Genomic DNA, 111,282 nt, shown 5'->3' on the forward strand with positions numbered 1-111,282 from the left:
CTCAACGTGGCCTTCGGGCAAGACACCATCGCGGTGGACACGCACATTTTCCGCGTGGCCAATCGCCTCGGGCTGGCCAAGGGCAACACCCCGCTGGCGGTGGAGACCCGGCTGGAGAAGGTGATTCCGCCACAGTTCCGCCTGCATGCCCACCACTGGCTGATTCTGCACGGCCGCTACGTCTGCAAGGCACGCAAGCCGGAATGTTGGCGCTGCGGGGTGGCCGATCTGTGCGCCTACAAACCCAAAACCCCCGCACCGACATGACCCTTTTTCGATGGCTTTGGGCGCTTCTCGCCTTTGCACTGCTGCCCAGCGCCGCCTGGGCGGCCCCGGTGCGGGTGACCGACGACACCGGCCAGGTGGTTTCCCTGCCCGCACCGGCACGGCGCATCATCGCGCTATCGCCGCAGTTGCTCGAACTCAGCGCGGCGGCCGGGGCCAGCAAATTCGTCGTCGGCCAGATTCAGGGCGCGGACAATGTGTTCTGGGCGCGCAAACTGCCGGTCGTGGGCGATGCGTTCGCCCTCAATCTGGAAGCCATCGTCCGCCTCAAGCCCGATCTGATTCTGGCCTGGCAATCGGGCACGCCCCCACGCGAAGCGGCAAGGCTCAAGGCGCTGGGCATTGCGGTGTACTGGAGCCAGGCCAACACCTTCGAATCGCTGGCGTCCACAGTCAGCCGCATCGGCGAACTGGCAGGCACCGAGCAGCAAGCCGGGAGCTGGGTGCGCGATTTCAACACGCGTCTGGCGGCCATCCGGCAGCGTTACGCCGCCCAAAAACCGGCTGTACGGGTGTTTTACGAGGTGTGGAACCAGCCGCTGATCACCGTGGGCCACAAGCAACTCATCAGCCAGGCCATTACCCTGTGCGGCGGGCAGAACGTGTTTGGCTCGCTGGCGGTTCTGGCGCCCACCATCAGTGCCGAAGCTGTGCTGCAGGCCGACCCGCAACTCATCGTGACCTCCAGCCCCCAAGGCGCGCAGTGGCTCAAGTCGTGGAAGCAGTTTCCGCGATTGAGCGCGGTACGGCACGACCAGTTGGTCGCCCTCTCCCCCAACACCCTGCCGCGCATGGGCGTGGATGTGCTCGACGGGGTGCAGCAGCTTTGCACCGCCATCGCAACGACCCGCCGGGCGTTGCACGAGTGAGCCCAGTTTCCTGCGAAAACTGTGCAGAAGTTGTCACGGAACAACGACGACTCTTGCCTATGATCCGGCCAGAACGGCCTCTGATCCGCATTCCCTGAGGCTCTTGTTTGCCCCCGCTTGACGGGATTGTCTGCAAGACGGCGACGCCTGCATCATGCCGGTCGATGACCTCGAAAACGATTTTTCTGATGCGCAACCTGCTTCATCCGGCCGCGTGAAAACCTTGTCCACCCCATTGTCACAACAGGTGCGAAGCGCCCTGCGCCTGGGCTCCGCCGCCCGCGCGCACGACCCGGCCGCGCCGCTGTCGCGACCGCAACAGCGCGACGTGCACGTCTGGGAACTCGATCTGCGCCGCCCGCCGGCATGTGCCCTCGATCTGCTCGACGCCGCCGAACAGGAGCGGGCACGACGCTTCGTCTTTGCCGTCGACCAGACCCGTTTCATCGCCGCGCATGGCTGGACCCGGCAGATTCTCGGGCGCTACCTGAAGCGTGCGCCACAAGACCTGCAGTTTGCCCTTGGCCCTTACGGCAAACCGGCGCTGACCGGGCATTCCGGCGATGCGACGCTGTGCTTCAACCTAAGCCACAGCTTGGACAAAGCGCTGCTGGCCGTGAGCAACGGCGTGCCGCTGGGGGTGGACATCGAAGCCATCCGACCCGATCTGCCCGACGCCGCTTTGGCCTCCGGCGTGCTGACCGCAGACGAATTTGCAGAACTCGTGCAACTGCCGCCGAGGCAACAGACCGGGGTGTTTTTCGCCTGCTGGGCCCGCAAGGAGGCCTGCATGAAAGCGCTGGGCCTCGGTCTGGCCCTCGAACCCAAAACCCTGCATATCGGAATGGCCGTGGCGCGGCAGCGGGTCGTCCTCAAAGACCTGCTCAGTCCAGCGGACCCTCAAATCGCCGCCGCCGATTTCATCGACCTTTCCGCCCTTCAGAGCCCGCCCGGCCATGCCGCCGCGCTGGCCGTGATGGGCGGTTTTGGCAAAGTGCTGTATCGACAGGCACTCGCTTCAGGGAGAACCCATTGACTCCCGTGCGTCTTTTCAACGGCAACCGCGAGTTGGTTGGCCTCTATCTCGAACCGGCTGAGGATGCACAGCCACAGCAGCATGCCGTATTGCTGTGCAACCCCTTCGGGCAAGAAGGCATACGCGCGCACCGGCTCTACCGGGTGATGGGCGAACGCCTTGCTGCGGCCGGTTATCACGTGCTGCGATTCGACTATTACGGCAGCGGCGACTCGGCCGGAAGCGATGAGGAGTGGGATGTGCAGGGCAGCATTGACGATGCGCTGGCGGCGCTGGCGGAGTTGCTTCGTCGCAGTCGCGCGCCTCGCTGGTCGGCCGTCGGCCTGCGCCTGGGCGGCACCATCGCCCTGGAAGTGGCGCGGCTGGCGCCCACACCGGCGCAGCTGTTGATGCTCATCGAGCCGGTGCTCGATGGCAGCGCCTATCTGTGCAGCCTGGCCGACTCCAGTCTCGAATCGCTCCACCGGGGCTATGGCGTGCGCTGGCCGCTGAGTGCCCGCCTGCGCGACACCATGCTGCCAACCCCAGAGAGCGAGGCCCTCGGTTTTTACCTCAGCCCTGCAACCCGCAGCCAGATCGACGCCATCACCCCGGCCTGTCTGGAAACCGTTCCGGCCAGCACGCTGCGTCTGCTCTCGCCCGATTCGCAGGCGACTCGACAGTTTCTGCAACACGCTGGCGTAACCCTGCCGCCTGCCGTGGAGTTCGTCGATAGCGACGCCCGGATCGACTGGGCCACCGACAGCGCTGCCGCCACGTCCATCGTCCCCATGCACTGGATACGAGATCTGCTCGACCATCTTGCCGAGGGCGCCCATGCGTGAAACCACACTGACCTTCGGCCCGCAGGCCGATCTGCTGGGTACCGTGACCTTTGCAGCCAACGACGCGGCGTCGCCGCCTCCTTTCGGCGTGCTGCTGTTCAACGCCGGGGTCATCCACCGGGTCGGTGCGCACCGTGTGAACGTCAAACTCGCCCGCGCCCTCGCCGCTGACGGCGTCGCCACCTTGCGTTGCGACTTGCACGGCATGGGCGACAGCCTGCGTGCCGACGGCAGGCTGTCCTACAAAGATCAGGTGGTGGCCGATCTGCGCGCCGCCATGGACGTGCTGCAAAGCACCACGGGCGCACAGCACTTCGCGCTCGTCGGGTTTTGCAGCGGCGCCATGCCCAGCTACTGGACGGCGCAGGTCGACCCGCGAGTGAGTGCCATCGTGATGTACGACGCGCTGAATTTCATCACCCCGCTGAGCGTGTTGCGCTACCTGGGCGTGCGGCTGATGCGCCACGGCTACGGGCCCAAGGCCTGGGCGGTGTGGACGCGCGTGGGTCTGCGTGGCGTGGCCGCAGTGGGCGCCAAGGCTGCGCGAATTTTCGCCAGGGGCTCCCGATCAACCACGATGCAGGCCAGCAGCGCAGCATCGGTTGACGAAGAAAAGGTCGACCGCCGCACCCTGGGCCGGGGCCTGCTTGCGCTGGCCGAGCGCGGCGTCGGGGTGATGGTTTTCAGCGCGGGCACCGATTTCAGCGCGGTGAATTACGCCGATCAGTTGCGCGACGCTCTCGGCCTGCGTCAAGCCCGCAACCCCCGTCTGCTTTTTGCCCACCTGCATGACATCGATCATGCCGTCACCACCCGCGTCGCCCAGCAGCAGTGGATCGACACCGTCCAACGCGGCCTACGGCAACTCGCCCCGCTCAGAGCGCAGGCGGCCTCGCCCCCGTCCGCGTCCCCGCCATGATCCTGCTTGTTCTGTTCTGGGCCGCCGCCCTGTTCATCCTCTACACCTACGTCGGCTATCCCGTTTTGATCGGCCTGCTGGCCAGGCGGCGCCCGCAGCTTGCCTGCCCCCTGCTCGACAACGAGTCACTTCCCCGCCTCACCGTGGTCATGGCGGGCTATAACGAGGCGGCGCGCCTGCCCGGCAAGGTCGCCAATCTGCGCGCGCTCGACTACCCGCAGGACAAGATCGACATTCTGGTGGTCTCCGACGGATCGACCGACGCCACCGCCACCGTGCTGCAGGGCGCCCCCGGCGTGCGCACCCTCTCTTATGCCCAGCGGCAAGGCAAGGCGTATGCGCTCAACCTGGCGCTCGCTCAGGTGCGGACTGAATTCGTCGTGTTCTGCGACGTGCGCCGGGATCTCGAAGCCGGATCGGTGCGTCGGCTGATTTCCGATTTCTGCGACCCCGCCGTCGGAGCCGTGAGCGGCGAACTGGTTCATCGTCCCAGCAGCACCCAGACCGGGCAGAACATCGGCCTGTACTGGCGCTACGAAAAAGCCATCCGCAAATCCGAAAGCCACTTTCACTCGACCGTGGGCGCAACCGGAGCACTCTACGCCATTCGCACCCGCGACTTCTCCCCCATCCCGCCGGACACCATCCTCGACGACTTCGAGATTCCCATGCAGATCACCCGCGCGGGCAAACGAACCCTGATGGAACCCCAGGCCCACGTCTACGACACCCTGCAAACCGAGTCCGCCGCGGAACAAAAACGCAAGATTCGAACCCTCACAGGCAATTTCCAGACCTTTTCGAGAAATTTTTGGCTGTTCAGCCCCATGCAGAACCCGGTATGGTTCCAGTTCCTGTCCCACAAGGTTTTCCGGCTCTTCGTGCCCTACGCCCTCATCATCACCCTGTTCACCAGCGCCTTCATCCCGTCGGCGTTTTACCGCCTTGCGCTGCTGGCGCAGCTTGCGTTTTACCTGCTGGCCGCCGCCGGACACTGGGCGCCCGCACTGCGCAAAAACAAATTCGTCAGCTTTGCCCATGTGTTTTTCGACATGAATGCCGCCGCCATGCTGGCCCTGCTGAAATTCGCCCAGGGCCGCGCCGACGCCAAGTGGGAAAAAACATGAAGCGCCTGAGCATTCTGATGTACCACGGGCTTTACGCCACCGAGGCGCAGAGCCTGGCCATCGACCCGATAGACCGTCCCTATGCCCTCTCCACGGAGACGTTTGCCAGACAGCTCGATCTGCTGGCCGCAGCCCACATTCCAGTCATCCACCCGCACGCTCTCGAGCAAACCGGTGCGCCCATGCCGGGCGGCGTGCTACTCACCTTCGACGACGGCCACGCCAGCAATGCTGAACTCGCCCTGCCCTTGCTCAAGCAACGCGGTCTGAGCGCGCTGTTTTTTGTCACCACCGACTTCATCGGTCAGCGCGCCGGTTTTTGCACCTGGGATCAGGTTCGCCAGCTCGCGCAACAAGGCATGACGGTGGGCGGGCATGGACACACTCACCGCTTTCTCAGCGACCTGCCAGACGACGCGCTCAAAAGCGAGCTGCAGCAATCGCATACCCGCCTCGAAAATGAGCTGCAGATAAAGGTCGGGCAAATGTCCTTCCCCGGGGGGCGTTACGACGATCGCTGCCTGCGGCTGGCGCAAGACGTGGGCTATACCGTCCTTCACGGATCGGCCATTGGCACCCTGAGCACTCGCCCGATTGCCTCAACGCGCCCCCTGCCCCGCCTGGCCATCCGCGCCGGAACGACAGACGGCACTTTCATGGCCTATGCCCGGGCCGACGCGGCGACCTTGCTTCGCGCCCAGACTATTTCGCTCGCGAAAACAGGGGCGAAACGCCTCATTGGCAACGCGCGCTATCACCAACTCTATGCACGCGTCAAAGGCGTGCCACACCAGCAGCCATGAGCGTGACCACCCCGCACCCACGCCAAAAACCTGGGGGATTGAACAACAGGCGGCCCGCTTCAGTCCCATCGGTTGAAAATCCGGCTGAAAACCCGGTTGAAAATGCGAACTGGGCTGGCAAGGAGCTGTACTCCATACTTCGACTGCTCGCCGTACCCGCTTTATTTGTTCTCAGCATCATCGTTTTCAAACTCCATCCAGGGAAAATTGGCCTCTACGGTTTTGCCTTGGTCTTTGGGCTGCTCCTGCTGATTCAATTGCGCAAAGGTCCAGAGCCTCTGCTTGCACTGGTCATCATTTATTACCCTTTAAGCAAACTCTACCCAGTTCTGATTGCACCCGGCATCAACGGCACTAATTTGCTGGAATTGTTTTTGATTTCATTCTGGGTCATCCATGCCTATAAAAATCAAAGGAAGATGTTCAACCCCTTGCCGTTCACGCGATTGGTAGGCATCTGGTTTTTCCTGAGCGTTATTTCTGTTTTTACAGCAATTTATCATATTGGGCTGCATCCATTCATCTGGAACTATCTTTTGTCGGCTCGGGGATTTTTCGACCAGTTTATTATTTTCTTTCTGGTCGTCAACCTGATCCAAGATAAGAATATGGCTAGACGACTCATCGTCTATATGATGTTTTCCGCAGCTGTCATTTTTCTTTACGGCATACACGAATGGTGGCTTACCCGCGGTGCAAGCAGCATCGAAAAATCGCGGCTGCTAGGCCCCATTGGGCAGCCGAACGAATTCGCAGCGCAAATTATCTATTCTCTTGCGCCCTTGCTAGCCTATGGGGCCTATTATTTCCCGCGCTGGAAATCGTGGCGCTTGGCGCCCATCGTCTTGATTGGCCTGAAAGTATTGCTGGCGGCCTTTTCTCGCGGCGCTTATCTGGCTTTCGCGATGGAGCTTGCCACGCTTTCATTCGTCAAAAGCAAAAAGTTCTTGGTTCTGGTCTTGCTCGTCATTGGAACAATTTACTTTTTCATTCCCGCCTTGGTGCCCAATTCGATGAAGGCCCGAGTAGCTCAAACCTATCAGGATCACGAAGTTGATTCAAAAATCGACAAGAGTGCAGACTCACGATTTTTACTTTGGGACGCAGCCATTCAGATGGCGAAGGAAGACCCAATTTTCGGCAAGGGGTTCGATCAGTTTCACAGCTTGGTGCCCAGCTATGTTCCAGGATTCTATGAAGGGTCGACCGGAGATGCTACGGACAATCAGAATATGTTTTTGTATGCGGCCTCCAATATGGGCGTGCCCAGCCTGATCACGCTCCTTCTGATTATTGGAGCACTCGCTTTTCGTGGTTGGTCTATTTATAAAAAGAGCACCATAGATATCGACCGCATCATTGGTTTAGGTGCGGTAACGCTGGTAGCAGGATTGGTTGCGGTAAATATGTTCGGGACGCATATTATAGATACCTCGGTCGATGTGTTTCTATGGATTTATATTGCCATCGTGGCCCATCTGTTTGATCCGAAACAACTTATCAGCGCCAAAAACAGAAATGGATAACCGCGATAAAACCTCTCAGCACATCGTCCACATGATCGACGAACTGCCGCGCGACGGTGCGGAAATGCTGCTGGTCGATTTGATGCGCCTGCGCATACCGGGCTACCGCTACACCATCGTCTGCCTGATCAAGGGAGGCCCTCTAGAACAGGAGTTTGAAAAACTCGGCGTTCCAGTCGTGATCTTTGGCCGCAAAGGCAAGCTGGATTTTGGCTTGGTCTTCCGCGTGGCTTCGTGGCTTGGGCGCGAACGTGTTGCGGTCGTGCATACACATCTGTTCACCGCCGATACTTATGGCCGTCTGGCTGCGCGCTTGGCCGGCGTTCCGGCGGTGTTTTCGACTGTGCACAACATCGTCAACCCGTGGAAAGGGTCGGGCCGCAAGCTGATCGACCGTTTGTTCGCGCGATTGAGTACCGCTGTAGTCGGTTGCAGTGAAGAGGTCACGCAAACGCTGGCCTCACGCGACAAAATACCCGCCGACAAGCTGGTCTCCATTCCGAATGGCATTGACCTGCAGAAATTCTCCAGCTTTTCGGGAGCGGGCGTCCGAAGTGAATTCGGGCTTCCAGAAGATCGCCCCCTGATCGGCATCGTGGGCCGCTTGCACGAACAAAAGGCACACGGTGATCTGTTCCGTGCGCTGACCGAACTTCCCCAGGTGCGTGACAAACAATTGAATTGCCTGGTGATCGGCACGGGCGACCTTCAAGACACGCTCAAGCAGCAGGTCAAGGCTCTCGGGCTGGAAGACTGTGTGATTTTCACCGGCATGCGAACCGATGTGCCCCGCCTGGTGGCGGCCATGGATGTGTTCGTGATGTCCTCGCATTGGGAGGGTTTGCCCATTGCCCTGCTGGAGGCGATGGCGAGTTCCAAGGCGGTTCTGTGTACCCGAGTGGGCGGCATTCCCGATGTCGTCATCGACGGGGATAATGGCCTGGTGGTCGAGCCGCGCGACGTGCCGCAATTTGCCAAACGCCTGGACGACTTGCTGCAAGACCCTGCTTTGCGCGCCCGTCTGGGACAGCGGGCACGGGAAACCGTGATCGCGCGTTTCGACGTGTCGCGAACCGCCGCGGCCTACAACCGTCTCCATCAGCAAGCGCTGGGCCTGTCGTCAGAGCCTCAACCGGCGCGAGTCGCCCCTGCGGAGTAAATCATGCGCCGTCTGCTTGCCACTGCCTTGCTGCCTTACGCCCAGCTTCGCAACACCCTGAGCCCGGGTCTTCGCGTGCTGATGTATCACCGTGTCGCGCATTTGGCCGCCTATGACCAACTCACAGTATCGCCCGCGCGTTTTGCCCAGCAGATGCAAGAGTTGTCTTCGCACAAAGTGGTCAGCCTCGAAGACGGGTTGCGGGCGATTCAGGCCGGGCCCTTGCGCAAACCGCTGTTCGCCGTGACCTTCGACGACGGCTATCTCGACAACCTGACCGAGGCCTTGCCCATCCTGCAGCGCTATCGTATTCCGGCGACTATTTTTGTGACCACCCAGTTCTGCGATCAGGCGCTCAGCCACCCCCGCTACGGCAGTCAGCCGACCGAGCGGCTGCACCTCAACTGGGACGAAGTGATTGCCCTCGCCCGGTCTCCCGGTATCACCATCGGCTCGCACACCCGCACCCACCCCTACCTGCCAACCATCAGCGATGCGCTGGCGCAACAGGAAATCGCTACCAGCCGAAGCGAAATCGCCGCCCATCTGCAGCAACCCGTTCAGTATTTCTGTTACCCCTCGGGCGATTTGAGCCCGCGCGAACTTCAACTGGTGCGACAAGCCGGTTATGCCGCTGCCGTCAGCGTGGCGCCGGGGGTCAATCGGCGTGATGCCGATCTGTTCCAGCTCAAACGCACCGAAATCACCGACCGCGATGATGTGTCGCAATTCCGCCTGAAAATCGCTGGCGCATTCGATCCGATTCATCGCCTGCTGCATGCGCGTCGCACCCGCCGATTCGCTCAGAAACACCTCAAACCCAGCGCCTCGTTCGAGGCCACAACGCTATGAAAATCCTGTACTTGATGACTGAGCCCTTCGGCATCGGCGGCGTGCAGTCCGACGTGCTGACCCTGACGGAAGACCTCACCGCCAGGGGCCATATCGTGTATGTGGCCACCACAGACGGCGTGCTGCTCAAAGAGCTGATCGGCAAAGGTGCCATTCATATCGATATCGACTTTCATTTCAGCGCAGCCTCGCAGTTCGTTCGAGCCCTCAAACAGCTGCGAGAGGTCGTCAAGCGCGAGGGCATCGAACTCGTCGCGCCGCAATCGGTGCGCTCTTCCATGGTGGCCTACGCCGCACTGCGACTCACCCCCTACGGCTACCGGGTCGCGAGCACGTCTCGCCGCGTGCCCATCGTGACCACCATCCACAACATTCACAATCCCAAGAATTTCAAGTGGGCAGGTCGCATCCTGCGGCAAAGCGCGGACTTCATCATTTTCGAGTCGAACTACGAGCGCAACCGCCTGCTCGCCAACGGCCTGCCCCCCGAGCAGTCCACCGTCATTCACAGCGGCATCGATCTCGATCGATTTTCCACGGCCACCCGAACCGCCGATTTCGCCCGCCAGTATGGGCTGGAACCGGGCAAGCATCTGATATTCGGCATCGTGGCCCGCCTGTCCGAAGAAAAGGGCCACAACTATCTGGTCGATGCCTTCGCCAAAGTCGTGCAGCGCAAACCCGAAACCCGCCTGCTGATCGTGGGTGACGGGCCGCTACTTGATCAAACCAAGGCGCAGGTCGCCCGCCTCGGCTTGCAGAACACTGTGATTTTCGCCGGCATGCAGCGCGACATTCCCTCCCACCTCGCCCTGCTCGACGTCTTTGTGCTGTCCTCAACGCGCGAGTCATTCCCGCTGTCCGCGCGTGAAGCCATGGCGGCCGGCCGCTGCGTGATTGCGCCGCGCATCGGCGGCTGCGGCGAAGTGGTCGAAGACGGCGTCACCGGCTTGCTGTTCACCGCGGCAGACGTCGACGATCTGGCTGCAAAAATGCTCACCCTCAGCGAGCGAGACACGGTGGCCGCCATGGGCCGCGCCGGGCGCCAACGCGCGGAACGTCTTTTTTCACGCCACGTCTGGGTGGACGGGGACGAAAAGGTTTACCTTGACTGGGCTGGAATGACCTCCCCCTCCACGGCCTCTGTGGCCCTGTCCTGACGCCGTTGAAGCTCACCCTCGAACTCCTGCTGTCTCCCGTCGGGCTGACCGCTTGCGGCCTGGTCTTTCTTTCCCTGTTTGTCACCTGGCGCTCGCACCGGTTTTTCACCCGGTTTCTGACCTATGCCATTACCGTGCTGTTCCTCTTGGCCAGCATGCCCCTCTTTGCCAATCTTGCTCTAGGCGCACTGGAACGAAAGGCGACGCAGGAGAAAATCTGCTCCCCGCCCCCACCGGGGACGCTATTCGTCGTGCTCGCGGGCGGAATAGACGGCAACCCCATGCACGCGCAAGACTTCTCGGCCTTGAAAACCGCGAGTTTGAAACGTCTGCTCGCTGCCGTACAACTGGCGCAGCGCACCCCCGACAGCACGCTGCTCATCTCCGGCGGATGGGGCAGAACGGTACGCGAAGCCAACTTGATGGGTGCGCTGGCTGTGCAACTCGGCTTTCCGGCCAGCCGAATGATCCTGGACACAGCATCTCGAACGACCTTTCAGACGGCCGTCAATACGCGAGAGCGCATCCTCCAGTTTCCGGTCGGCCGCCGCTACCTGGTCACCTCCGCAGACCACATGCCACGCGCGATGATGGCTTTTGCCCATGAGCAGGTTTCAATCTGCGCCTGGCCGGTAGACTACGAAGCCATTCCGATTCAGGCGCTGGACATGCTGAACCCGCAGATCAGCGCGCTGGACAAGACCACACGCGTCGTACACGAACTTCTCGGCATGCTTTATTACAGGCTGATCAAGTTTCAATGACGCGCCGATTCAGGTGCCGCCCATGACCCCGACAGACCACAACGTCGAAGCTGAAGAAATCGACAAATTCAGTGTCCTCGCCCATCGCTGGTGGGATGAACACGGCGAGTTTCGCCCCTTGCACCTGCTCAATCCGCACCGCCTACGGTGGATTCAAGACCATGTCGGCCTGGGCGGAAAAGCCGTTGTGGACATCGGCTGCGGGGGCGGTATTCTCTCGGAGTCGATGGCAGCGGCAGGCGCCAAGGTGACCGGCATCGACCTTGCCGATGCCTCGCTGCAAGTCGCGCGCCTACACGCGCTCGATGCCCAACTCGATATCAATTACCGCCTCGTCAGTGCCGAGCGCCTTGCCACCGAGGCCGCCGGACAATTCGACGTCGTCACCTGCATGGAAATGCTCGAGCACGTCCCCGATCCGGCGTCCATCATCCAAGCCAGCGCCGCCTTGGTGCGTCCCGGCGGATGGGTTTTTGTCTCGACCCTCAATCGCAACGCCAAGGCTTATCTGTTCGCCATTCTCGGGGCCGAATACCTGCTGCGGCTCCTCCCCAAAGGCACGCACGACTACGCCAAGTTTCTCCAGCCTTCCGAAATTTCCGCCATGGGCCGACGCTGCGGTCTTGAAACCGCCGACATTGCCGGGCTCGAATTTCAGCCTCTCACCCAGCGCTTCCGCATCACTCGCGACACCAGCGTCAACTATCTCATGGCCTTGCGCCGCCCGCTCTGATGTCGCACGCCCGCCCTGTCCGCGCCTGCCTATTCGACCTTGACGGCACGCTGGCGGATACTGCCCCCGACCTGGCCGCTGCGCTCAACCGCGTGCGCAGAGACCATCACCTGCCGGAATTGCCGCTGGAACACCTGCGCCCCATGGCTTCTCACGGCGCGCGCGGCCTGCTCGCCGTAGGGATGCAGGTCACGCCCGAAGAGGCTCGGTACGACACATTGAAAGAAACCTTCCTCGCTTATTACCTCGAGGCGATCCGTGTGCGCACCACCCTGTTCGACGGCGTCGTCCCACTGCTCGAACGCCTGCATCAACTCGCCCTGCCCTGGGGCATTGTCACCAACAAACTCAGCACCTATACCCAGCCCCTGGTCACCCAACTCCCCTGGCCGCACCCTCCCGGATGCGTGGTCAGCGGCGATACCGCCGCACGCCCCAAACCCGCACCCGATCCCCTGCTGTACGCCGCCCAAGCGCTTCGCATCGACCCTGCAAGCTGCATCTACGTCGGCGATGACCTTCGAGACATGCAATCCGCCCAAGCCGCTGGAATGCGCGCCATCGCCGCAGCCTACGGCTACTGTGGCCCCAGCGCCCCAGAAAGTTGGGACGCAGATGCGGTCATCTATCACCCCCTTGAATTGCTCACGCTCGACCTCATGTCCTGACAGCGGCGAAACAAAACATGGTCTCGCCGTACAATCAGCGTTCCATGGGGCCGACCCGGTTTCGACGTGGATAGCAAAACAGACAGGTGCATGCCGAGCCCCAGTACGCTCGATAAACCACTGGAAACAAAGTAACTGCGAACGATTCTTCGTACGCCCTCGCCGCTTAACACCGGTGAGCCTCGCAACGGTTGGCCGATGGGCCGGGGTGGCAACACCTGCGAGGTCATACACATTGGCTCGAGTTGAATTTCGCCACGCGATTCAGCCCTAAACTCAGTGGATCGCCCCAAATGAAGCGCGTACACCCGCGTCATAGGGGTTAAAGCCAAATGGCGTTACTAAGCACGTAGATCCTGCTGTGGAGTATTTGCGGACGGGGGTTCAATTCCCCCCGGCTCCACCAATATTTATGCCCAACTGTGTATGCAGTTGGGCATTTTTCTTGAACTCCCGCGTGTTAGCGAGGGTTCACGCGGATTCCTGCGGACTTCGATGTTTGGCCAGGGCACTTGAAAATGGCTGTTTTTACTCTCTCCAGGCCATTTTTCTCTCCGACCCCGCCATCCTGAAGTGGCCTGAAGTCCGCAAAGTCCGCGTTTAACATCGCTATATATCAACGAGTTACGCGCGGACGAATCAAGCGGTTGTTTTTTGGCATCGGTAGGCGGAGGAAGGTGACCATGAAATGCTGGATTTGTGGTGCGGAAGAGGCCGCAACGCGCGAGCATCTCGCCAAGGCATCTGACCTGAAGGCGCTGTTCGGCAAGCCCTCTCAGCGCTATCCCCTCTATTTTCATGCCAGTGACCGCCCCGGAATGCCCAGACGCCGCAACATCCGCGTCGGCAGCTTGAAGTCGGACACGCTGAAATTCGCGCATCGCATCTGCCTGACCTGCAACAGCGCGCGCACTCAGCCATATGACTACGCCTGGGAGCTTTGCTCGGGGGATCTGCGCGCGGCAGTGCCAAGGTTGCTGGCCAGAGGCTCGTTCCGCGCCAACTGGCTATTTCCCTACGACACGCGGCGCGCGATGCGCTTCGTGCACCTGTACTTCACGAAGCTGTTCGGTTGCCTGGTGATCGAAGGCGGAATACCCATCGACATCGCGCCTTTCAGCGAAGCTATTACGAGCGGTCGCCCGCATCCGCACCTTTACCTCGCCTTTGGCCATCTGCCGCTGCCGGTCGTCATGGCAGGCGGGTCCGACGTTCATACGGCGCAGCTGGAACGCAAGGTAGCGTTTGCCACGTGGCTATACCACGTGGGTGACTTAGCGGTGAACGTGATGTATGCCCTGCCGGGACAACATCGCGAGGGACTCAAAGTCGCTTGGCATCCCCACATGGGGGCTCAGCGGCTTCGCTTCACGCGGTTTAGCGGGGAAACAGACTAAGTGCCCCCACGCCGCTCTGCCGCTACTCAAGCGCCGCGCTCACCGGGCAGAATTCCCGCGCTCAAAAACCGGGCGGGGTAAGAAGGGGCATGCTGCTCAAGGTATTGGGGATACTCGGGACCAATATCACCACCGATGACGGCTATGTGACCGAGAGAGCGAGTACAAGGGCGAGGCGGTCACCGGCCGCTCCCGCAGCACAGCTGTCGTTGAGCTCAAGGCCGCAAGGGGCAGCTCAGGGTCTACCAGTCATTCAACGGCTCTGAGCCGCTCTCCTTGCTGTTCCCACAGCGCCGGCGGATTGACCGCCAGATCAAACAGCGTGACGTGGTTCGGCATGGCGTCATCGAGGATGGCGGCAACGATGTCCGGCGCCAACGTGGTCAAGTTGACCATCCGGCTGACGTAACTGTTGTCGACCCCCTCCAGGGTGGCAATCTCCTTGAGCGACTTGACCTCGCCCGACTCCAGCATGGCCAGCCAGCGGTGACCTCTGGCCAGCGCCAATTGCAGCGGCGTGGCCGCCGTATCCCACGGTCTGGTCTTGGCAGTTTCGCCGTTCGGCAACGTAACCAGCTTGCGCCCGCTGCGCCGCTTGATCTGGATCGGCACCGACAAGGTCAGCCGCCCATCGCTGGCCTCGATGACGTCGGGCTCGCCCGTCCTCTGGATGCGGATCTCGCTCATGCCAATGCCTCCTCGGGGTGGGTCGCGCCCGCAGGCTGCAGTTCCAGCACCAGGCGCTCGATGCCGTTGGCGCGCAGTCGAACCTCCAGGTCGTTGGGCGACACGATCACCTTCTCGACCAGCAGCTTGACGATGCGCGTCTGCTCGGTTGGAAAGAGCTGGTCCCATATGGTGTCGAGCCGCGTCATGGCGACGGTGACCTTGGCCTCGTCGAGGCTGGGGTCGAGCTCGATCGCGCGTGGCAGGACCTCACCCAGGAGATCCGGCGATCGCAGGACTGCGCGCAGTTGGTCCAGCACGGCGGACTCAAGCTCTGCAGCCGGCAGCCGTGGCAGCCCAGACGCGCCCGCGTGCTCCTTGTTCTCGCGCTGCGGCACGTAGTAGCGGTAGCGGCGACCGTTCTTCTTGGTGGTGTGAAACGGCGACAAGGCGCGACCGTCGTTGCCGAACACGATGCCCTTGAGCAGGTACGGCACCGTCGCCCGGGTGGCGTTGCCGCGAACCCGACCGTTGGTGGCGAGGATGGCGTGCACCTTGTCCCACAACTCTCGGTCGATGATCGGTGGATGCTCGGCCTGGTACCACTGCTCCTTGTGGCGCAGTTCACCGAGGTAGGTCCGGTTGTTGAGCAGCTTGTAGATCAGCCCCTTGTCGATCGGCTTGCCGTCTCGGGTCTTGCCGTCCTGCGTGGTCCACGCCTTGGACGTCACGCCGTCGAGCTTCAGCTCCTTGAACAGCATCGTGCTGGAGCCCAGTTCAACGAAGCGCTGGAAGATGTGCCGGATGAGCTTGGCCTCGCGTTCGTTGGGCACCAGTCGGCGGTTCTCGACGTCGTAACCGAGGGGAGGCACGCCGCCCATCCACATGCCCTTGCGCTTACTGGCGGCGATCTTGTCGCGGATGCGCTCGCCGGTGACCTCGCGCTCGAACTGTGCGAAGGACAGCAGGATGTTCAACATCAGCCGCCCCATCGACGTGGTGGTGTTGAATTGCTGGGTGACCGACACGAACGACACGCCATAGCGCTCGAACACCTCGACCATCTTGGAGAAGTCCGCGAGGCTGCGCGTCAGGCGGTCGATCTTGTAGATGACGACCACATCGATCTTGCCGGCCTCGATGTCGGCCATCAAACGTCGCAGCGCTGGGCGTTCCATGTTGCCGCCCGAGAAGGCCGGGTCGTCGTAGTCGTCTCCGACCGGAATCCAACCCTCGGCGCGCTGGCTGGCGATGTAGGCATGCCCCGCATCGCGCTGGGCGTCGATCGAGTTGTATTCCTGGTCCAGCCCTTCGTCGGTGGACTTGCGCGTGTAGACCGCGCAGCGCATGCGGCGCTTCAGAATTTCGCTCATCGCCGGGCTCCCTTCTTCGCCGCTGTCTTGGGAGTGGCTGGTGCTTTGAGCCCGAAGAACAGAGGCCCTGACCACCGCGTGCCGGTGATCTCGCGGGCGATCATCGACAGACTCGGGTACATCCGGCCCTGGAAGTCGTACTGGCCATCCTGGGTCACGATGACGCGGTGCTCGACACCCTGGTACTCGCGGGTGAGCACAGTGCCTGCTGCTGGCCGGTAGTCACGGTCGCGCTTCTTCACCTTGCCGGTCTCGACCAAGGATGCGATGCGGCGTTTGTTGCGCTCTAGCAGGTTGGCGTCGACCTTGCGAAACTCCACCTCTTGCAGGCGGTAGGCAATGCGCCGCTCCAGAAATTGGCGGTTGTGGGTGGGCGTGTCGTCACCGAAGAGCCTCTGCCAGAGCGCTTTGATTTCCGGCATGGGTAGCTCGGGCAATCGCGCAATCTGTGAGGCCACCGATGGTGGCGCAGAGAACTTGTCGGTGTTGATCTTGGCGGGCGTGCTCATCAGGACTCCGTTTCTGCGTTGTTGGCGGGGTCTGAATGAACGCGCTGGTGGCGGGAAAAGCCAAGCTCAAACTCGCTCTCCGAAGCCCGTCTTGCGGACGGGCGAGAGTCGGCGCTGCGAAGGCGGACGAGTCCATTTGCGAGCAACGACGCGATCTCGCGCCGACGCTGCTCGGGGGACATCCGGTCGGGGGGTACTTGATTGATTTCATGCATCGGTATCGGTCCTGTCCATCAAACTCGCTTGAATAGCGAAATTCTCCGGATGAACCCTCACCGACACCATGAGGGAGTTTCGAGCGCCTGCGTGCTGGCGCTGGCTCCTGCGAAAACGCGACCCAATCAGGTCGTCAGGTGATGGGCCAGGACGGCCTTCATGAGCTGGTTGCCGGTGGGCGTTGAGGCCAGCAGATCCCTGATCCGAGTCTTGATCTGGTGGGCATCCACGCCCGCCTTTGATGCCGCTTGCATCACGCCCGAATAGGCGTCAAGCACATCGGCGCCGGTGATGTCGTAGCCGTGGCCGAGTGAGATCCAACGCAGTGAAGCGAGGCCGGCAGCGACCGCAAACTCAGGCTGGCTCTCGGCAAAGTCTCTGGCCGCGCGGGCCAGCGTGCGTGGATCGGTTGGGCTGGTGGTCGCCAGGTCGATGGCGACGTTGAACAGTCCGGCATCTTTCGCAGCCGCGAACCATTTGCCTTCAGCGCCGGGGGTACTGGCAACCAAGTCGCGCAGGATCTGCTCTGGCGGCGTATTCGGATACTTCTTGGCGATGGCACGAAATGTCGCCAAGTTGGTCGTGCCCTGGTTGGCTTCGATCGCGTAGCGGCGGTAAGCATCTTCGGCCAAGCCCGACGACAGCAGGATGGCCTCGCAGGCCTCGGCGATCAGCCAGCCGGGGTCGTTCAGACCGCGCGATTGCTCGGCATAACGTACGGCCTCAGCCTTCTTGCCCATCGCCGCAAGTGCTTTGACGCCCCACTGGCGGTCATGCCACCACTTGAATGGCGCCCGCTCCAGCAGCGCGAGCAGTTGATCGTGGCGGCCAGCGGCATACAGCGATGCAAGGCATGCGCTGGTCCCCTTGAAGAACCCGTGGCCGGTGGATCGGGAGCTCCAGACGTGTTCGACAAGAGGCAGGAATTCATCGACCCACACCATCGCCAGTTCCGGCGTGACGCACAGCTCGCCCCAATGCTCTCCGAGGGATTCGATGTAGGGGATGTCGTCGTCTTGCAAGGCCTGCCACAGGCGTTCAAGCCAACGCTGTCGAACGCGCGGATCGACATCCGCCTTGGCGATGATGGGCACCAGGGTGTCGATGGCCCGGTTCACTGCGGTGCCCAGGGCTCCGGAAGAGCTGTCGACCTGCTCCAGCGCTGGCGACAACTTCTCCAGCAAAGTCACAGCGCCCTCGGCGGCGAGCACCGGCTCCTTGCGTGCGACTGCCTTGATTTCAGCGAGCGCTTCCTTGATGCGCTGGATCGGCGTGTCTGATCGCCAGCCGAAGGCGTGACGGCGGAAGCGGGCGCTGAATTGCCACTTGTGCGTGGTCATGATTGATCGTCCATGAACTACCGAACGGGGTGCTGGCCGTTTCGGATGAACCGATCGAAGGTGTCCTCCTCGGGCTCGCCATCGTCATGCTGTAGCCGCTGCCACTCAGCGTCCGGCATCAACAGCAGCGTCAGCGAGTAGTCGTATTGGCCCGCGACCCTGGTCATTTCGGTCAGAGGCATGGACGCTGGCTCGCGCGGAAACCAAGTCTGCGCACGCGTCGATTGGGTCTGAGCACTCACATCCAAGAGGTTGTTGCTGTGCGCCAAAGCGTCCTGCGGCAGTTCGATGGTGTTCTTGCGCGTCGCGAAGTAGGCGCCGGACTTGAATGCGGCCTGGTTCGACTTTGACCAAAGGAGATGGTCGTCACGGCTTGCCACGAGGACGGCGCGCTTCTCGGCGATCTCCGTCCACCGCAGTGCGGCGGCCGTCAGCGATACGCCATAGCGTTCGGCGCAGTGACCCAGCAACTCGAAGCTGACGGGTTGGCCATCGACTTGTTTCCGGAAATCGTCCAGTGGCATCAGCAACGTCGACGCGAACTTGTCAGCCTCGGTTTCGATGTCCCGCTCGTTGCCGTCACCCGTCTCGATGTCGTCGTCACCGCACTCGAACCGATCCTGGTCGTGGCGGTGCAGGATGTAGTGACCGAACTCGTGCGCAATCGTGAAGCGCTTGCGACCCTCGGACCGGACCGCGCTGTTGTAGACGATCAACCACTTCGACCGGGCCTTGTTGGCGGCGAGCAGGCCCTCCAAGCCATCCAAATCCTCGCCCTGAACCTTGTCCACGGGCGAGTCGGCAAAGCACTGCCGAGAATACTCCAGCGCGACCTCATCGACCTTGACCGGAAAGCGGTTCGATCCCAGCACCATGTTGAGCATGGACGAGATGCGGTTGGCCTGCGCCATCGGTTGCTTGCGTTCGGTCACTCGTCGTCATCCCATGCGTCGAGGATCTTGCGCAGCCGCTTCTTGGTGTCGTCCGGCATGCTCTTGTACTTGCGGAAGAAGGCCTCGTCGATGACCTCTTCGCCAGGGGATGCTGTCGATTCGGTGAGCAGAAACTCGGTCGTGACTTCGAGCACCGACGCAATCTTGCCGATCTTGTCGGCCGACGGTTTCGGGTCGTCCTTGTTCTCCAGCTCCCAGATGTAGCTCTTGCTGGAATCGGTCAGCTCCGCCAGTTGTTCAAGGCTGAGCTTCTTCTGCTTCCGCAGAGCGCGGATTTTGTCGCCCAGGGGGGATGGCACCGATTGCTCCTAAGTGGTCTGCTCCAAGCCGAAAATAATACCATCCTACCGAACGAAAACGTATCTGCTTGACAAACCCCTATCCGGCCAGAAATAATTCGCAGCGTTCGGTGCGCCGAACGAAAACGGTCTGCACCCCCCGAGAACAATGCGGGGCGGCTCGGGCTGGTGCCAACCCGATCAACACCTTGCGAAGGGGAATGTCAATGAACGATGCCGAGAACCTGTCCAAGCTGCTTGGCCACCTGCCGCCAGCGGTGTTCCGTGAATTCATGGTGGTGGAGTTCAGTCTGGCGATGCCGGATCTGGACAAGAAGCAGGGCAAGCAAGAGCAGCGCGCTGTCATGGAGCAAGTTCTGTCGGCCTTGGATGTGAGCGCGCGGCGGGAGATCGAGGAAGTGGCGGAGCGCATCGTGCTGCTCTCGGACGGCGCCGGGCAGGACGTCATCGATGGCATCAGTCAGGACATCGTCGGCGACGATGCCAAGGCCGCGTTTGCAGCCATCCCGAACCAGTACGAACGTGCGCTGTGGCTGTACCTCAATGCGCCCGCACTCTTCGAGGAGGCGTTGAACGCCCGCCAGGCGGATGTCTTCCGTCAGAGCGCGTCCTGCTATTCGGGCTATGTCGCGCCCAAGGATCTGACGGTCCTGGATGACGCGGCAGCTCGGCTGGCCTTCCACCTGGCAGTCGCCCAGCAGCTTGGCTGTGCAGCGGATACGGTTGCGGTTCAGGTCTTCAAGCGGCTGCGTCCCGACACCCTCACCGGCGAAGAGGTCGATCTGTACCAAGTCAGCGTCCATCACAACCGCCCGCCCGAGATCATTGATCGTGTACAGGCCAGCGAACTGGTGCCGCAGGAGGTGATCCGGGCTGTTTCGTCGCACATCACCTACGAGCCCGCCAATGGCCACCTGGAGGTCTTGTCGAAAGACACCGACGGCCGCGAGGCGCTGGCGCGCATCGTGGCGGACTCGCTGCTGAAGTCGCCCATCACCGGCGACAAGATCCCGCTCAAGCAGTACGACTACCAGAGCCTCGCTGCGCCCCGCAGCTTTGATCTGAGCGGTGAGGACGTGGCATCGGTCAAGGTGATCGAACTCGGCTACACGACGGTGAACCACCGATCCTTGCAGGTGAAGGTCTCGGCCAAGGACGTCGACGACATCTACACCGCAGCACGCTCCCTGATCTCCTTGTCGTTCGATTTCCGCAACCACCACATCAACTACGCGAAACTGTCGATCCGCATCAAGAAGGTCGGCAAGGAACGTGCACGCACGATCGCCGTGATCCTGCGGGATGACAACAAGTGCAACATCAAGACCAAGCGCGAAAAGGACCGCGCCCTGTGCGACCGCCTGCTGGCCAAGTGGCAATTGGTGAAGGAGATTGATGGTGTCGGAGAAGATCCTGTCGACGCGTTCGCTGCTTGAGCTGATCGATCTCTTCGAACGATCGATCCACGCCGTTGCCAATGGCGACGGTCAGCGCCTGCGCGGCGTGCCCGGCTGGGATCTGTGGCGCTGTGGGGCGCTGTCCGACAGCGACCTGGCGGCGTGGACCGAACGTATCGGCTATGCAGGCAGCTATCCGGCACCCCTTGGCGATGATCGTGTCCCGGTCGACATCGAGGAAGACGATGACCCGGGTCGGTATCGCTACCGTTGCCCCGAGACATTCCGCACCAAGTATGTCTCTGCTGATCTGGTCGCCGTCCACGCGGTCGATGCAGTGAAGCTGCTCACGTACTTGGCAGACCTGCTCGGCGTTCCCCAGGCGCAACGAAGCGGCATCACGGCGCCGACGATCGATGGTGTCCTGTGGCGCCTCGGCAAGATGCGCATTGCCCACGCGCAGGTCGACGCTTGGGTCGTCCGGGGACTCTCGTCATCGACCGAAAAAGTCTTCGAGCATTTCCGTGCTCCGCCGCTTCCTGATCAGGGGTTGATCTTCACCACCGGCCAGGATCTCCCCGCCATCGTTATGCCGCCCCGTGCCTACCGCATTGTCCCAATCGCGAGCGCACTGGTCGATCATGCCATCAAGCCGTACGTCGACATTGACCTGATCCACCGGCTGCTGCTGGCGCCGGCCGGTACCAAGGTGGAGAAGTCTCTGCCGGTCCGCTTCGACAGGTACTCCAACACGCTGGTCATCGCCACCAAGTCCGACAAGCCCTGGCCAATCAAGGGCGCGAGGCAAATCGCCGTGGTCAGCCATCTGTTCGAGCAGTTCGAAAACGGGCGGCACTGGGTACCCGCCCGTGAAATTCTGGATGCCGTGTACGGGCCGAAGAAATCCGGACGTAGCCAGCGCATCCAAAACATCTTCAGCGGCAACCTGATCTGGGAGGACTACATCGCTGGCGATGGCAACGGCAAGTACGGATTCAATCTGGACTGACCAGCATCAGTCGGACGCACCACGCACAACCGCCTTCGGGCGGTTTTTTGCTCTCTGCGGCTCGCTATCTCGCGCTGTAGCTGAGCCCGCACATCAGCCCGTACATGGCGGTGGCGGACGCCCGTACACGCCGGATTTGAAGATGACCTCACGTTTTCGCAACTACCCGAAAGGAGAAAAACGTGAGTGTCAAACACCTCAACCAACGCCAACTGGCGGACCGTTGGGACGTCAGCGAAGCCACTCTGGAACGCTGGCGGTCCGAAGGAATCGGTCCGGTCTTTCTGAAGCTGCAGGGGCGCGTTCTCTACCGCCTTGAGGACGTCGAGGCCTTCGAGTCCGACAGCCTGCGCAAGAGCACGTCCGAGCGGGTCGATGCGGGAGGTGCGGCATGAGCCACCTCACCCCCGATCAAGTGCTGGCCACACCAGCCGGCGAACTTGCGCAGCGGTCCAGCGAGTCGATCTTCCAACTGAAGAACGATGCAGCCGATCTGCTGGCAGCCGCCAAGGCCATCGTCGAGCACGTCGACCGCGCTCTGGATCTGCGGTACGCCCAGCGTGCTCACCAACTGCGTCTGGCGGCCGGCAAGGACACCGGCGTCGTGCACTTCGACGACGGCCAGGTCCGTGTCACGGCCGACCTGCCCAAGAAGGTCGAGTGGGACCAGGCCAAGCTGAACGACATCACCCGCCGCATCGCCGCCAACGGCGAAGACCCCACCGAGTACGTCGAGATCAGCTACCGCATCTCCGAGGCCAAGTTCAACGCGTGGCCCGAGACGCTGAAGAGCGCGTTTGCCCCGGCGCGAACGCTCAAGACCGGCAAGCCCGGGTTCCGCCTTGCACTGATACAGGAGTGATCACCATGCAAACCAAATCCACGTTGATCGAGCTGCTGCGCAAAAAGTCCGAGATGTACCTGCGGGATCTGCCGGAGACGATTCGCATCCCAGCGCTCGATGGCAATCGAGCCGATGAAGTGGTCCGCCCGCTGGAGGACGCGACCGTCGACGACCTGGCCTTTGCGATTCTGGGCATGGAGGCCGAGTCCCGCGTGCACCACCGTCGCTTGCAGGGCCTACGCGATCTCTACGACCTGGCCCGCAAGCGCGGCGCTCTGGGCGTCACCACGGTGGCGGCTGCATTCGCCGATCTGGCCGGTGAAGGGGGCCAGAAATGAGCCTGCCCATCATCACCGCCGACCAACGCTTCGCCGAGCGCCGTGGGGTAAAGGGCGTGCTCGTTGGCAAGAGCGGCATCGGCAAGACCTCGCAACTCTGGACGCTGAAGCCCACGGCCACGCTGTTCTTCGACCTTGAGGCTGGCGATCTCGCGGTCGAAGGTTGGGCAGGCGACACGATCCGGCCCCGCACTTGGCAGGAGTGCCGTGACTTCGCGGTCTTCATCGGTGGCCCGAACCCGGCACTGCGCGAAGACCAGCCCTACAGCCAGGCCCACTTCGATGCCGTGCGCGCGCGCTTTGGCGATCCATCGGTCCTGGACAAGTACGAGACCGTCTTCGTCGACTCGATCACCGTGGCTGGACGTCTGTGCCTGCAATGGTGCAAGGGGCAGCCGCAAGCCTACTCGGAGAAGACCGGCAAGCCCGACAGCCGTGGCGCCTACGGGCTGATGGGCCAGGAAATGATCGGCTGGCTCACGCACTTGCAACACACGCGCCGCAAGAACGTGTGGTTCGTCGGCATCCTGAATGAGGCCCTGGACGACTTCAACCGCCGGGTCTTCTCACTGCAGATCGACGGATCCAAGACCGGGCTCGAGTTGCCCGGGATCGTCGACGAGGTCGTGACCTTGGCCGAACTCAAGGCCGACGACGGCAGTGGGTACAGGGCATTCGTCTGCCACACGCTGAACCCATGGAACTACCCGGCGAAGGACCGTTCCGGTCGGCTTGATGCCATCGAGGAGCCCCATCTCGGCCGCCTCATGGAAAAGATCGCCGGCCCGGCCAAGCCCGCCATCGAGCGACTCGATTTCGCTCGTCCCAGTCCCGCTTCCACCCCCGAATCCACTTCGACTCAGGAGTCATGATCATGACCTACTTCGATTTCAATTCCGCATCCGAACAGACGTCCTATGACCTGATCCCCAAGGGCACGTTGGTCCGCGTCCGCATGACCATCCGCCCGGGTGGCTTCGATGACGCGTCCCAAGGATGGACTGGCGGCTACGCCACCCGTAACGACAACACCGGCTCGGTCTACCTGAACTGCGAGTTCGTCGTGATGGAGGGTGAGTTCGCCCGTCGCAAGATGTGGTCGTTGATCGGCTTGTACAGCGCCAAGGGGCCGGAGTGGGCCAACATGGGTCGCACCTTCATCAAGGCGATCCTCAACTCCGCGCGTGGGGTTCATCCCGGCGACAACAGTCCTGCCGCGCAGAACGCGCGCCGCATTGGCGGATTCGCAGATCTCGATGGCATCGAGTTCATGGGCAAGGTCGACTGGGAGAAGGACCAAAACGGCCAGGACAAGAGCGTCATCAAGGCGGCCATCACGCCGGATCACAAGGAATACGCGGCGCTGATGGGCGGCGCGCGCCAGCCGGCACCCGCTGCCCAAACGCCCAGCGCGCCCAACGCCTATGCGCAGGCCACCGGTCGGGCACCCAATCCGGGCCGTCCCAGTTGGGCGCAGTGACGGAGGACCACGATCATGATGCTCCGTCCCCGTCAATCCCTCCTGGTGGAGCGCACCCTTGCGGCGCTCGGCGAACATGGGAACACACTGGCTGTTGCACCCACCGGGTCAGGCAAGACCATCATGCTGTCGGCTGTGACTGGCAGGGTGTTGGCCGAGCCCGATGCGAAAGCCTGCATCCTTGCGCACCGCACTGAACTGACCGGCCAGAACCGGGATAAGTTTGTGCGGGTGAATCCTGGCATGAGCACGTCCGTGTTCGATGCCAACGAGAAGTCCTGGCGCGGTCAGGCGACGTTCGCGATGGTGCAGACCCTGTCGCGTCAGGCCCATCTCGACCAGATGCCCACTTTGGATCTGCTCGTGATCGACGAGGCGCACCATGCGTCGTCACCGACCTACCGGGCAGTCATTGACTCGGTGCTGGCCCGCAATCCTCGAGCTGGCATCTGCGGTCTGACTGCCACGCCGAATCGCGGTGACGGCAAGGGCCTGCGCGAGGTCTTCTCAAACGTCGCAGATCAAATCACGCTGGGCGAGATGATCGCGGCCGGGCACCTTGTGCCGCCGCGCACCTTCGTGATCGACGTCGGTGTGCAGGACGCACTTCGCCATGTCCGTCGCACCGCGATGGACTTCGACATGGATGAGGTCGCATCCATTCTCGACAAGCGGCTGATCACGGAAGCGGTGATCAAGCACTGGAAGGCGAACGCGTCGTCGCGCAAGACCATCGTCTTCTGCTCGACGGTCGCGCATGCGCAAAACGTCTGCGATGCGTTTGTCGAAGCAGGCGTACACGCCGTGCTCGTCCACGGCGAGCTGTCCGATGCGGATCGCAAAGCGCGCCTCGCGGATTACGAGACTGGGCGTGCCCAGATTGTGGTCAACGTGGCGGTGCTCACCGAAGGCTACGACTACACGCCCACCAGCTGCGTCGTTCTGCTGCGACCCAGCTCCTACAAGTCCACCTTCATCCAGATGGTCGGTCGTGGTTTGCGGACCGTCGACCCTGAGGAGTTTCCGGGCGTGATCAAGACCGAGTGCATCGTGCTGGACTTCGGCACAGCCAGCCTGATGCACGGGTCGATCGAACAGGAAATCAACCTCGACGGGCATCTGGGCGAAGGTGAGGCGCCAACCAAGGACTGCCCAGACTGCGGCGCCATCGTTTCGCTGGCCTGCATGGAGTGCCCGCTGTGTGGGCATGTGTGGGAGCGGGAGCCGCAGGAACTGGGCGTGCTGGCGGACTTCGTCATGAGCGAGATCGATCTGCTCAAGCGCTCCAACTTCCGCTGGTGCGACCTGTTCGGGCATGACGACGCACTGATGGCGACCGGCTTCAGTGCTTGGGGCGGCATCTTCTTTCTCAATGGCCGCTGGCACGCCATCGGTGGCGGGAAGGATTTGCGGCCGCAGCTGCTGGCCGTCGGCGAGCGTACGGTCTGCATGGCCAAGGCCGACGACTGGCTCAACGACCACGAGTCCGCCGACTCCGCCTACAAGACCCGGCGCTGGCTCAACGAGCCGCCCACCGACAAGCAGTTGCGCTACATCCCTGAGCAGATGCGTGCGGACTTCGGCATGACCCGCTACCAGGCGTCGGCCTTGTTGGCCTTCCAGTTCAACAAGTCGTCGATTCAGCGGCTGGTCGTCTCGGCCAACGACGGCCATCGGGAGGCCGCTTGAGATGCGCGATCTGCTACCGCAAGGCCAAGGGCTACGGCTGGTTCAACCCTCGGCTCAAGCCGAGCGACCCGAATCGCTATTCCGACAAGTGGGTGTTCTGTTCGCGCCGTTGTCAGGATGCGTTCTGCTTGCTGATGACCAAGACGGAGGCTCGCATGATCGATCCGAGTGACATGGAGCTGGCCGCGATGCGCGCGTGCTTGTCGCCGCTGGGTGAGTACGTGGGCTCGATCGGCATGGAGCGCCCACTGGCGGACTACACCCGAGAGGAGGTGCTGGCACTGATCGACGTCGTGGTCACGGCGTACCAGGACCAGATGATCGAAGAACACGAGATCATGGCCGCAAAGGACCGTGCCTTCCTGGAGGAACGCCTGGCACGCCAGGGCCAGACATCTCCGAAGGGGGTGCCGTTCTGATGCTGGATTTCAACCACCGACCCAAAGTCCATGAACAGATCAGCGACCTGATCGATGCCGCACTTGCCAAGGATCGTGAGGGCCAGGCGCCACGCACCTACCTCGGTGCGTCGAGGCTCGGTGTTGCCTGTGAACGGGCGCTCCAGTACGAGTACCTGAGAGCTCCAGTTGATTCTGGTCGTGAGATTCCTGGCCGCATCCTGCGTGTCTTCGAAGTGGGGCATGCCCTTGAAGACGTGGCCATTCGCTGGTTGCGCTTGGCGGGATTCGATCTGTACACGCGCAAAGCCAGCGGGGGCCAGTTTGGCTTCTCGGTGGCGGGCGGCCGAATCCAGGGCCATGTCGATGGCGTGATCAACGCCGCCCCCAGCGATCTCGAACTCAAGTGCCCGTCGTTGTGGGAATGCAAGACCATGAACGACAAGTCCTGGCGCGACACGGTCAAGCACGGGGTCGCTCGTTCAAAGCCCGTCTACGCCGCGCAGATGGCGATCTACCAGGCCTACATGGAGGCCACTGTTCCAGGCATCTCTCGCAATCCCGCGCTGTTCACCGCCGTCAACAAAGATTCCCAGGAGGTCTGGTTCGAGCTGGTGCCGTTTGACGGTGGACTGGCGCAGCGCATGTCGGATCGGGCCGTCCGGGTGATCTCGGCATCCGAGTCCGGTGAGATGCTGCCGCGCCACGCGACCACGCCGACCCACGTCGAGTGCAAGTTCTGCTCGTGGCAGGACCGCTGCTGGAGGGCGACATGATGAGCAACAACATCGTGTGGCTGGACTTCAACGATGCCGCCGAACCGCGCGAGGATCTCATCAGTGACACGGAGGCACTGCGCGCCGGCTTGCTGGATCGGCTGGAAGCGGTCTTGCACTACCTGTTCCCGCAAGGTCGCATCCGGGGCGGCAAGTTCTATGTCGGCGATACCGATGGCTCGCCCGGCAAGAGTCTGGTTGTCGAGCTCGAAGGTCCCCGTCGCGGTCTGTGGAAGGACTTTGCCACCGACGAGGGAGGTGATGTCATCGACCTGTGGGCACGCTCCCAGGGCCTGTCCGCCCGACACGACTTCTCGAGACTGGCGACAGAACTCCGCCAGTGGTTGGGTATCGCCCCACCTGCGCCGTCCGTGGCGCGTCACGCCGTTCGCACCGTCGCCGTCGATGAGCTTGGTCCTTACACCGCAAAGTGGGACTACCTGACACCAGATGGCGATCTGATCGCCTGCGTGTACCGCTACGACCCGCCGACTGGCAAGGAGTACCGCCCTTGGGATGTGCGCGCTCGGATGTGGCGGGCGCCTGATCCGCGACCCCTTTACAACCTGCCGGCGATCACCAAGTCTTCGCTGGTCGTCTTGGTCGAGGGCGAAAAGTGTGCTGATGCCTTGATTGCTTGCGGCATCGCGGCGACCACCGCGATGAACGGCGCGAAGGCGCCGATCGACAAGACCGAATGGTATCCCCTGGCTCGGCGCTCGGTGTTGATTTGGCCGGATCGTGATTCGCCAGGCTGGGACTACGCCGAGAATGCGGCACGCGCTTGTGTCGCGGCAGGCTGTGCTTCCGTTGCGATCCTGGTGCCACCATCGGACAAGCCCGACAAGTGGGACGCTGCCGATGCTGTTGCCGAAGGATTCGACTGCTCTGAGTTCATTGCGCAGGGCGAGCGACGGGTGATCAAGGCGGCGTCGCCCATACTGCCGACCTTCACGCTGGGTGCGTTGCTGGATGACGACTCGCCGCTGCCGCCCGATCTCATCTCTCCGCGCGTGCTCACGCCCGCAGGGATGCTGGTCTTCGGCGGCGCGCCCAAGGTCGGCAAGAGTGATTTTCTGCTGGCCTGGCTGACCCATATGGCTGCAGGCGCAGCCTTTCTCGGCATGCATCCACCGCGACCCCTGCGCGTGTTCTACCTGCAGGCCGAGGTGCAGTACCACTACCTGCGTGAGCGGGTCAAAGAGGTGCGCATCCCGGCCAGCCGGCTTTTGGATGCCCGCACGAACTTCGTGGCCACGCCCCAACTGCGCCTCGTGCTGGACGACGCTGGCCTCGCTCAGGTGATTCCAGCCATTGCGAATGCGTTTGGCGGCGAGCCTCCGGACATCATCGCCATCGATCCCATCCGCAATGTGTTCGATGGTGGCGACGCCGGTGGCGAAAACGACAACGGCGCGATGCTGTTCTTTCTCTCGCAGCGTGTTGACCGGATTCGTCAGGCGGTCAACCCAGACGCCGGGGTGATCCTGGCTCACCACACCAAGAAGCTGGGCAAGAAGCAATTCGAGGAAGACCCGTTCCAGGCCCTGGCCGGTGCCGGAAGCCTGCGCGGCTATTACTCGACCGGCATGCTGCTGTTCCGGCCCGACGAGATCCGTACGACACGCCAGCTCATCTTCGAGCTGCGCAACGGCGCCGGTATTCCGATCAAGCACGTCGACAAGATCATCGGTGAGTGGCGGGAGGTCGATGCCAATGACCGCCTCGTCATGAAGGACTACGGCGAACGTCTGGATGCCGAGCGCCGTCGCAAGCGGGACGCCATCCTGCAGATCTTGTTTGACGAGGCGGCTGCCGGGCACTGCTACACCGCCAATCAGTTCGCTGAGTCCTTTGAGGGCAAGGCAGGGCTCGGCGGCGAACGCACCATCCGCGAGCGGATCTCGGCGCTGTCCACCCAGGGATACATCAAGTATTTCCGCAACGCGGTGGACTATGGCCTGCCATCGAGCGGTCGCACCAAGTTCGGCTACCTGTGCGTCGAGGGCATGGTCCTGCGCGCACCCGGCGGCGATCCCGACCCCGCCACCGGCGAGTTGCCGATGCGTGAGCACGCGGTGCTCCCCACCCACTACAAGTGCCCGCACTCCGGGGCGGCGATGCCCGTCGAGAACCCGGAAGTGTGGGTCTATCACGATGAACTGAACGATCCGGAGGCCCCATGATGAATGCTCGTTTCGCAGTTGGCAGAGCCGTTGCCGACTGTGCCCACCAAGCTGCCAACTGCCGCCAGTTGGCAAATTCCTTCCAACTGCAAACCCTTGCAGGACAAGGCTTTGCCGGGATCCAAGCTCAGTTGGCAGTTGGCAAGCTTGCCAACTTGCCAACTGACGCAAACCCTTGTGGCGGCTCACTTTTCCGGGTGAATCCAGTTGGAGAAAGCTCTCCCTCCTACTACGTAGGAGAGGGAACAGCGGTTCCCTCTGCCCTACGTGGAGGTTTGTCCGGCGGCCGGGAACGTGTCGGTCATCCGGCCTGCGGCACATCGATCCTGGCCTTGGACCTCGGGACCCAGACTGGCTGGGCATTGCTCGGTCGTGACGGTGCCATCACCAGCGGGTCCGAGCTCTTCAAGCCCCAGCGCTTTGATGGTGGAGGCATGCGCTACCTGCGGTTCAAACGTTGGATCACGGAGGTCAAGCAGTCGGCCGATGGATTGAACGCGGTGTTCTTTGAAGAGGTTCGTCGGCATGCCGGTGTGGACGCCGCTCACGCATATGGCGGCTTCATGGCCCATTTGACCGCCTGGTGCGAACACCACCAGATCCCATACCAGGGCGTGCCGGTCGGCACGATCAAGAAGCACGCCACCGGGAGGGGCAATGCGAGCAAGGACGACATGGTCGCTGCTGCGCGCTGCCGCGGCCATGCACCTGCGGACGACAACGAGGCCGATGCTCTGGCGATCCTGCACTGGGCCATCGAGACCCAGGAGCTGTGACATGAAGATCCCTACACCTCAGTACCGCAGCCCCCTGGGACGGCTCGTGGCAGAGCCTCGACCGGACCCCGAAGAGATCAAGCGCGAGGGCTGGCTCGACCAGCACATCCTCGTCGTCTCCCCGGAGGATGCGCGGCTCGACTGGACCGAGCGCGAATTCTTGCGCCGCATCGGCGACCGTCTGTACGGGGACAAGGAGCGTCGCCATGGCTGAATGGACCGTTGATCTCGTCGCCGATCGTTTTTGGGAGGCCGCACGCACCTCCCATCGTCTGCCACCCGTCCGAGTCCAGGGCTACTTCAACTGCTGGCCAGCCATCCAACGCATGCCTTGGGAGAATCTCGGGGCAGAGCCGCCCATTATTCGTTTCCCACCAGAGCCGGCAGCCATCGACCGCATGCTGGAGACGATGCAATGGGTGCTCTGGTTGGAGGTCGAGCAGCGCCACCTCGTCTGGATGCGCGCCGAGCGCTATCGGTGGAAGGAGATCTGCTGCCGATTTGGCTGTGATCGAACGACCGCCTGGCGCCGCTGGCAAGCCGCCTTGGCGATCGTCGTGTCCCAGCTCAACGGCGCGACCAAGCCCGTGGCAGCATGAGTGCGTGAGGGGAGTCAGAGGAAATTGAAGGCCGCAGTGAGTTCGTGATTACAGGCGCTGGCGCATGCTGCTCTTGCCCTCGAAAGCGGCTGCAACATTTCGAAGGGTTTTGGCTAATATTCACCGTAATCTTGCGAGCACTGCGCGTGTGAGGGCCACGGAGGAATTCGTGGCCTTCGTTTTTTCAGCTCGGCGCTTGGAGAAATTTCGGCGAGTCCTACCTCCCGAAAGCGCAATGCGGGGGGCGAGAGCGCGGTATTCGCCTCGCGTCTAACTGCAAACCGAGGTTTGCAGTTTGCACCCTGATCCGATCGCCGAGCCCGCCCACGGCAACCACGTCGGCGGGCTTTTTCACTCCACGGTGCAATGCCCCTGGTGGCACGGATAGGCTCACTCCTTTCCCGCGCGGACCGCACTTTTTCGAGGACCACATCCTGAACATCCTCAACGTCGCCTACCGCAAGGTTGAGACGCTGATCCCTTACGCCAAGAACCCGAGGACCCACACCGATGCCCAGATCGCCAAGATCGCGGCAAGCATCGTGGAGTACGGGTGGACCAACCCGGTGCTGGTGGACGGTGCCAATGGCGTCATTGCAGGACACGGGCGTCTGGCCGCCGCGCGCAATCTAGGTCTCACCGAGGTCCCGGTCATTGAACTGGCGCACCTGACGCCGGCGCAGAAGCAGGCCTACGTGATCTCCGACAACCGCCTGGCGCTTGATGCTGGGTGGGACGAAGAATTGCTGGTGCTGGAGTTGGCGGAACTCTCCGAGTCCGGCTATGACCTGGCGCTGACCGGCTTCGACGATGGCGAGATCGAGTCCTTCCTGGCCCGAGCAGCCGAGGACGACGGCGCGCAGTCCAGTGAGTCCAATGCGGACGCCGCAGACGACGTGCCCGAAGCGCCACAGGTTCCGGTGAGTCAGGTCGGTGACGTGTGGGCGATCGGACGGCATCGCTTGATCTGCGGCGACTCGACCGATGCGTCGGTGGTTGCAGCGTTGATGGAGGGCGAGCGCGCCCAGCTGTGCTTCACCTCACCACCCTATGGCAACCAGCGGGACTACACCAGCGGTGGCATTGCCGACTGGGACGCTCTCATGCGCGGCGTCTTTGCCAACCTGCCGACGACTGCCGACGCACAGGTGCTGGTCAACCTCGGCCTGATCCATCGGGACAACGAGTTCATCCCGTACTGGAATGCCTGGGTCGAGTGGATGCGCACCACCGGCTGGCGACGCTTCGCGTGGTATGTCTGGGACCAAGGGCCGGGCATGCCCGGTGACTGGTCGGGACGCTTCGCGCCCAGTTTTGAGTTCGTGTTCCATTTCAACCGCGAGAGTCGCAAGCCGAACAAGATCGTCCCCTGCAAGTTCGCGGGACAGGAGACGCATCTGCGCGCTGACGGATCCTCGACGGCGATGCGCGGCAAGGACGGTGAGGTCGGCGGCTGGACGGCCGCAGGACAGCCGACGCAAGACTTCCGCATCCCCGATTCGGTAATCCGCGTCATGCGGCACAAGGGAAAGATCGGGCAGGACATCGATCACCCGGCCGTCTTCCCGGTGGTACTGCCCGAGTTCGTGATCGAGGCCTTCACAGATCAGGCCGACATCGTGTTCGAGCCGTTCGGCGGCAGTGGCAGCACCATGCTGGCGGCCGAGCGCACGGGGCGCACCTGCCGCGCCGTGGAAATCGCGCCGGAGTACGTCGACGTAGCGATCCGGCGGTTCCTGCAGAACCACCCGCAAGAGGAAGTCACGCTCGTGGCCACGGGCCAGAGCTTTGCAGAGGTGACCAAGCAGCGGTTGTTCGTCGGGGAGACGGGGCAATGAGTTCTTGGCTCGCCGACAAGATCGAGCAGTGGCCGACGGCCAAGCTGGTGCCGTACGCCCGCAACGCACGCACGCACTCGGAGGCGCAGGTCGCGCAGATCGCCGCGTCGATCGTCGAGTTCGGCTTCACCAATCCTATCCTCGCCGGCAGTGACGGCGTGATCATCGCCGGCCACGGGCGGCTCGCGGCCGCCCAGAAGCTCGGCCTTGAGGTGGTGCCGGTCGTGGTGCTCGAGCACCTGAGCACGACGCAGCGCCGGGCCCTGGTGATCGCAGACAACCGTATCGCCGAAAGCGCCGGATGGGACGAGGCGCTGCTGCGCATCGAAATGGCTGACCTACAGGATGCCGACTTCGATCTGTCGATCACCGGCTTCGACGCCATCGCGCTGGCCGAACTGATGGCGGGCGATGAGCCGCAGGGCGAGGGGCAGACCGACGACGACGCAGTCCCGGACGTGGCGGAGACGCCGGTGTCACGACTTGGCGATGTCTGGTTGCTGGGTGGCCACCGGCTACTGTGCGGCGACTCCACCGTGGCTGAGAGCTACGACAGGGTGCTCGACGGCGAGCCAGTGGACATGGTCTTCACCGACCCGCCGTACAACGTGAACTACGCCAACTCTGCCCGCGACAAGATGCGCGGCAAAGAGCGTGCGATCCTGAATGACAATCTGGGCGACGGCTTCTATGACTTCCTGCTGGCGGCGCTGACGCCAACCATCGCGCATTGCCGGGGTGGCATCTACGTGGCGATGTCATCTAGCGAACTGGATGTGTTGCAGTCTGCCTTCCGTGCGGCGGGCGGCAAGTGGTCGACGTTCATCATCTGGGCCAAGAACACCTTCACGCTGGGCCGTGCCGACTACCAGCGCCAGTACGAGCCGATCCTCTACGGATGGCCCGAGGGCTCGCAGCGCCACTGGTGCGGCGACCGCGACCAAGGCGACGTCTGGAACATCAAAAAACCACAGAAGAACGACCTGCATCCGACGATGAAGCCGGTGGAGTTGGTCGAGCGCGCGATTCGCAATTCGAGTCGCCCCGGCAACGTGGTCCTCGACCCCTTCGGCGGCTCCGGCACGACGCTGATTGCGGCCGAGAAGTCTGGGCGGCTGGCGCGGCTGATCGAACTCGATCCGAAGTACGCCGATGTGATCGTGCGCCGCTGGCAGGATTGGACAGGCAAGCAGGCCACCCGAGAGGCAGATGGCGTGGCGTTCGATCAGGCGGCAAGCGACTCGTCGATGATTTCGCAGTGAATCACGAACCCAGTCAGGTAAGGCAGACCGCGCGGGATGCCGTAGTCCTTGCTGGTCTGGCGTCCGATCTTCCAGCCCATCCACTGCTGTGTGGCGGCGTTGATCGCATCCGCCAGGGGCAGACCACGAAACAGTCCGTTCTGCACCTCGTCGGCGAAGTGGCGACCATGGCGGCTGTCGAGGAAGATCCGCACCGAGTCCAGCGGCTGGCCGGTGGCGTCCGAGACGGCGTTCATCGCCAGGGGCCACGCGGCGTTGGCGTGTTCGTTCATCGTTCCCCAATAGCCCCAGGCTTCGTTCTGGGTGACGGGGATCGTGGTGCTGGTCATCTCGGGCTCCTTCGTGTTGATGTTGCGACGTCCGTAGTAACGCGCTGTTCGATTGAGAAGCCAAGCACCGCTTGGCCTCTTTCTCGATCTTTGTGATCAGGCGACGCGGTACACCCGCTCGCCGCCCTGAGGCTTGTCCGAGACGATGGTCAGGCCGAGCTTCTTTTTCAGGGCGCCCGCAAAGGTGCCGCGCACCGTGTGTGCTTGCCAACCGGTGGCCTCGCAGATCTGCGGGATGGTGGCGCCCTCGGCGCGCTGCAGCATCCGGATGACTTCGGCCTGCTTGCTGTTCTCACGGGTGCGCGGCTTGGGCTGCTCGGTGGTGGCGTCTTTGGCACCGTCCTTGGCCCAGGACGCCTCTGCGGCCGTCACGGCGGCCTCTATCTCGGGGTCTGCGTCCTCGGGCGCAGGCGCGGGACGGGCGTGACCCATCGCATCAAAGCCCTCGGCGGCGACGGACCAATCGGTGCCGTCGGTTGTGATCAGCGCGCGGTTGAACAGGCCGTCGAGCACCTTCTTGCGGGCACCGCCCTTGATGTTGTCGGGAAACCAGACGATCTTGCCGCCAGTGTGTTCGATGGCGTAGGCGAGGATGGCGTGCTGGGCGGGGGTGAGTTGAACACTCATGGTGGACTCCGTGCTTGGTGGATGGTGATGCCATTACCGCGCTGTCGCGCCCACAAGCCAAGCCTGGCTGCTGCACACAACAGATACCGAACGATTCATGCCCGTGCGCGCCCAGACTCCCTGCCGCCACCCCGGCTGCGCCGCGCTGGTCAGCGCACCTGGCTATTGCGATGCGCACCAGTCTGACCGACGCCAATGGGATGGCAACGCGCAGGCCCGCCGTCGCCAGCAACGCCGCGCGCTGCCCACCAACGGCGCGGCCTGGCGCGCCCTACGCGAGCAGGTGCTACGCGCCGAGCCGCTGTGCCGGCATTGCGCGACGCAAGGACTGTGGCGCGCCGCCACGGTCGTCGATCACATTGACAACGACCCCGGCCACAACGCCACGGGCAACCTGCAGCCGCTGTGCGCGGCGTGCCACAACCGCAAGACGGCGCGCGAGGACGGCGGCTTCGGCAACGGCCGTCGCCCCCGGGGGTAGAGAGATCGCTGGGTCGTGGCAAGGGAGATCGATCTAAAGCGACGCGCGGCTACCCGCCGCGGCACTATTTGTGGAGATCCCCTGTGCCCATCCGATGCAGGCGCACCCACTCAAGTGCTTTGAATATCCTCTTGGTCACTCGCTGCAGGCGGCGGAAATCGACCCAGGTCTCGGGCGACGGTTCCTCGCCGTTCTTGTATGAAGTTGCCGGTCCGTCGGGATAGCGGAAAACCGTGGACTTGGGGTCGATTCGATCGAACTCGGCAATGCGTTCGGTCAGCCACACCACCTGGTCCGCGGGATAACGACTTTCTAGATAGGGCTTGAGCGACTGAACGAGATCGTTCCGCCGATGTCCCTGTGCCCGATCGGGCAGCAAGGACTTCAGATACAGCTCGAGCGCATGCCGATAGCAAAACAGGATCGGGTATGCCGCCTCCCATGACTCTTGCTGCGCCGCAGCCGCTTCCATCAGTCGATCAGCGGCTTCTGCAAAGGCCCGTGCGACTTCGACGTTGACCATGCTTCCCATGCCGGGGGCGAACGTGCCGAAGTAGAACTCCTCCTCACCGAGTCTATCGGGCGGATCGGTGAAGATGTTTTGAGCGTCGTCGTTCATTGCTGTCGTCCGTCAAGGCCGTCGGAATCTCGCCAAGGGTAAGGGGGGGGCGCAAACTTCCGCAACAGCACGCGGCGATCCGCGCGCCAGGGCAAATTTTTGCGCAGCCAAATTCAAATGATTGTGTTTTTTCAAATGGAGCCCGCCCGTGGCCGGTAAGCCCGGGCGCTCCGGGGGGGCGCGCACCGGCGCCGGGCGCAAACCCCTGCCGACCGCCGTCAAAGCCGTCAAGGGCACGCTGCGCAAGTCGCGTACCAACGCCGCTGAGCCGCAAGCGGCCGCAATGCTGTCGGATCCGCCGCTGGAAATGCGCGAGGCGGCCGCCGACCTCTGGCGCTACCTCGTCGGCAGCACGCCGCCGGGGGTCCTGCACGCCAACAACGCCGCCCTGCTGGAGCGCTACTGCGAGCTGCTGGCGCAGTACCGCGACGTCGTGCGCGAGATCGCCAAGCGCGGTGTCGGCGGCCTGCTGACCAAGGATCGCCACGGCATGCCCGCACGCTCGATACTGTTCGAGTTGCAGATGGAGTTGTCGCGCTCGCTCAAGGAGTGCGAGGCGGAGCTCGGGTTCACGCCGGTCTCCCGCGCGCGGGTGCAAGTACCCCAGGCGCCGGCCCCCAAGCTCGACGACCCGTGGGCGGACTTCTGACGCACGGCGCGGCGCCCGCCTCGATGCGCCGAGCCACACTTCGATCAGTGGTTGTTGACCCAGTTCTCCACCGCCAGGCCCGGATAGGCCTGGAAGTCTGCGGTGTTGTTGGTGACCAGCACCGTGCCCAGCGCAACGGCGTGCGCTGCGATCAGCTTGTCCAGAGCGTCGCGGTTTCGCTCGCGCGTGGCCAGGCGGATCGGCCCATAGCTTTGCGCCGATCGAATGTCGAAGGGCGCAACGGGGACGTCCTCGACGAACGTTGTCAGCGCCTCACGATTTTGCTCACGCGCTGCCCCGGAACACGCCACGCCGTACTCCAGTTCGGCCAGCGTGATCGCCGAGATCACGATATCGCCGACGAAACACTGTGCGAAGCGCTGCGCAACTTGAACCGGCTGGCGCTTCATCAGGTAGATGCAGATGTTGGTGTCGAGCATGTACTTCGGGCTCATAGCGCCTCGCGCTCGGCTTGTTCCTGCTCCCCGCGCCCCGGCACCGTGAAGTCTGGTGAGAACCGGGCCAGCTTGCCCAGCACGTCCCCCAGGCGCCGTTGCGCGGGATAGATGCGCAACTCGTCGCCGTGCCGCTCGATGATGAGATCAAGATCGGTCGAGCTGTAAGCCAGCTCCGCCGGGATGCGCACCGCCTGCGAATTGCCGTTTTTGAAGATCTTGGTGATAGCCATGCTCGGCCTCCGATGGATGTACATGTACATACTATGACACATCCGCCTCGTTGTAAACACACGGATGTACACACCTCGAAGAGCTACGCCGCCAAGGCCCACCACTACGCCCAGTCCGTCGTGGCCGGCAAAGTCCCCGCGTGCCACTGGGTGCGCCGGGCCTGCCAGCGCCAACTCGATGACCTGGGGCGCTGGTCCGGCGCGCAGGCGCCGTATCGCTTCAACCCGCCGCTCGAGGACGCGGCCGGGCGCACGTTTCGTCCCGCCGAGCGCGTGTGCAGCCTCATCGAGCGGCTGCCGCACATCAAGGGACCCCTGGCGGGCCATCCGATCGCACTCGCCCCCTGGCAGGTTTTCATCCTGACCACAGTGTTTGGCTGGGTGAACGCGGCGGGACGGCGGCGCTTTCGGCGCGCCTACATCGAGGTGCCGCGGGGCAACGGCAAGAGCGCGTTGTCCTCGGCGCTGGCGCTGTACATGCTGGCGGTGGACGGCGAGATGGGAGCCGAGGTGTACAGCTTGGCCACCACCCGAGACCAGGCGCGCATCGTCTTCGGCGTGGCGCAGACCATGGCCCGCCGCAGTCCAGGTTTTTGCCGGCGCTTCGGCGTGGGCATCGGCGCGCACAACCTGCATGTCTTGAGCAGCGCGTCGCGCTTCGAGCCCCTGTCGGCAGAAGGCTCGACCCTGGACGGCCTGAACATCCACTTCGGCTGCGTGGACGAATTGCACGCCCACAAGACCCGCACGGTCTACGACGTGGTGGAGACGGCCACCGGCAAGCGCGACAACTCCCTGCTGTGGGTCATCACCACGGCGGGCAGCGACCGCGCGGGCATCTGTTACGAGGTTCGAACGGGCGTGACCAGGATCCTCGACGGCGTGATGGAGGACGAGCGGCAGTTCGGCATCATCCACGGCCTGGACGAGGGTGACGACTGGACGCACGAGAACGCACTGATCAAGGCCAACCCAAACTGGGGCGTGTCGATCGATGCTGACGCAGTGCTGTCGCTGCAGGCCAAAGCGCTACAACTGCCCTCCGCGGCGGCCGCGTTCCAGACCAAGCACCTGAACGTGTGGGTCAGCGCCGACAGTCCCTGGATGGACATGCGCGCCTGGGATGCCTGCGCCGATACCGGTTTGGATCTGGATGCCTTCGAGGGACAACCCTGCTGGATCGGGCTGGATCTGGCCAGCAAGGTGGACATCGCCGCGCTCGTGCTGGTGTTCCGGCATGGCGCGGACGGTTTTGCCGTGTTTTCCAGGCACTACCTGCCTGAGGACGCGGTGCAGGGTGCGACCAACAGCCAGTATGCCGGCTGGGCGCGCTCCGGGCGGTTGATCGAGACCCCAGGCAACGTCACCGATTTCGACACCATCGAGGCGGACCTGCGGGACATCGCGGCGCGCTTCGCGGTGCAGGCGGTGGCGTTCGATCCATTCCAGGCCACGCAACTGTCCTCGCACATGCTGGCCGAAGGACTGCCGATGATCGAGGTGCGGCCCACGGTGTTGAATTTCTCCGAGCCGATGAAGGCACTGCAGGCGCTGGTGCTGAGCAACCGTCTGACGCACGACGGGGATCCGGTGCTGGCCTGGATGGCCTCCAACGTGGTGGCGCGCCTGGACGCCAAGGACAACATCTATCCGCGCAAGGAACGCCCAGAGAACAAGATCGACGCCGTTGTGGCGCTGATCATGGCGTTGTCGCGCGCGATGCTAGGCACGCCCGTGACGCAGGGCACATCGATTTACGACGAGGGAGTGGGCATCTGATGGAAACCACGCAGGACAAGACCGAGCGGCTGCGCCGCGCCGACGTGCGTGCCGGTCTGCTGGCGCTGGCGGGCGCCGCGCTGCTCGTGGCCGGCGTGACCTGCCTCGACTGGCGCGCTGGCATGATCCTCGCCGGAGCGCTGGCGCTGCTGGCCAGCGCCGCCCTGGCGCGCAACGTGGCGCTCGAGCGCGGCAAGCCCTGATGTGGTTCTCCGACATTCTGTTTCCCGGCAGCGGCAACCCGGCCAGCGGGACGGGCGGCGGCTGGCTGGGGGCCTTCCTGGGCTCGGGCTACGGGCGCGCGGCCACCGGCGCCACGGTCACGCCGCAGACGGCGCTGGCGCTGACCGCTGTGCAGCGCGCCGTCACCCTCCTTGCCGAGTCGGTGGCCAAGCTACCGGCGGGAATTTTTCGGCACGCGCCGGATGGATCGAAGGAACCCCTTGCGGATCATCCGCTACTGCCGATCCTGCGCACCGCGCCCAATGCCTTCCAAACCCCGTACCAGTTCCGCGAATTCTTGCAGACGCAACTGGGCTTGCGCGGCAACGCCTTCGCGCTCAAGTTCCGCAACCCTGACGGCACGATCAAGAGCCTCTACCCGATCAACTCAGACCGGGTCATCGTGTACGTGAGCCCCATCGACCGCCTGCCGTACTACCGCATCCTGCGCGCGCCGGACGGCATCGAGGGGATGTACGCCATGGGCGACATCCACCATGTACGCTGGATCTCCGACAACGCTTACACGGGGCTGTCGCCGATCGCGCTGCACCGCGAGGCCATCGGGGTGGCGATGGCGGGGGAACGCCACACGGGACGCGTGTTCGGCAATGGCACGAATCTGACCGGCACGCTCACCCGGCCCGCGACCGCGCCGCCGATCAAGGATCCGGCGATGATCGAGCGCATCACCCGCAATTGGGAGGAGAAGTACTCCGGGGCAGACAACGCCGGGCGCGTGGCGCTGCTGCAGGAGGGCATGGCGTTCACGCCGCTGTCCATGAGCAACGCCGATGCGCAGTTGATCGAGCAACGGCGCTATTCGGCCGGCGACATCGCGCGCATCTACGGCATCCCGCCGCACATGCTCGGCGACCTGAACCGGGCGACGAACGCCAACATCGAGCAGCAGTCGCTCGAGTTCCTCACCCACACGCTCATGTCCTGGATCAAGCGCCACGAGGAGGCGATGGAGCGTGACCTCCTCCTGCCTCAGGAGCGCGAGGCCGGCATCGTCATTCGCCTGGACGTGCGTGAGCTGCTGCGCGGGGATTTGTCCTCGCGCTACGCCGCCTACGCCATGGGTCGGCAGTGGGGATGGCTGTCGATCAACGACATTCGCCGCGCTGAAGGGATGCCATCCATCGAGCGCGGCGACGCCTACTTGCAACCGCTGAACATGGCCGACGCGACGCAGCCGGCCCCGGCGCCGGCGCCGGCCAAGACGCCGGGTGCCCCCTCGACCACGGCGCCGAGGACGCTGCACGACATGACGGAGACCCAAGATGCATGACGCTTACCCCTATCTGCGCGGACTGATCTACAACCAGCCGCTGATGGCCACGCCCGCTCTGGCTGACCTGGCCGACGAGTGGGCGCGCGCCATCTTGATCGAAGGCCGCGAGCGGTTGTCCGTCGAGGCGAGCGCGGCGCAGACCAAGGTGCTCGCGCCTGACGCCATCAAGGCCGCAGGGGTGGCTGTCATCCCGGTGCATGGCGCGCTCGTTCCTCGCGGCAACACGATGACCGCCTGCATGGGCACGTCCAGCTACGACCGGATCGGCGCGCAATTGGACGCGGCGCTGGCTGACCCTGAGGTGCGGCAAATCGCCCTGGACATCGACTCGCCGGGGGGTTCGGTCCAAGGCGCTTTCGAACTGGCGGGCAAGATCGCCCAGGCGACCAAGCCCACCACGGCCATCGTCAACTTCAACGCCTTATCGGCGGCCTACCTGCTGGCATCGGCCTGCGACAGCGTGAGCGTCAGCTCCACCGGCGCAGTGGGGTCCGTGGGGGTGGTGGCGATGCACCGCGATCTATCGGGCGCCAACGACAAGGCGGGCGTGAAGATCACGGCCGTCTACCGAGGCGACAAGAAGCTCCACGGGGCATCGCACGCGCCGCTGTCGGAGGTGGCGCAGCAGGAATTGCAAGCGCAAGTGGACGATGCCTTCGACCAATTCGTGGCCGCTGTCTCGACCCACCGCAATCTGCCGGCTGATCGGGTCGTAGGCCTGCAGGCCGGTGTGTTTCACGGTGCGGACGCGCTCTCGCAAGGGCTGGCCGATCAGATGGAGACGCCGCAAGAGGCAATCGACAGACTGGCCGGTCTGGTGCAGGCCGGTGCGGCGCAGCAGCGGCAGCAGACCCAGCGCCGCCAGGCCATGACGCTACGCGCGCAGGCGCTGGAGATCGCCGCGCGCCTTTGAACCGAACACGATGGCCTCCAGGATCTGGAGGCCATCTCCCCGACCCTGAACCGCGTTCGCGCTTCAGATCTTGCCGCCCGCCTCGCGCGGGCGGATTCGTTTGTGGAACCTACAGGAAATTCCCATGGATGCCATCCAGACCCTGAAAAGCGAACGCGCCGCTTTGAGTCAACGCGCGAAGGAACTGGCCGACAAGGCGCAGGCCGCACCGCTCATCGAAGCCGAGCAGGTAGAGTTCGACGCCATCACGCCGGCTTTCGAGGCGCTGGGTCGGCGCCTGGCCGTGCTCGAGGGCGCGCAAGCGATGTCGCGCACCCTCGCCATGGCCGCCGCCGCGCCCGTCGATGTGCTCGAGCAGGGCAAGCTCGACGCCGTGGCCGTCGATCGTCTGGCGTCCAACGTGCAGGGCCAGCACGCTGCTGTCGGCCAGGCCGGCGAGCCGATCGTCTACGCCCGGCCCCGCGACCCCGCCGAGCGCACGCGGCGCAACATGAGCGTGTTCTCCGGGATCATCGGTGCGCTCAAGCACGCCCCGGGGAACCTCGCTGCCGGTGCCGAGTTCGCCCAGCGCGCCATGAGCCGCGACGGCATCGGTGTGGAGGTGGCCGCAGCCCTCTCCTCGGTCACGGCGTCCGGCGGCGCGGTGCTGATCCCCAACGTACTGGCGGCCACCGTCATCGAGCGCCTGGTGCCCAACGCGGTGGTGCGCTCCATGGGGCCGCTGACCCTGCCGCTGACCAACGGCAACCTGACCATGCCGCGCATCGCCGGCGGGGCGCTGGCCGGCTACATCGGGCGCGACAGCGACGCGCCGGTGTCGCAACAGAGCTTCGACGACGTGCAACTCGTGGCCAAGAAGCTGGCGTGTCTCGTGCCCATCGGCAATGACCTCATCCGCTTCGCCGGCATCGACGAGCGCGTGGACCAGCTCATCGTCGAGGACACCGCGATCTCGATGGCCACGGCCGAGGACGCGGCCTTCATTCGCGGCGACGGCACCAACGCCACGCCGGTGGGCCTGCGCAACTGGTGCCTGCCGGCCAATGTCCTGTCGGCCACCCCCATCGAGCCGGCCTCCGGCACGCCGGGTGCGGCCCCCGCCGGCACCACCTGGGCCACGCCGCCTGCGGCGCCGCTTGCGGGCCAGGCACTGGCGCAGGCCATCATGACCGATGCCGGACGCATGGTGCTGGCGCTGCGCCGCGCCAACGTGCGCATGCGCAAACCCGGCTGGCTCATGCACCCGGACTCGGTGCAGTTCCTGCGCGACCTGCTCACCACCACCGGCAACCGCGTCTTCCCCGAGATCGACCAGGGGATGTTCCGGGGATACCCGTTCGCGCAGACCACGCAGATCCCGACCAACCTGTCCACGCCCAACGGCGGGGGCAACTGCTCGGAGATCTACTTCGTGGACTTCGCGCAGATGGTCATCGGCGAGTCACTGAACCTGTCGGTGGCCATCAGCCAGGACGGCGCCTACACCGACCCGACCAGCGGCACGAGCGTCAGCGCCTTCCAGCGCGATCTCACGCTCATCCGGCTGCTGACCGAAAACGACTTCGGTCCGCGTCACCCCCAGGCGATTGCCGTGCTGCAGGGTGTGACTTGGTACCGCTGAACCTGACGGGCGTACCCACGCTGCGCCCACTGTGCAATGTTTGCAAGGACTCCCGACATGAAGGACATCCGCTTCCTGAAGTGGTGGAACGGCTATCGCAAGGACGACGTGGCCGCGTTCGCCGACGATCTGGCCGACACGCTGATCCAGCGCAAGTTCGCCGAAGCCACCGACGCGCCCGTCGCCCAGGACGTGCTCCCGAAGGGCAAGGCGCCCGCGCCGCAGAAGTAATTCGGTATGGCTCTGCTGCTGTCCGTACAGCCCGCGGCACCCGGTGACCCCTTCCAGGGCGAGCCGGTGCTGCTCGCCGAGGTCAAGGCACAGGCGCGCATCGACGCCGACCTCACGGCCGACGACGCACTGATCCAGGGCATCATCGCCGGCGCCCGTGCCCAGGCCGAGGTGCGCACGGGCGCTGCGATCCGGCAGGCGATCTATCTGCAGACGATGGACGGCTTCCCGCCGTTCGGCCGTCCCCTGGTCCTGGCGCACGCAGGCATCCAGAGCGTGCAGGCCATCACCTACGCCGACCCGCTGGCCGAGAACCAGCGGCTCAGCCTCGATCCGTCGACGCTCGACACGGTGAACCGCGGGCGCGAACTGCTGCTGGCGCCCTTGAGCGTGCCCGCATGGACGCGCAAGGCACCCTACGCCCAGCCGGGCGCGGCGATGCACGGGGTGTGGCCGCAGACCGGGCGGTCCGAGCGCGCGGTGGAGATCACGTATCTGGCGGGGTTCGCGCCAGAGGATTTTGTGAGCCGCTATCCGAGCGTGCGCATCTGGATTCTGATGGCCTGCGCCTGGGCCTATGCCCAGCGCGAGATGTTCATGCTCAAGCTGCGCGGCTCGGGCTTCGAGGAGCTTCCGCCCGACTACATGCAGTCGCTGCTCGAGCCCCTGACCGTGCCGCCGAGGTTCTGAATGACCTTGAGCTCGGGCATCGTCGCCGCCGGCACGTATCGGCACCGCATCAGCATCCTCGCGCGCACGCCGGGCGCCGAGGATGCGCTGGGGCAATCGGGCCCCTCCGCGTGGCAACCGCTGCTCACGGGCATCAGCGCGATGGTCGAAGACCTATCGGGGCGCGAACTGCTGGCGGCACAGCAAGTACACGGCGAGGTGACGAGCCGCATTTTCCTGCGCTACCGGGCCGCGCTCGCCCCGGGCATGCGCGTCGTGTTCGGCGCGGACGTCTATACCGTCCTGGCCGTGCTGCGCATGGACGCCGTGAATGTGGAACTGGCCTTGCTGTGCAGCAAGGGCACCGTGGATCCCGGAACATGATCGAATTTCAGGTGGAAGGATTGCAGGCTCTCGAAGCCGAACTGCTCGCGCTCGGCCCCAAGATCGGCGGGCGCGCGCTGCAGGGGGCGCTGACCGCGGCGGCCCTGCCGATCGTCAAGGAGGCCCGCGCCAAGGTACCGCTCGCCCACGACGCCTACAGGCTGCACGGCGGTGGCATGGCCACGCCGGGCTGGCTGCGCCAGCAAATCGTGCGCAAGAAGGTGCGCCACAGCAAGCACAGCGCCCAGACCCTCGTCACTTTCCGTGACCAGCAGCAGGCGTACTTCTGGCGTTTCATCGAGTTCGGCACGAGCAAGATGGACATGCGCCCCTTCATGCGCCCGGCGTTCGAGAGTGCCAAGCAGGCCGCACTCGATCGCTTCGTGGCTGTCTGCCGAGGCAACATCGCCAAAGCCAGCAGCAAGCTGCATTACACGCCGTGAATCACGATCCGCTGGTGGCGCAGACCCTTCGATCGATCGCCGCGCTCTCAGGTCTGCCCATCCGCCCCGACGCGGCCGAAGAAGGCGACGTGGCCCCGTACCTCGTCTATGCCGAGATCGCGCTGCCGCCGGATGCCTACACCCTGGGCGGTGAGAGTTCCCTGGTGCCATCTCGCTACCAGATCGACGTCTATGCCGCCACGCGCGCGCAGGCCAACGCGCTTGCGCAGGCCGCGCACGACGCCTTGACGGCAGCCTTCGGCGGCGCGGCCGTCTCGCGCCAAAGCTTGTTCGAACACGACACCCGGCTGCGGCGCACGCTGCTGGATCTGCAACTGTGGTTCCCCAACCCCTGAGACCCTCGCCATGAGCAATGCACTTCGAAGCCAGTTTTCTTCCATCGCCTGGGGCGGCGCTGCGCCCACGACCCAACCCCTGACCGCGGCCGTCATCGCCACGGCGGCGGCAGCCACCACCACCGTCTGGCAGCCCCTGGAGGAGGCGGTGGAGATCAAACCCTCCGGGCAGAAGGTCGACGAGATCGACGTCACCCATCTGCAGTCTCTGGCCAAGGAGTTCGTCCTGGGGCTGGAGGACTCCGGGTCGGTGGCGGTGACGATGAACTTCACCGGCGGCAAGGGCCAGCAGCAGATGTTCGTCGAGAAGGCGAACAAGACGCTGTCGCTGTACCAGATCACCCTGGGGGCGCAGCTTGCTCAACCCGCCACCTTCTCCTTCTGCGCCTACTGCGTGAGTGCCGAGACACCCGACGCCAAGGTCAACGGCAAGCTCGAACTCGCCTGCACCCTGCGTATTTCCGGCCCCGTCTCGATCGTCTGGGGCAGCCTGGCCAATCCGACCGTGTAATCCCCTATGACCCAGCCATCCATCAACCACGCGGCCGCCTTCTTCGCGGCCGTCACCCCCAAAACCGAACCCTACGACCTGCCCGGCGTGGGCACGGTCGACCTCGTCGAACTGCGCGAGCGCGACGTGGCCGAGATCCGCAAGGCGGCCGAGGTCGAGAAGGACGCCACCCGCCGCACGCGAGCGTTCGGCTACGGCCTGGTCGTGCGCAGCGTGCGCAAAGAGGGTCGGGCCGTGTTCGCTGACGCCGACATCGAGCGCTTCGCCGAGGCCGGCAATGCCGCCGTGGAGAAACTCGCCGCCGCCGTGCTGCGCATCAACGGCTACGGAACCGACGCGGGAAACTGACCCCCGAGCGCCAGGCCAAGCACCGCCTGGCGCTCGCACTGAGCCGCACGGTCGAGGAACTGGAGGCCACGCTGTCGGCCTCGGAGTGGCTGAACTGGCAGCGCTTTGCCGCCGTCGAGCCTTTCGGTGCACCGATGCTCGATGTCGTGCAGGCGCAGTTGCGCGCGGTGCTGGCCGAGATCCATCGCGATCCCAAGGCGAGGACCGAGCCGTTCGCCCCGCAGGACTTCCTGTTGTTCGCACGGCCAGTCGAGCCGTCCGACGCGCATCTCGTTGATGGCTTGACCGCCGCCGACTGGCGTCTGGCGATGTATTTGAAGGCCTTGCAAGCGCGTCAGCAAAGCACCGAATCCCCAACCGCCGGCGATCCGGCAACCCCTTGAGCACACACCATGTCCGGAGCCCTCGGCGCCCTCAACATCGATCTTTCGGCCAACACCGCGCGCTTCGATTCGGCGCTGGAACGCGCCGCCTACTTGATGAAGCGCTCCATGCACCAGATGGAGTCGGCCATGGAAGTGGCCAAGGTGCACGCCGAACGCCTGGAAGGCGCGCTGGGTGCGATCGGCGCCTCCATCGAGAAGCTCGGAGCCGTCGCCGGGGTCGCTGGACTGATCGAGGTGGCCAAGTCCTCCATCGAGTCGGCTGTGCGCCTCAAAGAGATGAGCGAGCAGACGGGGCTGTCGGTCGCCGTCCTGTCCGACATGCAGCGCGAGGCGCAGATCACCGGCGTGAGCATGGGAAGCGTGGGCGAAGTCGCGGCCAAGCTCGGGCGCGCGATGTGGAACGCCCAGGAAGGGCTCAAGTCGAGCAAGGATGCGTTCAAGGCGATGGGCGTGGCGGTCACCGATGCGCACGGACGCCTTCGCAGCTCGGACGCGGTGCTGATGGACGTGGCCAAGAGCTTCGTGCATATGCAAAACGGGGCTGCCAAATCCGCCATTGCCATGCAACTCTTCGGGCGCTCGGGCTCGGAGCTGATCCCCATGCTGCAGCGCCTGGGCGAGGAGGGCAAGGTCAACGGCTTCATCACCGACGCCCAGGCTGAGAAAGCCAAGCGACTGGAGTACGCGTGGCAGGCACTGACGTGGAAGCTCAACCAGTGGAAGTTCACCGCGATCGGCGCCGTCGCCCCGGCCTTGCAGGGTTTGCTGCCGATTCTGCCCGCGCTGGCGGCAGGCGCGATCGGATTTCTCGGGGTGGTCAAGATCCTGCCGGCCGCCATCGAGGGGGTGAGCGCCAGCGTCAAATTCTTGCAAGCCGCGTTCGTCACCTCGGGGGAGGTCGGCCTCGGGGTGTTCGCCGGACTGACCGACGCCGTGGACGGACTGACTGCGGCAATGGCTGCCAACCCCATCGGGGCCATTGCCGTGGCCCTCACGGCAGCCGCAGCTGCGCTCTACGTCTTTCGCGACAGCGTCATCACGTTGGGCGGCACCACGGCCTCGGTGAGCGAGTTCATCGGCGGCGCCTGGGACGCCGTGCGTGGGGCGGTGGTCTCGGCGCTGGGAGCGCTGCGCGACGCATTCGCGGGCGCATCGGCCGACTGGCGTCGATTCATGGTCGAGATGGGGATCGGCTGGCAGAGCGTCGAGTCCGACTTTGGCAAGGCCGTGTCGGTCGCTGGGACGTACTTGAAGGATTTCGTCAACGTCAGCATCGGCTTCGCGTGGGGCGGCATCCAGGCCGTGAACGTCTTGGTCAACGGCGTCGCCGATCTGGTGACGCGCGGATTCTCGTCGGCCATGGCCACCGCCCGTGCCTTCGGCAAGGGATTCATGGCCGCACTGCACGGCGACTTTGGTTTCACGGCGTTTCGAGCGCACCTGCGCGGCGGCGTCGATGCGGTCAAGGAGTTCGGCGGTGCGGTCAACCAGGCGATCACCTCGGCGATGAACACCGACTACGTCGGCACTGCGGGCCTGGTGGCCTCGCGCGCGTGGGGCAGCGTCGCCCGCGACGCCGCGGCCCGCCACGCGCGGGATGTCGCGCAAGAGCGTCGCCGCCGCGCCGAGGAAGCGGCGCAAGAAGCTGCACTGCGCAATCCCACCGTGCCGGGCAGAGCGAGGGTGGCGCATTCCCCGCACGCCAAGACTGACCCCTTCGCGCAGGCCCTGCAGGGTCTTGCCCGCGAGAAGGCGGCGCTCGACGCCTCGGCGTTCGACTGGAGCCAGTACCACGGCAAAGTCGACAACGCCAAGCAGGCGCTTGTCGAGTTCACCCTCACGCAGGGCAAGCTCAGCGACGCGCGCCGCAAGGCCGAGGGATTCCAGCCGCTGACCGCCACGCAGAAAGCGCAGTACCTCGCTGCGGCCAAGGCCATCGATGACGAGACCGCGCGGCTCAAGAGGCTCAAGGCCACGCAGGCATTTCAGACCCAGATGCAAGGCGTCGATCAGGGGCGCCAGCAGGACATCGCCAGGCGCGAGAACGCCTTGCTGCTCATCGGCAAGACCCGGGAACAGCAGGCAGCCATGACCGAAATCCTGGATCAGCAGGCCAAGGCGCAGCAGCGCATCAACGACGCCCTGGCCAAGGGCGTGAACCTGACCCTGGCCCAGCAACGCGCGATCCTGGCCTCCGCCGTCGGGTACGCCCAGCAGGTCAACGCGCTGGAGGCCCAGAAAAAGAAGGCGACGGACGCCTTCAACAACAACCCGACGGTGGCGATTCATGCCGGCCTGCAGCAAGTGGCTCAAAGCGCCGTGCTGACCGGGGCCAAGATCAAGCAGTCCATCGTCGGCGCCTTCCAGAGTGCGACAAACGCCCTGGTCCAGTTCGCCGAGACCGGCAAGCTCAACTTCCGGCAACTCGCCGCGTCGATCATTCAGGATCTCCTGAAGATCGCTGCCGAGAAGGCCATGGCCGGTGTGGCCGGCATGGTGTCGGGCGCCTCCACCGGCTGGATCGGGGCGATCGGTTCGTTCCTGTCCGGCAAGCGCGCCGCGGGCGGCTCGGTCGAGGCCGGTGGCATGTATCTCGTGGGCGAGCGCGGGCCCGAGGTCGTCAAGATGGGCGCCAGCGGCACCGTCGTGCCCAACCACCAGTTGCGCCAGGCGATCAGCGGCGGCACCCTTTCCAAGGGCGGCGCCAGCTACCACGGCGATGTGAACGTGGTGGTCAACCACGACGGCTCGGCGAGTCTTGCCGGCCCGCAGGGGGGAGCCGCGATGCAGGGCGTGGGCGCGATGATCGGCGAGCATGTGCGCCAGATCCTGCTCACCGAAATGCGCCCAGGCGGCCTGATGAACCCAGCGTGAGGGCGCCATCATGAGCACTTCCAACGAGCCCGTCTTCGCGTGGGACGCCGCATCCGTCGTCGCGCAGCGCAAGCCGCTGCTATGGACGGCCAAGTTCGGCGACGGCTATCAACAAAACGTCCCCCAGGGCTTGAACAACCAGTCTGGCCACTGGACGCTGCAGTTGCATTGCGCCTCCAGTGCCGAGGCCGACGCAATCGATACGTTCCTGCAGGAGCAAGGCGGCTACTTGCCCTTCGCCTGGACGCCACCACGCGCCGCCACACCGGTGTCCGTGCTGTGCCAGAACTGGAGCAAGTACGACAAGCCAGGAGGCGTCGTGAGCATCACCGCCACCTTTGAGCAGGTCTTCGGTGCTTGAACAGGCGCTTGAACAGACAAGGGCCGCCGATCGAGTTGCATCACCATGTCCATTCGCGCTGAAATCCAGTCCCTCTCGCCGTCCGCGTTGATCGAGTTGTTCGTGCTCGACCTGTCCCTGCAGGGCGGCTCCACACTCTACTGGCACGCCGGCACCAACGGCCTGAGCGCCGACATCATCTGGGGGGCCCAAGCCTACTCGCGCTATCCCATCGAGGCGCAGGGCTTCAAGATGTCGGGCACGGGCGCGCTGCCCAGACCCAAGCTCTCGGCATCCAATGCGCAGGGCATCCTCGGCGCGCTGGCGCGCCAGTACAACGACTTCGCCGGCTGCAAGCTCACGCGCATTCGCACCTTCGCGCGCTTTCTGGATGCGGCCAATTTCCCCGGTGGCGTCAACCCCACGGCCGACCCCACCCAAGAACTGCCCCGGCAGATCTGGTTCGTCGACCGCAAGGCGCAGGAGACACCTCAGCTTCTTCAGTTCGACCTGGCCAGCGCCTTGGACATGGTGGCGGTCAAGCTACCCCGACGCCAGTTCATCCAGAACGCCTGCCCCTGGGTCTACCGCGGCGCCGACTGTGGCTACACGGGTGGCGCTGTGGCCGACGCCGCCGGCAACCCGACCGCGGACCCGGCCCAGGATGTCTGTGGCAAACGGCTGTCGGATTGCGCGCTGCGCTTTGCCCCGCCCGCGTTGATGAACTTCGGCGGCTTTCCCGGCTGCGGGATCGGCACCTCATGACGCCGATACCCGAATCGATCCTGGCGGCCATTCGCGCCCATGCGCAAGCCCAGGCCCCACGCGAATGCTGCGGCGTGGTGATCGTGCGCCAGGGCAAACTGCGCTATATCCCCTGTGCCAACCTGGCCGCCTCGCCCGAGGAGCACTTCGTGCTGTCGCCGACCGACTTCGCCAGGGCTGAAGAACAGGGCGAGATCGTGCGCATCGTGCACTCGCACCCCTACGCGGCGCCCGAGCCCAGCCAGGCCGACCGCGTCGGCTGCGAGGCGTCCGCCATTCCGTGGCTGATCGTCAACTGGCCAATCGGCAACGTCCACGAGTTCGCGCCCAGCGGCTACGTGGCACCGCTGATCGGGCGCCGTTTTCATCACGGCGTGCTCGACTGCTACAGCCTCATCCGCGACTACTACCGGCAGACCCTGCACATCGACTTGCCCGACTTCCACCGCGACGTGCAGTGGTGGCTGCGTGGCGGTGACCTCTATGCGGAAGGCTTTCCGCAGGCCGGATTCGTCGAAATTCCGTTTGACACCCTGGCCGAGCACGACGTCTTGCTGATGCAAATCGGCTCGCCCGTCATCAACCACGCTGCCGTGCACCTGGGCGACAACCTCATCGTGCAGCACTGCGCCGGGCGCCTGTCCAGTCGAGACGTGTTTGGGGGCGCCTGGCGGCGCGCGACGCGCAAGGTCATCCGACACAAGGAGTTGTTGTGACGCTCAAGACCATCCGCCTGCACGGTCCTTTGGGACGGCGCTTCGGACGCGTGCATCGCCTGGACTGCGCCGATGCGCTGGACGCCGTGCGCGCCCTGTGCGCACTGCATCCGGGTTTCCGCAAGGCCTTCGCGCAGGGGCGCTACCTCGTCAAGCTTGACGGCGCGACGGTGACGGATCGTGAGGAGCTGCGCCTGCCCGCCGCCGACATTCGCTTTGTGCCTCAAGTCTCGGGCGCCGGACACGGCGTGGGAGAAATCCTGCTGGGCGCGGCGATGATCGTGGCAGCCTTCTACACCGGCGGGGCGTCGCTTGCCGGCGGGACGCTCACCACGACGGCCATGGGCGGCATGGCGCTGTCCTTCGGCGCCACCTTGGTGCTCGGGGGGCTGTCGCAGATGCTCACCCACGCTCCGCAGACCAACCTGCCCAACAGCCAAAACTCCACCGCGTTCAGCGGCCCGGTCAATACCACAGCCCAAGGCAACCCGGTGCCGATCCTCTACGGACGGCTGATGATCGGCTCGCAGGTCGTCTCCGCCTCATTGCAGTCCTTCGACGTGCCCATCGGCCAGACACCTGGTGGACAGGTGACGACGACGACCAAGAGCGGCGGCACGCTGACCTACACCACCAACCAAAGCGCCTACCTGGGCGGATCCTGATGCGCGCGGATCTCCTCATTCGCGGCGCGGGAGGCGGTGGCAAGGGCGGCGGTGGCAGTGGCGGCGTGTCCGAGTCCCCCAACACCCTGCGTTCCTCGCAGAAGGCGCTGGTGCTCGACGCCTGGTGCGAAGGGCCGATCGTGGGCCTTGCCAACGGCGCGCAGTCCGTCTTTCTGGACAAGACCCCGCTACAAAACGCCGACGGCTCGTGGAACTTCAACGGCTTCGTGTTCGAGTACGCCACCGGCACGCCAGGCGCCGTGGGTGTGACCAACGCGGCAGGCTACGCTGGCTCCGACGCGCAAAACACGATCTCGGTCCACGCGAAGGTCTACCAGGCCACACCCGTCGTGCAGGCCGTCACGGCAGCCAACGTCAATGCCCTGCGCGTGTCCCTCATGACACCGGCGCTGACCGACACGGACGCTAAAACCGGCAATATCGGCGGCACGTCGGTGGCCTTTCAGATCGCGCTCAACACCAACGGCGGCGGCTTCGTCACCGTCGTTGGTGACAGCTTCAACGGCAAGACCACGAGCCAGTACACCCGCGACTACCTGATCCCCCTGACGGGAACGGGGCCGTGGGAGGTCCAGGTCACGCGCCTGACGCCAGACACGGGCAGTTCGCTCCTGGCCAACGATCTGTACTTTGACGCGCTCACGCTGGTGTCCAACGCGAGCCTGGCCTACCCGCACACCGCGATGGCGGCCATCGCCATCGACGCCATGCAGTTCGATCACATCCCGGCGCGGGCCTACGACGTGAGGGGCCTGATCGTGCAGGTCCCGAGCAACTATGACCCGGCCACGCGCAGCTACACCGGAACCTGGGACGGCACGTTCCGGTTGGCCTGGACCGACAACCCGGCTTGGTGCTTCTACGACTTGCTCACCAACGAACGCTACGGCCTGGGCGGACTGATCGATGCGAGCAGCATCGACAAATGGTCGCTCTACACCATCAGCCAATACTGCGACCAGACGGTGCCCGATGGCTTCGGTGGGCTCGAGCCGCGCTTTACCTGCAATCTGCTGCTGGCCTCGCAGCAGGACGCCTACGCTGCCGTGCAGCACATGGCCTCCATTTTTCGGGCCATCGTCTATTGGGGCGCAGGTGCGCTTCACGTCAGCCAGGATTCGCCTGCCGATCCGGTGATGATGTTCGCGCCGGCCAATGTCGCAGGCGGCGCGTTCTCCTACCAGGGCACCAGCCTGCGCGCGCGCCACACCGTGGCGCAGGTGACGTGGAACGACCCGGATAACGGCTACGCCACCGTCGTCGAGTACGTGCAGGACGACGCGCTGGTGGCCAAGTACGGCGTCGTCACCGCCCAGGTGCGCGCCCTGGGCTGCACCCGCCGCGGCCAGGCGCATCGTCTGGGCAAGTGGCTGCTGTACTCGGAGAGTCTGCAAACCGAGACGGTGACGTTTCGCTGCGCGATGGACGGGATGTATCTGGCGCCGGGCGACATCATCCAGACCAGCGACCCGACGCGCGCAGGCGTGCGCATGGGCGGACGGATGCTGGACGTGTCCGCAGACTTGCTCACCCTCACACTCGACGCAGCGCCGCCGGCAGCCAGCGGCCTCTCGGCGCAAGTTCTCCTGCCCGACGGGAGCCTGGTGAAGCAGGCGGTAGCCGGCGTCACCGGCAACCAGATCGTGCTTGCAGCGGCCCTGCCGCAAACGCCCGTACCCGGCGCGCTGGTCCTGCTCAGCGACGCCCAGGTTCAACCCGAACTTTGGCAGGTGGTCACCCTCACCGAGGCGAACGCGACGCAGATCGACGTGGCCGCCGTGGCCTACAACGCCAGCAAGTACGCCCTCATCGAAGACGGTCTGGCGCTCACCACCCCCGCTACGAGCCTGATTGCCGCTGTTCCCGCTGCGCCGTCGAACCTGAATCTCCTGGTGTCGCGGTACGTGATCGACATCGGTGTGGCGGGCCTGCGAGGTACCGTGTCCTGGAGCGCAAGCGGCGCGTGCCGCTACCGGGTGGTCTGGAACAAAGCGAACGCGCCGGCCACCACGATCATGACCGATCAGCACAGCGTGGACATCGAAAGCCTCGAGATCGGCGTGCCCTACACCTTCACCGTCACGGCATTCTCTGCGGTCGGTCAGGTATCGCCCGCGGCCACACTGAGCGTAACGCCGGCCCCTGCGCCACCTCCAACCATCGCCGATGTGGCGGGGCTTCAGGCGGCGGTGCAAAGCAATGGCGTGTTGCTGAGTTGGACCGACGTGGCCGACCCCATGCGCTACGACTATGAGATCCGCGAGGGTGTCGACTGGGTTTCGGGCACGCTGGTGGGCTTTTACGCCGGCACCTCGGCCCACGTGCCGCCGCTGCCGCAAACGCAATACGACTGGTGGATCAAGGCGCGCAACCTGCTTCTGGTCGAATCCGTCAACGCCACGCCCGCGAGCCTCTCGGTCACCGCCCCGCAAGCGCCCGGCGTCACGGCCAGCCTCTCGGGGGATCACTATGTGCTCGGCTGGCTGCTTCCCGCCAGTATGTTCCCGGTGGATCATTATGTGATCGCCACCGGCGCGCAGGCGGCCTCGGCGCGAGTCATCGCCAACAACAAGACCACGCAGTACCAGAGCAAGGTCGATTGGGCGGGCACCCAGACCTTCTGGATCGCCGCGGTCGATGCCGCCGGCAACCAAGGCGCCTGGGCGATGGCTCAATTGGTGGTCACCCCGCCCGCAGCGCCCACGTTGATCGCGCAGGTCATCGACAACAACGTGCTGCTGTCCTGGACCGACGCCACCGCGACGCTGCCGGTCGTCACCTACCAGGTACGCCGGGGGCCCGCGGCAGGCACCTTCGATGCGGCGCAGATCATCGGCACCCAAGCGGGGCTGTTCACCACGGTGTTCGAGACCAGCGCCGGCACTTACCGCTACTGGGTCGCTGCGGTGGATTCGGCCGGCAACGTGGGCACGCCTGGGGCGGTGGCTGCCGCCGTCAACGCGCCGCCCGACTACGTGCTGCACGCCGACATCTTCTCCACGTTCGCCGGCACGCTCACAAAGGCCGTGCTCGACGAGGGGGCGATCACCTTGCCAGTGGACACTGCCTCGACCTGGGCGCAGCACTTTAGCGCGAGATCCTGGAACGCTCCGCAGGACCAAATCGCTGCAGGGCTACCGATCTACGCGCAGCCCGCGCTGGCCGCAGGCTCCTACGAGGAAGTCATCGACTACGGCGCGGTGCTGAGCGCCACGAATGTGCAAGTCACTCCCACCACCACGGTCGTGGCGGGCACGCCTGCGCTTTCGATCACGGTCAGCAGCAGCAACGTGGGGCCAGCCGGTCCCTGGACCGACTATGCGGGCGCCAACGTCTACCTGACCGACTTTCGCTGGGTGAAGGTGCTTCTCACCGTCACCGCGCCCGATGCAACGTCCCTGCTGGAGATCTCGCGCCTGGAGATCAAACTGTCCGTCAAGCTCAAGAACGATGCCGGCACCGTGCTGGCCAACGCGGCGGACGCGAACGGCACGGCAGTCGCCTTCAACGTGCCCTTCGTAGACGTCACCAGCATCACCGTCACCCCCGCGGGCACCTCGCCACTCGTGGCGCTTTACGACTTCTCGGGGCACGCGAACCCGAGCGGCTTCAGCGTCTATCTGTTCACCCCCGCCGGGCAGCGCTCCTCGGGCGCGGTGTCCTGGGCCGCCAAAGGGTATTGAAGGTATGGAAAGGATCGCCGCATGAGCAACACCTCGGATTTCTCCAAACCGCAGGTGACGGATCCCTATGTGGACGTCACCGCAGAGATCAACGCGCTGGCCTGCGATCTGGCGCAGGGACTCGACCCGGCCACCACCAACCCTGCCAACCTGCCGGTGGGTGCCGTGCGCTTCAACAGCGCCAACGGCTTCTGGGAGAAGTTCAACGGCACGGCCTGGAGCGCGCTGGCCGCTGTCTACAACGTCGTGGCCGCGCAGGCCAAGAAGCTGCAGCAGGCGGTGACCCTGGCCCTCACCGGCGACATCACCGGATCGGCCAGCTTCGACGGCAGCGGCAACGTGAGCATCGCGGCCACCTTATCCAACGTCAACCCCAACCCCGGCACCGCGGGCGATGCCACGACCGTGCCGGTGCTGACCACCAACGCCAAGGGCCAGGTCACGGCGATGGCCACCGCGGCGATCGCGTTTCCGAGCAGCATCGCGGGCAACGCGGGCACGGTGTCCACCGTGGGTGGCGCCAGCGGCGGCACGGTCAACGGCAACCTGTTCGCGAGCAACCCAGGCGGCGAAGCCCAGGTGGGCGCTGTAGGTGCGGGCCAAAACCCCGCTTACCTCTACAACAACGCCAGCGCCTGGGGCCTGTACTCGGCAAGCGGCGGCTCGATCGTCACATTCAACCGATCCAACAACCACGTCGTCGTGGGCGGGGTCGACACCACCGCCATCGTGCAGAACAACGGCGGCACCTACGGCATCAACATCTCGGGCAACGCGGCGACCGCGAGCCGCGCCCACCCGCTGCGCGCCGACGGTGCGGCGTGGGACCTGAACTGGAGCGGGCAAGGCGGGCAGCCCACGTGGCTGGTGGGCAGCAACGACGGGGCCAATTTTTATGTCTGGAACCCCTCGAACTTCAGCGTCAACTACGCCACCACGGCCAACTACGCCCGCACGGCGGGCTCGGCCACGGTCGCTGATAGTCTCGCCAACTGCAACTGCAATTGCACCTGCTTCCCCGCGGGCACGCGCGTGCTGATGGCCGATGGAACGCAACGCTCCATCGAGACCATTCGCCCAGGCGACCGCGTGATGGGGGCCGACGGCAAGCCGGTCGCAGTGCTGGCCATCGATCGCCCCCTCCTCGGTGATCGGCGCATGCTGACCTTCGAAGACGCCTCGCTGCTCTGGTCGGAGGAGCACGCGCTGTGGACGTGCGATGCGGCAGGTAAGCAATGGTGGTGGTCGGCCAACCCGGGCCGCTGGCGCCTGGAGGCGGCCGTGGGCGCGATCCGGGGCCTGAAGGACAACGGCAGTCTGCGTACGGGACAGGGGCATGTCTTTGCCCACCTCGAGGGCTGGCGCGAGCGCCGCGTCGTCGAGGCCCCAGGCTTCGGGCCGGCCACGCCGCTGTACCTGCCGCTCACGGGCGGGGTGCCGATCGTGGTGGGCGGCTATGTGGCGGGCGCGGGGGTGGACGAATGGGGATTCGACTACGCCGCATTCCGGTGGGATCCACGGGCGCTGCGTCGATGAACGCCGCCTGGCGCAACGCGCACAACTTCTCGGGCGGCCCGGGGGCCATGCCGCGGGCGGTGCTGGAGCAACTGGCGCAGGCCGCGCTGGAGGTTCCCGAAGTCGGTCTGTCACTCTACGGCATCAGCCATCGCAGCGACTGGTTCCGCGCTGTGGTGGACGAGGCGCAGCAGATCCTGCGCGTACTGCTGGGCGCAGGCGATGACTGGGAGGTGCTTTCCCTGCAGGGCGGCGCCTCGCTGCAGTTCTCGATGGCACTCGTCAATTTGGGCTGCACCCCGGCAACACCGGTCGATTGGGTGCGCGCGGGGTACTGGAGCGCGCGGGCAATGGCCGAGGCGACCGCAGTGTGCGCGCCGCACTTGGCCTGGGATGGGCTCGCGCAGGGCTACCGCGCGCTGCCGCGGTGGGACCAGACCACCCAGCGGCCCGGCATCTTGCACGTTGTGAGCAACGAGACGGTCGAGGGGTTGCAGTTCCGAGACGCGCCACCGCGACTGCCGGGGCGGCTCGTGGTCTGCGACATGAGCTCGGACCTGCTGTCGCGGACGATCGACCTCGATGCCTACGACCTGATCTACGCCCACGCCCAGAAGAACCTGGGGCCGGCCGGAGTCACGGTCGTGCTGGTGCGAAAGAGCTTGTTGGAGCAGGCGCCCAGCGGCCTGCCGCCCATGCTCGACTACCGCACGCACGCGCGAGCCGGCTCGATCTACAACACCCCGCCGGTCGCCGCGATCTACACGATGCTGCTCGTGCTGCGCTGGCTACGCGACGAGATCGGAGATCTGAAGCGCATGGCGCACATCAACGCCGCCAAGGCGGCAGCGGTCTACGCGGCGTTGGACGCAAACCCCGACGTCTACATCCCGCACGCCCAACCGGCTTGGCGCTCGCAGATGAACGTCGCGTTCCGCCTGGCCGACCCAGCGCGCGATGCATCACTGCGCCGGGCACTGACCGACGCCGGCTTCTCGGGACTGGACGGGCACCGCAGCTTGGGGGGATTTCGGGCGTCGCTGTACGACGCGGTGGCGCTCGAGGCTGCACAAAACCTGGCGGCGGTGCTGCGCGATTGGGCGCAATAGGACGCAATTTGGCGCGGCATTGCTCATGTGTCTGACATTCCACAAGCGAGACCTTGAATCATGACCACCATTCTCCTCACCAGCGACCCCAAGGCCGCTGGCTTCGCCGCGCAATGCGCAGTTGCTGGCACGTCGTCCCAGCCCGTGTTATCCGACGCGGGCTCGCAGACGCTCACACTGGATCTCGCCTCGGTGTTTGCGCCGCTGTCGTCCCTGCTGATCTACCAGGACTTCTTGGGCCGCTGGATCACCGTACCCGGCTCCGAGCAGGTCGACTCCAAGGACTTCGTCGCCTGGATGCAAGGCGCCTACGGCGTCAACGCCCAGGCACCGCTGTTCGTGCTGTGCTGCGGCAACAGCATCGACCGGGTCGCGTTGGTGGCAACCGTGCCGACGAGTTGCACGCTGCCCTACACGGTGGCCGCCAACCCCAAGCGCTTTGCGATGACGATCGCGGCCGACCTCTACCCGGAACTGGCCCACCTGCAGGCGGCCTACAAGGCCAAAATCGATGCGATGTCGCAAATCTGCATCCCAGATGCGGTCATGGCCCTGGAGCAGCAGGTCGACCTGCTGACCTCTGCGGTGCTGGAACTCTTTGCGGCACTGCCCGCAGCGCAGCAGCCGGCGTGGTTCGCCGCCGTGAGTGGCGATCTCTCCCAAGCCGGGGTGCAGACGCTCATCCCGCAAGACGCGATGCTGGCCAACATCGTCGCGGTCAAGACTCAGGTGCGCGCGGTGCAAAAGGCCTACCTCGCGGCATCCCAATCGGCCATGACCGCCGCAGCGGCCGTGACAGCACCGCCGAGTTCGGCGACGGCGACCACCAGCGGCACGGTCGCCGCGCCCACCGCCTCCTGACCCCATGCGCTTTGTCATCGATGCCCTGGGCCCCCAGGGCCGGCAGCGCTTCGTCTACGACAACGTCACGTCGAGCCTCACGCAGGGAGATGGCCGCCCAGTGGCGATGCCATTCGAGATTCCAGCACCCGCGCCATGGCAGTCGGTGTCGGCCATCTCGCGTGATACGCCCGGGCTCAAAGGCGGGCCGTTTCGGCGGATCAAGATCCAACTCGGGCTGCAGTGCAACTACGCCTGCAGCTACTGCAACCAGGCCAGCCAGCGGCCCGCGCAGGAAGGCGCCGGGCGTGTCGACGCCTTCCTGGCGACGCTTGCGACTTGGCTGAGCGTCGAACGCCATCGCGCGCCCACCTTCGAGTTCTGGGGCGGTGAGCCGCTGGTGTACTGGAAGCTGCTGCAGCCACTGGCCGAAGCTCTGCGCCAGCGCCATCCGGACGCGGGCTTGTTCCTGATCACCAACGGTGCGCTGCTCGATACGGCCAAGGTGGATTGGCTCGACCGCATGGGCTTTGCGGTGGGCATTTCGCACGACGGCCCCGGGCAGGCCGCGCGCGGACCCGACCCGCTGGAGGTGCCGGCCACCCGCGCGGCCATCCTGGACTTGTACCGCAGGTTCAAGCCGCAGGGGCGCGTCTCCTTCAACGCGATGCTGCACCGGGGCAATGCAAGCCGAGCGCAGGTCCAAGCGTTCTTTGTCGCACTCACGGGCGACGCCGACGTGCCAATCGGCGAAGGGCATTGGATCGACGCCTACGACGACGCCGGTGTGCGCGCGTGCCTGCGCAGCCCTGCGGAGCACGCGATGTTTCGCCGGCAGGCCTTCGCCGAGGCGCGCGCAGGATGCGCCAGCAACTTCGGGGCGCTGCGCGGCAAGGTCGAAGCGTTCATGGCCAGCATCGCACATCGCCGCCCGGCCTCATCCCTCGGCCAGAAGTGCGGCATGGACCGCGCCGACCACCTGGCCGTCGATCTGCACGGCAACGTCCTGACCTGCCAGAACGTCGCAGCAGGCACGGCTGCACCCAATGGGCAGCCCCATCGCCTGGGCACAACGGCCGCGATCGAGCGCGTGGCGCTGGCCTCTGGGACGCACTGGAGCCGGCGCCCCGAGTGCCCGCGCTGCCCGGTGCTGCACATCTGCCGGGGATCTTGCATGTTCCTCGAAGGGCCACTGTGGCAGACCAGTTGCGACGCGGCGTATTCGGACGCGGTGGTGGTGTTCGCCCTGGCGTTCGAACTGCTCACCGGAACCGTGCCGCTGCGCATCGACGCGCTGGAGGGCGAGCCCCTGCCCGATACGCGCCGGGATCTGTTCGGCAGCGATGCACGGGTAGGCGCTGGCGCCGTGGTGCGCCGCGTCATTCCGATTCATTCCATGTCACCCGTAAGGAGTTCTGCATGAAGCGTTGGCCGTTGATCTTGATTTGGCTGGGGCTGTGGCTGGTCGCCCCCGTGGCACTGGTGCGCATGGCCTGGGCGATCGTCCGCGCCCCCAAGCGCGCCTGGCTGATCGCCATCGGTTTCGACGACCTGGGCAACGTCGCGGCCAATGGCCAGCTGGGCCAAACCATCAGCAGCCGCGCTGCTCACGCCCGGCCCGCGCGCTGGGGTTGCCTGCTGTGCGCGCTGCTCGATCGCCTGGATCCTGGGCACTGCGACCGGGCGATGACGGCGCGCGACCAGAACCTCTGAGGTCCCGCTTTGTACTGGCTGCCGCCCGGGACGACCCGAGGCGGCATTTATTTTCGTGGGTCGATTGAAAGGAGCATTTGCCATGACCGAACCCCAACCCCCTCAATCCACGATCGACGCGCTTCGCGCCGAGATCGATCAGATTCCATCGCCGGAGTTCCGGCTGCTGGCCCGCTACATCGAAGCCTTCCACCAGAAGCACTCGGAGGAGTTCGCTGAGATGAAGCAGACCTTTCTTACCGCCAAGGGTGGGGCGCGCGCCGTCATGTGGCTGTCCGTCGTCGGCAGCGGCCTGGCGGTCATTTGGGGTGTGCTGCACGGAGTGATCAAGCCATGAGCCAAGTCCTCGCCGCACTCGGCATCCTGCATGAGACCGCCGAGCAGACCCGCATCATTACCCCCTACGCTGACGGCCTCAAAGCCTTCGAAGCGTTCCTGGCCGGGGCTGCCGCCCCCGGAGCCAAGCTGCGCACCATGATCTACGGCTGCACCCTGCAACCGTTTTTCGACGCGCTGATCGAGGCGCATCGGTGCAGCGCGGACGTGAAGGTGATTTTCGATCACACCCAGGCGACGGGACGTGCCGAGGCACCGCAGATCGAGCGTCTTTGCGAGGCAGGGCTCGTCGATGGCGAGCACTTCCTCATCGGCACGAGTCCCGTGCACCACCAGATCGTGCATCTGAAGGCCACCGTGATCTGGACGCCTGACGGCAAAGTCGGCGTGGAGGACGGATCGTGGAACTACTCCACCAACGCCAGCCAGCAGATGAACGATCTGTGCTTCACGGCTTCGCCAGGCCTGGCGGACTACTACACGCAGGCCTTCGAGCGACTCTGGGCCTGGGTGCTGGCCAATGAACCGCAGTACCAGGGAGACGCGCGATGAAGCCGCCGATGACCTACAGCAAGGCGGGTGAGCAGCTGACCGAACGCTTCGAAGGCTGCCGACTGCAAGCCTATGCGGATACCGGAGGCGTCTGGACGATCGGCTACGGCCACACCCACGGTGTGATGGAGGGCATGGCCTGCACGCGCGAGCAGGCGCTGGCCTGGCTGGAGCAGGACACCCGGGAAGCTGCCGCCGCGGTCAACCGGCTGGTCACCGTGCCGCTCGAACAGGCCGAGTTCGATGCCTTGGTGGACTTCGTTTTCAACCTCGGAGTTGGCGCCTTTGCCCGCTCGACGCTGTTGCGCGATCTCAATGCGGGGAATCTGGCGGCGGCTGCGGCGCAGTTCCCGCTGTGGGATCACGATGCCGGGCGCGTATTGGCCGGGCTTTTACATCGCCGTCTGGCCGAGCAGATGGAGTTCGAAGGGAGGACGGCATGACGCTACTGGAGTTGATCACGGGCGAAGACAACGCCACGCTGGAGCCGGCCTACTGCTGGTGGGCGCTGGCGATCCTGGTGGGGCTGGGGCTGGAGGTCTACGCCGTGCTCTCGGGCAAGCCCTTCGATCTGCAGCAGTACGGCATCGGCATCGGCGCGCTCCTGGCCGGTGCGGGTTTCAGCAAACACCTCGGGAGTTGACGATGGGCAGCGTGCTGTGGATTCTGATCCGGCGGCAGTGGTGGTTGGCGCCCGTGATCCTGGTTGCCGCGGGCCTCGCGGGGGAGCGGATCGTGATCGCGCATTTGCGGGCGCAGCTTCTGGCGTGCCAGGCGGCTGCGGTGAAACAGCAAGCGAGCATCGCACAGCTGCGCGCAGGCATCGCCGCGCAGAACCTCGGCGTGGAGAACCTGCTGGATGCTGCCCATCGGGCACAGGAGCGTGTGGCGACAGCGGGGAAAGCACGACAGCTTGCAGCCGCTCGGGCGCTGTCGACGGCTGCGCGGCGCGTGGCGCGGATCGAGGCGGCGCCCGTACCAAGTCCCTGTGCAAGCGCGGCAGCCTGGGGAGTCGAGCAGGCCGCAGGATTGGCTCGGGGGTGGGGACGATGAGGACGGCCGCAGTTGGGTTCGGGATGTTGGCCTTGGCAGGCTGCGCGGCGTCGCCCGCGGTGCGCACGCAGGTGGTCCGCGTGCCGGTGCCCATCGTGCAGCCGTGTCCGGCGCCAAGCGTGCCGGCGCGCCCGGCTCTGCCGATCGCCGCACTCGCGGCGACATCGAGTCCGGCGCAGGTGATGCGGGCGTATGTCGTCAGCGTCGCCATGCTCAAAGGCTATGTCGAGCAGTTGGAGGCGATTCTCGGCGTGCAGAGAAAACCCGCGCCGCATCCGGTGCGATAGCATCGAGCGATGCCTTGCCTCCAGCATCCGTGATGAAACGATTGCCCGAACTGACACCGGCGGATTCTCTGCGCATGATGGCGCCGCCGACCGAGGAGCAGATCGACGAACTCGAAGCGTTCCTGCTCTCGGACGCCACGTCCGACGAGGTCATGATGCTCGAGATGCTGGACGGCTACCTGACGGCGATCGCCTCGGGCCCGGTGGAGGTGGCTGGCAGCGAATGGTTGCCCGGAGTATGGGGGCCGACAGCCGAGGACGAGCCGGACTTCGAGTCCGAGGACCAGGCCGCACGCATCGTGGAGACGATCGTGCGGCAGTACAACGGCATCGTGTGGAGTCTGCATCACGATCCGGACACCTTCGATCCGAGCTTCGAGACCACCGTGTATGCCGACGATCCGCACCCGTACCTGGATGGCGAGATGTGGGCCTTCGGTTACATGAAGGGCATCGCGCTGCGTCAGACAGCCTGGCAATCGTTGTTCGACGACCCCGCGATGCAAGAAGTGCTGCGCCCGATCTGGCTGCTCGGCGCAGACGACCCGCAGGGTGAACTGGATGAGGCCACCCGGACCCCGGCGCAGCGCGAGGCCCTGACGCAGCAGATCCCGGCGGCCGTGGCGGCGATCTATCGATACTGGCTGCCGACGCGCCAGGCGGTGATGGAGCGGGAGGTCGCCACAACGATCGAGCGCACGCATCCGAAAGTGGGGCGCAATGATCCGTGCCCTTGTGGCAGCGGGGAAAAGTTCAAGAAGTGCTGCGGAGTGGCGGCGCAGTTGCACTGAAGGGCGTTGCATTGGGTGGCTTCACCTGATTCATGGCGAGCAGGACAACGTGGTTCCCAGTCGGTGGTCGGTCGAAGGCGCTGACTCCCTGCGCTTGAGTGGTGGTCACGTGACACTGGACCTGGTGCCGGGCCTCGGCCACGGGATCGATGCCCGCGCGTTGCGGCTCGTGCTGGGTTACCTTGGCGATCCTGAGAATTGATGCCATGGCTGCGCGTCTGGTCATCTCCGAAACGCAGTATGTTCTTCAGCAGGTGCGCGGCGGCGCCTGGACTGATCTCGCAGTGCTCGCCGGCGGAGCCGAAGCTCTCATGCCCTCGAGCCGAGCGGTGGACGAGCGCCAACTGGAAGCGGCGATAGAGACGGCAGAGGATTGGTTGATGCCTCACGCGCCGGGTTTGCGGGGTGAGGGTTTGGAAGTGCAGGATAACTTGGGGCGCCTGAAGGCTGGCATGGAGAACGTCCTGTCTGTGACGACCAGCCAGTGGTCTATGGCCGAAGTAGAAAGCTTCTTCCTCAGAATGGTGGACGCCGCGACAGGGCGACATCCATCGCCTTTGCTGGCGGGACGGCACCATTTCGTTGCTGACTTGTTGGCGCTGTTCGCGTTAGAGGTTGATGACCTGCTTTCCGAGGGCCGAGGTGAGGATGTCGCGGGGCTCGACGCCGCCGGCGCCCCAGGCGCGCAAGCGCATCCAGGCCAGGTAGAGCGGCAGGTTCTTGGTCGCCACGCCGCGTAGCTGGCGATTGACCCAGGACTTGAGCCGCTCGTGGTAGCTATTGGCCGATTGCACGTGGTACACGCCGTCCATGACATGGCCGTCGTAGCCCACGACCAGGCTCTTGGCCGGAACGCCGAGGTCCTTCTCCAGGTTCAGGAACGCCGAGCCGCCGTCGGTGCACACGACCGTCTGTCCGCGTCGCACGACGTCGCGCAATGCGCGCGTCACCTCCGCGGCCGTCACGCGGGTCAACAGCTTGTCGGTGGTGTAGCGCTGCCCGCGTAGGCGCCCCACGAGCACCGGGGCCCACTCGCTGGCCTTGCGTCCGCGGCCGGCGCCTTCGCCGCCACGATGCCGCGGTGGGCGCTTGAGGCTCCTCGAACCCTTGTGGGAGATGCGGAAGTACGTCTCGTCGACCTCCAGGAGCCCGCTCAGGGCCTTGGGCTGATGCTCGACGACCTTCTCCAAGAAGCGCAGGCGCCAGCGGTGCGCGGTGCTGACGGACACAGAACACGCCTTGGCGGCCTGGCGCACCGTGAAGCCCTTGGCCAAGCACCTGGCGTACGCCTCGAAGGTCTCACGCCGGCGCAGTCGCGCCAAGGGCGTGTCGGTCGTCGCGTTGGACGTCTTGCCGCAGTCGCGGCACAGGTAGCGCTGCAGCTCGCCACGGTGCCCGTTGCGCACCACTCGGAGGCTGCCGCAGCGGCGGCAGGCCACAGGGCGCGCCTTCTCGAGCACTTCCAGGCCGGCTCGCCGGGAGCGGGCGGCCTTCAGCGCATCGCCGAGGCGCTCTATCTGCGCCATGGACAGCTTGTCCATGGACTCCAGCAGCCGCTGGAAGGCCGTGCTTCGCATGCTCACCCCCTCGTGTCGAGAGGGTGATGGTACCGAAATCAACCGCTAACGCGAACAGCGCCGACTTGTTGCTCTTGCGGGAATTGGCGCATCACGGGCAGCTTGCTGGGATGCAATTGTTTGATTCGTACGGACCGCGCCGAAGGGGGTCGATAGGATAGAGATGTCAAGTTGTACTTGCCGCATTCCTTTTCGTTGCCAGCGGCCGAGCAAGCACCTGTCCGACCTCTTGCATCCCTCGAAGACTGCCTGACCCAACTCATGACCTCGTAAAGGCAAGACCCAGCGTGACTCCTGAGGAGTCGGTGCGGGATGTTGCGTAGCGTGCGAGCGCTGTAAGGGCGGTGGTATCTGGCCAGGGCGGCCAAATCATCGAATCCACGCCCTCAAGGCCAAGGCGTTACTATCTGGCTCGGCAAACGGACGCGGGTTCGGTTCCGGGTTCCACCACCAATTTTTATTTCTAAGCCCTTGTTTATCAAGGGCTTTTTTCTTTTTCGTTGGGCGAGTTCTTACTCCAAGGCCACCTCCGTGCGAGTGCTTTACACACCGATTGACTGGTGATTCTGCGTTGATTTTTTGACCACCGCAGATTGGCTTGCGATAATTTCTGCATGCGCTCCTTTGACAGGCTTGATTACTTCCGACTGGCTCGTGCCATGCTAGTGCTCGCGCTGTCGCCGGCGCGAGCAGTCGGTGAGCAATTTTGGCAGGCGCTAATGCCCCCGCAGGAAAAAAATGACCGCGGTTTGCTGCCTGCGGCCGTTCGTTTGATCGCCCGCCTTACTGCGGCCGCTGCGGCGATTGTCGTCCCGGCCGATGTTTTGTTGCTGTCTTCTGACCTCACCCGCTCGCCCCTGCTTGAATCGATCTTCACTCAATTTTTTGACTTTTTGTTGCCGGCGTCGCTGGTCTGCGCCGCAGGTTTGGTTTTTGCGCTCTTGTTGCTCGCGGTTGGCGCGTTGGGCGCGGCGGTGGGCGCATACAAGGGTGAATTCGCGCCGCGCGACGCGGTGGGCGCGCTCCGGCATCTAATTTCGAGGGTCATCCCGCCCGGCGTGGCCATAGCCATCTCGGCGGCGGCACTTTCCACACTCTCAGCAGTTGTGTTGAGCGTTTTTGAAGCGGCGCTCAGAAAGCTAGGCGCAAGCTTGTTGCGAATGAGAGTCAGCTGGGCGCATGCGCGCCAGCCTGTGAGGATTCGAGCTCGCACGATCACTCACCTTTGTCTCAGCCCGCGCCTCCTGGCCCAACGCCCCTTCGCCGCCCGCGCTCTGCGGGTAGCTACATCTTCATAGCGGCTCACGCCGCAGCGGCCCTCCTAGGCCGCCCGCATCGCATCCCCACAAGCGTGATGGGGGGTCGCTCCTGCATGGACATGGAGTGATCATGAGCGTCGAAATTCTTAAATTTTTTCTGGATCGGATCGCAGCCCAGCTAGGGCTGGAGTCAGCCCCTATTTACCTCACGCGGGGCCAAATCGCCCGCATCGCCCAGTTCAAAAATTCACATTCCCTCGCCTCGGCCTTCAGCAGAGGTTTAGCTAAACGGCAGCCGCGTTGGCTGGCGTTTGAAGCTGCGATAGGGAATGGCGCCCACCGCGTCGCGGCGGAACGTGTGGCGCACTGGATGGCCATTCAGGCGGGCATGCTGCCTATGCCAGCAATGGCAAAAAAAGATGATGGAGAGCCGACGCTGGAAAGCGCGTTCGGGCTCATTCGTCGTCGCGGCGGATGAGAGGGGGCGAGCATGCACCCCACCGCCACGCCGGCGGTGGGCGCGGCTGTTGCCGCGCCTATGCCGGTCCGCGCTATATCCAAACCAACCCCAAGGCGGAGTGGATATGCCATCAACAACCGAATCTCAGCGCAAGCTCCGCGCCGCAGAGCTGCAGCCCGTGCGCGACGCTATGGGCGCGGCGATGGCGTCATACTTCGAGCAGCACGCAGCGCAAATCGCATTGCTCGATGAGGTGCGGGAATTTAATTTGAGCTCGCGTGCTACTGGCGCGCAGAAGCGGCCGATGCCTGAGCCCCTACCGCCTCTGGGAATCCTTGCGACGGTCGGTTTGGGCAAAGGCGTGGGCGTCACACCAGTGGTGAGTATGGCGCACTCCGCTGGGCTGCCAGTCGTTATTTTGGTGCCAACCCACCAGCTAGCCCAGGAGTATGCTGAGCGTTTGAAACCTTTTGGGGCTGTGGTCTACCAGGGCCGGCGTGAGCCGTCTCAGAGCCAGCCGAATGAAGCTCCAAGCGACCCAGGAGCGCACGCATGCTACCGCTTGGAGCGCGTGGCGGATGCGGGCGACCAGAATCATCGACCGGCGCAGGGGCTGTGCGGCAAATGCCCCAACGGGCAGGCCGGCGTCCTGCAGTTTGTTAGCCGAGACCAGATGCGCGTGCAGCGCGCGACCGACTTCTTCAAGGCCCGCGGCATGGATCCGGCCAAAACACCGCCCTGTCAGTTTCTGTTCCGGGGGCTGCCGGACCAGCTCTCAGCCTGAATCCTTGTCGCGCCAAAGGCGGCGTTCAGCGAGGCAATGGGCGACTGGCGCGAAGTCGACCCAATATCTGGAGCGACCATGAGCCAGGCCAAAAGGCTCGTGATTATCGACGAGCACATCTCGCTGGCCAGTGAAGTCGAGATCGACGCGGGTGAAATCAAAGTCTGGCGCAATCGCTTGGATGGGCTGACGGAGCGGCTGGAGCGTTCGATCTGGGCGCTGCAAGCTAAGGAAGCACCGACGCGAGACGAGGAAGGCGAACTCGCTCAGGCAAAGGCAATGCTTGAAGTGATCCCCGAAATCGACGCGCTTCTTCGGGACGTTGGCTCAAAAATCGCTGGTGACGTTCCCCTGGGCGTTGATGCGCAGCGCATCATCGCTATGCAGAAAAAGGTCACCAAAGCTGGTGGATCGACAGCAGGCACGGCTAAGTGGGAGCGGGTGAGCTATTCGCACGAAGATGACGATTTCTTCATTCCCTTGCGGGCCTTGTCTACTTTGGCGCGCAACTGCGCATCGGAAACGATGCGGCAAGAGAAAGGCGCGTTGTTCGCTTATGAGACGAGCCCCATCGTTGAGTGGGCGCGGGACCATGGCAGCGTCATTTTCCTCGACGCGACAATGAGCCTGGCGATGCGCGAGTTCATTCAATCGCGGGGCGGGGAGATCGCCTCCTTTTCGCGTTGCGCGTGCAGGCCGATCGCCCAGACGAAGCCCGCCAGTTCGCGAGCAACGGCCACACAGACCTTGTTGGCCTGAATGCCCCGCTTGTACAGGGCTGCGTAGCGGCCGCTCAGTCGTAGCTGCCCTTTCCAGGCGATCGTGCGGATCGCCTCGGACAGCCCCTGCTGACGTTCGTTAAGGTCTCTGCCAACCCTGGCCTTGAATCGGTAGTTCCAGGCCGCCTCGACCAGCAGCCTGCGCGCATGGCCGTTGCCCGTCTTGGTGATGCTTCCCCGACTCGTGCGCTCACCGCTGGAGTGCTCCGAGGGCACCAGACCCAGGTAACCCATGAGCTTGCGCGGGTGTTCGAATCGGCTCAGGTCTATCTGGTGAATTTCTGGGCCACGAGCTGCGCCACCTGTATCAAGGAAATGCCCAAAATGGTCAAGACGTACGAGCGATTCAAGGGAAGGGATTTCGAGTTCATTGCCGTGGATATGAGCTATGACCCGCTGCCCTATGTCACCGATTACACCTCGACCCGGCATTTGCCGTTCGAGGTTGCCAAAGACGTGGGCGGCCGTCTGGCTCGCGAGTTTTACGACGTGCGCCTGACTCCGACCACGTTTCTGGTCGATAAGCAAGGGAACATCGTCAAGAGGATTCTCGGCGAGCCAGACTTTTCTGAACTCGATCGGCTGATCCAACACGAACTGGCTAAAAACGCTTGAAAGGACCAAGCCCCATGGACATCTCACTCCTCCTCGAAGTCATGCTCGCGCTCGGCGCAGGCATGCTGCTCAACCTGACGCCATGCGTGCTGCCGGTCATTCCAATCAAGGTTCGCACCATCCTGCGCGAAGCGGGAGAAAAACCGGCAACCCGTGCCCTGTCTGCCAGCCTGTTCGCTGCGGGCTCCCTGTTGTTTTTCACCCCCCTGGGGCTGGCCACAGCGCTGCTGCATCTTCAATGGGGTGTGCTGTTCCAATCACAGGCCGTGCTGATCGGCTTGGTCATCGTCCTTCTGGCGATGGCGGTGATGAATTTCACGGGGCGCGGATTGCCCATTCCTCCCATCATCGCCAGAATGGGAGGCGATCGTTTTGCCGAGCCATTGATCTCCGGCCTGGTCAGTGCCCTTTTGTCCTCTCCCTGCACCGGCCCCTTGCTGGGTGGGATCCTCGTGTTTGCTCTCACCCGGCCAGCGACAGAGATTGTGATCATTTTCATGGCCATCGGCCTCGGTCTGGCTCTGCCCTACGCCATTCTGCTTCTGAAGCCCGGGCTGCTGGATCGACTGCCGCGAGGGGGGGCTTGGACCGACGTCGTGCGTCAAAGCTTCGGCTGGCTGCTTGCCGGTGCCGCAGTCTTTTTCGTGCAAAGCCTCGTTCCAGCCATGCTCGACAAAGCGCTATGGTTCAGCTTGGTTGTCGGGATCATGCTGTGGATCTTCGCAACGAGCTTTCGCGCCGCAGATCATGCCTCCCGCTGGGCCGCGCCACTATCGAGTCTTCCTTCGCTGGCTTTGGTCTACCTGAGTGCGGGGATCTGGCCCGCCCCATCGCAGGGCATCCCCTGGCAGCCGCTCAAGGCAGATCAGATCACCGAGATCGCCAGTCTGCATCGACCTGCGCTGGTCGAGTTCACCGCGCAGTGGTGCCTGAATTGCAGGTTTCTGGAGAAAACCGTCTACCGCGACTCGCGCGTTGTGCAAGCCCTGCGCGCCGGTCGTGTCGTCCCACTGCAAGTCGACCTGACACGCCCCAACCCAGAACTGCAACAGCTGCTTGCCGCATACGGCGGGGATGGCCTGCCGTTCGTGGCCATCCTGGATCGACATGGACGGGAGATCGATCATCATTCAGGATTGTTCACGGCCGACGCGCTCCTCGGCGATTTGAATGCCATCCACCGATAGAGAACTCATGATGAATCCAAGAACCCTACGCATTGCCATCGCCTCGTTCATCGTTCTTGCCCTTTTGCTTGCTGCCATGTTGCTGATCCGGGCCACCCACCCTCCTGGCTTCGGCGCGAGCATCCCCGCCAACCTCGTCGACTCCTCCATGAAGGTTCGCGCTGGCGCCGCGATCGATGGCCGCGATGCTGTGGTGACGTTGCACATCCAGCCAGGCTGGCATGTGTACGCAAATCCGCCGTCGGCTCCTTACTTGATCCCTGTCACGATCGTCGTGCAACGTGGCGGCCACGGGCTGGATCTCCAGCCGAGCTACCCACCTGGTCAGGACATTGGCCTACGGGTCGACGGCAAGATCATCCGGGTCTACGAGAACGGCACGCGCATCGCACTACCCGGTCTGTCCAGCCTGCACGATGTCCGCATACAGGTGCGGGTCCAAGCCTGTGCCGACAAGGGGCTATGTCTTCCACCCGCAACGCTCATCGCTTCGTCGCGATGAACGCGCCATCCATGCGTGTTCGATGAATACCGTCTGCGGCATCCGTGAAACACGGCATGGCCAGCAGCCCCAGGGCTCAGATTCGGCGGGCTGATGTTGCCTCGCCGCAGCGACCCACCCGGCACCCGAAGCGCGCCTGTCGCACAGGTCAGGAGCCGGGCGCGGACGATGGCGCTGCCGGCTGTGACGGGGCGCTCAACGCAACCTGGATTTGCTGCTCCGCCTGAAGGCGGATTTGGACGATTTGCCGCAGGATTTCGGCGACCGCGGCGCCGGCCTTGGCCTGCGCCGCCGGATCGGGCTTGGCCACGGAGTTGACCTCCAGCAGGTTGGCGCGAGCGGTGTAGAGCTGCGCCTGCAAGGCGCCTTCCTGACGCAAGGCCTCAGCCTGAATCTGTCCAATGCGCACGCGCTGCTGCGGCGTGAACGATTCCTGCCAAGTGCCCCTGGCCGCCGGCCAGATGCCCCCGCCCATCATGCCGTAGCCATAACCGCCATCGTCACCATAGCCGTGATCGCCCTGAACGCCGAGAGCACCCCAGTCCCTGACCGGGCCGTTCATCATGCCGTAGCCGAATCGTGGCCCCCACCAACCGGAACTTTCACGCCAGGGGGGCGGTGCGCCCGCTTCCCATCGCTGGCCCCGGAAGGGAACAGCGCCGAATTCGGGGATCAAGAGCAGGTAAAAAGCGAACAGCACGATCGCCAGCGCGAGCAGCCACTTCGGTAGCGGTTTCATGATCCCGGCCTCAGCTTTCCAGCTCGCGCCGCATGCGGTCATAGGTCTCGCGGTCGATGTCCCCGCGGGCGTAGCGCTCCTTCAGAATGTCCAGGTGCCTTTTGCTGTCGGATCGCGCCCCGGAATCGCCCGAATGGCCCGTGAACAACCATCGGATCAAACCCACAAGCACGGCGAGAATCAAAGCCCACCACACCAGCATGAAGAGCCAGCCCAAACCGAAACCGCCCCATCCGCCCATCATTCCATATCCATAGCCCATGACCATGCTCCCATTGGATGTTCACAATAACCAGGCACCGACCGGCTGGACCGAATCAGCGCCTTGATGACGGCACCGACGCAGCCCTCAGGCGCGCAGGGCCTCGGCGACGCGCTTGAGCTTGCCGCGCACTTCGCCGCCGAGTTTGTCCACCTCGGGGCGCTTGACCATGCCGAGCACGGCCGCTGGATCCATGAACACCACGCTGACCCTGCCGTCCGCTTCTTCCCGCACGACGACATTGCAGGGCAGCAGCGCGCCAATATCCGGCTCGGCTTGCAGGGCCTGATGGGCATAGTGCGGATTGCAGGCCCCGAGGATGAGGTAGGGACGTTCCTCGATGCCGAGTTTGGCCTTGAGCGTGGCGGCCACATCGATGGTGGTCAGTACGCCGAAGCCCTCCTGTTGCAACGCCTCGGTCGCCGCTTGCACGGTGGCCTCGAAGCCTTTGGGGCTGGTCACGGTAAAGACATAGTCACTCATGGGTAAACCTCCGGATTCTAGGAATGAACGGGTTGAAGATGGTGGTGCACGGTCCTTGATGGCATCGTCTGGCGCATGGCTCTGTCGGCTGCATGTCACGCCTGCGCTGTTGCTACCTGCGGCCCGGCCACGGCGCTCGTGGCCGGGCCGATGCGAATGCCGGCCAGCCGGGTGCGCTTGAGCATCAAGGCATTGACGGCCACCAGCGCCGAGCTGCCGGACATGGCGAGCGCCGCCACTTCCGGACTGATGGTGAAGGGGTAGAACACTCCTGCAGCCACTGGAAACGCAATGACGTTATAGGCCACGGCCCACCACAGGTTTTGATGCATCTTGCGCAGCGTAGCGCGCGACAGCTCGATCGCGCCGACGACATCGAACGGATCGCTTTTCATCAGCACCACGTCGGCGCTTTCGATCGCCACATCGGTTCCAGCGCCGATGGCGAAGCCGACATCGGCCTGCGTCAGCGCCGGTGCATCGTTGATGCCGTCGCCCACCATGCCGACCCGCTTTCCCTGCGCCTGCAACTCCTTGATCTTGGCTGCCTTGTCACCGGGCAGCACGTCGGCCAACACGATGTCGATGCCGATCTCGCGGGCGATGCGCTCCGCCGTCGCCCGGTTGTCGCCGGTCAGCATGGCCACCTGCACGCCCCTTGCGTGGAGCGCCGTTACGGTGGGTGCTGAGGTCGGGCGCACGGCGTCGGCAATGGCGACGAGGCCGATCAGCCGCCCTGCGCGCGCGACGTGCACCACCGTGCGCCCCTGTCCCTGCAGGCGCTGCGATGCGGCCTCGAGGCCGTTCATGTCCACCGTGTCGAGCGCCATCAACTTGGCGTTGCCCAGCAGCACAGTGTCGCCGCCCAGTTCTGCCCGGGCACCCATGCCGTCGACATTGGTGAACGCGCCGGCGGGTTCCAGTGCAAGGCCCTGGGCGCGCTTGAGGATTGCTAGCGCCAGCGGATGCTCGGAGAATTTCTCCACGGCCGCGGCGGTCTTCAGCAGGTCGTCTTCCGCTGTTCCGGCAGCCAACGCCAACTCGACCACTTCCGGCTGTCCCAGGGTCAGCGTACCGGTCTTGTCGAAAACCACCACGTTCAATCGGGTCGCGTCCTCCAGTGCGGAAGCGTTCTTGAACAAGATGCCGTTCATCGCGCCGAGCCCCGTCCCCACCATCACAGCCATCGGAGTGGCGAGGCCGAGCGCGTCAGGGCAGGCGATGACGAACACGGTGATGGTGAGTGCCAGCGCCAGCAGAAGCGGCTGTCCGAGGACGACGTACCAGGACACGAAGGTCGCCACGCCGATCAGGACGGCGATCACCACCAGCCATTGCGATGCGCGGTCGGCCAGCAATTGCGCCGGCGCCTTGGAGTTCTGCGCCTCCTGCACCAGCTTGACGATCTGCGCCAGCGCGGTGTCGGCGCCCACCTTGGTGGCGCGGTAGCGGAAGCTGCCGCTCTTGTTGATGGTCGCCCCGATCACCGCGTCGCCGGGTTTTTTCCCCACCGGCATCGACTCGCCGGTCAGCATCGACTCGTCGACCTGCGAGGCGCCTTCCAGCACCTCGCCATCCACCGGAATCTTGTCACCGGGGCGGATGAGCACCACGTCGCCCGGCAGCACCTCGGAGGTTGCCACCGTGAATTCTGCACCATCGCGCAGCACCGTCGCCTTGGGCGGCGCCAGGTTCATCAGCGCGCGGATCGCCTCGGAAGCGCCGGCGCGGGCGCGCATTTCGAGCCAATGCCCCAGCAGGATGAACACCAGCAGCACCGACACGGCCTCGTAGAACTGCGCGCCCTCGAAGAAAAAGGTCGTGCCGACGCTGAACAGATAGCCTGTGCCGACGGAGAGCACGACCAGCACCGCCATATTGAGCACGCCGTTGCGCAATGCGCGTGCCGCCGCGACGAAGAAAGGCCAGGCCGGATAGATCACCGCGGCGCTGGCCAGGCCGAACAGCCAGTCCTTGAGCGCGAGACCGAACGGCGGCGCCGGCGGTGCGAACAGGCCACCCATGGGCGAGTACACGAACAGCGGGACCGTGAACAACAGGCACACCCAGAACCGGTTGCGCATGTCCCGTGCCATGGCGTGCGCATCCATGCCGGCGCCGTGACCCATGTCGTGCGCCATGGCGTCCTTCGCGTGCGGCTCGCACAGGTGGTCGGGAACCGACTCGCCACGGCAGTGATAGCCGCACCGCGCGACGTGCGCCTGCAGTGCGGCCACGTTTGTCAAGGCCGCGTCGTACACAACCGTGGCGCTGCCCCCGACGTAGTTGACCTGCACGTCGCTGACACCGGGCAGGCGCCGGAGCTGCTTTTCGACCCCGCGGGCGGAGAGACTCGACACCAGCCCGGAGACATCGATGACGCTGGTGGTGTTCATGGGGACCGTCTTGTTCCTGAATCGGATGGCTGCGCCGGCGGAGCGGACTATCAATCCGCTCCGCCGTATGGAAACCAACTTGTTTCCACCTTAGCGCCGCAACGCTGTCCCGTTCATGACAGGGACATTAAAACTCTGTCATCTTTCGCCGACCCACGCCTACGCTCACGCCGACCCGCCACCTCGAGGATCCGCTCCGGGCCGATCGACCGGCTCCGCATGGCATTCGCATGGCCCGCCGGCCGCGGCCTGTTGCAGGTTCTGCATGATGCCGCAGTCGCTCGCCGTCCGGTTGGCCTGGCAGGTCTCGCGCAACGCGTGCAACTGCTGCTCCAGCAGGCGCAGTGATTCGACCTGATGATGAATGCGCGCGATCTGCCGGTCGATCAACTGGTTGATGTCGTCGCACGCAGATTCAGGATGTTCCTGAAAGCCGCGCAACACCCGCACGTCCGGCAATCCCATGCCGAGAGAGCGGCAGTGACGAATGAAGTTGAGTTGCACCATATGGCCGCCGGTGTAGTTGCGATAGCCGTTGCCCTCGCGGGCGGGCGCATCCAGCAAGCCCTCGCGCTCGTAAAAACGCACCGTCTCCACGTCGCAGTGGCCGCGCCGCGCTAATTCCCCGATTCGCATGATGTATTCCCCTGCCGTGCAAAGGCACTTGACCCTGTAGCTGCTACAGGCTGTTCAATGATCGCACTGTTCACCGAGATCCGCCATCATGAGCCAGTACGACCCCACCAGCACAGCGTTACGCCTGCCTGTCCAGGCGCAAGACCATGAACCCGCCTGTGACCACGATCATGGTCACGACCGCGGCCCTGATGCACATACCCACGCCCACGCGGCGGCCGATGCCTGCTGCGCCCCAACGACACAGACCGACTGCCTCACGGGGGTGTGCAACACCAATCCGGCACCCGAAGGGACCAGCCGGGTGCGCTACCGCATCGACAAGATGGACTGCCCGACCGAGGAGCGCCTGATCCGCAACAAGCTGGAGGCCATGCCCGGGGTTGTGCAGCTCGACTTCAACCTCGTGAATCGGGAGCTCACGGTGTATCACCGCTTGGATCAGCCCCAGGAGATTGCCGTGGCGCTGGACAAGCTGGGCATGGCACCCAATTTGCTGGAAGCCAATGCGCCGGTGTCCGTGCTTCCCCCCGCCCTGAGCCGAAGGCAAAAAGGTCTGCTCGCCGTGGCTGGCGCCGCCGCCGTCGCGGCCGAGGTCATCGCCTGGTCGAGCGGGCAAGAAGCCTCGTGGATGGTGATGGCGCTTGCCGCCGTGTCCATCCTCAGCGCCGGTCTGCCGACCCTCAAGAAGGGCTGGATCGCGCTCAGAAACCTGACCCTCAATATCAACTTCCTGATGTCCATCGCCGTGGCCGGGGCCGTGGCGCTCGGCAAGTGGCCGGAAGCGGCGATGGTGGTGTTCCTGTTCGCCGTGGCCGAGGCGATCGAGGCGCTGTCGCTGGAGCGTGCCCGCAACGCGATCAAGGCGCTCACGGCCATCGCGCCGGAAACCGCCGAGGTCAAGGCCGGCGAGGCCTGGCAGACCAAGCCGGTGGCCGGGGTGGCGGTCGGCAGCCGCATCCGGGTGCGCACCGGCGCGCGGGTGCCGCTGGACGCACGCGTCGACTCCGGCCGCGCGGCGCTGAACCAGGCGCCGATCACCGGGGAAAGCCTGCCCGTGGACAAGCAAGCGGGTGACCTGCTGTATGCCGGCAGCATCGTGGCCGATGGCGTGGTGGAAGCCACCGTCACGGCCTCGGCTGGTGACAGCACCTTGGCCCGCATCGCCCTGGCCATCCAGAGCGCGCAGTCACAGCGCGCGCCGACCCAGCGTTTCGTCGATCAATTCGCGCGCTACTACACCCCCGCGGTGGTGGTCTTCGCCATCGCCGTGGCCATCCTCGGCCCGCTGCTGAGCGGCGGCGGCTGGAGTTCCTGGCTGTACGAGGCCCTGGTCATGCTGGTCATCGCCTGCCCCTGCGCCTTGGTGGTGTCGACCCCGGTCACGGTGGTCAGCGGCCTCGCGGCGGCGGCCCGGAGGGGCATCCTCATCAAGGGCGGGGTGCATCTCGAAGGCGGCCGGCTGCTCAAAGCCGTGGCGCTCGACAAGACCGGCACGCTGACCCTCGGCAAGCCCGCGCTGACCGATGCGATCCCGCTTGGCGATATGCCGATCGCGCAAGCCCTGCGGATCGCCGCCAGCCTCGATGACCACAGCACCCATCCGGTCGCCCAGGCGCTGGTCGCCGGTTGGCGCGCGCAGCAGCCGGGCGCCGCAGTCATGCCTGTCGATGATTTCGGCGTGCTCCAGGGGCGCGGCGTCACAGGCCGTATTGCCGGTCAGGATTGGCATCTGGGCAATCACCGTCTGGTCGAAGAGATCGGGGGGTGTTCGGCGGCACTGGAGGCGCGGCTTGCTGTCCTGGAAAATGCCGGCAAAACCGCCATCGTTCTGTGTGACGCGGCCGATCCGGTGGCCGTGTTTGGCGTTGCCGACACCCTGAGGCCGGAGAGCGCGCGGGCCGTTGCATCCCTCAAGTCGCTGCATGTCGAACCGGTCATGTTGACCGGCGACAACCCGGCCACGGCACGGGCGATTGCCGTTCAGCTCGGCATCAAGGATGCTCGCGGCAATCTGCTGCCGCAGGACAAGCAAGCCGCTGTCGCGGAGCTTCTTGGGCGCTACGGGTCGGTCGGCATGGTCGGCGACGGAGTGAACGATGCGCCGGCGCTGGCGCGTGCGACGATCGGCTTCGCCATGGGGGCGGCCGGCACCGCCACGGCGCTGGAGACCGCCGATGTGGCCATCATGGACGACGACCCGCGCAAGATCGCCGATTTCATCCGCTTGAGCCGGCGCACCGCCGCGATCCTCAAGCAGAACATCACCCTCGCGCTGGGCATCAAGGCGGTGTTCTTCGCCTTGGCCCTGAGCGGAGTGGCGACCCTGTGGATGGCGGTGTTCGCCGACATGGGGGCCAGCCTTCTGGTGGTGTTCAACGGGATGCGACTGCTGCGCCGGTGAGTACGGGATGACTTGGTACGATTCGATCGCCGCATTGACGGTATCGACCCTGCCCACCAGGGTCTTCCCGGGCATTCCTGGGCCCTAGTACAACATCCCTGAAATACCGTTACATAGAGAGGGGCATGAAGTAGACTGTTTGGCCATGAGTCGTGAGCGCGTGGCATCAGTCATCAAGTTGTCGAGGAAGGATCAGGCGAAGCTGCGAGATACGCTGCGTCGGGGTACGGCGCCGCAGCGCGACGCGCTGCGAGCGCGGATCGCGTTGCTGCTCCACGATGGACACACGATCTCGTCGATCGCATCGACGTTGCAGGTGTCGCGGCCGACCGTGATGCGCTGGCGAGAGCGGCTTGCGCAATCGGGTGTGGAAGGCCTGCACGAGGGGCTGCGCCCGGGCCGACCTCGACAGATTGACCCGGCGCAGCGTTTGCAACTGCTGGCGCTAGCGTGCGAGACCGGCGAGGATCGCGCCGGGACGCTGCCGACGCTGGATGAGTTGTGCGTGCGCGCAGTGGAGCGAGGCGTGGTCAAGCACATCAGCCGTAGCCACTTGCAGCGCATTTTGCAGGCTGGCGACGTGCGGCCGCACCGCGTTCGGCAATGGTTGCATTCGCCCGACCCGCAATTCCGCGAGAAGGTCAACGCGATTTGCGCGCTGTACCGGCGCGCGCCCAAGGGCAGCGTGGTGCTGAGCGTCGATGAGAAGACCGGCATCCAGGCCATCGAGCGCAAGCATGCGGATCGCCACGCGCAACCCGGGCGACTGCGCCGCCACGAATTCGAATACATCCGCCACGGTACACAGGCGCTGACCGCGGCGCTGGACGTGCATACCGGCCGTGTGCTGGGGCGCTGTACCGATCGCCGCACCCAGGCCGACCTCGTGGCTTTCATGGAAGACGTCGCGCGCGCATATCCCAGCGGGCCCGTGCATGTCATCTGGGACAACCTCAATACCCATCGCGCCTGGGGCGTGTGGCAGGCGTTCAATGCCCGACACGGCGGACGCTTCGTCTTTCACTACACCCCGCTGCATGCCAGTTGGGTCAACCAGATCGAGTTGCTGTTCGGCATCTACGCCCGCCGGGTGCTGCGCCGTGCCAGCCACATCTCGGTGCACCATCTGCGCGAGCGCACCGAGGACTTCATTGCCCAGCGCAACCTCGATCCGCGACCGTTCCGCTGGACGTTTGCAGGCTTCGAGTTGCAAACTGGGGAGCCTAGGCATCACGTCCATTGCTCTCGCCATGACCGCACCCCTCGTCCCCGACCCCGCCAGTGAATTGCAGGGCTTGCTCGCCCAGTTGACCGGGCACGCCGCCGCCCGAGTGCGCCGCTATGGCAAGCATCTGCTCATCCAGATGCAGCGCGACGAATCCCTCGACACCGTCGCCCGATTGACCGAGACAGGGCGCGACCACTACGTGGCTGCCTTTCGAACCCATTCAGGGCGTTGGGAGCCACTGCCCGCCTCCGGCAACCTGCACCAAACCGCCGAGATCGTGGTCGCCATGCTGGCGCCATACCTTGATCCTGAGCTGTAACTCTATTTAAGGGATGTTGTACTAGCCTGGATATTTCGCGAGCAAGAAGGTCGGCCGCTTGATCCGGTCGTGCGTTTCAGAGGTATCGAGACTCGAAACGTGACGAACAAAGGAGGAAGCGGCCGATGCCAAAGTGTACCGAGGGCGTGGTGGATTTCGGGCGTGTCGGGCGCCGCGTGGTGCAGGCTGCGTTTGATGGCGGCGACATCGTCAGCGACGGCGGGGTGATGCTGCTGCGGCAGATCGACGAGCGCATCGGGCTGACGCGCGCGGCAGCGGGAGTGTTCGCTGATGGCCGTCGCGCCGCCAGTGTTCGCCACAGCATGCGCAGCCTGCTGGCGCAGCGCATCTACGGCCTGTGCTGCGGCTGGGAGGACGTGACGGACCACAACACGTTGCGGCACGACCTGGCGCTGCAGACGGCGGTGGGCAGGGCCGAGGAGCTGGCGTCGGCCCCCACGTTCAGCCGCCTGGAGCGCTCGGCCACGCCCGCGCATGCCGCGGCGCTGCACGGGGTGTTGCTGGAGACGTTCATCGCCGGGCGTGGCGAGGCACCGCGCGAGCTGGTGCTCGACATCGACGCCACTCACGTGCCGTTGTACGGACAGCAGGAAGGGGCGCACTTCCACTTCCACTACGACAGCTACTGCTACTTGCCTCTGTACGTGTTCTGCGGCCAGGACATGCTGGCGTGCGTGCTGCGCCCGAGCTGGCGCGACCCGGCCAGCGTGCTCAGTGCGCTCATCAAGCTGCTGGCGCGCCGGCTGCGCCAGGCCTGGCCGGGTGTGCGTCTGATCGTGCGCGCCGACTCGGGGTTCTGCCGCCCGCGCGCGCTCAAGCGCTTCGACGCCTGGGGCATCGATTACATCATCGGGCTGGCGAAGAATCCCACGCTGCAATGGCAGGTCGCCATCGCTGAGCGGGCCCTGGCCGAGCAGTATCAGGACTGCGGCACCAAGCAGAGGCTCATCGGCGAGTTCACGTACGCGGCACGAAGCTGGGAGCGCGAACGGCGCGTGATCGCCCGGCTCGAACATGGCCCCCAGGGACCCAATCCACGCTTCGTGGTCACCAGCCTGGCTGGTGATTGCACCGAGCTCTACGAGCGTCTGTACTGCGCGCGCGGCGAGGCCGAGAACCGCATCAAGGAAGCCCAGCTCGATCTGTTCGGCCGTCGCGCCAGCGCCCATCGCTTCGCGGCCAACCAGCTGCGCCTGCTGCTGGCGGCCTTCGCCTATACGCTCATCATCCAGTTGCGTCGGCGCGCGCTGCAGGGCACCGAACTCGCGCGTGCCTGTGCGGCCACCATCCGCATCAAGCTGCTCAAGATCGGCGCGGCCGTCGTGCGCAACACCCGCCGCGTGCGCCTGCTACTGGCCTCCAGCCATCCCCTCAAGCACGTGTTCCTCAGCGCCGCCCACGCCCTGGCCCCTTGAGCGACAAAGAGTGCTGTCCCCGGCACGTTGACGAACAACGGGGGTAAGGGGGCATTGCGCCCTGCGTTTGCCAATACCCACGCGTCGAGGCTTCAGACCCTCCTCCGCGATGCCAGTCGCGTCGCGCTCGATGCCAAACCCGACATCGATCGCGACTCATGAAATATCCAGGCTAGGCCGTGTTAACACAACCGGAGGCCGTCGGCGATCAGCGCGAAACCGATGAAGCCGAGGAACATGACATCAAGCTTCTCGAACCGCGAGAAGATGCGCCGAAAGCCCTTGAGTCGCCGAAACAATCGCTCGACTTCATTGCGGCGCTTGTCCATCGCTCGGTCGTACTCCCACGGCTCGACTCGAGTCTTCAGGGGCGGGACCGCAGGGATGAAGCCGAGTTCGAGGGCAAGCTGCCGCGTCTCGTTGCCCTCGTAGGCCCGATCCATGAGCAGATGCAGCGGCCTGTTTGGCGCACCCAGGCGACTGAGCAGTGCCCGTCCAGCCGGCGCGTCGTGCGCCTGGCCAGGTGACAAGGAGAACGCTATGGCCGTGCGAACATCCGCGGCAACCCTATGAATCTTGGTGTTCCATCCGCCTCGAGATTTGCCGATGGATTGGGGGCCGTTTTTTTTAGGTTCATCGCGGGATACCGGGGAAGGCGGCGCGGATCTTGAGGAAGAAATATTCCTCGTCGCGGTACCCGTAAGCCCGACGCTTGATGACCTTGATGGTGTTGTTGATGCCCTCGACGATGCTGGTGTTGAGCGGGTGTCGGCAGCGAGCCACGATGCCGTGCCAGTAGGCCTGCAGCCGCTCGGCAAACGCCTTCAAGGCGGCGATGCCGCTCTGCTGGGCTTGCTCGACCCATTGCTCCCAGGCCGATTGGGCCGAAACCGGATCACGATGGAACCAGAGCCGTTTCAGTTCGTCGCGCAGCAGATAAACGCTGAGTAACGGCCGATTGGCCTCCAGTAGTTCGTCGAGATGGACGGTTTGCTCTGGTTTCAGGTTCTGCCGATTGCGCAACAGCAGCCAGCGGCTGGATTTCAGGACTTTTCGAGCCGGCCGGTCATGTCGCAGCTGATTGGCCTGATCCACCCGCACCCGGTCGATCACTTCCCGGCCGTACTTGGCTACGACGTGGAACAGGTCATAGACGATTTCGGCCTGCGGGCAATTCGCCTTGATTTCCAGCTCGTAAGCCGTCGTCATATCGATCGCGACGGCTTCGATACGCTCAGCAACGCCCTTCGGAAGCTGCTCAAAGAAGGCACGGGCGGTTTCCCGCGAACGGCCTTGTCCGATCCACAGCACTTGTCGATTGACCGGCTCGACGACGACTGTCGCGTAGCGGTGGCCTTTGTGGAGCGCGAACTCATCCATCGCCAGATAACGCACCTGCGACCAATCCGGTTCGACAAGACTGGCCGCCAAGCCCATCTTGTCGATCGCTTTGACCGTGTGCCAATCAAGACCGTAGAACCGCGCCACCGCCTGCACGTTGGCCGCTTTCAACAAGACCTCGCAGGCTTTGGCAAAACGCGCCGTGACCCGCTGATAGCGTCCCAACCACTCCAACCGCTCCAGTCGGGGGCCACCGCAGTGGTCGCACCAAACCCGGCGACGCGGTACGTGAAGCTCGACCCGGTACTCGAACAGCGGTAGATCCCGGATGCGTCGAACGGTCGTCTCGTGAACCTGCTGGCAACGCTTGCCGCACTCCTCGCAGATCATCACTTTGCTGACCGGCTTGAGATGCAGCGCCAGCGTCCGACTGCCTTCCGCCGGCCATTCCACTCGCTCAACCCGGTAGCCCGTCCAGCAGCCCAGCGCTTGCAATGCTTTGCGATCCAGCAATTTATCCTCCGATGACCTTTCCTTGCGTCGTCAGATTATCAACTGCCTTGAAAACCCCACGGTTTTCCGCGATGAACCTTTTTTTAGCGCCCCGGTGCCATCCGGATGCACCTTGATGCTGGTGCTGTCCAGTGAAACCGCTTCGATCTTGATGCGCACAACCTGCGATCGCTGCAGCTCCTCGAACACACGGTCCATGACGCCCGACTTGGACCACCGATTCATCCGCGTATAGATCGTGTGCCAGTTGCCGAACCGCCTGGGCAAGCCGCGCCATTTGCAGCCATGCTCGGCCACGTACAGAATCGCATTCAACACATCCAGGTTTGACAAGCTGACATTGCCTCGCTGCGTCGGCAAGCAGTGCTCGATTTGGGCGAACTGCGCAGGCGTGATTTCCATGCACGCATTTTCTCGCAGCTAGGAGACTGTCGGACTTTGCGGTCTTCCGGATGAAGACGCTATCCGAGACAATTGCTGCTGCACAACCGAGAGCCCGAGCCGATGAGCCGCTTCGTCCCTGTTGACCGAGACACCGCCTATCTGTTGCCACCGTCGGTGGACGAATGGCTGCCCACTGATCACTTGGCGCGCTTCGTGGTCGAAGTCATCGAGCAGCTTGATCTGGGCGATCTGGCCCGACAGTACGCAGGCCGGGGCTCGGCGGCGCACCATCCGGCGGTGCTGCTGGGCCTGCTGATTGACGGCTACGCCAACGGCGTGCACTCCAGCCGCAAGATCGAGCGGGCGACCTACGACTCGGTGGCGTTCCGCTTTGTTGCGGCCAATACCCACCCCGATCACGACACGCTGGCGACGTTCCGCCGCCGCTTCTTGAAGGAGGTGGAGGCACTGTTCGTGCAGGTGCTGGTTCTGGCGCGCGAGATGAAGCTGCTCAAGCTCGGACACATCGCGCTGGATGGCACCAAGATCGACGCCAACGCCAGCAAGCACAAGGCCTTGTCGTGGGCTCATGCCAACAAGATCGAGGCGCAGCTGCGCCAGGAAGTACAAACGCTGCTGGCGCTGGCAGAGAACAGCGACCGCGCGACGGTACCCGACGGCATGGATGTGCCGGCGGAGATCGCCCTGCGTGCAGATCGCTTGAGCGCAATCGCGCAGGCCAAGGCCAAGATCGAGCAGCGCGCCAGCGAACGCCATCAGGTCGAGCAGCAGGAGTACGAGGCCAAGACCGCCAAGCGCCAAGCCCAGCGCGAGGCGGGCAAGAAGCCGCGCGGCAAGGACCCTGAGCCGCCAGAGGCCGGCCCCCGGAGCAGCGATCAGGTCAACCTCACGGATGAAGAGTCGCGCATCATGCCCGTGTCGGGTGGGGGCTTCGAGCAAAGCTACAACGCACAAGCCGGCGTGGACATCGCGACGATGATGGTGATCACCCAGCATGTGAGCCAGGCATCCAACGACAAGCGCGAAGTTGTGCCTACGCTGCAGCAGATCCAAGCGTTACCCGCGGTGCTGGGCGAGGTGCACACGCTCATCACGGACAACGGCTTCTTCAGCCAAGCCAACGTGATCGCGTGCAACGACGCGGGTATCGAGCCGCTGCTGGCGCTCAAGCGGGAGTCGCATCACACGCCGGTGATGGGGCGCTTTGCACCCGATGTGCCCGAGCCCCAGACGACGGATCCGCTCGTGCAGATGGCACACCGCCTGGGCACGCAAGCAGGCCGAGCCCTGTACGGCCTGCGCAAGCAGACAGTGGAGCCGGTGTTCGGCATCATCAAGCAAGTGATGGGTTGGCGCCAGATGAGCATGCGCGGGCTGGCCAAGGCACAAGGCGAATGGAGCTTGGTGACCATGGCTTGGAACATCAAGCGCATGCACGTCCTGCGAGCCGCGTGAGGGCAATAGTGCGCCCCGACCACGCCAAAACCGAGTCCCCAGGCCGCCCCATGTGCCCTCACAGTGTCTCGCCAACCATCGAGAGCGTTCGATCAGCGCGCCGCTGTCAAAAAAAACGCGTCGCACTGATCAATCGGATTCGCTCGGGTTCAAGTCCGACAGCCTCCTAGACGCCTAACAGGCCGTTGAAGACCTGATGGACGGACGAACTTCAGCCTCTTGAATCGCATGATGACGCTCACCGAGTGCTCAATTTCCGAGCAGGCCGTCCAGTTCCGACCGGAAACGGGCCTTGCTGGGCGCGCAGGATGGCGATTCCCACGGTTTGCGCCCTCATCACACCACCTGCGGACGCAATGCGGCCAAGGAGCGCAGCCGCGTGAGGTTGTAGGCCGCCATCGTCAGGGTGAACAACTGATCCACCTTGGCCAGGCTCCGCACCATCACCTGGCGGATCGGGCCGATGGTCTTGCCCCAGCCGAAGCATTGCTCGATGCACTTGCGCCGGCGCTGGCTCATCGCGTAGCCCCCGTGCCGAGTCGTGCGGCCATCGATCGCGCTGCCGCCCGTTCGGCGCGTGTTGCGCGCCACATGGGGCGTGACCTTCATCTCCCGGCACGCCTTGACGAAGCCGCGCGTGTCGTAGCCCTTGTCGGCGCCGACCGTCACGCGCACATCAGGGCGCGCGACGTCGCCGAGCAGGGTCGCGGCCACGTCGCGCTCGGCATAGCCATCGGCCGTGCTGGCGCGCACGTTGACCACCAGACCGTGTCGGTTGTCGGTCAGCACATGCCCGAGGTAGCTCAGTTGCGCCGGAGCTGCGCTGCTCTTGCGATACAGCCTGCTCTCGGGGTCGGTCGCCGAGGCGTGCGTGGCGTTGCTGCGCTTGTCGCCATGCCAGTTCTCGGGAGGCCGACCGTCGTCGCTGCCGTCCTTGCGCCTCACGCTCTTGTGGCTGGCCCAGGCCTGGATCAGCGTTCCGTCGACGCTGAAGTGCTCGCCCGACAGCAGGCCCTTCGTGGCCGCCATCTCGACCGTGGCGTTGAACAGTTCGGTGACCGCATCGAACTCGATCAGACGGTCGCGGTTCTTGCTGAACACGGAGTGGTTCCACACCGTGTCCTCGATGGACAGACCCACGAACCATCGGAACAGCAGGTTGTAGGAAATCTGCTCGACGAGCTGGCGCTCGCTGCGGATGCTGTACAGCACCTGCAGCAGCATCGCCCGCATGAGCTTCTCGGGCGCGATGCTCGGCCGGCCGCCCTTCACGTCGGCCTCGTACATCGCCGAGAACTTGGCATCCATCTTGGCCAGCGCCTCATTCAGCCAGGTGCGGATCGGGCGCAGCGGATGGCTGGCCGGCACGAACTCGTCGAGCCTCACCGTGCTGAACAAGGCCTCGTTGTAGCTGTCGGCTCCTCGCATCCTTCGTCCCTCAACCTCTCGCGTCGTCTGCCCGCATCCTCGCCGATCCGGGCCCGACGCGCCAGTTCTTCAACAGCCTGCTAAGTCAATTAGTGTTAACACGCCATAATTGACAAGCCCAGAGCTTTGGCTATGATGCCTGCAAACAAATCGCTGTACATCCCTCACATGCAAACGCGCTCCTTTCGAACTTTCTCCCGCTATTGGGCGTTCGTCTGCGCATTGGTTCTCTTGCCCTGGATGCAAGCCACGGCAGCCCCGATACGGGTCGTGCCAGCCTCGTGCTGCACAGGCATGGCGGCTATGCCGATGGTAGGTGCCGGCCATCAAGCGAATCTCGCTGGTCATGACGATTCGCGAGTCGAGCGTGCGTTTTGCCAAGCTGCCTGCAATGACCTGGGCGCGGCTGCCGTTTCCAGCACGTCCAACGCCGCATCATTTCCTCACGCGGCATTGATCCAACGCTTGGTGCCCATCCACCAAGCTCAGCCTGAGCAGGCTGCCTTGCCCATCGGGCGCATCGATCCGCCGCCTCCCTCCAAGCCGCCTTTCCTCGCGGCTCGCCTCCAAGTTTGACCCCTTCGGCAGCACCCGTCCCGGTGAACCTTCACCGGGCGGTGTTCGTGTTAGCCTTGCGATCAGCGCTGCGGCCTTGCAGCGTTCCATCCGCCGAAGAGGAAAGCGATGTCCCTCATCCTGCAGTGCCGCCGTGCGCAAGCCCGGCGGTTGTCATCCGTCTGGTCTGAACGCCCGGCGGCCATCCCCGTTCTTGTCACGCTTCTACTGCTCGCCGGCCTGGCCGCACCCGCCCAAGCCGCGCCCCTGACCCTCGGTGCCGCCGAGGCCCAACTGGCGCGGAGCAACCCCAGCCTGGCCGCAGCCGCGCAGCGCATCCGCGCCATCCAGCACCAGGCCGCGGCGGCCACGCAGTTGCCCGACCCGCATGTGTCGTTCGACGCGGTCAACCTGCCCACCAACAGCTTCTCGCTGACGCAGCAGAGCATGACCATGCTCAGCGTCGGCGTCAGCCAGAGCTTTCCGCCGATCGGCAAGCTGGCCCTCGAAGGTGACAAGCTGCAGGCGCAAGCCTCGGAGCAGCACTTCAACCGCGAAGCCAAACGCGCGCAACTGGTTCTCGCCTTGCGGCGCGCCTGGCTTGCGGCGGTGTACACGCGCCAGGCCATGGCGGCGGTGCAGCGGCAGCAGTCGCTGGCGCGTGAGAACGTCGACGCGGCCATGGCCAGCTACCGCTCGGGCAACGGACCGCAGAGCGATGTGTTGCGCGCCCGTCTCGCCGAGGACGAACTGCGCAACGACCAAAGCGCGCTCGCCGCGGATGAAGCGGCGTCTCTGGCCGACATTGCCCAGGCACTCGGCAGCGATCAAACGCCGGAGATCGATCCTGACTGGCCGAGCTTGTCGCCAGGCGCGACGACTCCCGAGCAAGCGCCCCCGACCCAGCCGCTGCTGCGCATGGCCCAGGCCAAGGTGCGGATCGCCCAGGCTGGCGTGCAGGTGGCCAAGAAGGATTTCCTGCCGGAGATCACGGTTGGCGCCTCCTACGGCAAGAGCTTTTTTCCGGGCTCCCCCAACTTTTTCTCCGCCGGGGTTTCGATGAACTTGCCGATCTTCTCCAGCCATCGGCTGGATCAGGAACTCGACAGCGCCCGCGCCCAGGTGATGGAAGCCCGCTACGACGAGCAGGACCAGCGGTTGGCCTTGCAGCAGCAGATCCGCACCGCCACGGCGCGCATGCGCAGCCAGCAGGAGAAGTGGCAGCGCATGCGCACGCACATGCTGCCGCTGGCGCATGCGGCGTACGACTCCACCCTCACCACCTACAGCAACGGCCGCGCCAGCATGAGCGACGTGCTGAAGGCGCAGCAAGCCGTTTTTGCCCTTGAACTCCAGACCCTGCAACAGCGCCGGGATCTGCTGGCCACCCAGGCCGAACTCGACTACCTGACAACGCCTTCGGAGCAGCAGCCATGAATTTGCGAACCTTCACTCTCGGCCTCGGCCTGTTGCTGGCCGGCATCGGCGCGGGCCTCTGGAGCAGCCGCTGGCTGCCGCACGGCGCCTCGGACCCCGAGACGCCGAACGCCGCGGCGGCCCCGGCTTCCGCAGCAGCTTCCGCAGCAGCGCCGGCAAGCCGCCGGGTGCTGTATTGGGCCAACCCGATGAACGCCGCCATCCACTCCGACCACCCGATGAAGGACAACATGGGGATGGACTATGTCCCGGTCTACGCCCCGGCTGCGGCGCCGCAGCGCCGGGTGCTGTACTGGGTCAGCCCGATGAATCCGGCGATCCATTCGGACCGTCCGATGAAGGACAACATGGGCATGGATTACGTGCCGGTCTACGCCCCGGCCGAAGCCGGCGCCAACGACAGCGGGCTGCGCATCGACCCGCGCCTGACGCAAAACCTGGGCGTGCGCCTGACGACCGCACAGATGCGTCCCATGGGCCAGGCGATCCAGACCGTGGGCACCGTGGCCGTGGACCAGAACCGCGTCACCACCGTCACCCCGCGCTTCTCCGGCTGGGTCGTGCATCTCAAGGTGCGTGCCGTGGGCGACCCGGTGGCGCGCGGTCAGGTGCTGGCGGAGATTTACTCGCCCGAGCTGTACAGCGCGCAGCAGGAATACAGCATTGCGCGCCAGCAAGCCGGCGCGGCCGACGGTCATGCCGACAGCCAGGGTTTGCTGGCCGCGGCCAAACAGCGCCTGCTGCTGCTGGGCCTGCCCGAGGCTGCGCTCAAGCAGTTGGAGGCCTCGGGCCAGCCGATGCGCAACGTTCCCATCCTGGCGCCCGAGAGCGGGGTGGTGACGGCGCTCAATATTCGCCAAGGCAGCTATGTCTCGTCGCAGAATAGCCTGTTCGAGATCGCCAATCTGGATCGGGTCTGGGTCAATGTGGCGCTGTACGACTACCAGATGCCGTGGGTGCGCCTGGGCGACGGCGTGCAGCTCCAGCTTCCGGCCTACCCCGGCAGGAATTGGGATGGGCGCCTGAACTTTCTCTACCCCACGCTGGACCCGCAAACCCGCACCATCACCGCGCGCCTGAGCTTCGCCAACCCCGGCGGCATTCTGCGCCCGGGCATGTATGCCAACGCCACGGTGCAGGCCCAGGCGCAAACCGCGCTGGCGCTGCCGAGCAGCGCGGTGCTGCGCACGCAGGATGGCGATTACGCCATGCTGGCGCAAGCGGGCGGCCACTTCCTGCCGGTGCAAGTTGCGCTTGGGCCCGAGGCGAACGGCTGGGTGGTCATCGCCCGGGGGCTCAAGGCGGGTGACCAGGTGGTGGAAAGCGCCCAGTTCCTGCTGTACTCCGAGTCGCAGTTCCAGTCGGTCAAGGCGCGCATGCTCGGCGGTCATGCCGGCACGAGCGGCGCGAGTGGCATACCCGCCACGGGAGCGATGCCAGGCATGCCGCCAGCGAGCGCCCCGCAAGCTGGCTCTGCTGGGCCAATGACCCCGCGAACGGTCGCACCAATAGCCCCACCAACGGGCGCACCACCCGCCACGCCGGCAGCCGCGCCGCCGCCCGCCGCCGGGTCGATGGCCGGGATGAACATGGCCCCTGGCCGGAGCGCCCCATGATCCGGCGGCTCATGGAGTGGTGCTTCGAGAACCGCAGCCTGACGGTGATCGGCGCGCTGATGCTGCTGGCCGCAGGCATCCTGGCGGTGCGCAACACGCCGCTGGAGGCCATCCCCGACATCTCCCCCACCCAGGTCATCATCAAGACCTCCTACCCCGGGCAGGCGCCGCAGGTGGTGCAGGATCAGGTGACCTATCCGCTGGAGACCACCCTGCAGTCGGTGCCGGGCGCGCGCGCGGTGCGCGGCTATTCGATGTTCGGCGACTCCTTCGTCTACGTCATCTTCAAGGACGGCACCAACATCTACCAGGCGCGCAACCTGGTGCTGCAGTATCTCAGCCAGGTGCAATCCAAACTGCCGCCCGGGGTGACGCCGGCGCTGGGGCCGGACAGCTCGGGGGTGGACTGGGTTTACATGTACGCCCTGACCGATACCGGCGGCACGCAGGACCTGAGCCAGCTCACCACCTTGCAGAACTGGTTCCTCAAGTACCAGTTGCAGGGCATTCCGGGCGTGGCCGAGGTCGCCACCGTCGGCGGCATGGTGAAGGAATACCAGGTGGTGGTGAACCCGCAGGCCCTGCTGGCCTACAACCTCACCCTGCCCCAAGTGGAGGATGCCATCCGCGCCGCCAACGGCGAGACCAGCGGCTCGGTGGTCGATCTCGGCGAAGCCAGCTATATGGTGCGCACCACCGGCTATATCCGCTCCTTGCGGGATCTGGAGAACGCGCCGCTGGCGGCGCGCGGCGGAGTGCCGCTGACGCTCAAAGACGTCGCCCGCGTGCAGTTCGGGCCGGAGCTGCCCAACAGCGCCGCCGACCTCAACGGCGAGGGCGCGGTGGTCGGCGGCATCGTGATGATGAACCAGGGCTCGAACGCCGATGCCATCATCCGTCGGGTCGAGGACAAGATCCGCGCCATCCAGCCCTCGCTGCCGCCCGGGGTGAAGATCGTCACCACCTACAGCCAGGCGCCGCTGATCCAGCGCGCCATCCACACCCTCACCGAGAAGCTGCTGGAAGAGTCGCTGATCGTCGCCCTGGTGTCGTTCCTGTTCCTGCTGCGCGCGCGCTCGGCGCTGGTGGCCATCGTGTCGCTGCCGCTGGGCATCCTCGCCGCCTTCCTGGTGATGTGGGCGCAGGGCATTCCGGCCAACATCATGTCCCTGGGGGGCATCGCCATCGCCATCGGCGCGATGACCGACGCCGCGATCGTGATGATCGAGAACATGCACAAGCATATGGAGCAGGATCCCGGCGCCGATCCCTGGATGAAGGCGCGGGTGGCGGCATCGGAAGTCGGGCCGGCGCTGTTTTTTTCGCTGCTGATCATCGCGGTGTCGTTCCTGCCGGTGTTCGCGCTCGGCGGCGAGGAGGGCAAGCTGTTTCGGCCCCTGGCCTTCACCAAGACCTATGCCATGGCCGCGGCCGCCATCCTGTCCATCACCCTGGTGCCGCTACTGATGGCGTGGTTCATTCGCGGGCATATCCGCCCGGAGGGGAAGAACCCCTTGAACCAGGTGCTGATCTGGCTCTACCGCCCCTTGATCCACGGCGTGCTGCGGGCTCCCTGGGTGGTCATCGTGCTGGCCTTCGTCGCCGTGGCCAGCCTGTATTTCCCCTGGAAGCATCTCGGCTCGGAGTTCATGCCGCCCTTGAACGAAGGCACCCTGCTCTACATGCCGGTGTCGCAGGATCCGTCGATCTCCATCGGCCAATCCGCCGCGATCCTGCAGCAGAGCGACCGCATCATCAAGACCTTCCCCGAAGTGGAGAGCGTGTTCGGCAAGGCGGGCCGGGCGCAGACAGCGACCGACCCGACGCCGATCTCGATGTTCATGACCGTCGTGAACCTCAAAGACCGCAACACCTGGCCGGCCGGCATGACCACCGCCAAGCTGATCGAGAAGATGAATCAGGCGCTGCAGATTCCGGGGGTGTCGAACACCTGGACCCAGCCGATCAAGGGCCAGGTGGACATGCTGACCACCGGCCTGCAGACGCCGCTCGGGATCAAGGTCACCGGCGGCGATCTCGACACCCTGAACCGGCTGGGGCAGGAGATCCAGGCGGCGCTGCAAAAAGTGCCAGGCACCCAGAACGCCTATGCGGCGCGGGCCACCGGCGGGCGCTACATCGTGGTCGACACCAACCGGCTCGCCGCCGCGCGCTACGGGCTTTCGGTGGCGGACGTGAACCGCCTGGTCGAGACCGCCATCGGCGGACAGATACTGACCACCGCCGTCAACGGCCTGGAGCGCTTCCCCGTCAGCCTGCGCTATCCGCGCGAACTGCGCCAGTCCCTGGCCACGCTGATGGAAAGCCGCATCGCCACGCCCGAGGGCAGCCAGATTCCGCTGGCGCAGGTGGCCACGCTGCGCATCGAGGGCGGCCCGCCCATGCTCACCAGCGACAACAGCCGCCTGAATTCCTGGGTGTACATCGACCTCAAACCCGGCACCAGCATCGGCGGCTACGTCGCCGCGGCGCAAGCGGCCCTGGCACAGAAGGTTCATCTGCAGCCCGGTTTCACGCTCGACTGGGTCGGGCAGTACCAGGCGCTGGAGCAGGCCGTGCAGCGCCTGAAGATCGTCGTGCCGGCGGTGATCGGCCTGATCGCGCTCTTGCTGTATTTCAACTTCAAGAACATCACCGAGGTCGCCATCATCCTGCTGACCCTGCCGCTGTCGCTGGTGGGCGGATTCTGGTACGTCGATTGGCTGGGCTACAAGCTGTCGGTGGCGGTGGGCGTGGGCTTCATCGCCACCGCCGGGGTGGCCTCCGAGTTCGGCGTGGTCATGCTGCTGTATCTCGACGCGGCGCTGGCGCGGCGCAAGGCTCACGACGCGCTCAACACCTGGGACGATCTCAAGCAAACGGTGGTCGAGGGCACCTTGCTGCGGCTGCGGCCCATGGCGATGACCCTGACCATGGTGGTCGGCGGCCTGCTGCCCATCATGTTCAGCGAAGGCGCCGGTGCCGACGTGATGAAGCGCATCGCCGCGCCCATGGTGGGGGGCATGCTGACGGCTGCCTTGCTGGCGCTGCTGGTGATTCCGGCGGTTTACGCCCTGTGGCAGAAGCGGCGCCTGGGGCTGGGCTCAGGCCCGGCACCGCGGGATGTCTTGTCGAATGCAAACAGGAGTTGATCATGCAACGTCGTTCGTTTGTGACTGTGATTGTTGGTCTTGTTGGAACCGTGTCCGGCTACCTGCTCGGCCGCCGCCCGGCCCAAGCCCAGGGCAACGGGATGATGGGTGGTGGGATGATGGGTGGCGGGATGATGGGCGGCATGATGTCGCCGGAGAACATGCGCGGGCCGATGCGCACGGGCATGGAGCTGTTCGAGCGGCATAAGTTGATTCGGCGCCAGGTCACCGAGCTGCCCGACGGCGTGCACGACGTCACCACCTCGGCCGACCCCACCACGGCGGCGCTGATCAAGGAGCATGTCATCGACATGTACCGGCGCCTGGACGAGGACCGCCCGTTTCCCTATCCCATGAGCAACAGCGTGCCGCAGATGTTCGCCAATCCGACGAAGTATCAACGCAAGCTGGACATCCTGCCCGATGGCGTGGCCGTGACCGAAACCTCCTCCGACCCGGAGATGGTGGCCGTGATCAAGGCGCATGCCCGCGAACTCGACCGTTTCGCCAAGGATGGCATGCCGGCCATGATGCGCGGGATGATGTGATGTGTGAATTCGCGGCCCTGTCCAGAAATGGCCGGGAAGGTCTGCATGGTCATCTTGACGATGCAAAGTCTTCAGTGGGGTTGTCACGGCAGCCAATCCCATGTCTTGGCTGCCTTGTATGCGTTGCTGCATTTCAATCATCTGGAGAATTGCCATGAAAAAACTGTTGATCGTCATCACACCCCTGCTGATGCTGGGCTCCGCCTATCCGGCGTTTGCCGCGGGTAACAATGGAGTCCAGACCCGGTCGGCGCAAATTCAGGCCTGCTTTCGCAAGCACGGCCAATTGATTCAAAAACCCGCTTTGCGCAATCCGCAAGATTGCTGGAGGATTTATGGATTCTTGATGAAGCAATAAGCTCCCACGCGGCGCACGGCCCTTTGGGCCGTGTGCCGGGCTGGCCGCCTCTCGTCGCCGGCGAGCCGTGGCGCATATCCACCCACAAACATCATTGACCACACAGGAGAACTCGATGAAACGTTTCGACCTCGCCCTCGTTCTGATCGGTTCCGCGGCCGCCATGTCGCCCGCTTTCGCCGCGTCGAACGCGATGCCCGGCATGGGCACGATGGACGCCGGGGGCATGGGCGGCATGTCCGCCGCGGCCGGTGCGACCCAAGGTTTCATGGCGCACGGGACCATCAACAGCGTCAACCGCGCCGCCGGCACGGTGAATATCACGCACCAGGCGATCAAGGCGCTGGGTTGGCCGGGAATGACCATGGATTTCGGCGTGCGGAACAAAAGCATGCTCGTCGGACTCAAGCCGGGAGACGCAGTGAATTTCGATCTGGCGAAGGGACTGTCGGGACAGTATGTCGTCGCCAGGATGGCTGCCGCGAAGTGAAGGCGATCAGCGGCGTCGGCGTCAGGCTCGCGGTCTCAGTCGATTGCGGAGGCGTATGGCAGGCGTCGTGTCCGCGCAAGGATGCATGCGGTTCTGGGTGCTGCTGGAGGAGAGCCGGTGTCACGCGATGGAACGATGGTCGGTAGAACTCGCTTTGCAGTCGCTGCCCGGCGACAGATCAGTGGTTCATCGCCCATGCTATCGGCGTTCCCATGAGTCTCGCCCAAGCGTTCGCGCTGGCCTTCTGAATCCCTGGCGCTGCAGTGCCAGGCGGCGCTCACCAGGCGCTGGACATCGCCACGATGATCCCTGGTTTCTCCCGCAGCGCCAAGCCACGTCCAGGGCTGCACTTGCTCCACACACAGCGCTGCCCAGACTCGAGTACCACCCAGCGCGAAGGCATGCTGCACCCATGTCGGTCGCAGCGTGTCCTTCTTCCAGGGCTGCCAGTCACCGCCCAGCAGTAGACCCGCTGCCTTGGCCAGCGGCATGGCGGTGGCCCGGGCATGGGTGACAGCGACGACCGCATCACTTCTTCCCGCTTGAGCTCCAATGAGCCAGATCTGCCCGGGCGGCACGGCTTCGGCGAACTGCTGGCGCGTACCAGGCAGCCAATTTTCCAGGACAGCCTCTGGGAAAATTACAACCCTGGCGCCTTTGCCCTGGGCCAGCCCAGCATCAATGATGGACTGGTTGTTCTGGATGGCGCGAAGGACATTTCCCTTGCTGGGGAGGATATGGGTCTGGACGCCAACCCAGCCATGTGGCGCAGATGCGGGCGCCGCGAGGACGTTCGCGCCGATTGCCACGATCGCCGCGGACAGCAACGTCCACCAGGATGCGCCAACGAACAGGCGGGGCCGCCCCTGGCCAGCCGGCACAGACAGCGCGGAATGCATGGCGAGCATAGAGCCGACGGCCAGCGCGAGGCCGATCCAACCCATGCCAGGAAACAGCACGCCGGCGGCATTGAGGGGCGAGAGCCAGCCGATGACGCCCAGCGGCGGCAACGCCGTGGTGGCCAGCGCAAAAAGCAGGCCGCGCCAGTTGGCTGCCAGTGCCCACGGTATGGCCAGCCCCACGTTGCATGCCGCCCATGCCATCAGCCCAACCACTGCATGTCCGGTCCCCCAGTAACCGGCGACAGCGCCGACGATCGGCCAGCAGCCGGTGGCGTAGTAGCCCAGAGCGGCCGTCAGGCGCTCGACGGGGTTACGCCCTGTGGCGACGGCTGGAACAAGGAGAATGGAAAACAGCGGCCCTATCGGGCCTGCCCCACCCATGATCCAAGCTAGGCCTGGGATGGCGCCAAGGGCGATGAGCAGTAGCAGGTGCGGCGTAAGCGTCCAGCGATCCCATCTTGAGCCGGAAGGCCGCGGCTGCGAGGCTGCGGCTTTCGAAGGCGAAGGAGGTTGCCATGGGTGGTCGGCTGCGCAAGGACAAGCTGAGCGAGGAGCAGGTCGGGGAACGGTTGGCGGTGGTCGATGCGTATGAAGCCAGCGGGTTGAGCGGCGAGGCGTTCGCGCAGTCGCGCGGCATCAGCTACCTGGACCTGCGGGGCTGGGCGTCGCATGCGCCGCGGTGGCGGGCGCGGTTGGCGGGGCAGGCGTATACGGCCACGGGCCGGGCGGCGGCGTTCGTGAAGGTGCAGCCCAGCGAGGCGTCCGTGGGCACAGGCTGCGCGCGCATCGTTTGCGAGGTCGGGTCGCGGCGGGTGCAGGTCGACTGGCCGGTGGCGGCACCCGTCGAGTGCGCGCAGTGGCTGCGGGCGTGGCTGGGTTGAAGCGATGATCCGCATCGAGGCGGTCTGGCTGGCGGTGGGGAGCAGCGACCTGCGCGGCGGCATGGATCGTCTGCTGGGCCAGGTGATCGGCAGGTTCGGGGTGGCGCAGCCGCACCACGCGTATGTGTTCGCCAATCGCCGGGCGACGCGGCTGAAGGTGCTGGTGTTCGACGGCGCGGGGATCTGGCTGTGCGCGCGGCGGCTGCAGGAGGGAGGCTTCGCCTGGCCGCAGGACGAGGCGGCCACGGTGCGACTGAGCGCCCAGCAATGGGACTGGCTCGTGGCCGGCCTGCCCTGGCAGCGCATGACGGCGGCCGCGCAGGCCGAGGCGATCCGGGTGATCTGAAGGCTGTCCATCGGGGCAAGTGCGCTTTGGCGCGCGCGTGCGCGCACGCGAGAATGGCGGGCATGGTGGAGGCGATCGATGACGACAAGCTGCGCGCGCTGGGCGACGACCCGGCGGCGCTTTACGCACGCCGTCTCATCGAGGAGTTGTCTGGCGAGGCCAAGCGCCAGGCGCTCAAGAATGCGGCGCTGAGCCTGGAGGTGGCGAGGTTGAAGCGCTGGCGCTTCGGCCAGTCCAGCGAGAGCCTGGACAGCCAGCAAGGCGAGCTGTTCGATGCCAAGACGCAGGCGCTGCTGCAGCAGGAGGAGCAGGCCGAGGACCGCGCCGCCGATGACGAGCGGGGCAGCCCGAACAAACGCCGCCCGAAACGCCAGCCGCTGCCCGGCAACCTGGAGCGCATCGAACACCACTACGAGATCGACTCCGGGCTGTGCCCGCAGGGCCACGTGCTCAAGCGCATCGGCGAGGAGATCAGCGAGCAGCTCGACTGCGAACCGGCGCATGAGACCCCGGTGGCCGAGCTTAAGCCGGGCGCGGGCAAGACCCACCGCGCCTACGTGTGGGTGTATCGCAGCGCGTGCCAGCCGCTGGTGGTCTACGACTACCGCGGCAGTCGGGCCGGGGAGCATGCGCGCAAGTTCCTGCGTGGCTGGTCGGGCACGTTGGTGGTCGATGACTTCAGCGGCTACAAGGCGCTGTTCGCCGGCGGCGCCATCCGTGAAGCGGGATGCTGGGCGCACGCGCGGCGCAAGTTCTTCGAGGCGCACAAGCTCACCGGCAGCGCCCTGGCCGCCCAAGCGCTGGAGCGCATTGGCGAGCTGTACCGCATCGAGCAGGACATCCGTGACCTCGACCCCGTCGCGCGATTGCGGCGACGCCGCCAGGACACCCAGCCGCGGCTGCACGCGCTGCATGCCTGGCTGAGCGAGCAGCGGCCCAAGCTGGCCAAGGCCGACGCCACGGCGCGGGCGATCGACTACGCCCTGGGGCGGTGGACGGCACTGGGCGTGTTCGCCGACGACCATTTGGTTCCCATCGACAACAACGCCGCCGAGCGCGCGGTCCGGCCCATCGCGCTGGGACGCAATAAGGCGAACTTCGCTTTTATGCGAAGTCAGCACGACGCTGTTGTGTCGGCACCCTGGGCAGGGTCGCCCCAGGGCGCCGACGGTGATTCGCATAATCACAGCCCTTGTAGGAACGCCAACAGGGCCTTCGGCGCGCGGTACCGCGCTTGCTTGATCTCCGGTTGCTTCAGCCGTGCCAGCGCGCGCTCCTTCATGGCCAAGTCAGCCTCGACGTACATGTGAGTTGTCGAAGGGCTCTCGTGACCCAGCCATAGCGCGATCTCACAAGGGTCGACGCCGGATTGCAACAGGCTCATCGCAGTCGAGTGCCGCACGATATGCGGCGACACCGACATCGTCTTGAGCTGCGCGTGTTTGACCGACGCCACCTTGACGGCCAGCTTCAACCGCTGGGCAACATTGGCTCTGGTCATCGCCCGTCCGTCTCGCGTGGGCAGCAGCGGCGACTCCTGGCCCAACTGCGGATTCAGGTGCAGCCAGTCGCGCACGGCACGAGCCGAACTCTTCCACAGCGGGAGCGAGCGCTGCTTGCGCCCCTTGCCGTGCAGCCGGATGCTGTTGCTCGGCCCGAGCACGACGTCGGCCACGTGCACGCCGATGATCTCGGAGACGCGGGCACCGGTGTTGAACATGAGCGTCAGCATCAGTCGGTCCCGCTGCCCGATCCAGGTGTCGCTCGCCACGTCGATCACCGCCAGCATCTGCTCGTGCGGCACGAAGCCGACCATCCTGCGCTCGAAGCGCTTCATCGGCACGGCCAACGCGTTCTCGATCACGCCCAGGTTGGCCGGGTCGCGCCTGGCGGCGAACTTCAGGAACGCCCTTACCGCGGCCAATCGAACATTACGACTTCGCACGCAGTTGTGCCGCTGAGCCTCCAGGTGATCCAGGAAGTCGGCCAGGAACCGGGCACTGAGGTCGGTCATCGTCATCCCGTGTGCGGGCAGGCGCAGCTTGTCCTCGGCGAAGCGCAGCAACAGCACGAAGGTGTCCCGGTACGAAGCCACCGTGCGTGGGCTCAAGGCGCGCTGCTGCACCATGTAGTCGGTGAAGAATTCCTGCACGAGGCCGGCGAACGTCGGTGCGGTCTGGTGGCTCATCACTCGCCCCCTTGCTCGACGACGCCGACGAAGCGCTCGAACCGCGCGCCGATGGTGTCCATCAACTCCGGAATGCCGGACAGGTACCAGTAGGTGTCGGAGATCTTGGCGTGGCCCAAGTAGGTGCACAGCCAGAACATCGCGTGGTCGATGGACTGACCAGATTCGCGCCAGCGCTGCAGGCGCCGCACCGCCATCGTGTGCCTCAGATCGTGGATCCGGGGATACGGATGGTCGCCGCGGGCGCGCCAGCCCAGTCCTGGTTGCAGCCGCCGGAAGACGTTCTCTACCGTGCGCGTGGGCAGATATCCACCATCGTGCGAAACGAAGAACGGGGCGCTGTCCTCGGTGCTCTGGCATCGGTTTCGCGCTTGCCGGTACAGCTCGAGTTCCTGTACCGTACTCGAATGAAGCGGCAGGCGGCGGGACTTGTGGAACTTGGTCTGGCGCACGGTGAGCGCGGCGGCCTGCGGGTCGACGTCGCCCAGCGTGAGCATCAACGCTTCGGACAGCCTGAGGCCGGCCGCTGCGATCAGCCCGAACAGGCTGCGGTGGGTCAGCGCTCGAAGAGGCCAGGTCAAGGTGAGTCGACCGGCTGCGTCGAGCAACTGGATGATCTCCTGGTCCGTGTAAATGTGCGGTGCCAGGCGCCGATGACCACGGCCAAGGATGCCCCTGGGAGGAATCTCCGTGGCCGGCTCGAACTGCCGGTAATGCGCAGCGAATGGAAGCACGATCTCCAGCCGGCGTGCTGCAGTCACGTCGCTGGTCCGATGCACATGTTCCCGTGCCCAACCCAGCAGCAGCTCCTGCGTGAGTGGGCCTCGGTGATCTCGTGTGTCGGCGTACCGGGCAAATCGCGCGAGCTCGGTGGCGGGAGCTGTCAGCGCAAAGCCCAGGCGGCGGCGATCCTGGAGATAGTGCTCCACAGCCTCTTGCATGGGTGTTGCCGCACTCATGGCCGGCTCCCGGGCCACGGCATGGCCACCGCGAGCAGCCGGCCGAAGTCGACCTTGGCGTAGATGAGCGAGGTGTCCAGCTCGCGATGGCGAAGCACATCGGCGACCTCCTTGAGCGTGCCGCCGGTGTTGAGAAGCCGGCTGGCCAGCGTGTGCCGAAGAATGTGCACCCGGGTGTACGGCAACCCGGCGCGGCGATACGCCTGGCGCACGGCACGCCTGACGACGTCGGCGGCCACTGGTTCATCGACAGGCGCCACGTGCCGAACGAAGACACGGCGGCTCGTGGTCTGGGGGCGGCGTTCCGACCGCACATAGTCAGCAATGGCAGCGCCGGTGAGTTGCGGCAGCGGCAGCACATCGGCTCGTCGCGATTTGCTCCCGACGATGCGAACGGTGCCGGCCACCCAGTCGATGTCGTCGAGTTCCAGCGCGATCGCCTCGCTGCTGCGCAGTCCGAGGTCGACGACGCAGCGCACCAGGGCGTAACAGCGCAGGCGCGACGGTAGGTCCGCAGGGAAGGCAGCCAGCAGCCGGTTGACCTCGTCGGGCGCGAGCGTCTGTGGCAAGGGTGCAAGACGCCAATGCGCCGGCGCGGCAACCACCGGCAGTAGGTGCTCGACGCGATCGCCCTCGAAGGCACGGAAGCCCAGGTAGCTGCGCACGGCCGTCGCGGTGACGCCGCCGCTGGCGGCGCTCACCCGCGAAAGCTCTTGGGCCAGGAATTGCCGCAGTTCCTCGGCCGACGGCGTCGTCGAGTTCGAGGTCATGGACAGCAACGCGCGAACGATCGCCAAGCGCCGAAGGCGCGTGCTGCCAGCGAGTCCCTTGGCGTGCAGCAGGTGGTCGTCGAAGCGCAGCAATTGCTCATCGACCGGGTTGCCAGGACGATCGTCCTGTTGGACGCCCGAAGCGCAGACAACAGCCTTCAGATGCTGCAGAGCCGCGCGGACCTGGTTGCGGCTGCGCTGCACCGGGGCAGCGCAGGTGCAGCGAGGCAGGTGTTCGTCGATGAAGGCAACGACGTGTTGATTGAGGCTCTGAAGGGCGAAGCGCCGTCGTCTTGACCAGTGGGCGAAGTGGGCAACGCAGTTCATGTACTGGCGAGCAGTACCAGGCGCGTACCGCTGCTCAGACAGTCGATCCCAGAACGGCTGAACGAACGGCGCAAAGGCGCTGGCTCGAAGTCGAGCCGCGGCCGGCTCCGTGAGGAATTCGAAGGCATCCATCGCGATCTCCTGATGTGGGGTTGGCACCCCAGGAGACGCGACTTCTTATGCGAAGTCCAGTAGCAGATCAGACTGGCGCGGCGCTGCGTCACCGGTGCCCCGCGTCGTGCTGACTTCGCATAAAAGCGAAGTTCGCCTTATTGCGTTCATGCGAAGCTTCGCATAAACGCAAGAACTGGCTGTTCGTGGGGTCACGCCAGGCCGGTGAGCGCGCCGCAGCGCTCATGACCCTGATCGAATCGGCCAAGCTGTGCGGCCTCGATCCCTGGGCCTACCTCAAGGACGTGTTCACCAAGCTGCCGACCTGGCCGAACCGTCAATTGCAGGATCTGCTCCCTCACCACTGGACGCCGCCACCGTGATCGATCGCACGCAGATCGCCGCGGCGCTGGAGGGCGCCAGCAGCCTGGAGCTGTACCAACTCGCCTGCCTGCTCGAGCGCATGCTGGCCGACCCGCGCCGCATCGTGGCGGTGCGCAAGCTGCTGCATCACGGGTAGTTGGTGCGCTGCGTCGATGCGCGCAGCGGCGAGCTCGTGAGCATGCGCATCGCCGCGCTGCACGACACCGAGGTCACGCTCATCGACCCTCGCGGCGGCAGCCAGGGCCGCCGCGTGCCCTACACGGCCATCGAGCCACCCGAGCAGGCCGAGGTCATCGACGCCCGCCCAGGCGCCCCGCGCCCCAAGCAGCCCGAGGCCCCGCCGCGCAAGCCCGGCCGCGCCGACTTCAAGCGCGGCGACAAGGTCGCCTTCGAGGACAAGTACCTGCGCCGCCAGGTCGGCGTCATCGTACGCATCAACCAGCTCACCGCAAGCATCGACTGCGACAGCGGCGAATCCTGGCGCGTCGGGTTCCATCTGCTACGCCACATCGTCGACATCTGAACCCCCATCACGGGCCCCGCCGCCCGTCAAGAACGGGGATCGCTGGACGCTTACGGTGCGGCGTCCTGGCCAGGATGGTTGGAGGCCGTCCAACGGCATGGGCACTCATGGCCGCCTGTGTTCGGCTCGATGCGTCGCCCCCGTTGGGTGCGCCTGCAGATCCTTCAGCTGCTGAGCCTGCGCGGCATTCGCCGCGGCCAGGTTGGCGATCTGACGCGTGTCCTGGATGTACATCCGTGTCCAGAACACGGAGACAAACAGGCCGATGACAATCGCTCCAGCGACCCAGGTCCATTTGAATGCCTTGACAAGGCCAACCAGATTCGTGACCCGTTCGAGCAGTCCTTCTTCATGATGGTGCACTTGCCCTACCTGCAGCCCTTTGCCGACATCAATAAACGCACCTCGCGACTGGCCGCAAATCTGCCGCTGTTCCGCGCCAACCTCTGTCCGCTGACCTTCCTGGACGTCCCGGAGCAGGCCTACAGCCGCGCCACCCTCGGCGTGTACGAAATGACCAGAGTGGAGTTGCTGCGTGACCTTTACGTCTGGGCCTACGAACGCTCAACGCAGGAATATCTGGCTATCAAGCAAGACCTGGCGGAGCCCGACCCCCTTCGCTTGGCCTGGCGTGACTTCATCAAGCAGACCATCCGCGCGGTCATCACGCATCCGGAACTTGACCCGCTCTCCAGCATTCAACGGTCCGTGGCAGAACGTGTTCCGGAGCAAGAGCAGCCAGACGTGCAGGCACTGATCGTCGAAGAGCTGCGTCGGCTGCACGAAGGTGTGCTGGCGCGCTATGGTTTACGGCCGTCTGAGTACGCGGCGTGGAGGGCGCTGCATGGGCATTGACGGACGCGGGTTCAATTCCGCAAATGGGAATCGAACCGGGCCCGCTGCCCGCAAGGTTGATGGCCCAGCAGTGGCCGACCGTTTGCCGTGAAAACCGCAGAAATGCCCCGAAATTGGCCTGTCAAGCCCTGCTTTTCACTGGAATCCGCAGGGATCCGCAACTTGCCGAGACCTCGGTTTCGCGTTCATTCAACGCGGTTTGGGACCGGCTACCACCCCACCACCATTAAACAAGCCTAAGTGATTGATTCACTTAGGCTTTTTTCTTTTCATCAGTCGTCTGCCCACAGGAATGTCCACAAAGGCGTATTGTCCGCGCGCCTGTTGCCTGCGCGCAACAACGGTAAGCGTCCCGCCAACCCCTCTTGACACCCGAAGTGAAGGTCAGGTGCTGAGTGCAGGGGGATTGGTATTCGCCCAGTTGTGCGGCAGCAATTCGCCCAGACGGCTGTTGGGCCAGGTGGGCAGCTTCGTCAGCACATCCTTGAGATAGGCCCAGGGGTCGACCTCGCACAGCTTGGCCGATTCGATCAGCGTCATGAGCACGGCGGCTCGGCGGCCGGCCTGGGGCGAGCCCACGAAGAGCCAATTCTTACGGCCCAGGGCGAGAGGCCGAATCGCGTTTTCCACCGCGTTGTTATCGATCGGCACGCGCCCATCGGTGGCAAACACACACAACGCCCGCCACCGGCCCAGCGCATAGTCGATGGCCCGCGCCGTGGCGTCGGCCTTGGCCAAGAGCGAGCGCTGCCCGATCAGCCAGGCGTGCAAGGCCTCGAGCAGGGGTTGGCTTTGGCGCTGGCGCAGCGCGGTGCGCCCATCGGGCGGATGCTCCTGAAGGGTCTGCTCAATGGCATACAAGGCTTTGATGCGCTTAAGTGTTCGTGCCGATGGAATTTTGACCCACCGTGCCGATTCAATTTTGACCCGGGGTCTAAGGCCGACTGCGTCGCAGTCGGGTGTGGATAAGTCTACGGTTTTTGCGTGGGGTTGGCTCCTGGTGGGTGGGTTTGGATCCTTGGGGCAAGCTGCGTCGGGCGTAGCCCAGAGCGGCTTGCCCCAAGGGCTTGTGGGGGTCAAAGCGGTGTCTCGGGCTCAGCGGGCTGGGGTGCCTGTGCTGTGCCCGAACGCCTTTGCTCCCGCGCCTTGATGCGGGTCTTGGCGGTTTCCGTGCTGTGACGGAAGCGGTAGCTCTCGTTCCCGGTTTCCAGAATGTGGCAGTGGTGTGTGAGCCGGTCGAGCAAGGCGGTGGTCATCTTCGCATCGATGAACACGCTGGACCACTCGCCGAAGGCCAGATTGGTCGTGATCAGCACGCTGGTGTGCTCGTAGAGCTTGGACAGCAGATGGAACAACAAAGCCCCGCCCGCCTGACTGAAGGGCAGATACCCCAGCTCATCGAGAATGACCAAGTCCATACGCAAGAGGCTTGCCGCAATCCGCCCGGCTTTGCCCTGCGCCTTCTCCTGCTCCAGCGCGTTGACCAGATCGACGGTGGAGTAAAACCGCACCCGCTTGCCGTGCTGCGTGATGCCCGCCACGCCGATGGCCGTGCCCAGATGGCTCTTTCCCGTGCCGGGCCCGCCCACCAGCACGACGTTGTGCGCGGCTTCGGTAAAGGCCATGCTGGCGAGTTGCCCCACCAGCGTGCGATCAACCCTTGAGGCATCAAAGTCAAACCCCGCTAGGAGTGTGGGCGGCAGAAGGTTGTTGAGGTCGACGTAGGACGGTGGGCGTGCGTTAATACGGCATGCCCACTAGTTACCGCCCCTATGAGCCGGACCAGGTGATGCTGCTGCCGGCGGCGCCGCAGGACTGGCTGCCGCCGGGTCACCTGGCTTACTTCATCCACGACACGATTGACACGCTGGACCTGAGCGCGTTCTACGCGCGCTATGAGGGTGGCGGAGCGCGCAACCAGCCCTTCCATCCGGCGATGATGGTCAAGGTTCTGGTGTACGGCTACGCCACCGGGGTGTTCAGCTCGCGCAAGATCGAGCGCCGGCTGCACGAGGACCTGGCGTTCCGGATGCTGGCAGCAGGGAACTTCCCCAAGCACCGCACGATCCGGGATTTCCGTGCGCTGCACCTCCAGGAATTCTCGGACCTGTTCGTGCAGGTCGTGCGCCTGGCGCGCGAGATGGGTCTGGTCAAGCTGGGCACGGTGGCCATCGACGGCACCAAGGTCAAGGCCAACGCGAGCCGCCACAAGGCCATGAGCTATGCGCGCATGCAGCACACCGAGGTCGAACTGAAAAAGCAGATCGACGCGCTGCTGGCGCGCGCCAAGGCCACCGACGAGGCCGAGGCGCAGGAGCCCGAACTCGACATCCCGGCCGAGATCGAGCGGCGCGAGGCGCGACTCGATGCGATCCGGCAGGCGCGCCAGCGGCTGGAACAGCGTCAGCGTGAAGCCGACGCGCAGCGTGGTCGCAGTGACGATGATGATCGCCGTCCCCGGGGGCCGGATGGGAAGCCGCGGCGCGGTGCGCGGTTCAAGCGCGACTTCGGCGTGCCCGAAGACAAGGCGCAGGAGAACTTCACCGACCCGGACAGCCGCATCATGAAGCGCGCCGGCGGCGGCTTCGACCCCAGCTACAACGCGCAGACGGCGGTGGACGAGGCTGCGCACATCATCGTGGCTGCGGAACTGGACAACACGGCACCCGATGCCAACTGGCTGCTGCCGATGATCGATGCGATCCAGGAGAACCTGGGCGCGCTGCCCGCGCTGGGTCTGGCCGACGCGGGCTATCGCAGCGAGGACAACCTGCGCGATGCGCCGATCGATCTGGTTGTGGCCTTGGGGCGCGAAGGCAAGCAGCACGCGGCCATCGATGCCGCGCGGCTGCCGCACACCGCGGCCATGGCCGCGAAGATGCAGACCGCCGCGGGACGCGCCGCCTATCGCAAGCGCAAGTGGATCGCCGAGCCGCCCAACGGCTGGATCAAGAGCGTGCTGGGGTTCCGCCAGTTCAGCCTGCGCGGCCTTGAGCGTGTACGCGCCGAGTGGAAACTCGTCTGCGCAGCACTGAACCTCCGGCGGATGGCCTCGTTGGTTCCCGCCTGAACAGAAATGGGGGCACAGGCCGCCCCGCACAACACGCCCGCTGCTGCCCTCTCGGGGGCGTGAGACGACCGGCCATGCCGACCGTGCCCGAAAAACAGTCCGCTCGCCCAGCATCGGCGCTCCGGCACAGGTTCACGGAATTCTGCCGCCCAGACTCCTAGATCGCGGTGCACCGGGAAGCGGGCCGAGAGGATTTGATGGCGTACCGAGCGCACGGCGCGATCTTCCTGCTCGGCCTGCAGCAAATGCTCGACGAGCCACTGCGCGGCATCCAGCCTGGCGTTCGTCCCCAGACCTTGCAAATCGGCCCAGGCGCCGGCCATGCCGTGCAGCCGCAACGCCTTGAGTTCCGCAATGACCTCACGCATGATCTCGCTCCTCGTCAGTCACCCGCAGGCGGTCATAGCGGGCCGTGTCGGCGCGGGGTGGATCGGCCATCGTCAAGGCCGTGGTCACTTGGGCGGGCTGGGGGCCGGTCTGCAAGCGCCCCATCACGTTGACCACATGCTCCACGCTGATGCGCCCGGACGGGGCCGTGGCTTCCAGCACCAGCGCAGCGGCCACCAGGACCGCCTCCAGCCCGGATGCGGGCACCAGCGCCAGCACCTGGGCCATGAGCCGGTCGCCCCCGTCTTGCCGCAGCAGCGCCTGGCGCAGTTGCTGCAAGGGCTGGGGCAGATCGGCAAACGGCGCGCCGTTGCGCAACGCCCCGGGTTTGCGTTGAATCAGCGGCACATAGTGCTGCCAGTCGTAGGTGGTCTGTCCCCGGTTGGCCAGCCGCGCATGGCGGGCCACACACACGCCGTCATGCACCACGACCACCTCGGTGGGATACACCCGGGTGCTCACCCGCCGCCCGGCGAGTTCACAGGGCACGGAGTAACGATTGCCAGCCATGGCCACCAGACAGGTGCTGCTGACCTTGACCGTGTTGTCCACATAGCCGTCGAACGCTGTGGGCATGGGCATGAGGTGCGGCTGCTCGTGCTCGAGCATCTCGGCCACGGTGAACTGGCTGAACTCGGGATGGAAGATCTCCTGCCACAAGCCACGGCAGCGCATGGCCAGCCAGGCATTGAGTTCGGCAAAGGAGCGCCAGGGCGTCGACAGGGCCTCAATCCACACACGTCGCCTGCTGTCCTGGACGTTCTTCTCCACCACCCCCTTCTCCCAACCGGAAGCGACGTTGCAGAAGTCGGGGTCGAACAGGTAGTGGCTGCACATCGCCGCAAAGCGCGCGTTGACGTCGCGCTTCTTGCGCGGGTGCACTTTGTCGACGGCTGTCTTCATGTTGTCATAGATGCCGCGATGCGGCACTCCGCCGAAGGCGGCAAACGCCTGGGTATGGGCGTCAAACAGCATCTCGTGACCTTGGCTGGGATAGGCCCCCAGCCAGAAGGCACGGCTGGCGCACAGCTTGACGTGGGCAACCTGCACGCGGTACGGCACGCCGCCCACCACCATGCTCTCTTCACTCCAGTCGAACTGGAAGGCTTCGCCCAGCGCAAACGTCAAGGGCACGAAGGCGTGCACAGCGCTCGTGCCATCGGCCTGTCGCCAAGCGCGCAGTAAATCGGTGACGCGGCTGTAGGCGCCGTCATAGCCTTGTCGCTTCAACTCGGCATGCAATGCCCTGGCCGTGCGCCGCTGCGCTTTAGGACGCTGCGCATCAATGGCCACGGCCTGCCGGAGCCACTCCACATAGGGCGCGAGCTTGCGCGAGGGTTGTGTTCGCCGCGCCGCGTACCGCGGTACGACATCGCCCGGCTGGCGTAGCCAGGTACGCACCGTGTTGCGCGACAGCCCCGTACTGCGGGCAATCTCTCGAACGGATTTGTTCTGGCGGAAATGCATCCGCCGGATCTTGCCAATCATGTCCATGGTGATCACTCCTGCTCCCCGTGCCTAAAAAAGCAGCAGGGTAGGTGGAACACCCGGGTCAATTTTGCGTCGGCATAACCTTCAAAAGTGGGTCAATTTTCGTTCGGCACGAACAGTGCTGCGTTACCGCCAGGCCTTGCGCGTCGGCTTCGACCAGGTGAACCAGAGCGGTCTGCTCACCGCCAACCACATCATCCAGATCCAGGCCGAGCTGGAACAGAACAACGCCGGTATCCGCAAACTGCCGGGAACAGCCTTGAAGGACGGCGCCGGACAGACGGTCTACACCCCGCCGCAAGACCCGAACGACATCATCGCGCTCATGCGCGACCTCGAACGCTTCATCAATGACGACGAACTGTTCGCCGCCGACCCGCTCATCAAAATGGCGCTGATCCACCACCAGTTCGAGAGCATCCACCCGTTCTACGACAGCAACGGCCGCACCGGGCGCATCATCAACGTCCTCTACTTGGTCAAGGAAGGTCTGCTCGACATCCCCGTGCTCTACCTGAGCCGCTATATCGTGCGCACCAAGCCGGACTACTACCGCCTGCTGCAAACCGTGCGCGAGCACGACACCTGGGAAGACTGGGTGCTTTACATGCTCGCGGCCATCGAATCGACCGCCAGCGACACCCTCGAAACCATCCACGCCATCAAGGCCGCGCTGATGGATGCCAAACACCGCATCCGCGCGCAGTACAAGTTCTACAGCCAGGACTTGATCAACAACCTGTTTACCCACCCCTACACCAAGATCGAGTTCATCGAGCGCGACCTGAACGTGTCGCGGCTCACCGCCACTGACTGCCAATCATCGCGTCATACCACCCCGCCCCTCGCCTCCTCAGCAGCAGGCGAATGTTGTGAGCAGCGCCGCACAGTACCGCATGCCGCTCGTCGCCCAGAACGCCATTGAGGCGATTGCAGCCCAAGTTGATTACCTATCTCGCAACTATGTCGGCCAAACGAGCTGCTAGGCCGCGCCGACTTGTGGGATAAATTGTGGGAATGTACAGCTAAGTTATTGTTTTTATTAGTATTCTGGCGGAAAGGGAGGGATTCGAACCCTCGGTAGGCTTGCGCCTACGCCTGATTTCGAGTCAGGTACATTCGACCACTCTGCCACCTTTCCGTGGTGTTCGTTGCTATTCGCTTCACAGGTCGCTTCAAACTTGCGAGCTGTCGTGGTCACGAAAAGCTGATAAGTATATCAGGCACGCGGCTCGATCTGGGTCAGTCCTCCCATGTAGGGCTGGAGCGCCTGGGGAATGTCGATACCCCCGTCAGCGCGTTGGTAATTTTCGAGGATCGCCACGAGCGTGCGACCAACTGCCAGGCCGGAGCCGTTAAGGGTGTGCGCGAGTTCCGTCTTGCCGCTCTCGGCGCGATAGCGCGCCTGCATGCGGCGGGCCTGGAACGCTTCCATATTGGAGCAGGACGAAATTTCGCGGTAGGTGTTTTGCGCCGGGAGCCAGACCTCGATATCGTGAGTGCGCGCGCTGCCAAAACCCATGTCGCCGGTGCAGAGGACGATGGTGCGATAGGGCAATTGCAGGCGTTGCAGGATGCTCTCGGCGTGGGCGGTGAGTTGTTCCAGCGCGGTGGCCGATTCTTCTGCCCGCGTCACCCAGACGAGCTCGACTTTGTCGAACTGGTGTTGGCGGATGAGGCCGCGCACGTCCCGCCCGCCCGACCCGGCCTCGGAACGAAAGCACGGCGTATGCGCCACAAAGCGCAGCGGCAGTTGGACGGCATCGACGATCTGATCGCGCACCAGATTGGTCAGCGGCACTTCGGCTGTGGGAATGAGGTAGTGGCTCTCGCCCTCTCCGTGCTTCACGGGGAAGAGGTCTTCCTCGAATTTAGGGAGCTGCCCCGTGCCGCGCAGCGCTTGCGCCGACACGATGTAAGGCACGTAGGCTTCGGTGTAGCCATGTTCGGTGGTGTGAACGTCGAGCATGAACTGGGCAAGGGCCCGATGCAGGCGGGCGATCGGCCCGCGCAGCACGGCAAAACGCGAACCGGAGATGCGCGCAGCGGCCTCGAAGTCCAGCCCGAGGTCTGCCCCGACATCGACGTGGTCGCGCACCGGGAATTCAAACGTGCGCGGGGTGCCCCATCGGCGCAGCTCGACGTTCTGCGTCTCATCCGCGCCGACGGGCACGTCGGCCGCGGGCAGATTGGGAACGGCCATGAGCAGTCCCTGCAGTTCGGCTTGCAAGGCGTCGAGCCGGGCGGCGTCTGCTTCCAGCGTGGTTTTGATGTGGCCGACCTCTTCCATGATCGGCGCGACATCCTCGCCTTTGGCTTTGGCCTGCCCGATCTGCTTGGAGAGCAGGTTGCGCCGCGCCTGCAGATCTTCGGTTTGTTTCTGCAGGGTTTTGCGCTCGGCTTCGAGGGCTTCAAAGCGGGCCACATCGAGGAAGGGCTGAGGGCACTGACGGGTTTCGAGCCGGGCGATGACGTGGGGCAGGTCTTTGCGCAGCAGGGTGATGTCGAGCATGATGCGTTTGAGTTGAACGAGAAATGAAGCCGCCGCCGAGCGATCTGGGCCAAGCCTTGCGCCGGATGGCTGGGCGGTGAATCGGTCAGGAGTCGGTCTTGACCACCAAGCCGCGCGGCAGCGGAAACTGTACCGATTCGGTCACGCCGTCGAGCTGCCGCACCGCTACGGCGCCCAATGCCTTCAGCCGGGCCACGACCTGATCGACCAGGGCTTCAGGGGCCGAAGCGCCCGCCGTCAGGCCGATCTGGCGCGCGCCCTCCAGCCACTCCGCGCGCAGGTCTTCGACCTGATCGACCATGTAGGCGGGCTTGCCCATCCGCTGGGCGACTTCGCGCAGGCGATTGGAATTCGAACTGGTCGGACTGCCGACCACGATGACCACATCGACCTGTGGGGCGAGCATCTTCACCGCGTCCTGGCGATTTTGAGTGGCGTAGCAGATGTCTTGCTTTTTCGGCTCATGCACTTGAGGATACCGCGCGCGCAGAGCCGCGACGATTTCGGAGGCGTCATCGACCGACAACGTGGTTTGAGTCACAAAGGCCAGCGGCGCATCGGGCGCAATGTTCAGGCGCGCGACATCGTCGAGGGTCTGCACCAGATGGATGCCCTCGGCCTGCCCCATGGTACCTTCGACCTCTGGATGACCGGCGTGACCGATCATCACGATTTCCAGCCCGTCGCGCCGCATCTTGGCCACTTCAACGTGCACTTTGGTGACCAGCGGACAAGTGGCGTCGAACACCTGCAAACCCAGCGTCTGCGCCTGCGCACGCACGGCCTGCGACACCCCGTGCGCAGAAAACACCACGGTGCCGCCCTTGGGCACTTGTTCGAGTTCTTCGACAAAAACCGCGCCCTTGGCCTTCAGGTCGTTGACCACATAGGTGTTGTGCACGATTTCATGGCGCACATAGATGGGCGCGCCAAAGCGTTCCAGCGCGCGCTCGACAATGTCGATGGCCCGGTCTACACCGGCGCAAAAACCGCGTGGGCTGGCCAGCAACACTTGCGGTTCGGACGCTGAAACTTCAGGGTCTGGCGATAAGGCGAAAGCGTCTGGCTTCATAGCACGGCGAGAATCTTGACCTCGAAAGTCGTGGGGCAGTCGGCCAGGGGATGGTTGAAATCGAGCAGCAGCGCGTCGCCGGTTTCGTCAATGTCACGCACCAGTGCGGTGAGCAGACCGGCTTCGCCATCCGCATTGGTCGGCAGACGCAGACGCATCACATCGCCGACCTGCGCCGCAGGCCCGGGATATTCGCGCGCACGTTCAACCTCCCCGCGCGAAACCCAACGCAGCAAGCCCGGAATGCGCGCGCCAAA

At 64.7% G+C, this 111,282-nt stretch carries 114 protein-coding genes, 1 tRNA gene, 1 other RNA gene and 10 pseudogenes (2 of these 126 only partly in view); 92 read left to right on the top strand and 34 right to left on the bottom strand.

Annotated elements, in window-relative coordinates:
- The 16 genes from nth to THI_RS08775 form a co-directional block, all read left to right on the top strand.
- Window positions 1–267 carry the 3' end of an endonuclease III gene (gene nth / locus THI_RS08705; RefSeq protein WP_013105885.1) on the top strand. 375 nt of this gene lie to the left of the window's left edge, so the window shows 267 of its 642 coding nt (coding positions 376–642); the start codon falls outside the window, past its left edge; it ends in the stop codon at window positions 265–267.
- Window positions 264–1,154 carry a cobalamin-binding protein gene (locus tag THI_RS08710; protein WP_013105886.1) on the top strand — a complete coding sequence of 297 codons (891 nt, stop codon included), beginning with the start codon at window positions 264–266 and terminating at the stop codon, window positions 1,152–1,154. Before nth ends, THI_RS08710 begins: the two co-directional genes overlap by 4 nt.
- A 154-nt stretch (window positions 1,155–1,308) precedes the next feature.
- Window positions 1,309–2,190: a 4'-phosphopantetheinyl transferase family protein gene (locus tag THI_RS08715; protein WP_013105887.1), complete on the top strand. Its 882-nt coding sequence runs from the start codon at window positions 1,309–1,311 to the stop codon at window positions 2,188–2,190.
- A gap of 5 nt (window positions 2,191–2,195) precedes the next feature.
- Complete coding sequence (locus tag THI_RS08720) at window positions 2,196–3,014, top strand: serine aminopeptidase domain-containing protein (RefSeq protein WP_231836509.1); 819 nt, start codon at window positions 2,196–2,198, stop codon at window positions 3,012–3,014.
- Window positions 3,007–3,933: an alpha/beta fold hydrolase gene (locus tag THI_RS08725; protein ID WP_013105889.1), complete on the top strand. Its 927-nt coding sequence runs from the start codon at window positions 3,007–3,009 to the stop codon at window positions 3,931–3,933. The genes THI_RS08720 and THI_RS08725 overlap by 8 nt, the downstream gene beginning before the upstream one ends.
- A complete protein-coding gene (locus THI_RS08730) occupies window positions 3,930–5,060 on the top strand; it encodes a glycosyltransferase family 2 protein (protein WP_013105890.1) in 1,131 nt (376 codons plus the stop codon). The genes THI_RS08725 and THI_RS08730 overlap by 4 nt, the downstream gene beginning before the upstream one ends.
- Window positions 5,057–5,863, top strand: coding sequence for a polysaccharide deacetylase family protein (locus THI_RS08735; RefSeq protein ID WP_013105891.1), 807 nt, complete (start codon window positions 5,057–5,059; stop codon window positions 5,861–5,863). The genes THI_RS08730 and THI_RS08735 overlap by 4 nt, the downstream gene beginning before the upstream one ends.
- Entirely contained in the window at window positions 5,860–7,389 is a 1,530-nt protein-coding gene (locus THI_RS08740; RefSeq protein WP_013105892.1) for an O-antigen ligase family protein, read from the top strand. Before THI_RS08735 ends, THI_RS08740 begins: the two co-directional genes overlap by 4 nt.
- Window positions 7,382–8,548, top strand: coding sequence for a glycosyltransferase (locus THI_RS08745; RefSeq protein ID WP_079668482.1), 1,167 nt, complete (start codon window positions 7,382–7,384; stop codon window positions 8,546–8,548). Before THI_RS08740 ends, THI_RS08745 begins: the two co-directional genes overlap by 8 nt.
- Before the next feature lie 3 nt (window positions 8,549–8,551).
- Window positions 8,552–9,400, top strand: a complete 849-nt coding sequence (locus THI_RS08750) for a polysaccharide deacetylase family protein (RefSeq protein ID WP_013105894.1) — start codon at window positions 8,552–8,554, stop codon at window positions 9,398–9,400.
- On the top strand, window positions 9,397–10,560 hold the full coding sequence (locus THI_RS08755) for a glycosyltransferase family 4 protein (protein WP_013105895.1): 1,164 nt from the start codon (window positions 9,397–9,399) through the stop codon (window positions 10,558–10,560). The genes THI_RS08750 and THI_RS08755 overlap by 4 nt, the downstream gene beginning before the upstream one ends.
- Before the next feature lie 5 nt (window positions 10,561–10,565).
- Entirely contained in the window at window positions 10,566–11,324 is a 759-nt protein-coding gene (locus THI_RS08760; RefSeq protein WP_013105896.1) for a YdcF family protein, read from the top strand.
- 22 nt (window positions 11,325–11,346) lie between these two features.
- The gene (gene ubiG / locus THI_RS08765; protein ID WP_013105897.1) at window positions 11,347–12,057 is read left to right on the top strand and encodes a bifunctional 2-polyprenyl-6-hydroxyphenol methylase/3-demethylubiquinol 3-O-methyltransferase UbiG; all 711 of its coding nucleotides are present in this window, start codon (window positions 11,347–11,349) and stop codon (window positions 12,055–12,057) included.
- Entirely contained in the window at window positions 12,057–12,725 is a 669-nt protein-coding gene (locus THI_RS08770; RefSeq protein WP_013105898.1) for an HAD family hydrolase, read from the top strand. Before ubiG ends, THI_RS08770 begins: the two co-directional genes overlap by 1 nt.
- Before the next feature lie 46 nt (window positions 12,726–12,771).
- Window positions 12,772–13,131: a transfer-messenger RNA gene (gene ssrA, locus THI_RS18430) on the top strand.
- Between the two features lie 277 nt (window positions 13,132–13,408).
- Window positions 13,409–14,122 carry a hypothetical protein gene (locus THI_RS08775; protein WP_013105899.1) on the top strand — a complete coding sequence of 238 codons (714 nt, stop codon included), beginning with the start codon at window positions 13,409–13,411 and terminating at the stop codon, window positions 14,120–14,122.
- Between the two features lie 249 nt (window positions 14,123–14,371).
- Here THI_RS08775 and THI_RS08780 read toward each other — a convergent pair whose 3' ends face one another.
- The 6 genes from THI_RS08780 to THI_RS08805 form a co-directional block, all read right to left on the bottom strand.
- Window positions 14,372–14,809 carry a ParB/RepB/Spo0J family partition protein gene (locus THI_RS08780; RefSeq protein WP_013105900.1) on the bottom strand — a complete coding sequence of 146 codons (438 nt, stop codon included), beginning with the start codon at window positions 14,807–14,809 and terminating at the stop codon, window positions 14,372–14,374.
- Window positions 14,806–16,161, bottom strand: coding sequence for a recombinase family protein (locus THI_RS08785; protein WP_013105901.1), 1,356 nt, complete (start codon window positions 16,159–16,161; stop codon window positions 14,806–14,808). The genes THI_RS08780 and THI_RS08785 overlap by 4 nt, the downstream gene beginning before the upstream one ends.
- Entirely contained in the window at window positions 16,158–16,670 is a 513-nt protein-coding gene (locus tag THI_RS08790) for a DUF2924 domain-containing protein (RefSeq protein WP_013105902.1), read from the bottom strand. Before THI_RS08790 ends, THI_RS08785 begins: the two co-directional genes overlap by 4 nt.
- Before the next feature lie 341 nt (window positions 16,671–17,011).
- A complete protein-coding gene (locus THI_RS08795; RefSeq protein WP_013105904.1) occupies window positions 17,012–18,226 on the bottom strand; it encodes a hypothetical protein in 1,215 nt (404 codons plus the stop codon).
- A gap of 17 nt (window positions 18,227–18,243) precedes the next feature.
- Window positions 18,244–19,158 carry an ImmA/IrrE family metallo-endopeptidase gene (locus tag THI_RS08800; protein WP_013105905.1) on the bottom strand — a complete coding sequence of 305 codons (915 nt, stop codon included), beginning with the start codon at window positions 19,156–19,158 and terminating at the stop codon, window positions 18,244–18,246.
- Window positions 19,155–19,478, bottom strand: coding sequence for a helix-turn-helix domain-containing protein (locus THI_RS08805; protein WP_013105906.1), 324 nt, complete (start codon window positions 19,476–19,478; stop codon window positions 19,155–19,157). Before THI_RS08805 ends, THI_RS08800 begins: the two co-directional genes overlap by 4 nt.
- Window positions 19,479–19,684: 206 nt before the next feature.
- On the opposite strand from THI_RS08805, the gene THI_RS08810 reads away from it, so the two are divergent.
- The 16 genes from THI_RS08810 to THI_RS08890 all read left to right on the top strand — a co-directional run bounded on the left by THI_RS08810 (window position 19,685) and on the right by THI_RS08890 (window position 34,070).
- Entirely contained in the window at window positions 19,685–20,914 is a 1,230-nt protein-coding gene (locus THI_RS08810; protein ID WP_013105907.1) for a hypothetical protein, read from the top strand.
- Window positions 20,874–21,884 carry a hypothetical protein gene (locus THI_RS08815; protein ID WP_013105908.1) on the top strand — a complete coding sequence of 337 codons (1,011 nt, stop codon included), beginning with the start codon at window positions 20,874–20,876 and terminating at the stop codon, window positions 21,882–21,884. Before THI_RS08810 ends, THI_RS08815 begins: the two co-directional genes overlap by 41 nt.
- Before the next feature lie 182 nt (window positions 21,885–22,066).
- The gene (locus THI_RS08820) at window positions 22,067–22,279 is read left to right on the top strand and encodes a helix-turn-helix domain-containing protein (RefSeq protein WP_013105909.1); all 213 of its coding nucleotides are present in this window, start codon (window positions 22,067–22,069) and stop codon (window positions 22,277–22,279) included.
- On the top strand, window positions 22,276–22,746 hold the full coding sequence (locus THI_RS08825) for a hypothetical protein (protein WP_013105910.1): 471 nt from the start codon (window positions 22,276–22,278) through the stop codon (window positions 22,744–22,746). The genes THI_RS08820 and THI_RS08825 overlap by 4 nt, the downstream gene beginning before the upstream one ends.
- 5 nt (window positions 22,747–22,751) lie before the next feature.
- Window positions 22,752–23,066, top strand: coding sequence for a hypothetical protein (locus THI_RS08830; protein ID WP_013105911.1), 315 nt, complete (start codon window positions 22,752–22,754; stop codon window positions 23,064–23,066).
- Complete coding sequence (locus tag THI_RS08835; protein ID WP_013105912.1) at window positions 23,063–23,938, top strand: ATP-binding protein; 876 nt, start codon at window positions 23,063–23,065, stop codon at window positions 23,936–23,938. The genes THI_RS08830 and THI_RS08835 overlap by 4 nt, the downstream gene beginning before the upstream one ends.
- Before the next feature lie 2 nt (window positions 23,939–23,940).
- A complete protein-coding gene (locus THI_RS08840) occupies window positions 23,941–24,546 on the top strand; it encodes a hypothetical protein (protein WP_079668485.1) in 606 nt (201 codons plus the stop codon).
- 15 nt (window positions 24,547–24,561) lie between these two features.
- A complete protein-coding gene (locus tag THI_RS08845) occupies window positions 24,562–26,235 on the top strand; it encodes a DEAD/DEAH box helicase (protein ID WP_013105914.1) in 1,674 nt (557 codons plus the stop codon).
- Window positions 26,232–26,654, top strand: a complete 423-nt coding sequence (locus tag THI_RS08850) for a DUF6511 domain-containing protein (RefSeq protein ID WP_013105915.1) — start codon at window positions 26,232–26,234, stop codon at window positions 26,652–26,654. Before THI_RS08845 ends, THI_RS08850 begins: the two co-directional genes overlap by 4 nt.
- Window positions 26,654–27,409 carry a hypothetical protein gene (locus tag THI_RS08855; protein ID WP_013105916.1) on the top strand — a complete coding sequence of 252 codons (756 nt, stop codon included), beginning with the start codon at window positions 26,654–26,656 and terminating at the stop codon, window positions 27,407–27,409. Before THI_RS08850 ends, THI_RS08855 begins: the two co-directional genes overlap by 1 nt.
- Window positions 27,409–29,595, top strand: coding sequence for an AAA family ATPase (locus THI_RS08860; RefSeq protein ID WP_013105917.1), 2,187 nt, complete (start codon window positions 27,409–27,411; stop codon window positions 29,593–29,595). The genes THI_RS08855 and THI_RS08860 overlap by 1 nt, the downstream gene beginning before the upstream one ends.
- Window positions 29,596–29,870: 275 nt before the next feature.
- Window positions 29,871–30,371, top strand: a complete 501-nt coding sequence (locus THI_RS08870) for a crossover junction endodeoxyribonuclease RuvC (protein WP_013105918.1) — start codon at window positions 29,871–29,873, stop codon at window positions 30,369–30,371.
- A 46-nt stretch (window positions 30,372–30,417) separates the two neighbouring features.
- Window positions 30,418–30,585: a hypothetical protein gene (locus THI_RS08875; RefSeq protein ID WP_407830054.1), complete on the top strand. Its 168-nt coding sequence runs from the start codon at window positions 30,418–30,420 to the stop codon at window positions 30,583–30,585.
- Complete coding sequence (locus THI_RS08880) at window positions 30,578–30,970, top strand: DUF6362 family protein (RefSeq protein WP_013105920.1); 393 nt, start codon at window positions 30,578–30,580, stop codon at window positions 30,968–30,970. Before THI_RS08875 ends, THI_RS08880 begins: the two co-directional genes overlap by 8 nt.
- A 434-nt stretch (window positions 30,971–31,404) precedes the next feature.
- Window positions 31,405–32,808, top strand: a complete 1,404-nt coding sequence (locus THI_RS08885; RefSeq protein WP_041608964.1) for a site-specific DNA-methyltransferase — start codon at window positions 31,405–31,407, stop codon at window positions 32,806–32,808.
- The gene (locus tag THI_RS08890) at window positions 32,805–34,070 is read left to right on the top strand and encodes a site-specific DNA-methyltransferase (RefSeq protein ID WP_013105922.1); all 1,266 of its coding nucleotides are present in this window, start codon (window positions 32,805–32,807) and stop codon (window positions 34,068–34,070) included. Before THI_RS08885 ends, THI_RS08890 begins: the two co-directional genes overlap by 4 nt.
- Here THI_RS08890 and THI_RS08895 read toward each other — a convergent pair.
- Together THI_RS08895 and THI_RS08900 are read right to left on the bottom strand one after the other, a co-directional pair.
- The gene (locus THI_RS08895; protein ID WP_013105923.1) at window positions 34,034–34,399 is read right to left on the bottom strand and encodes a hypothetical protein; all 366 of its coding nucleotides are present in this window, start codon (window positions 34,397–34,399) and stop codon (window positions 34,034–34,036) included. The genes THI_RS08890 and THI_RS08895 overlap by 37 nt on opposite strands.
- 96 nt (window positions 34,400–34,495) lie before the next feature.
- On the bottom strand, window positions 34,496–35,026 hold the full coding sequence (locus THI_RS08900) for a DUF3489 domain-containing protein (protein WP_013105924.1): 531 nt from the start codon (window positions 35,024–35,026) through the stop codon (window positions 34,496–34,498).
- Between the two features lie 97 nt (window positions 35,027–35,123).
- On the opposite strand from THI_RS08900, the gene THI_RS08905 reads away from it, so the two are divergent.
- Window positions 35,124–35,507 carry an HNH endonuclease gene (locus tag THI_RS08905; protein WP_013105925.1) on the top strand — a complete coding sequence of 128 codons (384 nt, stop codon included), beginning with the start codon at window positions 35,124–35,126 and terminating at the stop codon, window positions 35,505–35,507.
- Between the two features lie 64 nt (window positions 35,508–35,571).
- Here THI_RS08905 and THI_RS08910 read toward each other — a convergent pair whose 3' ends face one another.
- Window positions 35,572–36,126: a hypothetical protein gene (locus tag THI_RS08910; RefSeq protein ID WP_013105926.1), complete on the bottom strand. Its 555-nt coding sequence runs from the start codon at window positions 36,124–36,126 to the stop codon at window positions 35,572–35,574.
- Between the two features lie 121 nt (window positions 36,127–36,247).
- On the opposite strand from THI_RS08910, the gene THI_RS08915 reads away from it, so the two are divergent.
- Window positions 36,248–36,775, top strand: coding sequence for a phage terminase small subunit P27 family (locus THI_RS08915; RefSeq protein WP_041608965.1), 528 nt, complete (start codon window positions 36,248–36,250; stop codon window positions 36,773–36,775).
- A gap of 44 nt (window positions 36,776–36,819) precedes the next feature.
- Here THI_RS08915 and THI_RS08920 read toward each other — a convergent pair whose 3' ends face one another.
- Both THI_RS08920 and THI_RS08925 read right to left on the bottom strand, forming a co-directional pair.
- Window positions 36,820–37,230: a type II toxin-antitoxin system VapC family toxin gene (locus tag THI_RS08920; protein WP_013105928.1), complete on the bottom strand. Its 411-nt coding sequence runs from the start codon at window positions 37,228–37,230 to the stop codon at window positions 36,820–36,822.
- Window positions 37,227–37,463, bottom strand: coding sequence for an antitoxin (locus tag THI_RS08925; RefSeq protein ID WP_013105929.1), 237 nt, complete (start codon window positions 37,461–37,463; stop codon window positions 37,227–37,229). The genes THI_RS08920 and THI_RS08925 overlap by 4 nt, the downstream gene beginning before the upstream one ends.
- 120 nt (window positions 37,464–37,583) lie before the next feature.
- Between THI_RS08925 and THI_RS08930 the strand changes: the two genes are divergently transcribed.
- The 31 genes from THI_RS08930 to THI_RS09075 all read left to right on the top strand — a co-directional run bounded on the left by THI_RS08930 (window position 37,584) and on the right by THI_RS09075 (window position 63,883).
- Window positions 37,584–39,242, top strand: coding sequence for a terminase large subunit (locus THI_RS08930; RefSeq protein ID WP_231836121.1), 1,659 nt, complete (start codon window positions 37,584–37,586; stop codon window positions 39,240–39,242).
- Entirely contained in the window at window positions 39,242–39,445 is a 204-nt protein-coding gene (locus THI_RS08935) for a hypothetical protein (RefSeq protein WP_013105931.1), read from the top strand. Before THI_RS08930 ends, THI_RS08935 begins: the two co-directional genes overlap by 1 nt.
- A complete protein-coding gene (locus THI_RS08940; protein ID WP_013105932.1) occupies window positions 39,445–40,758 on the top strand; it encodes a phage portal protein in 1,314 nt (437 codons plus the stop codon). The genes THI_RS08935 and THI_RS08940 overlap by 1 nt, the downstream gene beginning before the upstream one ends.
- Window positions 40,751–41,674 carry a S49 family peptidase gene (locus THI_RS08945; protein ID WP_013105933.1) on the top strand — a complete coding sequence of 308 codons (924 nt, stop codon included), beginning with the start codon at window positions 40,751–40,753 and terminating at the stop codon, window positions 41,672–41,674. Before THI_RS08940 ends, THI_RS08945 begins: the two co-directional genes overlap by 8 nt.
- A 100-nt stretch (window positions 41,675–41,774) precedes the next feature.
- On the top strand, window positions 41,775–43,295 hold the full coding sequence (locus THI_RS08950) for a phage major capsid protein (RefSeq protein WP_141130557.1): 1,521 nt from the start codon (window positions 41,775–41,777) through the stop codon (window positions 43,293–43,295).
- 57 nt (window positions 43,296–43,352) lie between these two features.
- Window positions 43,353–43,526, top strand: a complete 174-nt coding sequence (locus THI_RS18815; protein ID WP_013105935.1) for a hypothetical protein — start codon at window positions 43,353–43,355, stop codon at window positions 43,524–43,526.
- A gap of 6 nt (window positions 43,527–43,532) precedes the next feature.
- Window positions 43,533–44,216 (top strand): head-tail connector protein, encoded by a 684-nt coding sequence (locus THI_RS08955; protein ID WP_013105936.1) that lies wholly within the window; start codon window positions 43,533–43,535, stop codon window positions 44,214–44,216.
- A complete protein-coding gene (locus tag THI_RS08960) occupies window positions 44,217–44,579 on the top strand; it encodes a phage head closure protein (protein ID WP_013105937.1) in 363 nt (120 codons plus the stop codon).
- Window positions 44,576–45,022, top strand: a complete 447-nt coding sequence (locus THI_RS08965; RefSeq protein ID WP_013105938.1) for an HK97-gp10 family putative phage morphogenesis protein — start codon at window positions 44,576–44,578, stop codon at window positions 45,020–45,022. The genes THI_RS08960 and THI_RS08965 overlap by 4 nt, the downstream gene beginning before the upstream one ends.
- Window positions 45,019–45,378, top strand: a complete 360-nt coding sequence (gene gp17, locus THI_RS08970) for a tail completion protein gp17 (protein WP_013105939.1) — start codon at window positions 45,019–45,021, stop codon at window positions 45,376–45,378. The genes THI_RS08965 and gp17 overlap by 4 nt, the downstream gene beginning before the upstream one ends.
- 10 nt (window positions 45,379–45,388) lie before the next feature.
- Window positions 45,389–45,889: a phage tail tube protein gene (locus tag THI_RS08975; RefSeq protein ID WP_013105940.1), complete on the top strand. Its 501-nt coding sequence runs from the start codon at window positions 45,389–45,391 to the stop codon at window positions 45,887–45,889.
- 6 nt (window positions 45,890–45,895) lie between these two features.
- Window positions 45,896–46,237 (top strand): hypothetical protein, encoded by a 342-nt coding sequence (locus tag THI_RS08980; RefSeq protein ID WP_013105941.1) that lies wholly within the window; start codon window positions 45,896–45,898, stop codon window positions 46,235–46,237.
- Between the two features lie 71 nt (window positions 46,238–46,308).
- A complete protein-coding gene (locus THI_RS08985) occupies window positions 46,309–46,620 on the top strand; it encodes a phage tail assembly protein T (RefSeq protein WP_422125531.1) in 312 nt (103 codons plus the stop codon).
- Window positions 46,621–46,629: 9 nt separating this feature from the next.
- Entirely contained in the window at window positions 46,630–49,497 is a 2,868-nt protein-coding gene (locus tag THI_RS08990; protein ID WP_013105943.1) for a phage tail tape measure C-terminal domain-containing protein, read from the top strand.
- A gap of 10 nt (window positions 49,498–49,507) precedes the next feature.
- Window positions 49,508–49,858: a phage tail protein gene (locus tag THI_RS08995; protein ID WP_013105944.1), complete on the top strand. Its 351-nt coding sequence runs from the start codon at window positions 49,508–49,510 to the stop codon at window positions 49,856–49,858.
- A 45-nt stretch (window positions 49,859–49,903) separates the two neighbouring features.
- Window positions 49,904–50,602, top strand: coding sequence for a phage minor tail protein L (locus THI_RS09000; protein ID WP_013105945.1), 699 nt, complete (start codon window positions 49,904–49,906; stop codon window positions 50,600–50,602).
- Window positions 50,599–51,318, top strand: coding sequence for a C40 family peptidase (locus THI_RS09005; protein WP_013105946.1), 720 nt, complete (start codon window positions 50,599–50,601; stop codon window positions 51,316–51,318). Before THI_RS09000 ends, THI_RS09005 begins: the two co-directional genes overlap by 4 nt.
- The gene (locus THI_RS09010) at window positions 51,315–51,983 is read left to right on the top strand and encodes a tail assembly protein (RefSeq protein ID WP_013105947.1); all 669 of its coding nucleotides are present in this window, start codon (window positions 51,315–51,317) and stop codon (window positions 51,981–51,983) included. Before THI_RS09005 ends, THI_RS09010 begins: the two co-directional genes overlap by 4 nt.
- A complete protein-coding gene (locus THI_RS18095; protein WP_013105948.1) occupies window positions 51,983–55,687 on the top strand; it encodes a TipJ family phage tail tip protein in 3,705 nt (1,234 codons plus the stop codon). Before THI_RS09010 ends, THI_RS18095 begins: the two co-directional genes overlap by 1 nt.
- A gap of 21 nt (window positions 55,688–55,708) precedes the next feature.
- Window positions 55,709–57,223 (top strand): Hint domain-containing homing endonuclease, encoded by a 1,515-nt coding sequence (locus THI_RS09020; RefSeq protein ID WP_013105949.1) that lies wholly within the window; start codon window positions 55,709–55,711, stop codon window positions 57,221–57,223.
- Window positions 57,220–58,311, top strand: coding sequence for a 3-phosphoserine/phosphohydroxythreonine transaminase (serC, locus tag THI_RS09025; protein WP_013105950.1), 1,092 nt, complete (start codon window positions 57,220–57,222; stop codon window positions 58,309–58,311). The genes THI_RS09020 and serC overlap by 4 nt, the downstream gene beginning before the upstream one ends.
- 60 nt (window positions 58,312–58,371) lie before the next feature.
- On the top strand, window positions 58,372–59,172 hold the full coding sequence (locus THI_RS09030) for a hypothetical protein (RefSeq protein WP_013105951.1): 801 nt from the start codon (window positions 58,372–58,374) through the stop codon (window positions 59,170–59,172).
- Between the two features lie 4 nt (window positions 59,173–59,176).
- Window positions 59,177–60,574: a radical SAM/SPASM domain-containing protein gene (locus THI_RS09035; RefSeq protein WP_013105952.1), complete on the top strand. Its 1,398-nt coding sequence runs from the start codon at window positions 59,177–59,179 to the stop codon at window positions 60,572–60,574.
- Window positions 60,571–60,864: a hypothetical protein gene (locus tag THI_RS09040; protein ID WP_013105953.1), complete on the top strand. Its 294-nt coding sequence runs from the start codon at window positions 60,571–60,573 to the stop codon at window positions 60,862–60,864. Before THI_RS09035 ends, THI_RS09040 begins: the two co-directional genes overlap by 4 nt.
- Before the next feature lie 82 nt (window positions 60,865–60,946).
- The gene (locus THI_RS09045; RefSeq protein WP_013105954.1) at window positions 60,947–61,201 is read left to right on the top strand and encodes a hypothetical protein; all 255 of its coding nucleotides are present in this window, start codon (window positions 60,947–60,949) and stop codon (window positions 61,199–61,201) included.
- Window positions 61,198–61,752, top strand: a complete 555-nt coding sequence (locus THI_RS09050; protein ID WP_013105955.1) for a phospholipase D-like domain-containing protein — start codon at window positions 61,198–61,200, stop codon at window positions 61,750–61,752. Before THI_RS09045 ends, THI_RS09050 begins: the two co-directional genes overlap by 4 nt.
- The gene (locus tag THI_RS09055) at window positions 61,749–62,195 is read left to right on the top strand and encodes a lysozyme (protein ID WP_013105956.1); all 447 of its coding nucleotides are present in this window, start codon (window positions 61,749–61,751) and stop codon (window positions 62,193–62,195) included. Before THI_RS09050 ends, THI_RS09055 begins: the two co-directional genes overlap by 4 nt.
- Window positions 62,192–62,395, top strand: coding sequence for a hypothetical protein (locus tag THI_RS09060; RefSeq protein WP_013105957.1), 204 nt, complete (start codon window positions 62,192–62,194; stop codon window positions 62,393–62,395). The genes THI_RS09055 and THI_RS09060 overlap by 4 nt, the downstream gene beginning before the upstream one ends.
- Before the next feature lie 2 nt (window positions 62,396–62,397).
- Window positions 62,398–62,805, top strand: coding sequence for a hypothetical protein (locus tag THI_RS09065; RefSeq protein WP_041608966.1), 408 nt, complete (start codon window positions 62,398–62,400; stop codon window positions 62,803–62,805).
- Between the two features lie 23 nt (window positions 62,806–62,828).
- Window positions 62,829–63,092 carry a hypothetical protein gene (locus THI_RS09070; RefSeq protein WP_050985932.1) on the top strand — a complete coding sequence of 88 codons (264 nt, stop codon included), beginning with the start codon at window positions 62,829–62,831 and terminating at the stop codon, window positions 63,090–63,092.
- Window positions 63,093–63,124: 32 nt separating this feature from the next.
- Window positions 63,125–63,883: a UPF0149 family protein gene (locus THI_RS09075; RefSeq protein ID WP_231836125.1), complete on the top strand. Its 759-nt coding sequence runs from the start codon at window positions 63,125–63,127 to the stop codon at window positions 63,881–63,883.
- A gap of 608 nt (window positions 63,884–64,491) precedes the next feature.
- Here the strand turns inward: THI_RS09075 and THI_RS09080 are convergent.
- A complete protein-coding gene (locus THI_RS09080) occupies window positions 64,492–65,460 on the bottom strand; it encodes an IS1595-like element ISThsp17 family transposase (RefSeq protein ID WP_013105962.1) in 969 nt (322 codons plus the stop codon).
- Window positions 65,461–66,074: 614 nt separating this feature from the next.
- On the opposite strand from THI_RS09080, the gene THI_RS09085 reads away from it, so the two are divergent.
- From THI_RS09085 to THI_RS09100, 4 genes are all read left to right on the top strand, one after another.
- Window positions 66,075–66,758 carry a hypothetical protein gene (locus tag THI_RS09085; protein WP_041608967.1) on the top strand — a complete coding sequence of 228 codons (684 nt, stop codon included), beginning with the start codon at window positions 66,075–66,077 and terminating at the stop codon, window positions 66,756–66,758.
- A 91-nt stretch (window positions 66,759–66,849) separates the two neighbouring features.
- The gene (locus THI_RS09090; protein ID WP_013105964.1) at window positions 66,850–67,197 is read left to right on the top strand and encodes a hypothetical protein; all 348 of its coding nucleotides are present in this window, start codon (window positions 66,850–66,852) and stop codon (window positions 67,195–67,197) included.
- Between the two features lie 106 nt (window positions 67,198–67,303).
- On the top strand, window positions 67,304–67,963 hold the full coding sequence (locus THI_RS09095) for a DEAD/DEAH box helicase family protein (protein WP_013105965.1): 660 nt from the start codon (window positions 67,304–67,306) through the stop codon (window positions 67,961–67,963).
- A gap of 78 nt (window positions 67,964–68,041) precedes the next feature.
- Window positions 68,042–68,722, top strand: a complete 681-nt coding sequence (locus THI_RS09100; protein ID WP_013105966.1) for a hypothetical protein — start codon at window positions 68,042–68,044, stop codon at window positions 68,720–68,722.
- On the opposite strand, the pseudogene THI_RS19140 reads toward THI_RS09100, so the two are convergent.
- A pseudogene (locus THI_RS19140) lies at window positions 68,611–69,009 on the bottom strand (transposase); the annotation flags it as partial. The gene THI_RS09100 and the pseudogene THI_RS19140 sit on opposite strands and share 112 nt — an antisense overlap.
- Between THI_RS19140 and THI_RS09105 the strand changes: the two are divergent.
- The 3 genes from THI_RS09105 to THI_RS09115 are packed head-to-tail and all read left to right on the top strand — an operon-like array spanning window position 68,890 to window position 71,046.
- Window positions 68,890–69,357, top strand: coding sequence for a TlpA family protein disulfide reductase (locus tag THI_RS09105; protein ID WP_079668484.1), 468 nt, complete (start codon window positions 68,890–68,892; stop codon window positions 69,355–69,357). The pseudogene THI_RS19140 and the gene THI_RS09105 overlap by 120 nt on opposite strands.
- A 41-nt stretch (window positions 69,358–69,398) precedes the next feature.
- Window positions 69,399–70,544, top strand: coding sequence for a protein-disulfide reductase DsbD family protein (locus tag THI_RS09110; protein ID WP_231836127.1), 1,146 nt, complete (start codon window positions 69,399–69,401; stop codon window positions 70,542–70,544).
- Window positions 70,545–70,554: 10 nt separating this feature from the next.
- Window positions 70,555–71,046 carry a protein-disulfide reductase DsbD domain-containing protein gene (locus THI_RS09115; RefSeq protein WP_141130560.1) on the top strand — a complete coding sequence of 164 codons (492 nt, stop codon included), beginning with the start codon at window positions 70,555–70,557 and terminating at the stop codon, window positions 71,044–71,046.
- A gap of 148 nt (window positions 71,047–71,194) precedes the next feature.
- On the opposite strand, the gene THI_RS09120 is transcribed toward THI_RS09115, so the two are convergent.
- The 5 genes from THI_RS09120 to THI_RS09140 form a co-directional block, all read right to left on the bottom strand.
- Window positions 71,195–71,785: a hypothetical protein gene (locus THI_RS09120; RefSeq protein WP_013105969.1), complete on the bottom strand. Its 591-nt coding sequence runs from the start codon at window positions 71,783–71,785 to the stop codon at window positions 71,195–71,197.
- A gap of 10 nt (window positions 71,786–71,795) precedes the next feature.
- Window positions 71,796–72,053, bottom strand: coding sequence for an SHOCT domain-containing protein (locus THI_RS09125; RefSeq protein ID WP_041608969.1), 258 nt, complete (start codon window positions 72,051–72,053; stop codon window positions 71,796–71,798).
- Between the two features lie 81 nt (window positions 72,054–72,134).
- Window positions 72,135–72,530 carry a DUF302 domain-containing protein gene (locus tag THI_RS09130; protein WP_013105971.1) on the bottom strand — a complete coding sequence of 132 codons (396 nt, stop codon included), beginning with the start codon at window positions 72,528–72,530 and terminating at the stop codon, window positions 72,135–72,137.
- Between the two features lie 95 nt (window positions 72,531–72,625).
- Window positions 72,626–74,926 (bottom strand): heavy metal translocating P-type ATPase, encoded by a 2,301-nt coding sequence (locus THI_RS09135; protein WP_013105972.1) that lies wholly within the window; start codon window positions 74,924–74,926, stop codon window positions 72,626–72,628.
- A gap of 165 nt (window positions 74,927–75,091) precedes the next feature.
- The gene (locus THI_RS09140) at window positions 75,092–75,562 is read right to left on the bottom strand and encodes a Cd(II)/Pb(II)-responsive transcriptional regulator (protein WP_013105973.1); all 471 of its coding nucleotides are present in this window, start codon (window positions 75,560–75,562) and stop codon (window positions 75,092–75,094) included.
- A gap of 88 nt (window positions 75,563–75,650) precedes the next feature.
- Between THI_RS09140 and THI_RS09145 the strand changes: the two genes are divergently transcribed.
- The 4 genes from THI_RS09145 (at window position 75,651) to THI_RS09160 (ending at window position 80,949) form a co-directional block, all read left to right on the top strand.
- A complete protein-coding gene (locus THI_RS09145; protein ID WP_013105974.1) occupies window positions 75,651–77,966 on the top strand; it encodes a heavy metal translocating P-type ATPase in 2,316 nt (771 codons plus the stop codon).
- Window positions 77,967–78,111: 145 nt separating this feature from the next.
- Complete coding sequence (locus tag THI_RS09150) at window positions 78,112–79,251, top strand: IS630-like element ISThsp15 family transposase (RefSeq protein ID WP_013105975.1); 1,140 nt, start codon at window positions 78,112–78,114, stop codon at window positions 79,249–79,251.
- Entirely contained in the window at window positions 79,217–79,513 is a 297-nt protein-coding gene (locus THI_RS09155; protein ID WP_013105976.1) for a hypothetical protein, read from the top strand. The genes THI_RS09150 and THI_RS09155 overlap by 35 nt, the downstream gene beginning before the upstream one ends.
- 125 nt (window positions 79,514–79,638) lie before the next feature.
- Entirely contained in the window at window positions 79,639–80,949 is a 1,311-nt protein-coding gene (locus THI_RS09160) for an IS1380-like element ISThsp13 family transposase (protein ID WP_013105977.1), read from the top strand.
- A 182-nt stretch (window positions 80,950–81,131) separates the two neighbouring features.
- On the opposite strand, the pseudogene THI_RS09165 reads toward THI_RS09160, so the two are convergent.
- The 3 genes and pseudogenes from THI_RS09165 to THI_RS09175 all read right to left on the bottom strand — a co-directional run.
- Window positions 81,132–81,578 (bottom strand): annotated as a pseudogene (locus tag THI_RS09165) (IS5 family transposase); the annotation flags it as partial.
- Between the two features lie 4 nt (window positions 81,579–81,582).
- The gene (locus THI_RS09170) at window positions 81,583–82,803 is read right to left on the bottom strand and encodes an ISL3-like element ISThsp14 family transposase (protein WP_013105978.1); all 1,221 of its coding nucleotides are present in this window, start codon (window positions 82,801–82,803) and stop codon (window positions 81,583–81,585) included.
- 45 nt (window positions 82,804–82,848) lie between these two features.
- Window positions 82,849–83,205 (bottom strand): annotated as a pseudogene (locus tag THI_RS09175) (transposase); the annotation flags it as partial.
- A 102-nt stretch (window positions 83,206–83,307) separates the two neighbouring features.
- Here THI_RS09175 and THI_RS09180 point away from each other — a divergent pair.
- Complete coding sequence (locus tag THI_RS09180; protein WP_013105979.1) at window positions 83,308–84,663, top strand: IS1182-like element ISThsp16 family transposase; 1,356 nt, start codon at window positions 83,308–83,310, stop codon at window positions 84,661–84,663.
- 336 nt (window positions 84,664–84,999) lie between these two features.
- Here THI_RS09180 and THI_RS09185 read toward each other — a convergent pair whose 3' ends face one another.
- The gene (locus THI_RS09185) at window positions 85,000–86,091 is read right to left on the bottom strand and encodes an IS1182-like element ISThsp18 family transposase (RefSeq protein WP_013105981.1); all 1,092 of its coding nucleotides are present in this window, start codon (window positions 86,089–86,091) and stop codon (window positions 85,000–85,002) included.
- A gap of 684 nt (window positions 86,092–86,775) precedes the next feature.
- On the opposite strand from THI_RS09185, the gene THI_RS09190 reads away from it, so the two are divergent.
- From THI_RS09190 to THI_RS09215, 6 genes are all read left to right on the top strand, one after another.
- On the top strand, window positions 86,776–88,083 hold the full coding sequence (locus THI_RS09190; RefSeq protein WP_013105982.1) for a TolC family protein: 1,308 nt from the start codon (window positions 86,776–86,778) through the stop codon (window positions 88,081–88,083).
- Window positions 88,080–89,699, top strand: a complete 1,620-nt coding sequence (locus tag THI_RS09195) for an efflux RND transporter periplasmic adaptor subunit (protein ID WP_013105983.1) — start codon at window positions 88,080–88,082, stop codon at window positions 89,697–89,699. The genes THI_RS09190 and THI_RS09195 overlap by 4 nt, the downstream gene beginning before the upstream one ends.
- Window positions 89,696–92,851: an efflux RND transporter permease subunit gene (locus tag THI_RS09200; RefSeq protein ID WP_013105984.1), complete on the top strand. Its 3,156-nt coding sequence runs from the start codon at window positions 89,696–89,698 to the stop codon at window positions 92,849–92,851. The genes THI_RS09195 and THI_RS09200 overlap by 4 nt, the downstream gene beginning before the upstream one ends.
- Before the next feature lie 2 nt (window positions 92,852–92,853).
- On the top strand, window positions 92,854–93,399 hold the full coding sequence (locus THI_RS09205) for a hypothetical protein (protein ID WP_013105985.1): 546 nt from the start codon (window positions 92,854–92,856) through the stop codon (window positions 93,397–93,399).
- 154 nt (window positions 93,400–93,553) lie between these two features.
- Window positions 93,554–93,757 carry a hypothetical protein gene (locus tag THI_RS09210; protein WP_013105986.1) on the top strand — a complete coding sequence of 68 codons (204 nt, stop codon included), beginning with the start codon at window positions 93,554–93,556 and terminating at the stop codon, window positions 93,755–93,757.
- A 115-nt stretch (window positions 93,758–93,872) separates the two neighbouring features.
- Complete coding sequence (locus tag THI_RS09215) at window positions 93,873–94,247, top strand: copper-binding protein (RefSeq protein WP_013105987.1); 375 nt, start codon at window positions 93,873–93,875, stop codon at window positions 94,245–94,247.
- Between the two features lie 35 nt (window positions 94,248–94,282).
- Here the strand turns inward: THI_RS09215 and THI_RS09220 are convergent, their stop codons facing one another.
- Window positions 94,283–95,530, bottom strand: coding sequence for a carbon-nitrogen hydrolase family protein (locus THI_RS09220; protein ID WP_013105988.1), 1,248 nt, complete (start codon window positions 95,528–95,530; stop codon window positions 94,283–94,285).
- 134 nt (window positions 95,531–95,664) lie between these two features.
- Here THI_RS09220 and THI_RS09225 point away from each other — a divergent pair, with 134 nt between their 5' ends.
- From THI_RS09225 to tnpC, 3 genes and pseudogenes are all read left to right on the top strand, one after another.
- Window positions 95,665–96,030: a hypothetical protein gene (locus THI_RS09225; RefSeq protein WP_013105989.1), complete on the top strand. Its 366-nt coding sequence runs from the start codon at window positions 95,665–95,667 to the stop codon at window positions 96,028–96,030.
- 4 nt (window positions 96,031–96,034) lie between these two features.
- Window positions 96,035–96,376, top strand: a complete 342-nt coding sequence (gene tnpB, locus THI_RS09230; protein ID WP_013105990.1) for an IS66 family insertion sequence element accessory protein TnpB — start codon at window positions 96,035–96,037, stop codon at window positions 96,374–96,376.
- A gap of 62 nt (window positions 96,377–96,438) precedes the next feature.
- Window positions 96,439–97,491: pseudogene (gene tnpC, locus THI_RS09235) on the top strand (IS66 family transposase); the annotation flags it as partial.
- Between the two features lie 68 nt (window positions 97,492–97,559).
- On the opposite strand, the gene THI_RS18440 reads toward tnpC, so the two are convergent.
- From THI_RS18440 to THI_RS09250, 3 genes are read right to left on the bottom strand one after another with little or no spacing between them, the layout of a single operon-like run.
- The gene (locus tag THI_RS18440; RefSeq protein ID WP_013105991.1) at window positions 97,560–98,564 is read right to left on the bottom strand and encodes a tyrosine-type recombinase/integrase; all 1,005 of its coding nucleotides are present in this window, start codon (window positions 98,562–98,564) and stop codon (window positions 97,560–97,562) included.
- A complete protein-coding gene (locus THI_RS09245; RefSeq protein WP_013105992.1) occupies window positions 98,564–99,523 on the bottom strand; it encodes a tyrosine-type recombinase/integrase in 960 nt (319 codons plus the stop codon). Before THI_RS09245 ends, THI_RS18440 begins: the two co-directional genes overlap by 1 nt.
- The gene (locus THI_RS09250; protein ID WP_013105993.1) at window positions 99,520–100,752 is read right to left on the bottom strand and encodes a tyrosine-type recombinase/integrase; all 1,233 of its coding nucleotides are present in this window, start codon (window positions 100,750–100,752) and stop codon (window positions 99,520–99,522) included. Before THI_RS09250 ends, THI_RS09245 begins: the two co-directional genes overlap by 4 nt.
- A 167-nt stretch (window positions 100,753–100,919) precedes the next feature.
- Here THI_RS09250 and THI_RS09255 point away from each other — a divergent pair.
- From THI_RS09255 to THI_RS09265, 4 genes and pseudogenes are all read left to right on the top strand, one after another.
- A pseudogene (locus THI_RS09255) lies at window positions 100,920–101,114 on the top strand (transposase domain-containing protein); the annotation flags it as partial.
- Entirely contained in the window at window positions 101,111–101,251 is a 141-nt protein-coding gene (locus THI_RS19325; RefSeq protein WP_013105994.1) for a hypothetical protein, read from the top strand. The pseudogene THI_RS09255 and the gene THI_RS19325, both read left to right, overlap by 4 nt.
- 3 nt (window positions 101,252–101,254) lie before the next feature.
- Window positions 101,255–101,638, top strand: coding sequence for a hypothetical protein (locus THI_RS09260; RefSeq protein WP_231836130.1), 384 nt, complete (start codon window positions 101,255–101,257; stop codon window positions 101,636–101,638).
- A gap of 303 nt (window positions 101,639–101,941) precedes the next feature.
- Window positions 101,942–102,493, top strand: a pseudogene (locus tag THI_RS09265) (Fic family protein); the annotation flags it as partial.
- 384 nt (window positions 102,494–102,877) lie between these two features.
- On the opposite strand, the pseudogene THI_RS09270 reads toward THI_RS09265, so the two are convergent.
- A pseudogene (locus tag THI_RS09270) lies at window positions 102,878–103,372 on the bottom strand (IS66 family transposase); the annotation flags it as partial.
- A gap of 197 nt (window positions 103,373–103,569) precedes the next feature.
- A pseudogene (istB, locus tag THI_RS09275) lies at window positions 103,570–104,232 on the bottom strand (IS21-like element ISThsp2 family helper ATPase IstB); the annotation flags it as partial.
- A gap of 11 nt (window positions 104,233–104,243) precedes the next feature.
- Between istB and THI_RS09280 the strand changes: the two are divergent.
- Window positions 104,244–105,563, top strand: a complete 1,320-nt coding sequence (locus THI_RS09280; protein ID WP_013104216.1) for an IS1182-like element ISThsp1 family transposase — start codon at window positions 104,244–104,246, stop codon at window positions 105,561–105,563.
- Window positions 105,564–105,688: 125 nt separating this feature from the next.
- On the opposite strand, the pseudogene THI_RS18820 reads toward THI_RS09280, so the two are convergent.
- Window positions 105,689–105,931, bottom strand: a pseudogene (locus tag THI_RS18820) (ATP-binding protein); the annotation flags it as partial.
- Entirely contained in the window at window positions 105,924–107,444 is a 1,521-nt protein-coding gene (gene istA / locus THI_RS09285; protein WP_013104226.1) for an IS21-like element ISThsp2 family transposase, read from the bottom strand. The pseudogene THI_RS18820 and the gene istA, both read right to left, overlap by 8 nt.
- 157 nt (window positions 107,445–107,601) lie before the next feature.
- Between istA and THI_RS19545 the strand changes: the two are divergent.
- A pseudogene (locus THI_RS19545) lies at window positions 107,602–108,243 on the top strand (Fic family protein); the annotation flags it as partial.
- A gap of 249 nt (window positions 108,244–108,492) precedes the next feature.
- Here the strand turns inward: THI_RS19545 and THI_RS09295 are convergent.
- The 4 genes from THI_RS09295 to THI_RS09310 form a co-directional block, all read right to left on the bottom strand.
- Window positions 108,493–108,582 (bottom strand) — tRNA-Ser (locus tag THI_RS09295).
- Window positions 108,583–108,660: 78 nt separating this feature from the next.
- On the bottom strand, window positions 108,661–109,953 hold the full coding sequence (gene serS / locus THI_RS09300; protein ID WP_013105998.1) for a serine--tRNA ligase: 1,293 nt from the start codon (window positions 109,951–109,953) through the stop codon (window positions 108,661–108,663).
- Window positions 109,954–110,038: 85 nt separating this feature from the next.
- On the bottom strand, window positions 110,039–111,025 hold the full coding sequence (gene ispH / locus THI_RS09305) for a 4-hydroxy-3-methylbut-2-enyl diphosphate reductase (RefSeq protein ID WP_013105999.1): 987 nt from the start codon (window positions 111,023–111,025) through the stop codon (window positions 110,039–110,041).
- Window positions 111,022–111,282, bottom strand: partial view of an FKBP-type peptidyl-prolyl cis-trans isomerase gene (locus THI_RS09310; protein ID WP_013106000.1) — the 3' portion only. It continues 204 nt past the right edge of the window; the window shows 261 of its 465 coding nt (coding positions 205–465); its start codon lies beyond the right edge, outside the window; its stop codon occupies window positions 111,022–111,024. The genes ispH and THI_RS09310 overlap by 4 nt, the downstream gene beginning before the upstream one ends.

Source organism: Thiomonas arsenitoxydans (genome assembly GCF_000253115.1).
Taxonomy (GTDB): domain Bacteria; phylum Pseudomonadota; class Gammaproteobacteria; order Burkholderiales; family Burkholderiaceae_C; genus Thiomonas; species Thiomonas arsenitoxydans.

Bases quoted from the DNA above. Each gene is read 5' to 3' on its own strand.
- THI_RS08835 (WP_013105912.1), top strand. From the start codon at position 23,063: ATGAGCCTGCCCATCATCACCGCCGACCAACGCTTCGCCGAGCGCCGT.
- serS (WP_013105998.1), bottom strand. From the start codon at position 109,953: ATGCTCGACATCACCCTGCTGCGCAAAGACCTGCCCCACGTCATCGCC.
- THI_RS08975 (WP_013105940.1), top strand. From the start codon at position 45,389: ATGAGCAATGCACTTCGAAGCCAGTTTTCTTCCATCGCCTGGGGCGGC.
- THI_RS08735 (WP_013105891.1), top strand. From the start codon at position 5,057: ATGAAGCGCCTGAGCATTCTGATGTACCACGGGCTTTACGCCACCGAG.
- THI_RS09085 (WP_041608967.1), top strand. From the start codon at position 66,075: ATGCGCTCCTTTGACAGGCTTGATTACTTCCGACTGGCTCGTGCCATG.
- THI_RS09070 (WP_050985932.1), top strand. From the start codon at position 62,829: ATGTTGGCCTTGGCAGGCTGCGCGGCGTCGCCCGCGGTGCGCACGCAG.
- THI_RS08725 (WP_013105889.1), top strand. From the start codon at position 3,007: ATGCGTGAAACCACACTGACCTTCGGCCCGCAGGCCGATCTGCTGGGT.
- THI_RS08925 (WP_013105929.1), bottom strand. From the start codon at position 37,463: ATGGCTATCACCAAGATCTTCAAAAACGGCAATTCGCAGGCGGTGCGC.
- THI_RS09250 (WP_013105993.1), bottom strand. From the start codon at position 100,752: ATGGATGCCTTCGAATTCCTCACGGAGCCGGCCGCGGCTCGACTTCGA.
- THI_RS09195 (WP_013105983.1), top strand. From the start codon at position 88,080: ATGAATTTGCGAACCTTCACTCTCGGCCTCGGCCTGTTGCTGGCCGGC.
- THI_RS08945 (WP_013105933.1), top strand. From the start codon at position 40,751: ATGCATGACGCTTACCCCTATCTGCGCGGACTGATCTACAACCAGCCG.
- THI_RS09020 (WP_013105949.1), top strand. From the start codon at position 55,709: ATGAGCAACACCTCGGATTTCTCCAAACCGCAGGTGACGGATCCCTAT.
- ispH (WP_013105999.1), bottom strand. From the start codon at position 111,025: ATGAAGCCAGACGCTTTCGCCTTATCGCCAGACCCTGAAGTTTCAGCG.
- THI_RS09160 (WP_013105977.1), top strand. From the start codon at position 79,639: ATGCCAAAGTGTACCGAGGGCGTGGTGGATTTCGGGCGTGTCGGGCGC.
- THI_RS08840 (WP_079668485.1), top strand. From the start codon at position 23,941: ATGACCTACTTCGATTTCAATTCCGCATCCGAACAGACGTCCTATGAC.
- tnpB (WP_013105990.1), top strand. From the start codon at position 96,035: ATGATCCGCATCGAGGCGGTCTGGCTGGCGGTGGGGAGCAGCGACCTG.
- THI_RS09140 (WP_013105973.1), bottom strand. From the start codon at position 75,562: ATGCGAATCGGGGAATTAGCGCGGCGCGGCCACTGCGACGTGGAGACG.
- THI_RS08860 (WP_013105917.1), top strand. From the start codon at position 27,409: ATGAGCAACAACATCGTGTGGCTGGACTTCAACGATGCCGCCGAACCG.
- THI_RS09065 (WP_041608966.1), top strand. From the start codon at position 62,398: ATGGGCAGCGTGCTGTGGATTCTGATCCGGCGGCAGTGGTGGTTGGCG.
- THI_RS09030 (WP_013105951.1), top strand. From the start codon at position 58,372: ATGACCACCATTCTCCTCACCAGCGACCCCAAGGCCGCTGGCTTCGCC.
- THI_RS08905 (WP_013105925.1), top strand. From the start codon at position 35,124: ATGCCCGTGCGCGCCCAGACTCCCTGCCGCCACCCCGGCTGCGCCGCG.
- THI_RS09210 (WP_013105986.1), top strand. From the start codon at position 93,554: ATGAAAAAACTGTTGATCGTCATCACACCCCTGCTGATGCTGGGCTCC.
- THI_RS09090 (WP_013105964.1), top strand. From the start codon at position 66,850: ATGAGCGTCGAAATTCTTAAATTTTTTCTGGATCGGATCGCAGCCCAG.
- THI_RS08790 (WP_013105902.1), bottom strand. From the start codon at position 16,670: ATGAGCACGCCCGCCAAGATCAACACCGACAAGTTCTCTGCGCCACCA.
- THI_RS09150 (WP_013105975.1), top strand. From the start codon at position 78,112: ATGAGTCGTGAGCGCGTGGCATCAGTCATCAAGTTGTCGAGGAAGGAT.
- THI_RS09245 (WP_013105992.1), bottom strand. From the start codon at position 99,523: ATGAGTGCGGCAACACCCATGCAAGAGGCTGTGGAGCACTATCTCCAG.
- THI_RS09000 (WP_013105945.1), top strand. From the start codon at position 49,904: ATGTCCATTCGCGCTGAAATCCAGTCCCTCTCGCCGTCCGCGTTGATC.
- THI_RS08960 (WP_013105937.1), top strand. From the start codon at position 44,217: ATGACCTTGAGCTCGGGCATCGTCGCCGCCGGCACGTATCGGCACCGC.
- THI_RS09110 (WP_231836127.1), top strand. From the start codon at position 69,399: ATGCTCGCGCTCGGCGCAGGCATGCTGCTCAACCTGACGCCATGCGTG.
- ubiG (WP_013105897.1), top strand. From the start codon at position 11,347: ATGACCCCGACAGACCACAACGTCGAAGCTGAAGAAATCGACAAATTC.
- THI_RS09135 (WP_013105972.1), bottom strand. From the start codon at position 74,926: ATGAACACCACCAGCGTCATCGATGTCTCCGGGCTGGTGTCGAGTCTC.
- THI_RS08880 (WP_013105920.1), top strand. From the start codon at position 30,578: ATGGCTGAATGGACCGTTGATCTCGTCGCCGATCGTTTTTGGGAGGCC.
- THI_RS08755 (WP_013105895.1), top strand. From the start codon at position 9,397: ATGAAAATCCTGTACTTGATGACTGAGCCCTTCGGCATCGGCGGCGTG.
- THI_RS08775 (WP_013105899.1), top strand. From the start codon at position 13,409: ATGAAATGCTGGATTTGTGGTGCGGAAGAGGCCGCAACGCGCGAGCAT.
- THI_RS08825 (WP_013105910.1), top strand. From the start codon at position 22,276: ATGAGCCACCTCACCCCCGATCAAGTGCTGGCCACACCAGCCGGCGAA.
- THI_RS08980 (WP_013105941.1), top strand. From the start codon at position 45,896: ATGACCCAGCCATCCATCAACCACGCGGCCGCCTTCTTCGCGGCCGTC.
- THI_RS18095 (WP_013105948.1), top strand. From the start codon at position 51,983: ATGCGCGCGGATCTCCTCATTCGCGGCGCGGGAGGCGGTGGCAAGGGC.
- THI_RS09080 (WP_013105962.1), bottom strand. From the start codon at position 65,460: ATGCGAAGCACGGCCTTCCAGCGGCTGCTGGAGTCCATGGACAAGCTG.
- THI_RS08745 (WP_079668482.1), top strand. From the start codon at position 7,382: ATGGATAACCGCGATAAAACCTCTCAGCACATCGTCCACATGATCGAC.
- serC (WP_013105950.1), top strand. From the start codon at position 57,220: ATGAACGCCGCCTGGCGCAACGCGCACAACTTCTCGGGCGGCCCGGGG.
- THI_RS09095 (WP_013105965.1), top strand. From the start codon at position 67,304: ATGCCATCAACAACCGAATCTCAGCGCAAGCTCCGCGCCGCAGAGCTG.
- THI_RS09145 (WP_013105974.1), top strand. From the start codon at position 75,651: ATGAGCCAGTACGACCCCACCAGCACAGCGTTACGCCTGCCTGTCCAG.
- THI_RS09280 (WP_013104216.1), top strand. From the start codon at position 104,244: ATGCCCACTAGTTACCGCCCCTATGAGCCGGACCAGGTGATGCTGCTG.
- THI_RS09125 (WP_041608969.1), bottom strand. From the start codon at position 72,053: ATGGTCATGGGCTATGGATATGGAATGATGGGCGGATGGGGCGGTTTC.
- THI_RS08740 (WP_013105892.1), top strand. From the start codon at position 5,860: ATGAGCGTGACCACCCCGCACCCACGCCAAAAACCTGGGGGATTGAAC.
- THI_RS08715 (WP_013105887.1), top strand. From the start codon at position 1,309: ATGCCGGTCGATGACCTCGAAAACGATTTTTCTGATGCGCAACCTGCT.
- THI_RS09035 (WP_013105952.1), top strand. From the start codon at position 59,177: ATGCGCTTTGTCATCGATGCCCTGGGCCCCCAGGGCCGGCAGCGCTTC.
- THI_RS08920 (WP_013105928.1), bottom strand. From the start codon at position 37,230: ATGAGCCCGAAGTACATGCTCGACACCAACATCTGCATCTACCTGATG.
- THI_RS09040 (WP_013105953.1), top strand. From the start codon at position 60,571: ATGAAGCGTTGGCCGTTGATCTTGATTTGGCTGGGGCTGTGGCTGGTC.
- THI_RS08785 (WP_013105901.1), bottom strand. From the start codon at position 16,161: ATGAGCGAAATTCTGAAGCGCCGCATGCGCTGCGCGGTCTACACGCGC.
- THI_RS09220 (WP_013105988.1), bottom strand. From the start codon at position 95,530: ATGGGTGGGGCAGGCCCGATAGGGCCGCTGTTTTCCATTCTCCTTGTT.
- THI_RS09180 (WP_013105979.1), top strand. From the start codon at position 83,308: ATGAGCCGCTTCGTCCCTGTTGACCGAGACACCGCCTATCTGTTGCCA.
- THI_RS08770 (WP_013105898.1), top strand. From the start codon at position 12,057: ATGTCGCACGCCCGCCCTGTCCGCGCCTGCCTATTCGACCTTGACGGC.
- THI_RS09100 (WP_013105966.1), top strand. From the start codon at position 68,042: ATGAGCCAGGCCAAAAGGCTCGTGATTATCGACGAGCACATCTCGCTG.
- THI_RS08855 (WP_013105916.1), top strand. From the start codon at position 26,654: ATGCTGGATTTCAACCACCGACCCAAAGTCCATGAACAGATCAGCGAC.
- THI_RS08940 (WP_013105932.1), top strand. From the start codon at position 39,445: ATGTGGTTCTCCGACATTCTGTTTCCCGGCAGCGGCAACCCGGCCAGC.
- THI_RS09060 (WP_013105957.1), top strand. From the start codon at position 62,192: ATGACGCTACTGGAGTTGATCACGGGCGAAGACAACGCCACGCTGGAG.
- THI_RS09185 (WP_013105981.1), bottom strand. From the start codon at position 86,091: ATGCGAGGAGCCGACAGCTACAACGAGGCCTTGTTCAGCACGGTGAGG.
- THI_RS08955 (WP_013105936.1), top strand. From the start codon at position 43,533: ATGGCTCTGCTGCTGTCCGTACAGCCCGCGGCACCCGGTGACCCCTTC.
- THI_RS09155 (WP_013105976.1), top strand. From the start codon at position 79,217: ATGACCGCACCCCTCGTCCCCGACCCCGCCAGTGAATTGCAGGGCTTG.
- THI_RS09075 (WP_231836125.1), top strand. From the start codon at position 63,125: ATGAAACGATTGCCCGAACTGACACCGGCGGATTCTCTGCGCATGATG.
- THI_RS18815 (WP_013105935.1), top strand. From the start codon at position 43,353: ATGAAGGACATCCGCTTCCTGAAGTGGTGGAACGGCTATCGCAAGGAC.
- THI_RS08710 (WP_013105886.1), top strand. From the start codon at position 264: ATGACCCTTTTTCGATGGCTTTGGGCGCTTCTCGCCTTTGCACTGCTG.
- THI_RS09225 (WP_013105989.1), top strand. From the start codon at position 95,665: ATGGGTGGTCGGCTGCGCAAGGACAAGCTGAGCGAGGAGCAGGTCGGG.
- THI_RS08935 (WP_013105931.1), top strand. From the start codon at position 39,242: ATGGAAACCACGCAGGACAAGACCGAGCGGCTGCGCCGCGCCGACGTG.
- THI_RS08900 (WP_013105924.1), bottom strand. From the start codon at position 35,026: ATGAGTGTTCAACTCACCCCCGCCCAGCACGCCATCCTCGCCTACGCC.
- THI_RS08890 (WP_013105922.1), top strand. From the start codon at position 32,805: ATGAGTTCTTGGCTCGCCGACAAGATCGAGCAGTGGCCGACGGCCAAG.
- THI_RS08990 (WP_013105943.1), top strand. From the start codon at position 46,630: ATGTCCGGAGCCCTCGGCGCCCTCAACATCGATCTTTCGGCCAACACC.
- THI_RS09115 (WP_141130560.1), top strand. From the start codon at position 70,555: ATGAATCCAAGAACCCTACGCATTGCCATCGCCTCGTTCATCGTTCTT.
- THI_RS08780 (WP_013105900.1), bottom strand. From the start codon at position 14,809: ATGAGCGAGATCCGCATCCAGAGGACGGGCGAGCCCGACGTCATCGAG.
- THI_RS08845 (WP_013105914.1), top strand. From the start codon at position 24,562: ATGATGCTCCGTCCCCGTCAATCCCTCCTGGTGGAGCGCACCCTTGCG.
- THI_RS09205 (WP_013105985.1), top strand. From the start codon at position 92,854: ATGCAACGTCGTTCGTTTGTGACTGTGATTGTTGGTCTTGTTGGAACC.
- THI_RS09105 (WP_079668484.1), top strand. From the start codon at position 68,890: ATGGCCGTTGCCCGTCTTGGTGATGCTTCCCCGACTCGTGCGCTCACC.
- THI_RS08965 (WP_013105938.1), top strand. From the start codon at position 44,576: ATGATCGAATTTCAGGTGGAAGGATTGCAGGCTCTCGAAGCCGAACTG.
- THI_RS09215 (WP_013105987.1), top strand. From the start codon at position 93,873: ATGAAACGTTTCGACCTCGCCCTCGTTCTGATCGGTTCCGCGGCCGCC.
- THI_RS09120 (WP_013105969.1), bottom strand. From the start codon at position 71,785: ATGAAACCGCTACCGAAGTGGCTGCTCGCGCTGGCGATCGTGCTGTTC.
- THI_RS09190 (WP_013105982.1), top strand. From the start codon at position 86,776: ATGTCCCTCATCCTGCAGTGCCGCCGTGCGCAAGCCCGGCGGTTGTCA.
- THI_RS08795 (WP_013105904.1), bottom strand. From the start codon at position 18,226: ATGACCACGCACAAGTGGCAATTCAGCGCCCGCTTCCGCCGTCACGCC.
- THI_RS08995 (WP_013105944.1), top strand. From the start codon at position 49,508: ATGAGCACTTCCAACGAGCCCGTCTTCGCGTGGGACGCCGCATCCGTC.
- THI_RS09050 (WP_013105955.1), top strand. From the start codon at position 61,198: ATGAGCCAAGTCCTCGCCGCACTCGGCATCCTGCATGAGACCGCCGAG.
- THI_RS09045 (WP_013105954.1), top strand. From the start codon at position 60,947: ATGACCGAACCCCAACCCCCTCAATCCACGATCGACGCGCTTCGCGCC.
- THI_RS08910 (WP_013105926.1), bottom strand. From the start codon at position 36,126: ATGAACGACGACGCTCAAAACATCTTCACCGATCCGCCCGATAGACTC.
- THI_RS18440 (WP_013105991.1), bottom strand. From the start codon at position 98,564: ATGAGCCACCAGACCGCACCGACGTTCGCCGGCCTCGTGCAGGAATTC.
- THI_RS08810 (WP_013105907.1), top strand. From the start codon at position 19,685: ATGAACGATGCCGAGAACCTGTCCAAGCTGCTTGGCCACCTGCCGCCA.
- THI_RS09200 (WP_013105984.1), top strand. From the start codon at position 89,696: ATGATCCGGCGGCTCATGGAGTGGTGCTTCGAGAACCGCAGCCTGACG.
- THI_RS09005 (WP_013105946.1), top strand. From the start codon at position 50,599: ATGACGCCGATACCCGAATCGATCCTGGCGGCCATTCGCGCCCATGCG.
- THI_RS08830 (WP_013105911.1), top strand. From the start codon at position 22,752: ATGCAAACCAAATCCACGTTGATCGAGCTGCTGCGCAAAAAGTCCGAG.
- THI_RS09055 (WP_013105956.1), top strand. From the start codon at position 61,749: ATGAAGCCGCCGATGACCTACAGCAAGGCGGGTGAGCAGCTGACCGAA.
- THI_RS08815 (WP_013105908.1), top strand. From the start codon at position 20,874: ATGGTGTCGGAGAAGATCCTGTCGACGCGTTCGCTGCTTGAGCTGATC.
- THI_RS08730 (WP_013105890.1), top strand. From the start codon at position 3,930: ATGATCCTGCTTGTTCTGTTCTGGGCCGCCGCCCTGTTCATCCTCTAC.
- THI_RS09130 (WP_013105971.1), bottom strand. From the start codon at position 72,530: ATGAGTGACTATGTCTTTACCGTGACCAGCCCCAAAGGCTTCGAGGCC.
- THI_RS08750 (WP_013105894.1), top strand. From the start codon at position 8,552: ATGCGCCGTCTGCTTGCCACTGCCTTGCTGCCTTACGCCCAGCTTCGC.
- istA (WP_013104226.1), bottom strand. From the start codon at position 107,444: ATGGACATGATTGGCAAGATCCGGCGGATGCATTTCCGCCAGAACAAA.
- THI_RS08895 (WP_013105923.1), bottom strand. From the start codon at position 34,399: ATGACCAGCACCACGATCCCCGTCACCCAGAACGAAGCCTGGGGCTAT.